This window comes from Bacillus sp. AY3-1 (genome assembly GCF_008368785.1).
GTDB lineage: Bacteria > Bacillota > Bacilli > Bacillales > Bacillaceae_G > Bacillus_A > Bacillus_A wiedmannii.
The window spans coordinates 57,672-173,014 of record NZ_QORZ01000009.1; the positions used below are offsets into that span (position 1 = coordinate 57,672).

General features: G+C 36.3%; 122 protein-coding genes, 3 pseudogenes, 1 riboswitch and 2 other annotated features (2 of these 128 cut by a window edge). Of the genes and pseudogenes, 42 read left to right on the forward strand and 83 right to left on the reverse strand.

What is annotated here, in order from left to right; genetic code table 11:
• On the reverse strand, window positions 1–174 hold the 5' end (the start) of the coding sequence (locus DN389_RS05565; RefSeq protein WP_179955883.1) for a phage antirepressor KilAC domain-containing protein. It extends 948 nt beyond the left edge of the window; 174 of the gene's 1,122 nt are visible here — the first part of the coding sequence; its start codon is at window positions 172–174; its stop codon lies beyond the left edge, outside the window.
• A gap of 251 nt (window positions 175–425) precedes the next feature.
• Entirely contained in the window at window positions 426–971 is a 546-nt protein-coding gene (locus DN389_RS05570; protein WP_149236894.1) for a helix-turn-helix domain-containing protein, read from the reverse strand.
• A 1,395-nt stretch (window positions 972–2,366) separates the two neighbouring features.
• Between DN389_RS05570 and DN389_RS05575 the strand changes: the two genes are divergently transcribed.
• Both DN389_RS05575 and DN389_RS05580 read left to right on the forward strand, forming a co-directional pair.
• On the forward strand, window positions 2,367–2,942 hold the full coding sequence (locus DN389_RS05575; RefSeq protein ID WP_149236895.1) for a recombinase family protein: 576 nt from the start codon (window positions 2,367–2,369) through the stop codon (window positions 2,940–2,942).
• A 1,694-nt stretch (window positions 2,943–4,636) separates the two neighbouring features.
• The gene (locus tag DN389_RS05580; protein ID WP_255450659.1) at window positions 4,637–5,710 is read left to right on the forward strand and encodes an SEC-C domain-containing protein; all 1,074 of its coding nucleotides are present in this window, start codon (window positions 4,637–4,639) and stop codon (window positions 5,708–5,710) included.
• A 290-nt stretch (window positions 5,711–6,000) separates the two neighbouring features.
• On the opposite strand, the gene DN389_RS05585 is transcribed toward DN389_RS05580, so the two are convergent.
• The 6 genes from DN389_RS05585 to DN389_RS05610 all read right to left on the reverse strand — a co-directional run bounded on the left by DN389_RS05585 (window position 6,001) and on the right by DN389_RS05610 (window position 10,442).
• Entirely contained in the window at window positions 6,001–6,180 is a 180-nt protein-coding gene (locus DN389_RS05585) for a hypothetical protein (protein WP_149236896.1), read from the reverse strand.
• On the reverse strand, window positions 6,177–6,860 hold the full coding sequence (locus DN389_RS05590) for a hypothetical protein (RefSeq protein ID WP_149236897.1): 684 nt from the start codon (window positions 6,858–6,860) through the stop codon (window positions 6,177–6,179). Before DN389_RS05590 ends, DN389_RS05585 begins: the two co-directional genes overlap by 4 nt.
• A gap of 639 nt (window positions 6,861–7,499) precedes the next feature.
• The gene (locus DN389_RS05595) at window positions 7,500–8,525 is read right to left on the reverse strand and encodes a tyrosine-type recombinase/integrase (RefSeq protein WP_149236898.1); all 1,026 of its coding nucleotides are present in this window, start codon (window positions 8,523–8,525) and stop codon (window positions 7,500–7,502) included.
• A 177-nt stretch (window positions 8,526–8,702) separates the two neighbouring features.
• On the reverse strand, window positions 8,703–9,056 hold the full coding sequence (locus tag DN389_RS05600) for a HesB/IscA family protein (protein ID WP_000573830.1): 354 nt from the start codon (window positions 9,054–9,056) through the stop codon (window positions 8,703–8,705).
• Between the two features lie 41 nt (window positions 9,057–9,097).
• The gene (gene dapF / locus DN389_RS05605; protein WP_000077407.1) at window positions 9,098–9,964 is read right to left on the reverse strand and encodes a diaminopimelate epimerase; all 867 of its coding nucleotides are present in this window, start codon (window positions 9,962–9,964) and stop codon (window positions 9,098–9,100) included.
• A 238-nt stretch (window positions 9,965–10,202) separates the two neighbouring features.
• Entirely contained in the window at window positions 10,203–10,442 is a 240-nt protein-coding gene (locus tag DN389_RS05610; protein WP_000595026.1) for a YuzB family protein, read from the reverse strand.
• Between the two features lie 350 nt (window positions 10,443–10,792).
• Here DN389_RS05610 and DN389_RS05615 point away from each other — a divergent pair, with 350 nt between their 5' ends.
• The 4 genes from DN389_RS05615 to DN389_RS05630 all read left to right on the forward strand — a co-directional run bounded on the left by DN389_RS05615 (window position 10,793) and on the right by DN389_RS05630 (window position 13,916).
• Window positions 10,793–11,863, forward strand: coding sequence for an NAD(P)/FAD-dependent oxidoreductase (locus DN389_RS05615; RefSeq protein ID WP_000682062.1), 1,071 nt, complete (start codon window positions 10,793–10,795; stop codon window positions 11,861–11,863).
• A 233-nt stretch (window positions 11,864–12,096) separates the two neighbouring features.
• Entirely contained in the window at window positions 12,097–12,270 is a 174-nt protein-coding gene (locus DN389_RS05620) for an aspartyl-phosphate phosphatase Spo0E family protein (protein WP_001054620.1), read from the forward strand.
• Between the two features lie 205 nt (window positions 12,271–12,475).
• On the forward strand, window positions 12,476–13,135 hold the full coding sequence (locus DN389_RS05625; protein ID WP_098189423.1) for an ABC transporter ATP-binding protein: 660 nt from the start codon (window positions 12,476–12,478) through the stop codon (window positions 13,133–13,135).
• A complete protein-coding gene (locus DN389_RS05630) occupies window positions 13,119–13,916 on the forward strand; it encodes an ABC transporter permease (protein ID WP_048542284.1) in 798 nt (265 codons plus the stop codon). The genes DN389_RS05625 and DN389_RS05630 overlap by 17 nt, the downstream gene beginning before the upstream one ends.
• A gap of 176 nt (window positions 13,917–14,092) precedes the next feature.
• Here the strand turns inward: DN389_RS05630 and phnA are convergent, their stop codons facing one another.
• The 5 genes from phnA to DN389_RS05655 form a co-directional block, all read right to left on the reverse strand.
• Window positions 14,093–14,434, reverse strand: coding sequence for an alkylphosphonate utilization operon protein PhnA (gene phnA / locus DN389_RS05635; protein ID WP_000212737.1), 342 nt, complete (start codon window positions 14,432–14,434; stop codon window positions 14,093–14,095).
• 235 nt (window positions 14,435–14,669) lie between these two features.
• The gene (locus DN389_RS05640) at window positions 14,670–15,464 is read right to left on the reverse strand and encodes a DUF2628 domain-containing protein (protein WP_098189422.1); all 795 of its coding nucleotides are present in this window, start codon (window positions 15,462–15,464) and stop codon (window positions 14,670–14,672) included.
• A gap of 313 nt (window positions 15,465–15,777) precedes the next feature.
• Window positions 15,778–16,455, reverse strand: a complete 678-nt coding sequence (locus DN389_RS05645) for a CPBP family intramembrane glutamic endopeptidase (protein ID WP_098189421.1) — start codon at window positions 16,453–16,455, stop codon at window positions 15,778–15,780.
• Between the two features lie 96 nt (window positions 16,456–16,551).
• Window positions 16,552–17,430, reverse strand: a complete 879-nt coding sequence (locus DN389_RS05650; protein ID WP_098189420.1) for a nucleotidyltransferase domain-containing protein — start codon at window positions 17,428–17,430, stop codon at window positions 16,552–16,554.
• Window positions 17,399–17,707, reverse strand: coding sequence for a YuzD family protein (locus tag DN389_RS05655; protein WP_088123656.1), 309 nt, complete (start codon window positions 17,705–17,707; stop codon window positions 17,399–17,401). Before DN389_RS05655 ends, DN389_RS05650 begins: the two co-directional genes overlap by 32 nt.
• Before the next feature lie 206 nt (window positions 17,708–17,913).
• Between DN389_RS05655 and DN389_RS05660 the strand changes: the two genes are divergently transcribed.
• Together DN389_RS05660 and DN389_RS05665 are read left to right on the forward strand one after the other, a co-directional pair.
• Window positions 17,914–18,150 carry a NifU family protein gene (locus DN389_RS05660; protein WP_000431159.1) on the forward strand — a complete coding sequence of 79 codons (237 nt, stop codon included), beginning with the start codon at window positions 17,914–17,916 and terminating at the stop codon, window positions 18,148–18,150.
• A 314-nt stretch (window positions 18,151–18,464) separates the two neighbouring features.
• Window positions 18,465–18,680 (forward strand): hypothetical protein, encoded by a 216-nt coding sequence (locus tag DN389_RS05665; protein WP_001125496.1) that lies wholly within the window; start codon window positions 18,465–18,467, stop codon window positions 18,678–18,680.
• A gap of 58 nt (window positions 18,681–18,738) precedes the next feature.
• On the opposite strand, the gene yutH is transcribed toward DN389_RS05665, so the two are convergent.
• Entirely contained in the window at window positions 18,739–19,740 is a 1,002-nt protein-coding gene (gene yutH / locus DN389_RS05670) for a spore coat putative kinase YutH (RefSeq protein WP_098189419.1), read from the reverse strand.
• Window positions 19,741–19,860: 120 nt separating this feature from the next.
• Between yutH and DN389_RS05675 the strand changes: the two genes are divergently transcribed.
• Window positions 19,861–20,352, forward strand: a complete 492-nt coding sequence (locus tag DN389_RS05675; RefSeq protein WP_000665100.1) for a phosphatidylglycerophosphatase A family protein — start codon at window positions 19,861–19,863, stop codon at window positions 20,350–20,352.
• A gap of 20 nt (window positions 20,353–20,372) precedes the next feature.
• Here DN389_RS05675 and DN389_RS05680 read toward each other — a convergent pair whose 3' ends face one another.
• From DN389_RS05680 to DN389_RS05690, 3 genes are all read right to left on the reverse strand, one after another.
• Complete coding sequence (locus DN389_RS05680; protein WP_098189418.1) at window positions 20,373–20,852, reverse strand: GNAT family N-acetyltransferase; 480 nt, start codon at window positions 20,850–20,852, stop codon at window positions 20,373–20,375.
• A gap of 503 nt (window positions 20,853–21,355) precedes the next feature.
• A complete protein-coding gene (locus DN389_RS05685) occupies window positions 21,356–23,929 on the reverse strand; it encodes an FtsX-like permease family protein (protein WP_149236899.1) in 2,574 nt (857 codons plus the stop codon).
• The gene (locus DN389_RS05690; RefSeq protein WP_063222118.1) at window positions 23,913–24,701 is read right to left on the reverse strand and encodes an ABC transporter ATP-binding protein; all 789 of its coding nucleotides are present in this window, start codon (window positions 24,699–24,701) and stop codon (window positions 23,913–23,915) included. The genes DN389_RS05685 and DN389_RS05690 overlap by 17 nt, the downstream gene beginning before the upstream one ends.
• A 219-nt stretch (window positions 24,702–24,920) precedes the next feature.
• Between DN389_RS05690 and DN389_RS05695 the strand changes: the two genes are divergently transcribed.
• Window positions 24,921–25,502, forward strand: a complete 582-nt coding sequence (locus DN389_RS05695) for an NAD(P)H-dependent oxidoreductase (protein ID WP_088123659.1) — start codon at window positions 24,921–24,923, stop codon at window positions 25,500–25,502.
• 33 nt (window positions 25,503–25,535) lie between these two features.
• On the opposite strand, the gene DN389_RS05700 is transcribed toward DN389_RS05695, so the two are convergent.
• The 4 genes from DN389_RS05700 to DN389_RS05715 all read right to left on the reverse strand — a co-directional run bounded on the left by DN389_RS05700 (window position 25,536) and on the right by DN389_RS05715 (window position 28,212).
• Window positions 25,536–26,066: an iron ABC transporter substrate-binding protein gene (locus DN389_RS05700; RefSeq protein ID WP_149236900.1), complete on the reverse strand. Its 531-nt coding sequence runs from the start codon at window positions 26,064–26,066 to the stop codon at window positions 25,536–25,538.
• A gap of 113 nt (window positions 26,067–26,179) precedes the next feature.
• Window positions 26,180–26,944: a TIGR01457 family HAD-type hydrolase gene (locus DN389_RS05705; protein ID WP_088123837.1), complete on the reverse strand. Its 765-nt coding sequence runs from the start codon at window positions 26,942–26,944 to the stop codon at window positions 26,180–26,182.
• 108 nt (window positions 26,945–27,052) lie between these two features.
• Window positions 27,053–27,685: a helix-turn-helix transcriptional regulator gene (locus DN389_RS05710; protein WP_000503338.1), complete on the reverse strand. Its 633-nt coding sequence runs from the start codon at window positions 27,683–27,685 to the stop codon at window positions 27,053–27,055.
• 86 nt (window positions 27,686–27,771) lie between these two features.
• Window positions 27,772–28,212 (reverse strand): DUF86 domain-containing protein, encoded by a 441-nt coding sequence (locus DN389_RS05715; protein WP_000274003.1) that lies wholly within the window; start codon window positions 28,210–28,212, stop codon window positions 27,772–27,774.
• 147 nt (window positions 28,213–28,359) lie between these two features.
• On the opposite strand from DN389_RS05715, the gene glpX reads away from it, so the two are divergent.
• The 3 genes from glpX (at window position 28,360) to DN389_RS05735 (ending at window position 30,485) form a co-directional block, all read left to right on the forward strand.
• Window positions 28,360–29,331: a class II fructose-bisphosphatase gene (gene glpX / locus DN389_RS05720; protein WP_000439090.1), complete on the forward strand. Its 972-nt coding sequence runs from the start codon at window positions 28,360–28,362 to the stop codon at window positions 29,329–29,331.
• A 16-nt stretch (window positions 29,332–29,347) separates the two neighbouring features.
• Window positions 29,348–29,614 (forward strand): DUF3055 domain-containing protein, encoded by a 267-nt coding sequence (locus tag DN389_RS05725; protein WP_000392614.1) that lies wholly within the window; start codon window positions 29,348–29,350, stop codon window positions 29,612–29,614.
• A 373-nt stretch (window positions 29,615–29,987) separates the two neighbouring features.
• A complete protein-coding gene (locus DN389_RS05735) occupies window positions 29,988–30,485 on the forward strand; it encodes a cytoplasmic protein (RefSeq protein ID WP_098189414.1) in 498 nt (165 codons plus the stop codon).
• Window positions 30,486–30,521: 36 nt separating this feature from the next.
• Here the strand turns inward: DN389_RS05735 and DN389_RS05740 are convergent, their stop codons facing one another.
• The gene (locus tag DN389_RS05740) at window positions 30,522–30,833 is read right to left on the reverse strand and encodes a YutD family protein (protein ID WP_002008894.1); all 312 of its coding nucleotides are present in this window, start codon (window positions 30,831–30,833) and stop codon (window positions 30,522–30,524) included.
• A 115-nt stretch (window positions 30,834–30,948) separates the two neighbouring features.
• On the opposite strand from DN389_RS05740, the gene DN389_RS05745 reads away from it, so the two are divergent.
• Window positions 30,949–31,527, forward strand: a complete 579-nt coding sequence (locus DN389_RS05745; protein WP_000744033.1) for a YhcN/YlaJ family sporulation lipoprotein — start codon at window positions 30,949–30,951, stop codon at window positions 31,525–31,527.
• Between the two features lie 30 nt (window positions 31,528–31,557).
• Here DN389_RS05745 and DN389_RS05750 read toward each other — a convergent pair whose 3' ends face one another.
• Window positions 31,558–32,289, reverse strand: a complete 732-nt coding sequence (locus DN389_RS05750; protein ID WP_098189413.1) for a MerR family transcriptional regulator — start codon at window positions 32,287–32,289, stop codon at window positions 31,558–31,560.
• A gap of 99 nt (window positions 32,290–32,388) precedes the next feature.
• Here DN389_RS05750 and DN389_RS05755 point away from each other — a divergent pair, with 99 nt between their 5' ends.
• Window positions 32,389–33,204, forward strand: coding sequence for a YhfC family intramembrane metalloprotease (locus DN389_RS05755; protein ID WP_142343540.1), 816 nt, complete (start codon window positions 32,389–32,391; stop codon window positions 33,202–33,204).
• 23 nt (window positions 33,205–33,227) lie between these two features.
• Here DN389_RS05755 and DN389_RS05760 read toward each other — a convergent pair whose 3' ends face one another.
• A complete protein-coding gene (locus DN389_RS05760) occupies window positions 33,228–33,671 on the reverse strand; it encodes a hypothetical protein (protein ID WP_142343532.1) in 444 nt (147 codons plus the stop codon).
• A gap of 134 nt (window positions 33,672–33,805) precedes the next feature.
• Here DN389_RS05760 and DN389_RS05765 point away from each other — a divergent pair, with 134 nt between their 5' ends.
• Together DN389_RS05765 and DN389_RS05770 are read left to right on the forward strand one after the other, a co-directional pair.
• On the forward strand, window positions 33,806–34,360 hold the full coding sequence (locus DN389_RS05765) for a histidine phosphatase family protein (protein WP_088123665.1): 555 nt from the start codon (window positions 33,806–33,808) through the stop codon (window positions 34,358–34,360).
• 74 nt (window positions 34,361–34,434) lie between these two features.
• Window positions 34,435–34,914 (forward strand): YbaK/EbsC family protein, encoded by a 480-nt coding sequence (locus DN389_RS05770; RefSeq protein WP_048542306.1) that lies wholly within the window; start codon window positions 34,435–34,437, stop codon window positions 34,912–34,914.
• Between the two features lie 20 nt (window positions 34,915–34,934).
• Here DN389_RS05770 and lipA read toward each other — a convergent pair whose 3' ends face one another.
• Window positions 34,935–35,831 carry a lipoyl synthase gene (lipA, locus tag DN389_RS05775; RefSeq protein WP_000166369.1) on the reverse strand — a complete coding sequence of 299 codons (897 nt, stop codon included), beginning with the start codon at window positions 35,829–35,831 and terminating at the stop codon, window positions 34,935–34,937.
• A gap of 189 nt (window positions 35,832–36,020) precedes the next feature.
• Here lipA and DN389_RS05780 point away from each other — a divergent pair, with 189 nt between their 5' ends.
• Window positions 36,021–37,004 (forward strand): M23 family metallopeptidase, encoded by a 984-nt coding sequence (locus DN389_RS05780; RefSeq protein ID WP_000944677.1) that lies wholly within the window; start codon window positions 36,021–36,023, stop codon window positions 37,002–37,004.
• Between the two features lie 36 nt (window positions 37,005–37,040).
• Here DN389_RS05780 and yunB read toward each other — a convergent pair whose 3' ends face one another.
• From yunB to DN389_RS05865, 15 genes are all read right to left on the reverse strand, one after another.
• On the reverse strand, window positions 37,041–37,772 hold the full coding sequence (gene yunB / locus DN389_RS05785) for a sporulation protein YunB (RefSeq protein WP_149236901.1): 732 nt from the start codon (window positions 37,770–37,772) through the stop codon (window positions 37,041–37,043).
• Window positions 37,773–37,826: 54 nt separating this feature from the next.
• Window positions 37,827–38,129 carry a YunC family protein gene (locus DN389_RS05790; protein ID WP_000248463.1) on the reverse strand — a complete coding sequence of 101 codons (303 nt, stop codon included), beginning with the start codon at window positions 38,127–38,129 and terminating at the stop codon, window positions 37,827–37,829.
• Between the two features lie 65 nt (window positions 38,130–38,194).
• Window positions 38,195–39,610: a bifunctional metallophosphatase/5'-nucleotidase gene (locus DN389_RS05795; RefSeq protein ID WP_370512814.1), complete on the reverse strand. Its 1,416-nt coding sequence runs from the start codon at window positions 39,608–39,610 to the stop codon at window positions 38,195–38,197.
• Between the two features lie 698 nt (window positions 39,611–40,308).
• Window positions 40,309–41,706 carry a Fe-S cluster assembly protein SufB gene (gene sufB / locus DN389_RS05805; protein ID WP_001118829.1) on the reverse strand — a complete coding sequence of 466 codons (1,398 nt, stop codon included), beginning with the start codon at window positions 41,704–41,706 and terminating at the stop codon, window positions 40,309–40,311.
• A gap of 48 nt (window positions 41,707–41,754) precedes the next feature.
• Complete coding sequence (gene sufU, locus DN389_RS05810; protein WP_000009525.1) at window positions 41,755–42,186, reverse strand: Fe-S cluster assembly sulfur transfer protein SufU; 432 nt, start codon at window positions 42,184–42,186, stop codon at window positions 41,755–41,757.
• Entirely contained in the window at window positions 42,176–43,396 is a 1,221-nt protein-coding gene (gene sufS / locus DN389_RS05815) for a cysteine desulfurase SufS (RefSeq protein WP_001020769.1), read from the reverse strand. The genes sufU and sufS overlap by 11 nt, the downstream gene beginning before the upstream one ends.
• Entirely contained in the window at window positions 43,396–44,688 is a 1,293-nt protein-coding gene (sufD, locus tag DN389_RS05820) for a Fe-S cluster assembly protein SufD (protein ID WP_046955852.1), read from the reverse strand. The genes sufS and sufD overlap by 1 nt, the downstream gene beginning before the upstream one ends.
• Before the next feature lie 15 nt (window positions 44,689–44,703).
• Window positions 44,704–45,489 (reverse strand): Fe-S cluster assembly ATPase SufC, encoded by a 786-nt coding sequence (gene sufC / locus DN389_RS05825; RefSeq protein ID WP_000929161.1) that lies wholly within the window; start codon window positions 45,487–45,489, stop codon window positions 44,704–44,706.
• Between the two features lie 238 nt (window positions 45,490–45,727).
• On the reverse strand, window positions 45,728–46,534 hold the full coding sequence (metQ, locus tag DN389_RS05830) for a methionine ABC transporter substrate-binding lipoprotein MetQ (RefSeq protein WP_000722406.1): 807 nt from the start codon (window positions 46,532–46,534) through the stop codon (window positions 45,728–45,730).
• Between the two features lie 71 nt (window positions 46,535–46,605).
• Entirely contained in the window at window positions 46,606–47,418 is an 813-nt protein-coding gene (gene metQ / locus DN389_RS05835) for a methionine ABC transporter substrate-binding lipoprotein MetQ (protein ID WP_000735094.1), read from the reverse strand.
• A 24-nt stretch (window positions 47,419–47,442) separates the two neighbouring features.
• Entirely contained in the window at window positions 47,443–48,108 is a 666-nt protein-coding gene (locus DN389_RS05840) for a methionine ABC transporter permease (protein ID WP_000359548.1), read from the reverse strand.
• Window positions 48,101–49,126, reverse strand: a complete 1,026-nt coding sequence (locus DN389_RS05845; RefSeq protein ID WP_046955851.1) for a methionine ABC transporter ATP-binding protein — start codon at window positions 49,124–49,126, stop codon at window positions 48,101–48,103. The genes DN389_RS05840 and DN389_RS05845 overlap by 8 nt, the downstream gene beginning before the upstream one ends.
• Window positions 49,127–49,425: 299 nt before the next feature.
• A riboswitch (SAM riboswitch) is annotated at window positions 49,426–49,533 on the reverse strand.
• A gap of 125 nt (window positions 49,534–49,658) precedes the next feature.
• Window positions 49,659–50,003 (reverse strand): hypothetical protein, encoded by a 345-nt coding sequence (locus DN389_RS05855; RefSeq protein ID WP_088123671.1) that lies wholly within the window; start codon window positions 50,001–50,003, stop codon window positions 49,659–49,661.
• Window positions 50,004–50,157: 154 nt separating this feature from the next.
• On the reverse strand, window positions 50,158–50,466 hold the full coding sequence (locus DN389_RS05860) for a thioredoxin family protein (protein ID WP_002008881.1): 309 nt from the start codon (window positions 50,464–50,466) through the stop codon (window positions 50,158–50,160).
• A gap of 3 nt (window positions 50,467–50,469) precedes the next feature.
• Window positions 50,470–50,814: a toprim domain-containing protein gene (locus tag DN389_RS05865; protein ID WP_000640866.1), complete on the reverse strand. Its 345-nt coding sequence runs from the start codon at window positions 50,812–50,814 to the stop codon at window positions 50,470–50,472.
• 67 nt (window positions 50,815–50,881) lie between these two features.
• On the opposite strand from DN389_RS05865, the gene DN389_RS28365 reads away from it, so the two are divergent.
• Complete coding sequence (locus DN389_RS28365) at window positions 50,882–51,031, forward strand: hypothetical protein (protein ID WP_179196659.1); 150 nt, start codon at window positions 50,882–50,884, stop codon at window positions 51,029–51,031.
• 282 nt (window positions 51,032–51,313) lie between these two features.
• Here the strand turns inward: DN389_RS28365 and gcvH are convergent, their stop codons facing one another.
• The 3 genes from gcvH to DN389_RS05880 all read right to left on the reverse strand — a co-directional run bounded on the left by gcvH (window position 51,314) and on the right by DN389_RS05880 (window position 53,135).
• Window positions 51,314–51,697, reverse strand: coding sequence for a glycine cleavage system protein GcvH (gcvH, locus tag DN389_RS05870; protein WP_000026896.1), 384 nt, complete (start codon window positions 51,695–51,697; stop codon window positions 51,314–51,316).
• A gap of 41 nt (window positions 51,698–51,738) precedes the next feature.
• Window positions 51,739–52,104, reverse strand: a complete 366-nt coding sequence (locus DN389_RS05875) for an arsenate reductase family protein (protein WP_149236903.1) — start codon at window positions 52,102–52,104, stop codon at window positions 51,739–51,741.
• 503 nt (window positions 52,105–52,607) lie between these two features.
• Window positions 52,608–53,135, reverse strand: a complete 528-nt coding sequence (locus DN389_RS05880) for a hypothetical protein (protein ID WP_046955850.1) — start codon at window positions 53,133–53,135, stop codon at window positions 52,608–52,610.
• Window positions 53,136–53,278: 143 nt separating this feature from the next.
• Between DN389_RS05880 and DN389_RS05885 the strand changes: the two genes are divergently transcribed.
• The gene (locus DN389_RS05885) at window positions 53,279–53,926 is read left to right on the forward strand and encodes a phosphatase PAP2 family protein (RefSeq protein WP_064476275.1); all 648 of its coding nucleotides are present in this window, start codon (window positions 53,279–53,281) and stop codon (window positions 53,924–53,926) included.
• 55 nt (window positions 53,927–53,981) lie between these two features.
• Here DN389_RS05885 and DN389_RS05890 read toward each other — a convergent pair whose 3' ends face one another.
• From DN389_RS05890 to DN389_RS05940, 10 genes are all read right to left on the reverse strand, one after another.
• Window positions 53,982–54,995: a PTS sugar transporter subunit IIC gene (locus DN389_RS05890; RefSeq protein ID WP_149236904.1), complete on the reverse strand. Its 1,014-nt coding sequence runs from the start codon at window positions 54,993–54,995 to the stop codon at window positions 53,982–53,984.
• 22 nt (window positions 54,996–55,017) lie between these two features.
• Complete coding sequence (locus tag DN389_RS05895; RefSeq protein WP_254981117.1) at window positions 55,018–55,968, reverse strand: L-lactate dehydrogenase; 951 nt, start codon at window positions 55,966–55,968, stop codon at window positions 55,018–55,020.
• 245 nt (window positions 55,969–56,213) lie between these two features.
• Window positions 56,214–56,462: a spore coat protein gene (locus DN389_RS05905; protein WP_001002985.1), complete on the reverse strand. Its 249-nt coding sequence runs from the start codon at window positions 56,460–56,462 to the stop codon at window positions 56,214–56,216.
• 13 nt (window positions 56,463–56,475) lie between these two features.
• The gene (locus tag DN389_RS05910) at window positions 56,476–56,661 is read right to left on the reverse strand and encodes a hypothetical protein (protein WP_001180555.1); all 186 of its coding nucleotides are present in this window, start codon (window positions 56,659–56,661) and stop codon (window positions 56,476–56,478) included.
• Between the two features lie 134 nt (window positions 56,662–56,795).
• Window positions 56,796–57,509, reverse strand: a complete 714-nt coding sequence (locus tag DN389_RS05915; protein ID WP_048561676.1) for a CPBP family intramembrane glutamic endopeptidase — start codon at window positions 57,507–57,509, stop codon at window positions 56,796–56,798.
• Window positions 57,510–57,975: 466 nt separating this feature from the next.
• The gene (locus DN389_RS05920) at window positions 57,976–58,533 is read right to left on the reverse strand and encodes a TetR/AcrR family transcriptional regulator (RefSeq protein ID WP_088123673.1); all 558 of its coding nucleotides are present in this window, start codon (window positions 58,531–58,533) and stop codon (window positions 57,976–57,978) included.
• Window positions 58,534–58,536: 3 nt separating this feature from the next.
• Window positions 58,537–59,259 carry an MBL fold metallo-hydrolase gene (locus DN389_RS05925; RefSeq protein WP_149236906.1) on the reverse strand — a complete coding sequence of 241 codons (723 nt, stop codon included), beginning with the start codon at window positions 59,257–59,259 and terminating at the stop codon, window positions 58,537–58,539.
• A gap of 139 nt (window positions 59,260–59,398) precedes the next feature.
• The gene (locus tag DN389_RS05930) at window positions 59,399–61,183 is read right to left on the reverse strand and encodes an acyl-CoA dehydrogenase family protein (RefSeq protein ID WP_000416287.1); all 1,785 of its coding nucleotides are present in this window, start codon (window positions 61,181–61,183) and stop codon (window positions 59,399–59,401) included.
• Between the two features lie 386 nt (window positions 61,184–61,569).
• Window positions 61,570–62,742: an acetyl-CoA C-acetyltransferase gene (locus DN389_RS05935; RefSeq protein ID WP_001206340.1), complete on the reverse strand. Its 1,173-nt coding sequence runs from the start codon at window positions 62,740–62,742 to the stop codon at window positions 61,570–61,572.
• 21 nt (window positions 62,743–62,763) lie between these two features.
• Complete coding sequence (locus DN389_RS05940) at window positions 62,764–65,145, reverse strand: 3-hydroxyacyl-CoA dehydrogenase/enoyl-CoA hydratase family protein (protein ID WP_046960008.1); 2,382 nt, start codon at window positions 65,143–65,145, stop codon at window positions 62,764–62,766.
• Between the two features lie 237 nt (window positions 65,146–65,382).
• On the opposite strand from DN389_RS05940, the gene DN389_RS05945 reads away from it, so the two are divergent.
• Both DN389_RS05945 and DN389_RS05950 read left to right on the forward strand, forming a co-directional pair.
• Window positions 65,383–65,529: a YuzL family protein gene (locus DN389_RS05945; RefSeq protein WP_001096344.1), complete on the forward strand. Its 147-nt coding sequence runs from the start codon at window positions 65,383–65,385 to the stop codon at window positions 65,527–65,529.
• A gap of 97 nt (window positions 65,530–65,626) precedes the next feature.
• A complete protein-coding gene (locus tag DN389_RS05950) occupies window positions 65,627–66,466 on the forward strand; it encodes a D-alanyl-D-alanine carboxypeptidase family protein (RefSeq protein ID WP_149236907.1) in 840 nt (279 codons plus the stop codon).
• A gap of 22 nt (window positions 66,467–66,488) precedes the next feature.
• Here DN389_RS05950 and DN389_RS05955 read toward each other — a convergent pair whose 3' ends face one another.
• The 4 genes from DN389_RS05955 to DN389_RS05970 form a co-directional block, all read right to left on the reverse strand.
• The gene (locus DN389_RS05955; protein ID WP_046955846.1) at window positions 66,489–67,406 is read right to left on the reverse strand and encodes a proline dehydrogenase family protein; all 918 of its coding nucleotides are present in this window, start codon (window positions 67,404–67,406) and stop codon (window positions 66,489–66,491) included.
• A gap of 310 nt (window positions 67,407–67,716) precedes the next feature.
• The gene (locus DN389_RS05960; RefSeq protein ID WP_001290592.1) at window positions 67,717–67,962 is read right to left on the reverse strand and encodes a YusU family protein; all 246 of its coding nucleotides are present in this window, start codon (window positions 67,960–67,962) and stop codon (window positions 67,717–67,719) included.
• 48 nt (window positions 67,963–68,010) lie between these two features.
• Window positions 68,011–68,313 (reverse strand): MTH1187 family thiamine-binding protein, encoded by a 303-nt coding sequence (locus tag DN389_RS05965; protein WP_088123675.1) that lies wholly within the window; start codon window positions 68,311–68,313, stop codon window positions 68,011–68,013.
• Window positions 68,314–68,390: 77 nt separating this feature from the next.
• Complete coding sequence (locus DN389_RS05970; RefSeq protein WP_098802137.1) at window positions 68,391–70,391, reverse strand: methyl-accepting chemotaxis protein; 2,001 nt, start codon at window positions 70,389–70,391, stop codon at window positions 68,391–68,393.
• Between the two features lie 188 nt (window positions 70,392–70,579).
• On the opposite strand from DN389_RS05970, the gene DN389_RS05975 reads away from it, so the two are divergent.
• Complete coding sequence (locus DN389_RS05975; protein ID WP_149236908.1) at window positions 70,580–71,338, forward strand: TrmB family transcriptional regulator; 759 nt, start codon at window positions 70,580–70,582, stop codon at window positions 71,336–71,338.
• 30 nt (window positions 71,339–71,368) lie between these two features.
• Here the strand turns inward: DN389_RS05975 and DN389_RS05980 are convergent, their stop codons facing one another.
• The 7 genes and pseudogenes from DN389_RS05980 to DN389_RS06010 all read right to left on the reverse strand — a co-directional run bounded on the left by DN389_RS05980 (window position 71,369) and on the right by DN389_RS06010 (window position 79,689).
• Window positions 71,369–73,525 carry a SpaA isopeptide-forming pilin-related protein gene (locus tag DN389_RS05980; protein WP_149236909.1) on the reverse strand — a complete coding sequence of 719 codons (2,157 nt, stop codon included), beginning with the start codon at window positions 73,523–73,525 and terminating at the stop codon, window positions 71,369–71,371.
• A 267-nt stretch (window positions 73,526–73,792) separates the two neighbouring features.
• Entirely contained in the window at window positions 73,793–73,963 is a 171-nt protein-coding gene (locus tag DN389_RS28370) for a hypothetical protein (RefSeq protein WP_046960012.1), read from the reverse strand.
• Between the two features lie 83 nt (window positions 73,964–74,046).
• Window positions 74,047–75,231 carry an MFS transporter gene (locus DN389_RS05985; protein WP_098189401.1) on the reverse strand — a complete coding sequence of 395 codons (1,185 nt, stop codon included), beginning with the start codon at window positions 75,229–75,231 and terminating at the stop codon, window positions 74,047–74,049.
• A gap of 109 nt (window positions 75,232–75,340) precedes the next feature.
• The gene (locus tag DN389_RS05990) at window positions 75,341–76,654 is read right to left on the reverse strand and encodes an APC family permease (protein ID WP_088123679.1); all 1,314 of its coding nucleotides are present in this window, start codon (window positions 76,652–76,654) and stop codon (window positions 75,341–75,343) included.
• Window positions 76,655–76,719: 65 nt separating this feature from the next.
• Window positions 76,720–76,956: a binding site (T-box leader), on the reverse strand.
• A 657-nt stretch (window positions 76,957–77,613) separates the two neighbouring features.
• Window positions 77,614–78,464, reverse strand: a pseudogene (locus tag DN389_RS29135) (hypothetical protein); the annotation flags it as partial.
• Window positions 78,465–78,593: 129 nt separating this feature from the next.
• Window positions 78,594–79,376, reverse strand: a complete 783-nt coding sequence (gene yidC / locus DN389_RS06005) for a membrane protein insertase YidC (RefSeq protein ID WP_088123681.1) — start codon at window positions 79,374–79,376, stop codon at window positions 78,594–78,596.
• 28 nt (window positions 79,377–79,404) lie between these two features.
• Complete coding sequence (locus DN389_RS06010) at window positions 79,405–79,689, reverse strand: hypothetical protein (RefSeq protein ID WP_000394932.1); 285 nt, start codon at window positions 79,687–79,689, stop codon at window positions 79,405–79,407.
• A 276-nt stretch (window positions 79,690–79,965) separates the two neighbouring features.
• On the opposite strand from DN389_RS06010, the gene DN389_RS06015 reads away from it, so the two are divergent.
• The gene (locus DN389_RS06015) at window positions 79,966–80,859 is read left to right on the forward strand and encodes a YitT family protein (protein ID WP_000530035.1); all 894 of its coding nucleotides are present in this window, start codon (window positions 79,966–79,968) and stop codon (window positions 80,857–80,859) included.
• 110 nt (window positions 80,860–80,969) lie between these two features.
• Here DN389_RS06015 and DN389_RS06020 read toward each other — a convergent pair whose 3' ends face one another.
• On the reverse strand, window positions 80,970–81,491 hold the full coding sequence (locus DN389_RS06020) for a GNAT family N-acetyltransferase (RefSeq protein WP_088123682.1): 522 nt from the start codon (window positions 81,489–81,491) through the stop codon (window positions 80,970–80,972).
• A 451-nt stretch (window positions 81,492–81,942) separates the two neighbouring features.
• On the opposite strand from DN389_RS06020, the gene DN389_RS06025 reads away from it, so the two are divergent.
• Complete coding sequence (locus DN389_RS06025; RefSeq protein ID WP_001077775.1) at window positions 81,943–82,329, forward strand: DUF3938 domain-containing protein; 387 nt, start codon at window positions 81,943–81,945, stop codon at window positions 82,327–82,329.
• A gap of 258 nt (window positions 82,330–82,587) precedes the next feature.
• Here the strand turns inward: DN389_RS06025 and DN389_RS06035 are convergent, their stop codons facing one another.
• The 5 genes from DN389_RS06035 to DN389_RS06055 all read right to left on the reverse strand — a co-directional run bounded on the left by DN389_RS06035 (window position 82,588) and on the right by DN389_RS06055 (window position 85,655).
• Window positions 82,588–82,728 carry a DUF3985 family protein gene (locus DN389_RS06035; protein ID WP_088123689.1) on the reverse strand — a complete coding sequence of 47 codons (141 nt, stop codon included), beginning with the start codon at window positions 82,726–82,728 and terminating at the stop codon, window positions 82,588–82,590.
• Window positions 82,729–82,824: 96 nt separating this feature from the next.
• On the reverse strand, window positions 82,825–83,907 hold the full coding sequence (locus DN389_RS06040) for a site-2 protease family protein (protein ID WP_149236910.1): 1,083 nt from the start codon (window positions 83,905–83,907) through the stop codon (window positions 82,825–82,827).
• Between the two features lie 12 nt (window positions 83,908–83,919).
• Window positions 83,920–84,627 carry a DUF3169 family protein gene (locus tag DN389_RS06045; RefSeq protein ID WP_149236911.1) on the reverse strand — a complete coding sequence of 236 codons (708 nt, stop codon included), beginning with the start codon at window positions 84,625–84,627 and terminating at the stop codon, window positions 83,920–83,922.
• Complete coding sequence (locus DN389_RS06050) at window positions 84,617–84,838, reverse strand: helix-turn-helix transcriptional regulator (RefSeq protein ID WP_000776168.1); 222 nt, start codon at window positions 84,836–84,838, stop codon at window positions 84,617–84,619. Before DN389_RS06050 ends, DN389_RS06045 begins: the two co-directional genes overlap by 11 nt.
• 202 nt (window positions 84,839–85,040) lie before the next feature.
• On the reverse strand, window positions 85,041–85,655 hold the full coding sequence (locus tag DN389_RS06055) for a DedA family protein (RefSeq protein WP_000454765.1): 615 nt from the start codon (window positions 85,653–85,655) through the stop codon (window positions 85,041–85,043).
• Between the two features lie 413 nt (window positions 85,656–86,068).
• On the opposite strand from DN389_RS06055, the gene DN389_RS06060 reads away from it, so the two are divergent.
• From DN389_RS06060 to DN389_RS06080, 5 genes are all read left to right on the forward strand, one after another.
• Window positions 86,069–86,512, forward strand: a complete 444-nt coding sequence (locus DN389_RS06060) for a DUF3978 family protein (RefSeq protein WP_000388758.1) — start codon at window positions 86,069–86,071, stop codon at window positions 86,510–86,512.
• Window positions 86,513–86,542: 30 nt separating this feature from the next.
• The gene (locus DN389_RS06065; RefSeq protein ID WP_098200305.1) at window positions 86,543–87,004 is read left to right on the forward strand and encodes a L,D-transpeptidase; all 462 of its coding nucleotides are present in this window, start codon (window positions 86,543–86,545) and stop codon (window positions 87,002–87,004) included.
• A 364-nt stretch (window positions 87,005–87,368) separates the two neighbouring features.
• Window positions 87,369–88,034, forward strand: coding sequence for a response regulator transcription factor (locus DN389_RS06070; protein WP_000148836.1), 666 nt, complete (start codon window positions 87,369–87,371; stop codon window positions 88,032–88,034).
• Window positions 88,012–89,454 carry a sensor histidine kinase gene (locus tag DN389_RS06075; RefSeq protein WP_000201984.1) on the forward strand — a complete coding sequence of 481 codons (1,443 nt, stop codon included), beginning with the start codon at window positions 88,012–88,014 and terminating at the stop codon, window positions 89,452–89,454. Before DN389_RS06070 ends, DN389_RS06075 begins: the two co-directional genes overlap by 23 nt.
• Before the next feature lie 139 nt (window positions 89,455–89,593).
• A complete protein-coding gene (locus DN389_RS06080) occupies window positions 89,594–90,496 on the forward strand; it encodes an EamA family transporter (protein WP_087981962.1) in 903 nt (300 codons plus the stop codon).
• A 41-nt stretch (window positions 90,497–90,537) separates the two neighbouring features.
• Here the strand turns inward: DN389_RS06080 and DN389_RS06085 are convergent.
• Window positions 90,538–90,732 (reverse strand): annotated as a pseudogene (locus DN389_RS06085) (methionine--tRNA ligase); the annotation flags it as partial.
• Window positions 90,733–91,140: 408 nt separating this feature from the next.
• Between DN389_RS06085 and DN389_RS06090 the strand changes: the two are divergent.
• On the forward strand, window positions 91,141–91,542 hold the full coding sequence (locus tag DN389_RS06090; protein WP_149236912.1) for a BlaI/MecI/CopY family transcriptional regulator: 402 nt from the start codon (window positions 91,141–91,143) through the stop codon (window positions 91,540–91,542).
• Complete coding sequence (locus tag DN389_RS06095; protein WP_149236913.1) at window positions 91,542–93,464, forward strand: M56 family metallopeptidase; 1,923 nt, start codon at window positions 91,542–91,544, stop codon at window positions 93,462–93,464. Before DN389_RS06090 ends, DN389_RS06095 begins: the two co-directional genes overlap by 1 nt.
• A 222-nt stretch (window positions 93,465–93,686) precedes the next feature.
• Here the strand turns inward: DN389_RS06095 and metG are convergent.
• Window positions 93,687–95,135, reverse strand: a pseudogene (gene metG, locus DN389_RS06100) (methionine--tRNA ligase); the annotation flags it as partial.
• A gap of 51 nt (window positions 95,136–95,186) precedes the next feature.
• Window positions 95,187–95,457: a binding site (T-box leader), on the reverse strand.
• Between the two features lie 114 nt (window positions 95,458–95,571).
• On the opposite strand from metG, the gene DN389_RS06105 reads away from it, so the two are divergent.
• From DN389_RS06105 to DN389_RS06120, 4 genes are all read left to right on the forward strand, one after another.
• Entirely contained in the window at window positions 95,572–96,390 is an 819-nt protein-coding gene (locus tag DN389_RS06105; protein ID WP_098189394.1) for a class I SAM-dependent methyltransferase, read from the forward strand.
• Window positions 96,391–96,801: 411 nt separating this feature from the next.
• On the forward strand, window positions 96,802–98,496 hold the full coding sequence (locus tag DN389_RS06110) for a methyl-accepting chemotaxis protein (protein WP_149236914.1): 1,695 nt from the start codon (window positions 96,802–96,804) through the stop codon (window positions 98,494–98,496).
• 225 nt (window positions 98,497–98,721) lie between these two features.
• Entirely contained in the window at window positions 98,722–100,413 is a 1,692-nt protein-coding gene (locus DN389_RS06115) for a methyl-accepting chemotaxis protein (protein ID WP_149236915.1), read from the forward strand.
• A gap of 118 nt (window positions 100,414–100,531) precedes the next feature.
• On the forward strand, window positions 100,532–100,849 hold the full coding sequence (locus DN389_RS06120) for a metal-sulfur cluster assembly factor (RefSeq protein ID WP_000082523.1): 318 nt from the start codon (window positions 100,532–100,534) through the stop codon (window positions 100,847–100,849).
• Between the two features lie 194 nt (window positions 100,850–101,043).
• On the opposite strand, the gene nprB is transcribed toward DN389_RS06120, so the two are convergent.
• The 7 genes from nprB to DN389_RS06155 all read right to left on the reverse strand — a co-directional run bounded on the left by nprB (window position 101,044) and on the right by DN389_RS06155 (window position 107,065).
• The gene (gene nprB, locus DN389_RS06125) at window positions 101,044–102,693 is read right to left on the reverse strand and encodes a neutral protease NprB (protein ID WP_142343534.1); all 1,650 of its coding nucleotides are present in this window, start codon (window positions 102,691–102,693) and stop codon (window positions 101,044–101,046) included.
• Between the two features lie 156 nt (window positions 102,694–102,849).
• Window positions 102,850–103,548, reverse strand: coding sequence for a pirin family protein (locus DN389_RS06130; RefSeq protein ID WP_098189390.1), 699 nt, complete (start codon window positions 103,546–103,548; stop codon window positions 102,850–102,852).
• 51 nt (window positions 103,549–103,599) lie between these two features.
• A complete protein-coding gene (locus tag DN389_RS06135; RefSeq protein WP_000845460.1) occupies window positions 103,600–104,010 on the reverse strand; it encodes a MarR family winged helix-turn-helix transcriptional regulator in 411 nt (136 codons plus the stop codon).
• Between the two features lie 112 nt (window positions 104,011–104,122).
• Window positions 104,123–104,557 carry a DUF3920 family protein gene (locus DN389_RS06140; RefSeq protein ID WP_000422822.1) on the reverse strand — a complete coding sequence of 145 codons (435 nt, stop codon included), beginning with the start codon at window positions 104,555–104,557 and terminating at the stop codon, window positions 104,123–104,125.
• 107 nt (window positions 104,558–104,664) lie between these two features.
• Window positions 104,665–105,288: an undecaprenyl phosphate transporter UptA gene (gene uptA / locus DN389_RS06145; protein WP_149236916.1), complete on the reverse strand. Its 624-nt coding sequence runs from the start codon at window positions 105,286–105,288 to the stop codon at window positions 104,665–104,667.
• Window positions 105,289–105,367: 79 nt separating this feature from the next.
• Window positions 105,368–106,567, reverse strand: coding sequence for a cation:proton antiporter (locus tag DN389_RS06150; protein ID WP_000380224.1), 1,200 nt, complete (start codon window positions 106,565–106,567; stop codon window positions 105,368–105,370).
• A complete protein-coding gene (locus DN389_RS06155; RefSeq protein WP_001026069.1) occupies window positions 106,568–107,065 on the reverse strand; it encodes a cation:proton antiporter regulatory subunit in 498 nt (165 codons plus the stop codon).
• A 409-nt stretch (window positions 107,066–107,474) separates the two neighbouring features.
• On the opposite strand from DN389_RS06155, the gene DN389_RS06160 reads away from it, so the two are divergent.
• From DN389_RS06160 to DN389_RS06170, 3 genes are all read left to right on the forward strand, one after another.
• A complete protein-coding gene (locus DN389_RS06160) occupies window positions 107,475–108,908 on the forward strand; it encodes an alanine/glycine:cation symporter family protein (protein ID WP_098189388.1) in 1,434 nt (477 codons plus the stop codon).
• Window positions 108,909–109,364: 456 nt separating this feature from the next.
• Complete coding sequence (locus tag DN389_RS06165; protein ID WP_098189387.1) at window positions 109,365–109,805, forward strand: Dps family protein; 441 nt, start codon at window positions 109,365–109,367, stop codon at window positions 109,803–109,805.
• Window positions 109,806–110,281: 476 nt separating this feature from the next.
• Window positions 110,282–110,479, forward strand: a complete 198-nt coding sequence (locus DN389_RS06170) for a hypothetical protein (RefSeq protein ID WP_000656314.1) — start codon at window positions 110,282–110,284, stop codon at window positions 110,477–110,479.
• Window positions 110,480–110,496: 17 nt separating this feature from the next.
• Here the strand turns inward: DN389_RS06170 and DN389_RS06175 are convergent, their stop codons facing one another.
• Both DN389_RS06175 and DN389_RS06180 read right to left on the reverse strand, forming a co-directional pair.
• On the reverse strand, window positions 110,497–110,778 hold the full coding sequence (locus tag DN389_RS06175) for a hypothetical protein (RefSeq protein WP_098189386.1): 282 nt from the start codon (window positions 110,776–110,778) through the stop codon (window positions 110,497–110,499).
• A gap of 118 nt (window positions 110,779–110,896) precedes the next feature.
• Window positions 110,897–111,475 (reverse strand): LOG family protein, encoded by a 579-nt coding sequence (locus DN389_RS06180; protein WP_098189385.1) that lies wholly within the window; start codon window positions 111,473–111,475, stop codon window positions 110,897–110,899.
• Between the two features lie 73 nt (window positions 111,476–111,548).
• Here DN389_RS06180 and DN389_RS06185 point away from each other — a divergent pair, with 73 nt between their 5' ends.
• From DN389_RS06185 to DN389_RS06195, 3 genes are all read left to right on the forward strand, one after another.
• Window positions 111,549–111,872 carry a MazG nucleotide pyrophosphohydrolase domain-containing protein gene (locus DN389_RS06185; RefSeq protein ID WP_000355764.1) on the forward strand — a complete coding sequence of 108 codons (324 nt, stop codon included), beginning with the start codon at window positions 111,549–111,551 and terminating at the stop codon, window positions 111,870–111,872.
• 53 nt (window positions 111,873–111,925) lie between these two features.
• Entirely contained in the window at window positions 111,926–112,432 is a 507-nt protein-coding gene (locus DN389_RS06190) for a ferritin (protein ID WP_046955624.1), read from the forward strand.
• A gap of 148 nt (window positions 112,433–112,580) precedes the next feature.
• A complete protein-coding gene (locus DN389_RS06195) occupies window positions 112,581–113,750 on the forward strand; it encodes a DUF418 domain-containing protein (protein WP_098802144.1) in 1,170 nt (389 codons plus the stop codon).
• 43 nt (window positions 113,751–113,793) lie between these two features.
• Here DN389_RS06195 and DN389_RS06200 read toward each other — a convergent pair whose 3' ends face one another.
• Both DN389_RS06200 and DN389_RS06205 read right to left on the reverse strand, forming a co-directional pair.
• On the reverse strand, window positions 113,794–114,975 hold the full coding sequence (locus DN389_RS06200) for a NupC/NupG family nucleoside CNT transporter (protein WP_046960038.1): 1,182 nt from the start codon (window positions 114,973–114,975) through the stop codon (window positions 113,794–113,796).
• 352 nt (window positions 114,976–115,327) lie between these two features.
• Window positions 115,328–115,343: the 3' end of a NupC/NupG family nucleoside CNT transporter gene (locus DN389_RS06205; RefSeq protein ID WP_000673848.1), read on the reverse strand. It continues 1,166 nt past the right edge of the window; 16 of the gene's 1,182 nt are visible here — the last part of the coding sequence; its start codon lies off the right edge, out of view; the stop codon is at window positions 115,328–115,330.

A 115,343-nucleotide genomic window follows, 5' to 3' on the forward strand; every position in this document is an offset into this window, starting at 1 on the left:
CGCAGTTTCCTCGATTTCTTTCACCGCATTAACGGGTACTGGTGTGAAAAACGTCGGTTTATTTGTACGCCCCTCAACTGTCGCCCACGCCGAACCGTTTCCCGCTGCTGCTGCATGATTAATTTCTAACAATCCCATATCTGACTCTTTAATTCTCGCGTTTGTAGTTTTCATTTTTATAGCCTCCATAATTTTTATTTTAGTGGTTTGTTATTTTCATAATCCCAGTTATCGAGATCCTTCATATCATTGAACTTAATTTCTAGCGAATCTTTTTCGTTTTTCTTGTACGAAGGGTACAATTTTCCTTCATCCGTTGTTTTCGAATTGATCGCAGTACAGTCCGCAGACAATTGGATTATTAGATCCGCCTCCTTTATTCCTAGTTTCGTAGAATAATCAGCGACCTTACTGCGGCGCGCTTCTTAAAAGTCCATACCCTCGAGTTCTTCCTGAACTGATACAACTTCTTTTTCTAATTTCGCAGCCTCGTCCGCTTTCTGACGCTCTTTAATCTTCGAGTTTAGTTCGTCCAACCTGCTACGATCTTCATGCTCGCGCCTCTTAATCCAGGTCATTTTTTCGTCATAGATCGCCCTAATCTGCGGGCATTTCTCGAATAGCTTCTCTTTAGATAACGGAGTATGCGGAACGTAACAGTTATTATTGCCGATCTTATTTTTATAGATCGTAATTAATCCGACATCTTCCAGTGTTCTCAGATGGCTGCGCAGCGTTCCAATCGAAGTTGCATATCTTTCTAATAACTGATATTGAGTCGGGTACGCATATCCGCGTTCTGAGTTATAATAATTTGCGATAATCCCGTATAATATTGACATCGATGCCTTATACTTCGGAATGTATTGATAAAAATCGAGATCCTGACATATGCGATAAAACGCACCATTTGCAGTCTCTTTGTTATATATCTCTGTACACGCATCGATCCTTATTTCCTCTGCCTTCATTTCCCTTTTCCTCCTTATTGCTGCGTATCTTTTTAAATAACAGAATAAATATATTTTCTTATTCTTAATTCTTATTTTTAATTCTTATTAACACACAGTCTCAAATCATTTACTCGCACACTTTTTATCACCTATACACGCACAATATTTAATTAAGATAGCTAACACGCACAAAACTTAATCATGCCTCTAATCTGCTTACATTTATATAAACGCCTGTTATTTTGTGTTTCGGTTGATGCGATAATATTTCTTTTTACTGTCTCGCTTATCTTCTTACGCTTATATAAACGTAGCTGCGATTTAATTCGGGTCAATAGATAGTCAATTCATAAAAATGCGCAGCAGCTTCGATAAACGTTTATATAGGAAGAGAGACGACAAATAACGCTATGAGTTTAAAAATTGTGAGCGGATTTTTTACGAAGTGTAATCGCTAGGTTTCGGGTGGGGTTGGGTAAAACGTTAGCTGCTGCGTATAAACCCTTCGAGGTAAAAATGGCGTGTACTAGGTGAAACAGGTAGCTGAACGGTGTCGGCGGGGTGGCATGGGGGTCGGTGAAATTTTTCGTTCGAATGGGCGGTTGGTGTGGCGTGTCCTGCTCTCATTTCCTTCGGCTCGCTGCGAGACATTCACGGCGAACACTTCGACACTTTCATTCACCTGTTAGAAGACTCTGTTAATAGCTTTTTTAGCTGCGTTGTTAATTCGCTTGTTAATCGAAGTAATTCGTAGAAAGAAGTTTAATTAAATTCTTTTATTCTTTTTAATAGAAGAAAGATGAACGAAGATACTCGAATCACTTCGAAGACAACGATTAAGAGAGCGAAGACAGACGTTTTACAACTCTCCTCACAATCCTTTCTCACAGATTTTAAATAGAACCGAATACAATTGCATACAGTGGACGCAGCAGCCGTTACGCGAGACGCTATGACCTTGTAGTGATATAGTATGATGTCGTATAGATGTGCGATGTAGTCGTGTAGACGTATCGATATGTTAGCGTGTAGTCTTATGACATTAATGTATGTAGACGATTGGTAACGATAATATAGAACGAATGTGAGACGACATATGACGACTATGTGTGCGGACATATGGCGGGCTTGTTATATCGAGGTAACATATATCGGGGATATCTGATAAGGTATGCGCCTATTGTGAAATAGTATAGCGGGGTTGTGAAATATACATACTGCGGTGTGGTCGCTAGAAAATACGGTATATGGTGCGCCCTATGAGATATACAATAGCTGCCGTGGGTAATGTCATATTTTTTTATGTCATAACTCTTAAGTATTGACATAAAAATTAGAATTCAGTAATATAAGGATATCAACTTATGTCATATCTTTATGTCAAAAGGTACGGCGCAGAAATGGGGAATTATAATGAAATATGGATATGCTCGTGTTAGTACAATGGCGCAGGAATTCGAGACACAATTACAAACGCTAAAAGATGAAGGCTGCGAAGTTATTTATTCGGAAAAGTTTACGGGCACAATGACAGATCGTCCCGAATTAACGAAGGTACTCGAAGTACTATGCGAAGAAGATACGCTCGTAGTAACGAAACTGGATCGTTTGGCTCGTAATACAAAAGAAGGTATCGCCATAATCGAAGATCTTTTTAATAGAGGCGTAAAGGTTCACGTTTTAAACGTTGGGTTACTAGAAAATACGACTATGGGACGCTTTTTTATGCAAACTATGTTAGCAGTAGCGGAAATGGAACGTAATTTGATCGTAGAACGTACGCAGGAAGGAAAGGCGCTCGCTAAACAGAACCCGAATTTTACGGAAGGTCGCCCAAAAGTCCACAATAACAAGAAATTAGATGAAGCTATGCGATTAAAATCAGAAATGAAATATAGTTTCCGTCAATTATCGGAAGTTACGGGAATATCAATGAGCACATTACAACGACACGCACGTAAATTAAAGAGCGAAGGCATCGGAATTTGATCGGTGTCTTCTTTTTGTGCGCAGATATTACCGAACACATAAACCCCCTGATTTCAAAGTTAGTCCTTTAAATCCCTGCGGTGCTGATGAAATCGGAAATAAACGAAGCCATACGAAGCCGCTCACGCCATTTTATCGCACCACATAATACAAATTCTAACGCCTTCCTATCACCTTACAAACGCCCCGTAATCGATTCTACGTAAACATTTGTAATCCTAGCGATACCTCTATCGTATCAGTGTATTAGCGAATCCCTATCGATATAAAAGCGCTTTAAACGTTGATATGACGGTAATTGTCGGCATTACTTTATACCCCCTATCGGTATATCAACCGCTATTTTATCGAATTATTGAAAGTTTACATTACGTAAATAGAATAGCGAGATTGTAACGTTTGTGCATCGATATTCCTTATCGATTTTAATCGATCCTTAGATTTCTATTAGCGCATATATTGCATAATTTACGATAAGTTTTACGTTATTAAATAGAAAAAACCCCTCCGTTTCATCGGAGATATTATACAAGTTTACATTAGCACTTACATTCAAAATACACGATATTATATATAAATAAAAAGGAGCTGCGCTATATCCAACGTAAGAGCGTCGGAGCACAACCCCATAGCCTACGCAGAATTTCCACAACTACGTAGACCGCTTCTGCCAGACGTACAATCGCTATTAGAAGTGTTAGAAAACTATTATACCATTTTGCATGCTTCAAAGCATAGTAAGTCATGATCACTTTAGATTTATCCCTAATAGTTTCAAAATAAAACACAAGATATATGTATAGAAAATAACTTTTGGAATCTATAACCAAGATAGGTTATAATACAAATATACGAAAAAAGCCCGTCGTATTGGTAGTACGACAAGCTTCGTAAGGTGGTGAATACATATGGATGCAATCACCGTTACTGCGGTTTGCTCTTTACTCATGGTTGTTATGGGAATGATTAACATGAGCAAAGGAAAGAAGTAATATTTTTATCTAAAGTCTTTCAGTGTTGGTAGCACTTGAGAGACTTTTTTCTTTATATAGTATTCCACATCTAATGTAGAATATTACTTATAAACCTGTAGTTTGCTAATTAAGTATGCAAAGTCTTCATTTTGAGAACATTTAGCTCATTGTTGCCCCTTAGGCAACATACAGATAAAAAAATAATCTAACAGGTTAACTTTAAGTGAACTCATGTATCCCCAAAAGCGACTTTCATCCCCCGCCATCAGGATCATTATGCTAACTTTTTTATCATAGTGGATACTTTTAGTATCCTTATAGCAATATTATAACTTAACTCAGAGTCAAGTTACAAGCGAGTTAAGCTAAAAAATTCGCTTCAAGCGAACTCCGCCCCCTTCGTTCGTCAATCTTATGCTGCTGGTGGTATAGTCGGGTTCCGTTCGCTAACATTTTCCGACCTTTGCCGCGTCTTGTACTGATCCGCTCAGTTCGCCAATCCACCTAATCCCCCTTTATGTACCGACCCATACCGCCCTCTTTCGCCTAACCAGCGAACGCACCGCAGTGATGGCACCGTCATCTCTAATCTTCTAGCTATTTCGCTTTTACTTTCCGCGGGATCATATCCAAAAAAGGCGCTTGTACGTTAATGTGTTGTATAATAAAAGTATGGATATATTGATATATGTATGGCGTGGAAAGAGGGGGGAATTACTATTGAAACTTACTAGTAATATGAAATGTCCTTGTGGAAGTGGAAAAAAGTATAAAAACTGTTGCAAAACTATGGATGATGAAGAAAAAATTATTTATCTTAAGGCTGAACAAAAACTATTGTTTGAATTATGTATATCTGAAGAACTTGAGGATTTTTCATTTTCATATGGTGATATTAAAATAGAATTGGATGTTAACGAAGGTAAATTTATAGCATTTCAAAAAAGAGCGGTTTCTAACCGTGTAGTAAAGACACTTTTAGAAGAACATGCGAATATTAAATGTATGGAAAAAACGGTTTCCGATGATGTAATTATGATAATCAAAGATTTATGGTCGCCATTATCTTCAGCAATTGATGATTTAACAAATTGGATTCATCTAGCATTGTTTATCAATCATAATGGCAGGTTAACAAATGCAGCGACAAATACATTTAGTATTGATCAAAAAACTTGGAAAAAAGGTCCTATTGATTTAGAAGCACATATTATATTTAAACAGTCTTATAATCTAACTCAAGAAAGAAAGGATTATATACAGAGACAGTTAAATAATGAAAGATTACCTTTTATAGCTTTTAAGTATTTAATAAAAGCTAAGAATGAAGAAGAAAATGAAATTAAATGGATTAACGCTACTATTGCTGCTGAATTAGCGGTTAAAGAATTTTATATGAATTACGATGAAAAATTAAACTTCATTGTGTTAGAAATGCCATCTCCGCCACTGTATAAAATGTATGGAAAAATGTTGGAATCTATTACTGGAAAAAAATGTTCAAAACTCAAATCAATACAAAAAGGTGTAGAAATAAGGAATTCATTGGTACATAGACCAAGTGAGCAGAAACTATCGACACCTCAAGTTAATGAATATATATCTGATGTGGAGACTTCAATTTTTGAACTTTTAGATATATTAGGACAAGATAAGAAATTTGTGGATGATTTTAACGAATATGAACAAGACAGAATTAAGCTCTATGAGGAATTTAAAAAATATGAAGCACGTTTTGTAATATCTAAAGATGGAGAAAAAGACCTATTTGCAAATATAAAATATCCTAATTGAAAATTAATTTCGAACGAAGATAAGTACTTATAATACTTAATGGGCATGTGGCGGGACCACTAATAAAGATTTAACAAATAATCCGCGTGCAAAAAAAGGGGGGGCTACTTATCATCCTCCCTTCTCTTCCATTTCTTTCAATTCATCTTGCCACGTAGCGCCGATACCACCGCTAGGCGTATTCCATCGTTTTTTTTGACGTAGGATTCTCGCCTTATCTTCTTCTGTCAACTTGTATTGCTTCGCTTCTTTTTCTTCCTTTCATTCACACATTAAAATTATTAATCCGATCACTCGCGAGTATCTTTGTCTCTTCTTCTCAGTATAATGTCGGTTACACACGCCAAACCTACCGATAATCCAAACGCCACGCCAAACGCTGCTACGTATAGATTGCCGAATGCCTTCGCTGCGCACATAAATAAAAATGCGAATATAATTAGATACCTTTCCTTACGCTTGTTCCTCACGCTATAGTATCCTCCCTTCTGACGTTCCTTTTTCGCAGTCTCTTCTTAAAACTTCTTATCGTACTTCTAGCGGAATCAAATGATCGCCCCGTCTTTTTCGATAGTGCTCTAGAGATTTCAGCCTCCGTAACCTTATCGTAATTCTTCGCGGTATGTATCATAGTGTCTAATACAATAAAATCTATTTCCTTCACGCATATATTCTGGTATAACCTTGCGTATGTCTCTTCGTATGTACTCATATTATCGATTGCTTTTTCTTCCGTAGTATCTGTACAGTCCAACGCTTTAAATGTGTTACTATCTTCTATAAGCGTTATCTTGTATCGTTTTCCGCCTCTTCTTCCGCAATAATCTCGTAACGATCGATAGATAAAGTACTTCACTCTTTTGTCGAAGTCTCCTCGCTCTACATCAAACGTTCTAATTGCATATCTTATTCTACGGAAACAATCATCGATGAAATGTATCTCATTGTTTATACGATGCCAATTATCATTGGCTAGTCGTTCTATTAACGGTATGTAATGCGCTTTTATCATCGTTCTATATTTATTATTGTATATTCCTATGTAATAATCTTCCACTTCTTTTTTAGCTAGTATCGCTATTCTATTCAATGTTTCTTTTATATTTTCGCCTTCATTTGCGTACTGTCCGATAGTAAGTCGTTTCTGCATACGTAAGTCTTCCACCTTTTATAGCACCTGTACCCCCGATATTCAACTCACTCCGCTAGTGGCGTTCAATATCGAATTTATGCTATTGACAATCGGTGACGCACTTACTAGCAGAATGGAGCGATAACAGGAAATAGGCGCGAGTTCGTTCCCTACTCGCAGTGAATGCGAATAGAGAAGCGGATCAAACTAGCGTCATGTCACGCATAACGAGGTCTCTAGTACTTGCCGTTCCTGCCCGTGTACTTCCGTACTCAACGACTTTCTACATACAAGTTTGCCCCTGTATGCGATATCTTTCGTTGATTCCTGCGATCGTAATCGCAACAAACACCACCCTAGCCGATTATGTGCGCTACCCACTAGACCTACACACGTAAGGGAACGGAATTACGTTAATCGTGTAGCGCTAGTGTTTGCGGCGGTCTAGCTCCCCTTTTACGTTTTTATAGCGGTACGGCTTCCGCTTGTTGACTTACCGCATCAGTACCTAAAAAGACATTACTAAAGACGCCTTGCAATCTTCGAATTTTTTCGATAGAATGCAAAGTAGATGATCGGACTGATACGGCTTGTCCTGTATTCAGTTTAGATGTGTGTATGTTTTGAGTCTCCGATTGCCGTCGGGGACTTTTTTCTTTATCTTATTCTTCTTAATTTTGTTAATGGTGAATACTCATCATGACTCTTACGCATCTCCTTAACGTCCATTTGTATATAACGTCGCATTGTACGAATATCCGACCAACCACCAATCTTTTGTAATGTGAATGCATCACAACCATTTAAGATCATATTCTTAGCCCATGTATGACGATAAACATGTGCAGTTACTTTCTTATCTTTAATATCCGCTTTCTCTGCGTAATACTTTAGACGCTTATTAAAGTGATTTGCACCTAATGGCTCGCCATAGCTAGACAAAAATATCCGCTCTGTTTTAAAATGCGCTTGGTTCTCGTTTATAAGCTGCAATAATAATTTAGTCACATGAGTAGAGACGGGCACTAATCGAGACTTCCTATTTTTACTTTTATCGGATTGAATCGTAATAAAGCGGGTTTTAAAATCAATATCCGCTGCACGTAATCCCATTAACTCCTGTATACGTAGTCCCGAATCTAGTAAAACATTTATTCCTACAAAATCCCGAAACCCTACGAAGTCTCGCAGGTTAGGTTGCCGCAATATTCTCTTTACTTCTTCATCGGTAAATGAATTTGTTAAATCGATATCCTGCCGCAATAGCTTAATCTTTTCTATAGGATTAATCTCGATTAATTCCTCTCTATATAAATGGTTGAGTAGTGCTCGTAATGTACGAATATTAATGTTTATTGTCGTATCGCATAAACCAATCCCTTGCTTGTCAGCGTCAATAAATTTATGCCCTTCATAACGCTTCTTATCGTATTTCATGTAGTTGATATAGTTGCGAAATGTTTCTGTTGTTAGTTCGTCGATATATTTAACTTCGTAATTATCGAGCAACCAATCGGTAAAATATCCCCACATCTTCGTATAGTCTCTTAACGTTCTATCTCGACAACCTTCCGCACGTTTTCCCGAAATAACAATATCTAACGCTTGCTCCAAAGTTAGTTGCGGATATTTTTTACTAGCATTCGTCATCTTTGTAATACGCTTTTTCTTCTTTAAAGCCAAAAGAAAAGACCTCCCTAACGATTAAATTTCATCGCTAAGAAGGTCGTCTTCCACAACCGTATATTGAACGTTTTAGGGTCGTTTATCTCCCTAAAGATACTTGTTTTCCTGCGGTCTAAACCGTATAATCCGCAACCCGCCGACTCAGTTTTCGCTTAGACTAACGAAGCTAAATACTTAGCACTCTTCCGGCTTACCAGCATTCGTCGCCGTACGGAAAGATGATCCACATCCGCATGATGCGATTGCGTTTGGATTGTCGATTGTAAATCCACCGCCAAGCATAGATTGTTTATAATCAATTTTTACTCCTTTAACAATTGGAGCACTTTCTGTATCGATAACAAATTCAACACCGAAAAATTCAAGAACTGTGTCGTCTTCTTTTGGTTCTACTTCAAATCCTAAGCCGTAAGAAAGGCCAGTACATCCGCCGCCATGTACAGCAAGGCGCACGTACTTCTCTCCATCTTCAGCATCTTTTAACATATCTTTAATTTGAAAAGCTGCTTGTTCTGTTACTTCAATCATGAAATACACCATCCTTTCTGTTCTCATTCTATTATACATCTTTACGCTTCTATCTTGTACTCATACACTCCGCGGCAAATTACTTCCGCTGGTCCTTTCATTAACACATTACCTTCTTCTGTCCATGCAATCATTAAATCGCCACCAGCTAAATGAACTATAATTTCCTTACCACGTTCCATTTTCCCATTTAAAATAGAGGCTACAACTGCAGCACACGCCCCCGTTCCGCAAGCTTGTGTTACACCAGATCCACGTTCCCAAACACGGAAGTTCATCTCTGCATCATTCAAAATCTCGACGAATTCAACATTTACTCGCTCTGGGAACATTTCATGTGTCTCCAGGACTGGACCAAGTGTTGTAAGAGGTGCTTGCTCTACATCATCAACAAAAATAACCGCATGCGGATTCCCCATTGAAACAGCTGTAAATGCATAACGATGATTATTGTATAAGAAGTTTTCACGAATAAATGGTGTTTCACCTTCACCAAGCATCGGTATTTCTGCACGTGTTAAACGCGGTGCTCCCATATCGATTTTCGCTAATGTAACTTTCCCTTCTTCTACCGTTACTTCCGCTGTTACAATACCAGCTAACGTTTCAATTTTGAAAACTGTTTCTTCTACTAGTTTATGCTCATACGCATATTTCGCTACGCAGCGTAAACCGTTACCACAGCTCTTTCCTTCTGAACCATCATTATTAAACATGCGCATTTTCACCGGAGCTACGTCAGATGGACAAATTAAAATCATTCCATCTGCTCCAATACCAGTATTAATATTTGAAACCTTTTCCGCGACAAGAACTAAATCTTCTTCAGGAATTTGTTCTTCAAACATATTTACATATATATAACTATTGCCAAGACCATGCATTTTTGTAAAAGAAAATTGGCTCATTTGTATTCACTCCAAAAATAGTTTGTTATTTTAAGTATAAAATGCACGCTTTTAGAACACAATATGAATGTCCCCCGTTTCTCATATTTGACAACATTTGGCGATGAGCCATTCTTGCACAAATTGTGTAAGAAAAAAAGCCCTTCTACAAGGGTCTTTTTTATTTATATACAATATTATCCTCCCCCGCGAAAGAAGATTTTATCTAATAGAAAAAGGTGCTGCTGATTGCAACACCTTAAAACATTGGATTTTCATCCAAATACTCATATACATTATTGACCAGTTCTTCTACTGTAGCACCTTGTACGACTTCACCATTTACAAGTGCAAACGGCCCTTCAAAACAAATACCACAATATCCTAAACAACCATATTCCATTACATCTAAATTCGGATCTTTTTCTAATTTCTCTAAAGCTGCTTGTGAACCACTCGCAAGGTTACCTACACAAAATTCAATTAATGGTTTAATCAAAATTCTCCCCCCTGTACTACAAAACAAATTACCTTCTGACTATCTATAAGAAGAAAACTAAGCTGTCTCTTGTTGTTTTCGTTATACATTCTAAACTATTTAGTTACTTCACTATTTCACTTCAAAGTAGATGGACTTATTTTATATAACATGCTGCTCGCAATGAAATAGTAATTAAAAAGGAAAAACAGTTTACTTTACTTTTCTTCTTATTGTACAACAGAGTATTCATTCATGCATTGTTATTTGTTCACAAATTCGATATAATTTGATTGAGTAAAGTCAAAATATTTTATTAATATAAAATTGTATGATTAGGGGATATTTCAACAGAAAAGGGGTAATCCATCATGAAACACCTCGTAATACTAGGTGGCGGCTACGGTGGAATGAGAATTCTGCAGCGGCTACTTCCAAGCAACCAACTTCCAGATGATGTACAAGTGACATTAATCGACAAAGTACCATACCATTGCTTCAAAACTGAATATTATGCATTAGTTGCGGGTACTATTTCAGAAACACATATTCGTATACCGTTTCCCGAGCACCCACGCCTCAATATTCAATACGGCACAATAACAAATATTGATCTCGAAGAAAAAGCTGTTCATCTCGATGGCGGCGAAGCAATCCCATATGATGATTTAATTATCGGTCTTGGCTGTGAGGATAAATATCATAACGTTCCTGGGGCGAAGGAATATACACATAGCCTACAATCGATTGAACAAACACGTAAGACATATGAACAATTAAATAGTCTAGAACCAAACGCAACAGTAGCTGTCGTTGGTGCTGGATTAAGTGGCGTTGAAGTTGCAAGTGAACTTCGCGAAAGCCGTTCTGATTTAAAAATTCACTTATTTGATCGAAAAGATAGAATTCTATTCCCATATCCAGAGAAATTAAGTAGATACGTAGAAGAATGGTTCGTAAAACATAAGGTTACTATTATACGAAACTCTAACATTACAAAAGTAGAACCAAATATTGTGTACAACCACGATGAACCACTTGAATGTGATGCAATCGTCTGGACAGCTGGTATTCAAGCAAATGAAGTTGTTCGAAACCTTCCAGTTGAACAAGATGGTAGCGGACGGGTTGTTTTAACAAAATATCACAATATTCCAAATAACGAGCACGTGTATGTTGTAGGAGATTGCGCAGCACTTCCACACGCTCCATCTGCACAACTTGCTGAAGGTCAAGGAGAACAAATTGTCCAAATATTATTAAAACGTTGGAATAATGAACCACTTCCTGACGAACTACCTGTAATTAAATTAAAAGGTGTTCTCGGCTCTCTTGGTAAGAAGCACGGCTTTGGTTTACTTGCAAACCAACCATTAATGGGACGTGTACCGAGATTATTAAAATCCGGTCTTCTTTGGATGTACAAGTATCATAAAGGTTAATACTTTACAGACTGTCTACTAAATAGGCAGTCTCTTTTATGAGTTAAAATATAATTATCAGACACATCTTTCTCAATATGAATAATGATTTATTTTTCATTTTTATATTAAAAACTATCGATAAACAGTGTATGCTATTTATAAGTTGTTTTATTATTTCCTTTAAGACCGAAGTCATTCGGTCTTATTTTTTATGTTGTAAATACTTTTACAGGAGGTATTCCATTTCACTTATGAACTTAACGAAACTAAACGATCGAATAGAAGCGAAGAAGAAAGAATTGATCTATCTCGTTGAAAAGTACGGATTCACTCATGATAAAGTGATTTCTTTCAGCCAAGAATTAGATCGTTTACTTAACTTATTAATAGAACTCAAGACGAAGAAAAAACGTTGCTCTTTATAACCGTTACCTTCTCTTTTTTGATACGATATAAAGTGAAACTTTAATCAGTGTGGGTTTTGTTCCTCCCCCACTGATTATTAGTTGAACCAATCGGGCTTTTACGGGCAGTTGATCCCCACCTAACTTCTTTGCTTTCGCTGAATTTTGAGGTGGGGGTCTTACTGCCCGTTAATGCGGGATAGCTAGAATCAGAAAGGAGCCCTCTATGTTTATATTAAAAGACGTTACATATAAAGATATACTACACATTCCTTATTTACAGATTCAAAAAGAAAAAATCACATGTATTATCGGTGAGAGTGGGAGCGGAAAAAGTACATTGCTCCGTATGCTAAATGATTTGCAATCTCCAACATCCGGTACAATTGAATATAACGGAAAGCTGATTTCCGATTACCCTCCTATTCAATTACGACGTGACATAGTCATGCTTGGGCAAACCCCACCTATTTTTGATGGAACGATTAAAGACAATCTATTAATGGGACTTCGTTTTTCTGAAAAACCATTTCCAAATGACGATGCCTTGCGAAGCGCATTAACGACTGTTAGCTTAGAAAAAAATTTAGAAGACAACGCTGATTCATTATCAGGCGGGGAAAAACAACGACTTGCTTTTGCACGTATCGTACTTATGGATCCACCTGTTTATTTATTAGATGAACCAACCTCGGCACTAGATAGCGATACAGAACGCCGCGTTATGAAACAATTTACTATGCTAGCAAGAGAAAAGAAAAAAACAGTTATCTTCATTACACACTCGCAACAACTTCCAGAAGAAATTGCAGACGATATTATTGAAATTAGTAAAACAAACGGTGCAACTAGAAAGGAAGTGCTCTCAGTTGAAGGGCGTTATTGAACTCCAAATTTGGCAACTTGCCGCTGCATATATTTTTATTCTTATTTTAATTGGACTTGTAAAATTAAAAGGGATTCCTCGTGAAAAACAAATTGCGCTCGCAACATTCCGTATGACGATTCAGCTCGTACTCGTTGCATATGTCCTTACATACGTATTTGAAAATAGTAATCCATTTTATACAATTGCCCTTATTACTTCTATTACTACCTTTGCAATTTTTAATATTTATAAACGAGTCAATATCCCGATGTCTAAAGAATTAAAACGAGTAGCCGCGCTTTCCATGGTTGCCGGATCAATCGGGCCACTTCTACTATTTATCTTTGTTATTATCGGGCACGACCCTTGGTATGCGCCGCAATATATCGTTCCGATTACGGGAATGTTAGTCGGGAATGCGATGACAGGCGTTTCTCTCGGTGCAAATACGTTCTTAAACAATATGAAATCGCAAAGAGGTCAAATTGAAGGCGCACTTATGCTCGGCGCAACACCGAAAGAAGCCGCTGCGCCGCTCATACGAGACGCTTTTGACTCTGCTATTTTACCAACAATCAATTCTATGGTCGGAATGGGGATTATAAGCTTACCAGGCATGATGACTGGTCAAATCTTATCTGGTGTATCACCATTTACAGCCATTCAATATCAAATCGCCATTATACTTGGTATTTCAGGAAGCACTGCCTTTGCTGTTATTATCTTCTTACAGCTTGGATATAAAACATTCTTTAATAAGCGGTGTCAGTTGAAAGAGATTGACTATGCTGCGAAGTGAATCGTAACTCTCGCTTGGTAAATGATGCACCGTTCTCGGTGAGTCAAATTATATCGACGATTTTTCGAATATATCTATCATAACTCAAAATATATCAACGATTCGACAAGGAATATCGACTTACCGACAAAAAATGACATAATAAAAAGAGGAGGCCTATTCGCCTCCTCTTTTACTTACGCCTTCTTCACGAACTGTGATTTTAACTTCATAGCTCCGAAACCGTCGATTTTGCAATCAATATCGTGATCGCCATCAACTAGACGGATACTCTTTACTTTCGTACCGATCTTCACAACTGAAGAAGTTCCTTTTACCTTTAAATCTTTAATAACAGTAACAGCATCGCCGTCTTGAAGAACGTTTCCGTTCGCATCTTTTACAACTTTTGCACCATCATTATTTTCAGCTTCTGCTTCTTGGCCCCACTCATGAGCACATTCTGGACATACGAAAAGAACGCCATCCTCATACGTATATTCTGAATTACATTTTGGACAATTTGGTAAAGTAGCCATAAATTCATTTCCTCCGTTCATTATTTATACGTAAAAATCAAAATTGATGTTTACATCTCGATAAATAAAATTTGTATAGCATTTCTTTATAGTGCCATAGTCTTACGTTATTGACAAGCCTACCTCAAATTCTCATTTTTTATTGTATTTTACAAATTTTCAATTCGTATAGTGTTTCCAAATCAAAAAGAAGAACCTTCACAAGATTCTTCTTTTCAAAATGAACGAGTTCTGACTAGAACCCCCAACCATTTTCTTCAATGTAAAATTGATACTCTTCTAACTCTTCTTCACTTAACTTCTTATTATTCTCATATACTTCTTGCCATTCAAAATAGTCTTCACTGAAGTAAACAGCAAATTTAATTTTCACGTTTTTCTTCTCTATATAATCATAACCAGTAAACTCTACTACGTCATAATCGTCTTCTTTCTTCACAAACTTCCAAGTTGGATTATCCGTCATAACCTCTAAAGTAATACCTTCACTACTTGAACGAACGACATTTTTAATATTCGGCTCAGTTGGTAAAAGTGAGAATCCGAACATAGCTCCACCAAACACGATTCCAACTATAACCTGAAAACCAACCATACTAGCAAAACTAGCGCCACCCTTTGATTGTAAGTAATACGCCTTCTCATGATCTGGCATATTTTCTTCCTTATGTAAAATACGGACAGCATGCTTATAATATAAACGGTTTCCTTGCCATCCAGTAAATATCATCGTTCCTAATTGAAGAACTAAACTACATGTTAAATAAATCCCATCTGGAATATCTATAAAAGGAGTTACAACGATACTAGGTACCGCCAATAACGTAAGTATAATAAACAACTTATACATTTTACGATAAGCTAACCAAAAAGTTGGGAAGAAAAAGGCTACCCAATTCCACGTATTCCCTTGCGCTGGATTTTCTACTTTGCCCCACTTAAAGTCATAATAAGCTATATTCTTTTGAACAACTTTATGCAACTCTTTTGGGGAATTTGTTTCTTGTAAAACAGTGTCCTTCACGTACATCATCCTTTTCTTCTTTCTGCATACATGTATTTTATAGAAAGAAAAAGAAGGAATCTAACAAAAAGTACATATATTTCATAAAAATAAACGGAAATCGAATATATTCCGACAATTATCCGTTTATTATTCCATTTTACTTTTTAACATATTAAAATACTTATGAATGATACATTTAATACACTAAGTTAATCATTTTGTATATTTGATAATAAAAATGTTTCACATGAAACTATTTATATTTTGTATTACCTTGTCTCTACACAATGTGTGTAAAGACACTACAAAAAGACCCCCTTTTCAAAAAGGCGTCTTTTTATAGTTGAAAATTTACTACTATAAAAAATGAATTATTTAATAAATGAATTCCCCATGGAACGAGTAAATTATTTGTTTTCTTATACGTATAAGCTAAACATATACCGCCACCAAAAATATATAAAACACTACCTACTGTAAGGGGATGACCTAAAGTAAATATAGAAGCACTTATAACGGCACTGCTAAGTATAGAGAAGCGCTGAGATAATTTCATAAAAAACATACCTCGGAATACAAGCTCTTCCCAAATTGGTGCAAAAACAGTGAGTACAACTACGTATAAAATGATTTCACTTTTAGTAGGCTCTATTACTATATTAGATTCATTCACACGAAGCCCATGTGGTAAAACTAAATTTAATACTGCAATATATATAAGGAGCACGATCATTGTCATTACTATCGTTACATAATGCTTAAAATTATTGAACTGTATTGTTTTTAATAAATGTACACAGTAATTTCTCGCTGGTGAATATATTAAAATAATAGTAAGAAATGTTAAAGGCGGAATAAGATGATCTACATACCATGGATATAAGGAAGAGTCATAAACAAGGTTCAAAAAAACTACTCCATACATTACCCCAAAAATAATTATTATCATACTAATTACTTCGCGCATACTCATTACTACATACTTTTCTTCATAAGTAGCTAATTCTGTATTCACCCTATCCCCTCCAGTATAATTAAACCTTTTAAACCATTATATACCAATTTTAATTAAAAAACAGACGATACAATCTACTGTATCGTCTGTTTTTCCCTACCATTTCTCTCTACATGTTTCAATTAAATGCAGTAAGTACTTCCTCGTCATATCTGCCCTTCTCCACCTTGAGAGCATTCGCTTTTCTTTTGGATTCTGCCGTATTCTCGCTACTTCTTTTAATAAAATCTCCCATTCTTCCCCTGAACGTTCTAACAAGTATTGCAATCCTCTATCTTTTGAAACGATTGTTTTATGATCCAGTGTATATAAAATACGTCCCATCGTAACGACAGCTGATTCTACCCACTCTTCTATAAAAAATAAATATGGTTGCTTCGCTTTTTCACTCCAGTACTGTTCTACGTTGTATTTCATCGTATTTACTACATCATCCCACCTTATTTGAAACGAAAGGTCTTCTGCTTCTTTCCCGGTAACTGTAATACCTTGATTTTTTAACGTCCACCATGTGACCGCATTAATATCCCAATGACCTATATTCGCTTTACCATCTGCACAATACACGTACTCATTCATTTCATCATTGTATTTCCCTAAATCAGCAAGCGGAATATACATACCGTCCATTCTTTTGCCTAACGTACTACCACTAAGTTTCTTATGTAATTCTACAAGTTGTTGTTTTTCAGCCTCATTCACGGAATCACTTATTACCGTAACAAAATCAACATCGCTCGTTTCTACATGAAATGCACCAAGTGCGATAGACCCGTAAATATATACCCCGACTATTTTTTCATCCAAAAAAATTTCTTTTAATTCTACTGTGTACCGCTCCATTAACTGTTGTACTTCTGTCGGTAACGCATACTTCACTCCATTTTTCACATCTATCCCTCCAATAAAAAAAGCCTTTGCAAATTCGCAAAGGCTTCCTGCTTTATAAATATTTCTCGATTTCTTCGTAAACATCCTTCAAACGAGGATTTCCTTCTCCAACAACTTCTCCATTTACAAGAACGACTGGATAAAATAGATCTTCCTCCACTACGCGCTCTGCGAATGCTTTTTTATCTTTATCTTCTTGTTCTTCTTGAAAATCAATATACTCGAAATTAAATTTATTTTCTTGTCCTTCATATTTACGACCAATCGCCGCTTGTAGCCACTCAAACGTTTCTGTTGAAGATGGCATTCCAACGCAGCTCGCACAAATTACTTTCGTCCCATACACTTGCACATTAACCATTTCTTCTCCCCCACTTCTTATTTCAACAGTATATTCAGATATCTTAGTACGTAAGCACATCATTTTACAAACTTATTCCATACCCCTATACTGAAAAAACACGTTGTAAACATGATAAAAAATTTCGACATTAAAACAAGAACAGAAAAAATAGATTTTCCCCTCTATCTTGATTATAATAAAACTGATGAAAGGAGTCGATAAAAATGGAAAACCCACATATGCAAGAACAAGTACTAGAAGTATTAGATAAATTACGTCCATTCTTACTTCGCGATGGCGGAGACGTTGAATTAGTAGACATTGAAGAAGGTATCGTAAAATTACGCCTTATGGGTGCTTGCGGAAGCTGCCCAAGTTCTACAATCACACTAAAAGCTGGTATCGAACGCGCATTACTTGAAGAAGTACCAGGCGTTATTGAAGTAGAACAAGTATTTTAATCTAAAAGCGGAAGCGGCTCGTTCAAAATGTGAGGAGGATGGAGCTTCTGACATAGAGGCGCTTTTTGCCTCGGCGGAAGAAGCGAAGCCACCGAACATTTTAGCCGCTGGAGCTAGATATTAATCTAAAAGCGGAAGCGGCTCGTTCAGAATCGCTTCCTAAAGAGAGACCCATTTGGGTCTCTTTTTTTATTCAAATAACACTTCTCCTTTAACATCATAAAACAAAATTGGAAATCATTCTCAAAAAGTGAGATAATTAATACTATAGAATCGTTCACACATATAAAGTAAAAAACATAGGGGGACGACACATGCCAAAAATGGGGAACACTTTTTTAACAATTCAAGAACTAGAAAAGAAAAAAGAGTATTTATTAGGCCTTTCATCCGTTATACCAACATGGAATGCGAGCTATCAATTTTTATTTAAAGAAATCCAGCAAGAATTATTGGGTAAAGTAAATGAAAAACTCGAAAAGCATCAATTCGTTTTAAATATATGTGCAGAACAACAAGTAGGGGCATAATGTATTACATACAATTGTGATATATAAAAAAGAGACCTCCATCGGTCTCTTTTTTATTTTAAGACAGCCAATCTAATTTCCTAATCCCTAACTTATCAATTGGTAAACGAAGTGAGCCATAAAAATGCTTCATAAATTGCTCAGAGCGGTTCACATCGTGTAAAATGGCTTCTAGGCGATCTCTGTATATGCTTTTTTGTTCTTCGTTTCCAGTTTGGTAATATCTTTCGACTGTTTCAAAATAGTGAAGCGGGAACAGGAGCCTTGCAAATAATAGGCGCCAACCAAATGAGGATAGCGAATAATTCCGTTCATAATCTGTAACAAATTGAACGATTGTTTGCTCCCAGTCTTTCTTTTTTTCTATCATCATATAGCGGATTAATTCTGCCATATCTCGAGTTGGGTGATCATACACCCAATCAAAAGGAAGTTTGAGACGCTTCGTTTGATGCCATAATAAAGGTGTGAATCGTTCTTGGCAAATTGTTGCTGCATCAGTCATTTGCGGCGTATCATCCATCTCTGTATCGACAACATACTGAATTGCATTTTCTGCAACTCCTAAGTAATACGGGAAGGATTCAATAAACAATTGATCGAATACGTCTGTAGGGTGGTTCATCACTTGTGATTGCCAAAACTTTTCTAATTGATCGAGCCTTTTTTCCCATAACGCTTTCCATTCGCCTATGCGGCTTAATTGCTCGATTTCTTCTGGAAAGAATGCACCTCGTTTATGGAATATAGAAAGCTCACTTCCTAATGATGTAGCATGTCGTTCTAACGCACGCATACCTTTTAATAAGCAGTAATTTTGTTCTTCTATCTCACTTACATAGTAGCCGTGTATAGTCGGAACGAAAGTCGCTACAGTTATATCCCCTTGCTGGTTCATATAATCACTGAGCTTTTTCATCTCTACAAGTACTTCTTCCTCCATTTCTCCAATTGGAACAAGTACATAAATTTTGTTGCGAATCCAAAAGCTTTTATAGGGGCCAAGGGGGATTAATTCTTTAACATGCATATGATAATGCTCATAAATATGATGAATCATCGCAGTCGCCACCTATGGTTTTTCTTTATATATATGAGCTTGTGCTCGCCTTTCATTCCTATGCACATGATAAAGCAACGAAACGTATACAAATACTAAAAAGAAAAAAAGGTGATAAACATGAAAGAATCAAATCAACTACAAGAAAGAGCATTACAACTATTACAAGAACGTGGTGTAACAATTGACGATATTGCTGAGCTTGTTCATTTTCTTCAAAAAAAATATCATCCAAATTTAGAGATGTCAGAATGCCGTTATAACGTTGAGCGTGTATTATCAAAACGTGAAGTACAAAACGCACTGATTACTGGTATCGAACTCGATGTCCTTGCTGAAAAAGGAATGTTAAGTGAGCCGTTACAAGATATCGTAAAACGTGATGAAGGCTTATACGGAATTGATGAAGTGATCGCACTTTCTATCGTTAATGTGTACGGCTCTATCGGTTTCACGAACTTTGGATATATCGATAAATTAAAACCTGGTATTTTAGAATTCTTAAATGATAAATCATCTGGAAAGGTGCATACATTCCTTGATGATATCGTTGGCGGAATTGCTGCCGCTGCTTCAAGCCGCTTAGCGCATAGAGCTGAGCATTCGGAATAAAATATGAAAGACCGTCAGTTTCATACTGACGGTCTTTCGTATTCCATGAGCATAAATTCTCTCCCGCGGCTCAAAAAAATAGGACCTTGCTGAAAACCTATGTTTTTATATAGCGTAATCGCTCTTGTATTAAATGTCGCTACACTAAGTCGAAACGTTTTCGGCCTAAATGCTTTAATAGCAAAGGCTATCCCAGCTTGAAAAAATATTTTCCCCAGCCCTTTCCCTGTTAACGCTGGCTTCATGCCAAGTCCGATATCAATTACATCTTCTCCACCATATAAATGAGCATCTCTTCCCCCTGGCACTTGTGCATTTTCCCCAAAACAAAAATAGCCGATAAACTCCCCCTTATCGTCACAACAACCGTAATACGTCCCATCTAATAATTCTTCTATTACTTCTTCCTCGCCTGAAAAACTATACAAATTATAAGGTTCTTCGTACGTCCACGTATTTATCTCATTCGCTTCTTCTTTTGTTAACTTATGTATATCCATCCTTCTCTCCCCTAATCAAATATTCTATATATACTCATTCATTTTTCGCGCCTCATTTCCCTCTAATTGGAATATGCATAATTACATACGCACACTTATGAAACAAATGGTACAATTTATTTGAATCGCTGTTGCTACACTTCTTGATCAAAGAAAAGGCGTTAAAACGGATATTAGCGCCTTATCAAACTCAAGCAATTGGCACATTTTGTCATCATGAAAGACACTCAAAAGAGTGTCTTTTTTTTATATCTTACAAGGACTTACTCATTTAAAAGTATAAATACATAAAATAATGTAACTCTTTACACACATGAATCTTTTTCTAAAAGTTGTGAAGTAGACTCAAAATAAAAAAAGCACTCTTGGCTAGAGTGCTTTTTACTTTCAAACAAGGAGGTTACATAATATGGATAGTACTCTCGTATTTAACTTCGGCATTGGTATTGTTATTATTTTATTTGTTTTCTTTGTTCTTTGTATGAGTGGGGTATAGCAATCTTTTATGCTGATAACTCCTTTAAAGTATCACTTAATTTAAACTTTCTTAATTGTAATGACGCAATCAATGCTGCCCCCGCTCCAAGCATCACGCTAGCTAGAGCCAGTATGACAACTTGATTATACGGAATAATAATAACCGTTAACTCTAAGCTTGATAACACGATATAGCTAAACATAATCCCACCAAAAATTCCGATACAACCAGCTATCGCTCCAAGTAAAGTTCCCTCTAATAAAACGATCCTTCTCATTTGCTTCGGAATAGCTCCTACCGCACGAATCATACTAATTTCAGCACGTCTTTCATGCAAACTTGCGACAATTGCATTCATTAATCCTATGCCAGAAATAATGAAAACAATTACAACTAACAAGCGAATTAACATCATCATTTGCGATAATAACTGCTCTTGTTCTTTCAATAAATCATAACTGTTTATAACTTCTACATTCTCTTTATTCTTTGTAATTTCTTTTACTTGCTTCTTAATCCCTTCAAATGATTGATTAGAATTAGTCATAATTTGAATTGCTTCATATCCTTGTACGTGAAACTTATCGCGAGCCCATTGTTCATTCACAAAAATATCCAAACTCCTTAACCTTAATCCTTGCTCAATAATCGAAACGACTTTAATTCTTTGTTTTTCTTTCCCTTTTCCTTGTACGTCAACCGTATCATGCAACTGAAGCCCTAAGTTTTTAGCCACTTCTTTCGTAATGACTCCCTCACCATCTTGTAATGGCTTATTTAAAGGTTGTCCTGCAATCACTTTCGCCTTTGTTACTTTCTGGTACGCTACAATATCGTTACCTACAACTTCCATTGAATCATAGTTCAAATTGTTTTTTTTCATAAATTCATACCACTCTTGATTCGCTTTTTTAAAGTCATAATTCACAAGCTTTGCTGTAAAGTCAGTAGCATTCCCAACACTCGATTCCACACCATCAATTTTTCTAACCTTCTCCATCCAACTAAACGGTAATGTTTCTATTCCTTGCGACTCTACTGGAATTCTTACTACTAAGTCCGCTGGTAAATGTTTTTGTAACCCTTTTTTCATACCTTCATACATAGAATTTACATACATCGTTCCAACAAGTGCTAACATAAAACCAAATGCTAGTATAGCAACCGACACAGCTGCCTTATTCCGATAACGAATTACATTCCGGCTACTAATCGTCGTTTCAATTCGTAATATCATTTGGAACGGTTTTGCAATCACTGGTGCTATTACGCGAATAAATAACGGAATCGCCAATAACAAACCAACTGCAAATAACAGCGCTCCTATCGCACTTAGATTGAAACCGATATACTGCTCTAATATGCTACCCGTGAGTCCAATAACGGTACCAATGATTAAAATGCTAAGGCTAAAAGCACTCCATCTTTTTTCTTTTTTCTCATTACTAGGAAGACCTGGCCGAAGTGCTTGAACAGGTGGAATCTTTCTAACCATGAAAGCCGGTATAATAGCTCCTATGACAGACATAACAATCCCTAGTAAAAACGTAATGAGTAGAACCTCACCTGAGATTGAGAATGATGCTTTCCCTGCCCCCTCAATATTCACCCATTTGTTAATGAATGATGCTGCAATTGTTTGCGTACCTGCCCCCAGAATAACGCCTGCTAGCGATCCAATTGCTCCGATGCATAAAGCCTCTAATAAAACGACTAATATAATTTGATTTGGGTTACTACCGAGCGCACGTAATAATGCCCACTGCTTAAATCGACTTCTAACAGATAAGAAGAAACTTCCCATTATTAAAAGAGCTACAACAAATAAGGCAATACCACCTAAACTAAAAATTAACGGTTTCATTACATTTAGTCTTTCAAATGCCTTATCAACATAAGTACGTTGATCTATCTTTATATTTTCTATCTTCTTATTTACATCAAGAGCAATTGCTCTTTTCACATTTACATCAGCTGTTTTCACTTGAACGAGATTGAATTGATTTGATAGATTTAATTCTTTTTGAAGCCAATGGATTGGAAAATAAGCACTATGCCCCATCGCTGCCATTAACGGCGGATTTAAAATGCCGACGACTTTCACATTCTTTTCTCCATGCTGCGGGAATGGCAATTTGATCGTATCTCCTACTCTTATATTTTCACGATCTGTATACCCTTTTGTCAGTGCTACTTCAGCACCTTCTTTCGGATATCGCCCTTCTACTATTTTATAAGAATGCATTTCTGGAGAATCTTGCTCAACACCCCAATAGGACGGTTTTCCCGATAACTCTTTATAATTTGGAAAAGGATATGGTATAAGTACTTTTGATATTTTTTCAGCATTTTCTAAGCCATCTATTCCTTTTAAACTTTCATTATTTAAATACATATCATTTTTTATATAGCCAAATTGTAAATTATAATCTCCATACCGGCTTACTACTTGTTCCTTCACACTTTGTTCTACTGATTGATTACCTAGTAATAACATCGTCGCTAACATAACACCTAAAGCTGCACCGAGAGCAATCAACATATTTCGCAGCCAATTTTGTTTCATCGATTTTACTGCATACTTAATTACCCATCGCATCACCTTTACCTCCTACTTTAAAGTGACGATTCATAATCTCTTGAATGTGGATAACTTGTTGCGGGATATTTCGAAACTTCCACCCTTTACTTTCAGCATGTTCATGAATCACTTCACCATCTAATAAGAAAACAACTTTATCCGCATGGGCCGCTACGAACGGGTCGTGCGTTACAATGACAGCTGTTTGCCCTAACTCATCACACGCATTGCGAAGTGCCGCAATTATGTTTTTACTATTTTCCGAATCTAATGCCCCTGTTGGTTCATCAGCTAATATAATAGCCGGCTCATTTGCAAAAGCTCTTGCGATCGCAACCCTTTGCTGTTGCCCGCCTGATAACTGTGCTGGTAAATGTTTTTCTTTTCCCTTCAATCCAACAAGTTCTAATAAACGAGTTGCTGTCACCGTTGCCTTCTTTTGCGAGACATTATCTAACAGTAACGGTAATCCTACATTCTCTTCTGCACTAAACACTGGAATCAAATTAAACTGCTGAAAAATAAAACCGATTTTATGCCTTCTAAATAAAGCTAGCTCTTTTTCTTTTAATGTTGATATCTCTGTACCGTCAACTCGAATACTACCTACTGACGGAATATCTAATCCACCTAACAACTGAAGTAAGGTCGTTTTACCCGATCCACTAGCCCCCATAATACAGACGAAATCTCCTTTTTGAATTTGAAGATTAATGCCTTTTAATATTTTTACTTTACTATCCCCAATATCAAACGATTTTTCTAACCTTTCAATTTCAATAATATTCATCCCCATATCCCCTTCTCTCTCTATTTACCAATCTATATATTCTATTCAGAATGCAAAATCCCTACTTTTTTGTATTTTTTTGTCACATACTAACATGTATCCCATATTAGCTAATTACATTTTCGCTTTATTTCTCACGTCAAAAAGTTGACTCTCACAACAGAAGTAACCATAATAGTTACATAAATAAAAAACTATCCACAAATAGGAGGAAGAACAATGAAACATGTAATCGTTTATGCACACCCAAATACAGAAAGCTTCAACCATGCGATTTTAGAAACGGTAAAAAGTGAATTAGAAGAAAAAGGTCATGAAGTACGCGTTCGCGATCTATACGAATTAAACTTCAATCCAGTATTAGGCGCTTCCGATTTCATCTCATTTTCTCAAGGAAACACACCAGAAGATATTAAAGAAGAGCAAGAGCATATCTCTTGGGCTGATAGCATTACATTCATTTATCCAGTTTGGTGGGCGGGGCTTCCTGCTATTTTAAAAGGATACGTTGACCGTGTATTTAGCCATGGCTTCGCTTATGCTTACGGCGACAATGGTATTGAAAAGTTATTAAGCGGTAAAAAAGGCTTATTATTATCCACAATGGGAAATTCGAAAGAAGCATACACAGCAGGCGGTATGTTTGACGCAATGAAGAAAACAGCGGATGTTGGTATTTTTGAATTTACAGGCATTGAAACAATTGAGCATACATTCTATACAAGTGTTCCTTCTGTGGATGATAATGTGCGTAAACAATATCTTGAAGAGGTTAAAGATGCTGTGAATCGTGCGTTTTAATAAAAAAACTCCGGTTTTAACAACCGGAGTTTTTTATTTCATCATCAATTTCGGAATATATCTTTGAAGAATGCTTTCTAATTCACTCATATCTTCTTGTCTAATAAGTAAATTCACATTGTCATTCATTTTTTCTCGCCCGCGATATAAAAATATATTTTCTTTTGGATTTTCCCATGTTGATGTTTTATAGCCTTTTAATTCTTCATATGAATAAAAGTTCAATCCATCTATTACACCTTTTTCATATATTTGTACACTTTTAATAAGATAGATAGCTATTAAAGTCATAAAACAACTTGCTATAACATAACTACCCGACTGAATAAGAAACTGTTCAGCTGTATCAATATTGCCACTTACGTACTGAGCATATATATACATACATTGTCCAATGAAATATGCTGGCCCAAGTAACGCAATCCACCGTCTCTTCACTCGAGGATACATTGCAATGAGTTTTCCCGCGTTTTTTTTCATTTCATTTATTTTATATATTTTCCATAGAACAAAGAACAAAACACATAATGTAAAAACAAACATCATACATGACATCCAGTACACTCTTATTCCCTCCTTTGTATCATTACATATAAATTTTACATTTTATATACCAACAGCACATATGCAATTATGCATAAAAAAACAGGTAACCTCTTCCGGTTACCTGTTTTTCATTACATCTTCTCAATCCACTCCGTCAAGTTATGCACAACTTGCGTTGGTTGTACTTCATATTCTGTTAACTTCTCCACAGTTGTGACTCCAGTGTGGACAAGAAGGGTATGCATGCCAGCATTTATTCCTGCTAAAATGTCTGTATCGTAGTTATCCCCAACCATTAATGCTTCATTTTTTTCTATGCCAAGCACTTTTAAAGCTTGTTCCATAATGATTGATTCTGGTTTTCCGATAAAGATTGGTTCCACGCCTGTTGATACTGCTACAACTGATGTTAATGAACCGTTACCTGGTAATAATCCGCGCTCAGTCGGAATAGCAATGTCTCCATTTGTAGAAATAAACGTTGCGCCGTTACGCACAGCAAGACAAGCTTTTGCTAATTTTTCATATGTGATGTCACGATCTAAACCAACAACAACGAAATCAGGATTTTCATCCACAAGTTCAAATCCTTTTTCCACAAGCGCATCATGTAAGCCTTCTTCACCAATCATATATACAGTTGCGTCTTGTTTACGTTCATAAATGAAGTTCGCTGTCGCCATACTCGTTGTGAATACTTGCTCTGCTTCCGCTGGAATATCGAAACGAACAAGTTTTTCTGCCACTTGTTCTGGTTTACGAGTTGAGTTATTCGTAACGAATAAATAAGGAATACCGCGCTCTCCTAACGCTTTTACGAAGTCGCTCGCTTCTTCAATTTGTTCTTCTCCGCGATACATCGTACCGTCTAAGTCAATTAAGTAACCTTTATACATCATTATGTCTCTCCTTCTATGCTAACGTTCTCACCTTATCATACCACTCTTATATTACCCGCTTTTTCCAAAGAAAAAAACGCTTTACCTAAAAGCGCCCCATAACGTTCATTTTTTCTCTTTTACTTGGTAAGAACAACTACAATCGCCCTCACACATGTTTGCTAGCGTTTTCACATCTGCTCCTGCAAATAAACGATTATACATCTCTTTTTCATCTTCGCATACTTGCGGGAATCTCTCTGCAATTTCTTTTAACGGACAGTTTTGTTTTTCAATTACGAAAGAGTTCTCTCCATCTCTCTTTATTTGAACCATATAACCATTTTTCTCTTGCATAGCTGCTATCTCTTGCACTTTATATGCTAAATTCTTTTGATTACTCACTCGCTTTTGCAACTGTTCTTCCATTCGCTTCGTTCTCTCTGTTAAAACGTAACGAAGTATTTTTTCATCACCCATTCGAGCTAAATCTTCTAGCATATCAATCGCAAATTGCTTATACTCCTTCGGGAATGTATCTTCTCCCTTTTCACTTAATCCATATAAATAAGTTGGTCTTCCGACATGTTGTCTTACCATCTTAGAATAAATGAAACCATCTTTCTCAAGATTACTTAAATGTCTTCGGATCGCCATTTCTGTAATCTCTAAAACGTCAGCTAGTTCCGCTACTGTGTGCTCTCCCTTAACTTTCAACAATTGTACAATTTCATCTTTCGTCGTACGTGCTTCCCCCATGCTTAACCCTTCTCCCTTTTCCCTTTACTTTCTCACATACAATATAAGATCCCCAAAAGGCAGTCCCGGGGATCTTATAAGCATAATTATTCTGGTACAAATGCAGATACAGGTCCTAATTCCTTCTCTAAATAACTGCGAATATTTGCTGGGTATTTCTCTACCACTGCAATATGTTTTTGAATCGTCTTATATAATTCATCATGATTCATTTGAATATAATCTTGCGTAAGCATTTTTCGAAGAAGGATAATTTCTTTCATTCCTTGTCCTTCTTCTGCACTTATCACTCGCTCGTCCATCAAAATATCGATAATATCTTCATAACTTCCTGGATCGCGCATAATAAATCCATCAATCATCGCATTCCCTACATCTAATACACAATCAATAATTAGATGAGCTATACGTTCTAATGCGTAAAATTCAAACTCGGTTTCATATATCTTTTTCTCTTGAAATGTACTTGTTGCTCGTTCTAAACATACTAGCATTTGTTCTATTTTCTTTCTGTCTACAAAATACATGAATGTCACCTACCTGGAAATTAAAGCATTTACATTTTAATTGTAACGCTTTCTTCTGAAAAAATCGACAATTTTTCGAATTCACCTTTTCTCCGTTATTTGTTATAGTTATATTTGTATGATTTTTGAAATTGGAGGAATGGAATCTTGGAACGTGAACTCGCACTAGAAATTGTCCGTGTAACAGAAGCAGCAGCATTAGCATCCGCACAGTGGATGGGCCGCGGAAAGAAAAACGAAGCAGATGATGCAGCAACTACAGCAATGCGTGATATGTTTGATTCAGTAAACATGGCAGGTACAGTTGTAATTGGTGAAGGAGAACTTGATGAAGCACCGATGTTGTATATTGGTGAAGAACTAGGAACAGGTAACGGTCCAGAAGTAGACATTGCCGTTGATCCATTAGAAGGTACAAACATCGTTGCAAAAGGTCTTGCAAATGCAATGGCAGTTATCGCAATCGCAGATAAAGGAAACCTTCTTCATGCTCCTGATATGTACATGGAAAAAATCGCGGTTGGTCCAAAAGCAGCTGGTAAAATTAGCTTAGATGATCCAATTGAAAAAACAATTGAAATTGTAGCAGAAGCTAACAATAAAAAGATTCGCGATCTAACAGTTATCGTGCAAGAACGTGAACGTCATCAAGATATTATTGACCGTGTTCGTGCAAAAGGTGCACGCGTAAAATTATTTGGTGATGGTGATGTTGGTGCGTCAATCGCAACAGCACTACCTGGAACGGGTATTGATTTATTCGTAGGTATTGGCGGAGCTCCAGAAGGTGTTATTTCTGCAGCAGCATTAAAATGCCTTGAAGGTGAAATGCAAGCTCGCTTAGTTCCAATGAACGAAGAAGAAGAAGCTCGTTGTCGTGAAATGGGATTAGAAGACCCTCGTCAACTTCTTATGTTAGATGACTTAGTATCTGGGGATGATGCAATCTTCTCAGCAACTGGTGTATCTGCTGGTGAGTTATTAGACGGCGTGAAATTCCTTGGCGGAGATCTAGCTGAAACATATTCTATCGTTATGCGTTACAAAACAAGAACGGTACGATTCATTAAAACGCATCACCATTTAGATCATAAACCACACTTAAACTTAGATATTTAATAAAGGAGCCATGTGTATGGAAGAACGTTTCTTTCTGTACGACGATACAGTCGCTACAAGAACTCGTTTCGTTAGCTTTATGGGAGAAAATGAGCGTCATGATTTAGCGCTTTTATACTCCGATCGTCATTACGGTAAAACAATTGTCCTTGATATACAGCGCAATAGATTTGCAATCATCGGTCCTGACGATTTAAACGAACCAGGCTACTTAGAGCATGCATTTTCTATGACTGAAGAAATTGCAGAAGAATTACGCTCATTTTTATTTGAACTTATATAATTTATCTTAGGCACCAGCTATTTTAGCTGGTGTTTTTTCGCTTTAAGTATTTTGAATTTTCAATCTTATATGTTATAATTAAGAATAAATCTATTTGGATAGAAAGGACGTTATCTACGTATGCCGACATTTACTTTGTAATGGACCAGCAATTGGATAGCATTACTCTCAAAAAAGCACCGTGCTTTTTCAAGGGAGTAGTCTGCCCATTCCCATTACAAAGGAGCGTAACGCATCTGTAGTATGATGTTTACGGAGGTTCCTCTTTGGGGAACCTCCTTTTATTTTTGTCTTTTCCTCATGTCTTCATACTACAAGACATCCAAATAGCTGTATTACGTTTCTTTGCCACTACTATGAGAGGTGAAGGAAAATGCAAAAAGTACAACTTTCTTGGAGTTTATATGAAAACGAGCAAAATACAATCGAAAAGTATTGTAAAAATTGCAGACGCACTACCCTATTTACTGACACGAATATTCGTAGGCATAACGCCAATGGAAAAAATATATATCGTTTTGCCATTTATAAATGTCCGAAAGATCATACGTGGAACCAAAAACTTCGTATTTATAAATCATTTACTGATCATGTGGAAACAGTCGATATGACGCAGCAAGATCAAATAGAAACAACTACTACTATTTCCATTACGCAACATAAAGAAAACGGCATAGTCGAAATCACGATCGTATTAGATATCGTTTTCGGTTCCCACCGAATGGATAAAGCTTTATCCACATATATTTCCGACTGGAGCCGTACACTCATTGTGGATAAAATTAAAAATGGGGATATTCAATTGAACGGACAACAAATGAAACCAAATACAATACTTTCTGAAGGCGATCATATCTCGATTTGTTTATAATGCAAAAAATCCTCTTACAATCGTAAGAGGATTTTTTTATTTCTTCACTTTTCGTAATACGAAGTGTGCACAACCGAAGTTACAGTACTCGTATAAATACTCCGTTAACGTACTAATTTTCGTATCATATGTCGAACGTTGATTACTATCATCAAAGAAACCGCGCAATCTAAGTTGCTCATAACCCCAGTCCCCAACGATATAATCATATTTATTTAAAATTTCTGCATAACGCTCTTTAAATGCTTCTTCACTAAAACCGTCACGAAAGTTTTTAATTACTTCGTACTGCACATTATTAATGCTCACCGTAGCATGCATCTCTTGCTCTTGCTTTTGCTCCATCATTAACTTCCTCTCTAAGCATTCTTCTTTTTATCGTATCACAAAGCATACCAACCAACAATTTCAAATACAAAAAATTGAAAATTAGTGCATGCTATGGAGAAGGAGGTGATACATCGTGAAAAAACAAATTATACTCTCTCTCCTCACTCTTTCCTTATTCGCAGGCTGTCAATCATCTAATAAAGCCGAAATGGAACGTGAAGAAGGAAGTCGTGTTCTTGTTTCCAATAAAAACGACATGTATCATACGGAAAATACAAATACAAGATTAACGAGAGTCGGTTATTCATCTAAACAAAAACATGAAGTATCTAACAAACAAGTAGGAGCCATTAACCGTGAGAAAGTCGCTGAAATGATTACAAGCATGACAGTCAAACTTCCTGACGTTACAAACGCTGCTACGCTCGTTACCGATGATGAAGTATTTGTTGTATACCGTGCAAACACAACGGATCCAAAACTCGTAGCAGATCAAGTATATAAGGCTGCTTTGTCCATCGTCCCTCGCTATTATAAAGCATATGTATCAACAGACCAAAAGTTGATTTCTCAAATTCAAGGGCTTCAATCTGGCGCGTTAAATGATACAGAATATACACAGAGCCTCGACATGCTAAAGCGAGAAATGAGCAAAAATCCTCATTTAAACAATACGGGGGATCAGACTTTGAATGATATGATCAAAAAATAAAGAAGGTGGAGAAAACCTCCACCTTTTTTACTATTTCTTACGATCCGCATAAACCTCCATCGCATTACACATAAACTGTGCTAAACCTTCACCAAACTTATCGATATTTTTCGTGAAGCGCTCATCTGCGACGTACATTTGACCGAGTCCTTTAAAAGCATCTAATGAATATTCACTGAAGTTTTGCAAGTAATCGTACCATACTCCAATTGCTTCCTGTGCCTCTTTAGAATCTGGTGCGCCGTGTCTAAGCGCCGCTAAATTTCTGTAAATCATATTAAACTCTTCTTGATTGTCTTTTGACATACCTTTCGCGTATTCATTCGCTTTATCTACAGCTGCGTCTCCCCATCGTTCACGTGCTTCTTCTTCGTACGGATTATGGCTGAAATCAAAGCCTTCAAATTTCTCTTTATTCGTCATTTCAATCTCTCCTTTTGTATGCTGAATTGTTTTATCAATCGTCGCAATCACCTTATCTAATCTGGCACGCTTTTCAAGAAGCATTTTCTTATGAAGCTGTAGTGCTTCTTCGTGGTCAAATGATGGACTCATGATAATTTCTTTAATTTTCTTCAAAGGGAAGCCTAGCTCTTTAAAAAATAAAATTTGCTGCAGTGTCTCTAAATTTTCATTGGAATACAGACGATATCCAGACTCTGTCGTCTCGTCTGGGGTTAACAACCCAATTTCATCGTAATGATGCAGTGTGCGCACACTAATTCCAACTAAATTAGCTACTTCTTTTACCTTCATTGTCATGTGTATCTCCCCCTTAATACATACGATAAAGTATGACGCAACGTTAGAGTCAATAAGTAAATTCATTTTTTGTTAAAAGTTTCATCTCCACTATATTTCATGCATAATAGATATGTACATATATTAGAAAGCGGTGAAAGTATGGTTTCAAGTACGGTAATTGCCAGTATCACAATTCAACTTGTGATTTCGATTCTGGTACCTATTATTGCGTTTGTTTATTTCCGTAAAAAATATAATATTAATTGGAAAGTGGTCGGCATTGGTGTTCTTATCTTTATTGGATTTACCCAAATTCTCGAAACACCGTTCCACCTATTTATGCGTGGTAATCCAGCAATCGCTCCATTTTTAGAAAATCCGTTTGTCTTTGCAATTTATGGCGGACTAACTGCTGGTATTTTTGAAGAATTAGGACGCTTCGTTGCCTTCTTCTTCCTACTAAAAAAATATCTAGAATATAAAGATGGCTTCGCTTATGGAATCGGTCACGGCGGGATTGAATCCATTTTAGTTGGCGGATTCTCTGCATTGCAGACACTTATATTCGCTAATGCTATTAACAATGGTAGCTTCGCTCAAATGGCAGAAAAACTACCACAATTAAATCTTGTAAAGGATATGTTAATAGAACAACCTGCTTATTTATACTTCCTTGGCAGCTTGGAAAGAATTATGGCTCTTGTATTGCAAATTGCCTTTACAATGCTTGTCTTATACGCAGTAAAACAGAAGAAATATATTTTCCTTGTTTACGCTATATTATTCCACGGATTTGTAGACTTTTTCGCGGCACTTTATCAAACAAAAACAATTAACATCTTTGTTGCAGAAGGAATTACCCTTCTCTTCACAATTGGTGCTGTCATTCTTATTCGTAAAATGAAAGAGAAATTAATGAGTGTACCGGAATAAAAAATAACCCACCAACTGGTGGGTTATTTTTTACCACGATTTTCGCAATGATGATAACTCTTACCCTCTTGCAGCTCCCTCTTTGTTTCTGCGTCTATAACGATGTACTTATGAAACTCTTCTACTTCATTTTGAGAAAAGGAAGCGAAAAAATAAACTTGGCGATCAGGATGAACAAAAAAATCTTGAAGCATCACACTACTCCGACAACCCATGGCTGTTTTTTGTAGGAAAGAAAATTCCTCATCAGCCACTTCTTTAAATAAGATTTTTTTCCGAACACTATATGCTGCATTGTTGTATTCTTTATAGATTTTCTTATCTAAATGTTCGTAAAACACATCCTCACTCACAAACGATTTATTTCGATTGCTTGGATAATTTAATTTTTGATTGGATTCTGCATATGTTGTGGACAAGTGTATAAAAAAACAAAGACCGAATATAATACATATCATTTTTTTCATCATTACACCTCAAATGTTCATTTATCCACATTACTTTTCCACATATTTAAATCAATATGCCGTTTCCAATAAAAAGGAATTTTTTCCGCATTTGTCGAAGTATATAGCGTCAACTTGAAAGATGGGGATGAATTATGAAGAAATTGATTGTAATACGACATTGTTCAGCAACTGGACAAGAACGTGATGCCGAATTAACGATTGCAGGAAAAAATCAAGCAAACACTCTTGCTACATTCCTCTTAGAAAACCAACTACAAATAGATCATATTATTTCAAGCCCATTTGTGCGAGCTATCGATTCTATTCGGCCCTATGCGCTTCAAGCTAACTTGTCTATCCAAGAAGATGAACGATTAGCTGAACGCATATTAAGCAACGTTCCAATGGACGATTGGTTGCAAGAACTAGAATCTACTTTTACAAATATAGATATTGCCTTTTCAGGCGGAGAGTCAACAAAACAAGCGACGGATCGTGCTATATCACTTATCCAAGACGTTTTAAAGTTAAACCATACTACAACACTACTTGTTACACACGGCAACTTACTTACGCTCATTTTAAAGCACTTTGATCATACGATCGGCTTTATTGAATGGAGAGCTTTAACGAATCCTGATATTTACGAAATTACACTCGATAAACAATGTATCCTAAAACGATTATGGGAAGCACCGTCCAAGTAATATCTCTTTCCAACACATTCAGTTGACGCCACGAGAAGAAACTGTACTAACAATAGAAAGGGGTATCACTCCATATGTACGAAGATGTACTTGCTTTACTACATAAAACAAATGCTTCTTACGAAAAGTTTGAACACGAACCAGTACTCGATTATGAAACAGATCGTATCGTACGTGAAAGGCTTGGCTTACACGGCACTCCAAGTAAAAGCTTATTTTTAAAATCAAAGTCTGGAGATTATTACGTATTTTTTACGTTAGAGGGTACAAGGCTCAACCGAGGAGAGATGAAAGAAATAACAGGAGAAAGCTTATCTCTCTGTTCTCCTGATGAGCTAAGAGAAGAAACAGGCTGTACTCCAGGATGTGTAGCTCCTTTCGGTTATTCACAAAATGTAACGATTATTGTGGATAGTGCTATTTATGCTTACGATAAAATTTTAATTACACCTGGTGTACCTGAATTTACAATTGAATTATCCACAGAGGAATTAAAGAAAATCTTATTAACATGCCCAAATACTGTTTTAGAATATAAACAAAAAGAGAGCTAATGATTAGCTCTCTTTTTTCATTATTTTGCTTCTGCTGTTTTTTCTTTTGCAGAACGAACTTGCTCGTCCGCATGGTAAGAAGAACGCACAAGTGGGCCAGCTTCACAGTGGCTAAAGCCTTTGCTAAGTGCAATTTCTTTAAGCTCTGCAAATTCTGCTGGTGGGTAATATTTAAGAACTGGTAAATGCTTCTTAGATGGCTGTAGGTATTGTCCAAGAGTTAAAATATCCACATTGTTTGCACGTAAGTCATCCATCGCTTCAATTAAATCTTCTCTCGTTTCACCTAAGCCCACCATAATGCTCGATTTAGTTGGAATATCAGGCTGCATTTCTTTTGCTCGACGTAAAAACTCTAATGAACGATCATATTTTGCTCTAGCGCGAACTCGGTCAGATAATCGACGTACTGTTTCAATGTTATGGTTTAAAATATCTGGTTTTGCATCCATTAACATTTTTAAGTTTTCTTCTACTCCACCCATATCAGATGGTAATACTTCGATTGACGTAAATGGATTTTTACGACGTACAGCGCGTACTGTTTCAGCAAAAACAGCTGCTCCTCCGTCCTTTAAATCATCACGTGCAACCGCTGTTATAACAACGTGCTTTAAGCCCATTTGTACTACAGAATCTGCTACGCGTTCTGGCTCTTGTAAATCAAGCTCAGTTGGTAAGCCTGTTTTAACCGCACAAAAACGACAAGCACGTGTACAAACCGCACCTAAAATCATAAATGTTGCTGTTTTCCTTACAGCCCAGCATTCATGAATATTCGGACATTTCGCTTCTTCACAAACTGTATGAAGATTCTTAGAACGCATCATTTTCTTTAAGCCTGTATAGTTTTCATTCGTGTTTAACTTAATTTTCAACCATTCGGGCTTGCGCTTATATTCTGTTTGTTTTGTCATGGTTATCAACTCCGCACAATATGAAATAGTTTACCGTGTTCGCTTCTTTCAATGTAACATATCTATTCTAACGTATGAAAGCGATTTGCTCAAATGAAGATTCTAAGATTTTTTCCAATCGTTCCCTATAATGAAATACTCCGTATATCCCACACTAAAAAGAGTGATGTTGTGAAAGGAGTCTATTTCATGCTTCGAAAAATTTCTCTTTTGCTTTCGATTTGCTTTCTTCTCCACCAAAATATCGCTTACGGTGAAGATAATCAGCAAAGCATATACGAAAAGCGCATGGCACTATATAAAGAAACCGAGCAATCTTCAGGCATTCCGTGGTATTACTTAGCTGCAATGGATCAATACGAAAGAAATATACGGAGCGTAAGAAAAGATATTCCGAAAAAACCAGATGCCATTATCTCCCTTTATTTCAAACCAGAAATATGGGCTGGTCCCGTTAATGGTAACGACACTCTCCCCCATACAATTTCTCTATTTGGCGGATTGGGTTTAGATGGTGACAAAGATGGATTTGCAAACGCAAATAACGACCGTGATCTTCTGCATACAGCAGCGACAATTTTAAAGAAACAAGGAACGTCCGAAGACCGTGTTCACATTATGCTTTGGGAATATTATAGACGTGCGAAAACAGTTGAATTAATTACCGAATACGCCCAAATTTATAAACATTACGGACGTATTAATTTAGAAGGGAATGCTTTCCCTCTTCCGATTCGTAGTGACCATAGCTACCGTAGTACTTTCGGTGCTGGAAGAAGTTTTGGGGGAAGGAGAGTTCATGAAGGAACTGATATTTTTGCAGGCTATGGTGTACCAGTAAGATCTACTTGCTATGGCATTATTGAAACAAAAGGCTGGAACCGTCTTGGCGGATGGCGCATCGGTATTCGCGACCTTCATAATAATTACCATTATTACGCTCATTTAGGCGGATTCTCAAAAGAAATACAGCTTGGACAAATTGTCGAACCAGGAAAAGTAATTGGATTTGTCGGTAGCACCGGTTACGGCCCTCCCGGCACAGCTGGAAAATTCCCGCCCCACCTACATTTCGGTATGTATAAAGACAATGGTTATACAGAATGGGCTTTCGATCCATACATGCATTTAAGTCTGTGGGAGCGAAAAGAACGCACGAATACAAAACGATAACCGTAGCATATTGCTACGGTTATTTTTTTAATTCGGCTAACTATCCGTTTTCTTTTTATCAGGTACAACAACACTCCCACTTCCATAATAAGTAGGCACTTCCCCTTGAACAATACGCGTTGCAATCGGAACATCTTGTTTTACCTTTATTTCTTTCGTATGAAATGGAATAATCACTTGCAACGTGACTTCCATCTCCATAATAATTTGAATCGCTGTCGTATTGATCCCGTGCGGTTCAATTTTTTGTTTAATATCCGTATTCACATGACCAATCGTCGTGAAATCAATTGGAATATCGGGACCTATATTTCCAAGAAGCGCATTATCCGTTACACGACCAAAAGGAACTGCCATCGTTGCTCCATTTTTTCCAGAAATACCCATCCCCTTCAAATCACCTTGTTCTACTTGCTGTAAATATTTTTCTATGTATGTGGTCGTTGACGTTACGATTTCATTTACTTGCTTTGTATTTAAATTAATTGTGGATACTTTCCCATTTTTATCATTTTGTACTTTCATTAATGAATCGACATCAAACCCTTCATTAATTCTATCTTTTACCGCCTTCGTCATAACCGCTGTCGCCATTTTATGCGTCTCTACTTCCCCATATTTAAGTAATGTCGGCTGAATGCTTTTATTCACAATCCATAATCCTTGCACGAGTAATATGACAAAAAGAATAAACGACATAAACAGTATGTGCCGAAAGGAAATTGGTCCCCTTCGAAACCGCGAATTTTTCGAACGAAATATACTCATAAAAAAACCTCCTTCTTATATCATTTCTATGCAAGAAGGAGGGACGATATATGCTTATCTCATTTTTAATAATGCTTCTTTTCCGATTGTGCCTGCCGTAATACCTAATGCTTCGGCCTCAATCGTTACTGATTCTAGCGGTGCTTCAAGAAGTTGTTCAATCGTTCTTACACCAACCGCACGGCCAGCAATAATTCCTCGATCACCTAACTTCTCATTTAAAAGACCTACATCTAATGCACCGCACATAATATATCCTTTATCGCTCATTACAGCTAGCAAATTTGTCTTTGGAAGTTTGACGCTAACCGCAATAAACGTATAATTATCGATTATAATTGGCTCCACATTAACCATAGTTCACACTCCTCTCTTTCTTATCTGTATGACAAGAGAAAAATGAGTGTTACAAGTTAACTAGCCTATAGTTTGACGGAAGATGTATGAGTTATCAACACGTCTGTTAACACATCTCTGAGTAACTCTGGCATATAATATTGTTTGTCAGAAAGTGTGGATAGCTCTGGGTATAAGTATCCGAATGTAAACATATCAATCGTTCCTACCGTATATATACGATCTAATTCCAACGATTCCCCGTTAATCAATACATCTTCCAGTAAAATTTTATTCCCAGGAATCATATCTGGAATGACTTCGACACCAGCGTAAATCATTTTCCCCATCACTTTTCCACGAAATCCGAATCCTTTTACCTCAAGGTTCTCCATATTCGGGCGACGTGCTTTCAAAATAACTTCTCTTAACGTTTTCCCCGGCACTTTTAATAAACATGGATTAATTGGATGTGGACAAATTCTGTGAATATCTCCGCGCGTCACAACACCTTCATTTAATCCCTCTAATAGCACACCAGCGTTCACCATTCCAATTTCTGCACCGCACCACGTTTTCAGCGCATTTGCTAACATGTGCGAAAATGCCGTCTCATGAAACCAATCGACTGGTAATGATTCCTTTAAATGAACGACAGGCTCTGCCATAATCTGTTTACTTTCTTCCTGTAGCAATTCAATTGTGGATAACGGTTTGCTATAAGCACCTAAACGTTCTGTCTTAATCGCTCTACCGTCCTTTTTCAACAGCTTCTTCGTCTCTTTATCCACAGTAAGCTGAACGTGCCCAACGTAACGTCCCCACTTTTCACAACAACAAAGTAAAGTATTATTCATAAGAATGCCACGCTCAAATAAATGGTGCGTATGTGCACCTAAAATAACATCTATATCATAATGCTCTGCCATATACTCATCCATGCTTTTTCCAAGATGAGAAAGGACAACTGTAATATGAGCCTCATCTCGCACTTCTTCTAAAATAGACTCTAAATGGATAAGCGGATCTTCAATATGCCAATCGAGCATATGATAAAACTCTGGATAAGCTACCGTTAACCCGATAAAGGCAATCGTAATCCCATCTGTCGTTGTATGTAATTTATAAGGCTTTGCCCACGCTGGACGTACCCCTTCTTTTTCAAATAAATTCGCAACGAGCACCTCAAATCCAGCATCATCATATAGACGATTCAAATGCTCCTTCGCTAACGTAATTCCTTCATTATTTCCGATCGTTACATAATCATATAACGCCTCATTCAAAAGCTTCGTATTGCCAAGTCCATTCGTCGCTTCCGAAATACTATGAAAACGATCCACATGATCGCCGATATCAACCGTCAAAACGGTCTCTCCCGCTTCCTGTCTTCGCTTTTTCTCCCCTTGTACAAACCGAGAAATTTGCGGCCAATTTTCAAAATGACTATGTATATCGTTTGTATGATAAAGGTGGATGATTGTTTCTTTATTTATATTCAGAGAAAAAACCTCCTCTCAGTTCCTTACTGCCATTTACGCTACACGTACGCAATAATCCTGTAAATACTTTTCGTCTTTTCTTGCTATTTTACATTGTACTCGCATTATAAGAAAAAGCAAAAGATTGTCCTTTTTGATAAGAAAACTTTTTCTAGTGTGTGGAAGGGTTTTAGATGATTGAACGGGGGATTTGGTTGGGTTTCGGGGGATTTGTCAAAAAGTTTAACAGAGAGTTCGGTAGGTGGGGCTTCAATTGGATTTTCCAATAGATTGTCAGTGGATTTGTCAGTATCTTTGCCTTACTTCCAATCGGTCTCTTTTCCTACAACATGTTGTGGGGTATATACGGAATTTCTTTTGTCTTACTTTGTCGATAAGTCGATATCCCTTGTCGAAACGTCGATATATTGAAATAATCGTCGATATATTCCGCGATGTGATCGATATATTTGAATAATCGCTGATATATTTAGCTGAACACCCGCCTGGGTATCCCAGCCTGACCTAAACTGAATCGACCCCCAGCACAACATAAAAAAGCGCCCTGCACAGCAGGGCGCTTTCTTCATACATATATTATCCAGTTCCAGCGGCTAGAATGTTCGGTGGCTTCACTTCTTCCTATGAGGCAAAAAACGCCTCTACGTCAGAAGCTCCATCCCCCTTACATTCTGGACGAGCCGCTTCCACTTTAAATATTAACCAATAGAACCTTCCATCTCAAACTTGATTAGGCGGTTCATTTCAACTGCGTATTCCATTGGAAGTTCGCGAGTGAATGGCTCGATGAAGCCCATTACGATCATTTCTGTAGCTTCTTGCTCAGAAATACCGCGGCTCATTAGGTAGAATAATTGTTCTTCTGATACTTTCGATACTTTCGCTTCGTGTTCAAGTGAAACGTAATCGTTTTTGATTTCGTTGTAAGGAATTGTATCAGATGTAGATTGGTTATCCATAATTAACGTGTCACACTCGATGTTAGAGCGAGAGTTTTTCGCTTTTGGTCCGAATTGTACGATACCACGGTAAGTTACTTTACCACCATGCTTCGCAATCGATTTAGAAACGATTGTTGAAGACGTGTTTGGTGCTAAGTGAATCATTTTCGCACCAGCATCTTGGTGTTGGCCTTTACCAGCAATCGCGATAGATAATGTTAAACCACGAGCGCCTTCGCCTTTTAAGATAACTGCTGGGTATTTCATCGTTAATTTAGATCCGATGTTACCGTCAATCCATTCCATCGTTGCGTTTTCTTCACAAACCGCACGTTTTGTAACTAGGTTGTAAACGTTGTTCGCCCAGTTTTGGATTGTTGTATAACGGCAATATGCATCTTTCTTAATGATGATTTCTACTACCGCACTGTGAAGTGAGTTAGTCGTGTAAACAGGTGCTGTACAACCTTCTACGTAGTGTACGTGTGCGCCTTCGTCTACGATGATAAGCGTACGCTCGAATTGTCCCATATTTTCAGAGTTAATACGGAAGTACGCTTGAAGTGGTGTATCCACTTTAATACCTTTTGGAACGTAGATGAATGATCCACCAGACCAAACTGCAGAGTTTAATGCAGAGAATTTGTTGTCTGTTGGTGGGATTACTTTTCCGAAATGCTCACGGAAAATATCTTCGTTCTCTTTTAATGCGCTATCTGTATCTTTGAAGACGATTCCTAGAGCTTCTAGGTCTTCTTTCATGTTGTGGTATACAACTTCAGATTCGTACTGTGCAGATACACCAGCTAAATATTTTTGCTCCGCTTCAGGAATACCTAATTTATCAAATGTCGCTTTAATTTCCTCAGGTACTTCATCCCAAGACTTCTCAGATTTCTCAGATGGTTTTACGTAGTACGTAATTTCATCGAAATCTAAGTCGTTTAAGTCGCCGCCCCATTGTGGCATTGGCATTTCATAGAACTTATCCAGTGATTTTAAACGGAAGTCTAACATCCACTGTGGTTCTTCTTTCATACGTGAAATCTCTTCAACGATTTCTTTTGTTAAACCGCGTCCAGCACGGAAAATCGAAACGTCTTTGTCTTTGAAACCATATTTATAATCGCCGATATCTGGCAGTTGCTTCGCCATGTTGGTGTGTCCCTCCTTAGATAACCTCGTTTTTAGGAACCTTTAACATTACTTATCTTCGTTTAAGCCCTTTTCTAACGCTTTCCACGCTAATGTTGCACATTTAATACGTGCAGGGAACTTGCATACGCCTTGTAATGCTTCAATATCTCCTAAATCAATGCTGTCATCGTACTCTTTTCCTAGCATCATGTCAGAGAAAATTTTAGAAAGCTGAAGTGCCTCTTCAATTTTCTTACCTTTTACTGCTTGTGTCATCATCGAAGCTGAAGACATTGAGATAGAACACCCTTCTCCTTCAAACTTCGCCTCTTGTACAATACCTTCTTCTACTTTCATCGTAAGTTGAATACGATCGCCGCAAGTTGGATTGTTCAAGTTAACAGTAACACTATCTTCTAACACGCCATTGTTACGAGGATTCTTATAATGATCCATAATAACTTGACGGTATAACGTATCTAAATTATTAAATGACATTTGTGAAATACTCCTTTGTCTTGATTAGTGATTCAACAAATGTATCAATTTCTTCTTTTGTATTATATAAATAGAAGCTCGCACGTGCTGTAGAAGAAGCTTTCAGCCACTTCATAAGCGGTTGTGCACAGTGGTGTCCTGCGCGAACCGCAATGCCTTCTACATCTAATACAGTTGCTACATCATGAGGATGTACGTCTTCAATATTAAATGTAACAAGACCAGCGCGATGCTTTGGACCATAAATTGTAACGCCATCTACTTCTGATAGTCTTTCTAAAGCATATTGCGCTAATTCATGTTCATGCTTTTCAATATTATGAAGACCGATTTCTTCTAGGAAATCAATTGCCGCACCAAGTCCGATTGCATTACCGATAATCGGTGTACCTGCTTCAAACTTCCACGGAAGCTCTTTCCAAGTAGATTCTTGTAAATCTACGAAATCAATCATTTCACCGCCAAATTCAATTGGCTCCATATTGTTCAGCAATTCTTTTTTACCATATAATACGCCGATACCTGTAGGTCCGCACATCTTATGAGCAGATAATGCGTAGAAATCACAGTTTAAATCTTGTACATCCACTTTCATATGAGGTGTACTTTGTGCACCATCAACGACCATAATTGCACCGTTTTCGTGTGCGATTGCTCCGATTTCTTTTACAGGGTTAATCGTTCCAAGTACGTTTGATACTTGCATAATAGAAACGATTTTTGTATTCGGTGTAACTGTTTGACGAACATCTTCTAAAGAAATTGTACCGTCTGGTTGAAGCGGAAGGTATTTTAAAGTTGCACCAGTTTTCTTCGCAACTTGTTGCCACGGAATGATGTTACTATGGTGCTCCATGTAAGAAATAACGATTTCATCGCCTTCTTTTACATTTTCAAGACCATAGCTAGCCGCTACTGTATTTAATGCAGTTGTCGTTCCGCGCGTGAAAATAATCTCTTCCATTGATTTCGCGTTAATAAACTTGCGAACCTTCTCGCGTGCACCTTCATACGCGTCGGTAGCTTTCGTACCGAGCGTATGAACACCGCGATGCACGTTAGAATTATATTCTTTATAGTAACGTTCTAACGTTTCAATGACTTGAATTGGTTTTTGAGAAGTTGCTGCACTATCGAAATATACAAGTTGTTTGCCGTTCACTTTTTGATCAAGAATTGGAAACTGTTTGCGTATTTCATGAATATTCATTAGCGAACTTTCCTTTCAATTACCTCAACAAGCTGTGCCTTTACTCCTTCAATTGGAAGCTCATTTACTACAGGTGCTAAGAATCCATGGATGACTAAACGTTCTGCTTCGCGTTTTGGAATACCACGGCTCATCAAGTAGTATAATTGGTACGGATCTACGCGGCCTACTGAAGCTGCGTGACCTGCCATTACATCATCTTCGTCGATTAAAAGAATTGGGTTTGCATCACCGCGAGCTTTTTCATCTAACATAAGAACGCGAGAAGATTGTTGTGCATTTGATTTAGATGCACCATGTTCAATCTTACCAATTCCGTTAAAGATAGATGTTGCACTATCTTTTTGTACACCGTGCTTTAAGATCCAACCTTCAGAGTGTTTACCGAAGTGAACAACTTTAGTTGTAAAGTTTTGTGTTTGGTTACCACGGCCAATTGTTACTGTTTTTGTATCAGCATATGATCCGTCGCCCATTAAGTTCGTAACGTTCTCTGAAATTGTGTTTCCGTCATTCATAAGACCTAGAGCCCAATCAATGCGGCCGTCGCGTCCAACAACACCGCGGCGGTTAACGTAAGTTGTTACATCTTTTGCTAATAGATCAACCGCACCGAATTTCACTTGTGCGCCTTGTTCCACGATTACTTCTGCTACGATATTTGCAATACCTTTAGCATTTTCATTTGCAACGTAGTTTTCTACATAAGTTGCAGTACTGTTCGCATCAGCTACGAATAATACGTGGTTATATACGTTAGCTTCTTCGCCGTCTACTAAGAATACAGCTTGAAGTGGAGTTTCAAGAACAACGTTTTTCGGAACATATACAAATGCACCGCCGTTGATTAATGCAGCATGAAGTGCAGTTAAACGATGCTCGTCTACCTTCACGCCGTCTTTCATTAAATACTTTTGTAATAGTTCAGCATGCTCTGTTGCAGCTGTTACGATGTCTGTAAAAATAACACCTTTTTCTTTTGCTTCGTCTGCTAAAGAAACGAATGCAGTTGTACCAGTACGTTGTACTAATACGCTGTTATTTTCATCGATTAAGTTTTTCACTGCTTCTGGAAGCTCTGTTAAAGAACTTACAGGCTCTTGCTTAGCAGCTTCGCCTTTTCCGATAAAGTCCCATTTTTCAATTTTCGTTTTATCAGGCGTTGGCATTGGAAGTTCAGTTGCTTGTGCAAGAGCTTGTAAGCGGAACTCAGTCAACCAAGCAGCTTCGTTTACTTCGCTTGCGCGTTGACGGATTGTTTCTTGATCGAAAGGTAATGTACCGATTGTCATGTTTATGCTCCTCTCTTACGCTTCTTGCTCTGCTGTTTCGTCTTCAATACCTAATTCTTTTTTAATCCAGTCGTAACCTTCAGCTTCTAGACGTTGTGCAAGCTCAGGGCCACCAGATTTAACGATACGACCGTTCATCATAACGTGAACGAAGTCTGGAGTGATGTAGTTTAATAAACGTTGGTAATGCGTAATCATTAGGCAACCGAAATCTTCGCCGCGCATTTGGTTAATACCTTTAGATACAACTTTTAAAGCATCGATATCAAGACCTGAGTCGATTTCATCTAAGATTGCGATTTTTGGCTCAATCATCATTAATTGAAGAATTTCGTTACGTTTTTTCTCTCCACCAGAGAAACCTTCGTTTAAGTAACGTTGTGCCATTTCTGGATCCATTTCTAGGAATTCCATGTTTTTATCTAAAGTACGGATAAATTTCATAAGAGAAATTTCATCGCCTTCTTCACGACGTGCGTTAATTGCAGAGCGTAAGAAGTCAGCGTTTGTTACTCCGCTAATTTCACTTGGATATTGCATTGCTAAGAATAGACCTGCTTGTGCGCGCTCGTCTACTTCCATTTCTAATACATCTTCACCGTCGATGATGATGCTACCTTCTGTTACTTCATACTTTGGGTGACCCATAATGGCAGAAGATAAAGTTGATTTACCTGTTCCGTTAGGTCCCATAATTGCGTGGATTTCTCCACCTTTTACTTCAAGGTTTACACCTTTTAAAATTTCTTTTCCATCAATTGATACATGTAAGTCTTTAACCGTTAATGTAGAACCAGCCATCTCAATACCTCCATTAATCCTATATATACATTTTAAAAATTACTAAAACGTTCATATTCTCATTTTATTCTCATTCTAATCTTATATCAAATAAAATGATATCGCAAACGATGAAAAAATGTAACAATTTTTTCACAAATGTATATAAGTATTTCCCTTGCATCCTTATATGATACACCTTTCTTCTTATTTATATAAAGAAAAAGGAACTGGGAAATTCCCAATCCTTTCCTTATATTTATTCACTTACTGGCAGTACAGCACCTTTATATTCTTTATTAATAAAGTCTTGAATTTCTTTTGAATGCAGTACTTCTACTAATTCTTTAATTTCTTTTTTCTTCTCGTCACCTTTACGAACTGCAATAATATTTGCATAAGGAGAATCTGATCCTTCAATCGCAATTGCATCCTTTGTTGGATTTAATTTCGCGTCAATTGCGTAGTTTGAATTAATAAACAAAGCATCGCCTTCATTATTTTCATACAACTTCGGTGACAATCCAGGCTCTACATCTGTTTTAAACTTTAAGTTTTTCGGATTTTCCACGACATCTTTTACTGTTGCTTTAACAACATCTACACCGTCTTTTAATTTAATAACGCCGCCTTTTTGTAACAATGCGAGCATACGGCCACGCTCCGCTACGTTATTACTCATAATAACTGTTCCGCCATCTGGCAATTCTTTTAAACTTTTATACTTCTTAGAATAAATGCCCATTGGCTCTAAATGGATTTTTCCTGCGTTTACAATTTTATATCCCTTTTCTTGAATTTCTTTATCTAAGTAAGGAATGTGTTGGAAATAGTTCGCATCAATTTCCTTATCTGCTAACGCTTTATTCGGCAGCACATAATCTTGGAATTTTTTAATTTCTAATTTAATACCCTTTTTCTCTAATATCGGCTGTGCTTTTTCTAAAATAACAGCGTGCGGCACGTTAGAAGCTCCCACAACAAGCTTATTCTCTTCTTTCCCTCCGCAAGCAGCTAATGTAAATACAGACAGCGCTGTAACAACTGACAATAGAATCTTTTTCATATGATGTCCCCTTCTCCCCTATAGTTATGTAGTTATAAAAAAGGCTGGCATACACCAGCTCTTTTCAGCAATTATTCTTTTACAGGAACAACCGCTCCTTTATATTCTTTATTAATAAAGTCTTCGATTTCTTTAGAATGCAATACTTCTACAAGCTCTTTAATCCCTTTTTTATCTTTATCACCTTTACGAACCACCAATACGTTTGCGTATGGAGAATCATCACCTTCAATTGCAATTGCATCTTTTTCTGGATTTAATTTCGCATCAATTGCATAGTTCGAGTTAATTAAAACAGCGTCGCCTTCTTTATTGTTATACACTTGTGGTAACAAACCAGGCTCGATATCCGTTTTGAACTTTAAGTTTTTCGGATTATCTACAATATCTTTTGGAGTTGCACTAACTGGATCTACTCCGTCTTTAATTTTTAAAATGCCTTCTTTTTGTAAAATTGCTAAACCACGTCCATGGTCAGTAACGGAATTACTCATAATAATTGTCGCCCCGTCTGGAAGTTCTTTTAAGCTCTTATATTTTTGAGAATATACACCAATTGGTTCCAAGTGAATTTTCCCTGCTATTTCAAAATCATATTTTTTATCTTTCATTTCTTTTTCTAAATACGGAATGTGCTGGAAGTAGTTTGCATCTAAATCCTTATCCGCTAACGATTTATTTGGTAACACGTAATCTTGGAACTTTTTCACTTCTAATTCAATTCCTTTTTTCTCAAGTAACGGTTTTGCCTTTTCTAAAATTTCAGCGTGCGGCACGTTAGAAGCCCCCACAACTAGTTTCTTTTCATCTTTATCTTTCCCGCCACAAGCAGCTAACCCAAAAATAGAAGTTGAAATAAGTGCTGTAAGTAATAATTTTTTCATTTGAAACATCCTCCTGTTTTTTTATTATCGTTTATCTATTCGAGTCGTTACACTATCACCAATCCACTGAATGAAAAATACCACTAGTAATACACAAATTGTCGCAACGATTGTTACATCGTTATTTCCTCGCTGGAATCCTTCTAAATAAGCAAGTGTTCCAAGGCCACCAGCACCAACAACCCCCGCCATTGCTGTATAGCCTACTAAAGCAATTGTCGTAACCGTAATACCAGATACTAATGCTGGTAACGATTCTGGAATTAATACTTTCAAAATAATAGTGCTTGTTTTTGCTCCCATTGCTTTTGAAGCTTCAATTACACCTTTATCAATTTCGCGAAGTGCAATTTCAACCATTCTCGCGTAAAACGGCGCCGCTCCAATAATTAAAGCTGGCAGTGCTGCACTCGCTCCAAGAATTGTTCCAAGCAGAATCTTTGTGAATGGGATTAATAAAATGATTAAAATGATGAACGGTATCGAGCGGAAAATGTTTACGAACGCTCCAATCGCCGTGTTAACCGATTTGTTTTCCCATAAATTATCTTTCGCTGTCATAAAGAGTAACAATCCTAAAATTAGTCCTAAAACAAATGTGGCAAGAGCTGCGATTGCCGTCATATATAACGTTTCACCAGTTGCTTCTAACATTTGATTCCAATCAATATTTGTGAGTAACTTATCCATGTGCAATCACCTCCAGCTCTACTTGATCTTGATGTATTCCCTCTATTGCTTGCTGAATCGCTGTTTCCTCACCATTTAAATGAACAACTAAACTACCGTAAGAGCCGTTATTTGTTTGGGCGATGTTTCCTTGCAAAATGCTAACTTCTATATCACTGCGTTGCATTAATCTTTGAAGTACTGGTCTTTCTACAGCTTCACCGATAAACTGCAAACGAACTACTTTACCATCTGGATACTTTTCAATTAAACTTTCAATCGTTTCATTTGTATCTTCAGAATCTGTTAACTGCTGTACAAATCGCTTTGTAATGTCTTTCTGCGGATTGCGGAATACATCAAGTACTGGACCCGTTTCTACAATCTTCCCTTTCTCCATTACCGCCACTCGATTACAAATCTTTCGAATCACGTGCATCTCGTGTGTAATGAGTACAATTGTTAAACCGAGACGCTTATTAATATCTAATAATAAATCTAAAATTTGATCTGTCGTTTCTGGATCAAGAGCTGATGTCGCTTCATCACATAAAAGCACTTGTGGATTGTTAGCTAATGCTCTTGCAATACCAACGCGTTGCTTTTGTCCTCCGCTCAGCTGAGATGGATACGCGTCTCCTCTTCCTTCTAATCCAACAAGATGAATTAACTCATCCACTCGTTTTCTTCTCTTCGCCTTATCAACACCTGCAATTTCAAGTGGGAACTCGATATTTTCGCGTACAGTTCGTGACCAAAGTAAGTTGAAGTGCTGAAAAATCATTCCGATTTCTTGCCTTGCCTTACGAAGTTCACTCCCTGTAATTGTTGAAATCACACGATTTGCAATTGTAATTTGGCCAGAAGTTGGTTTCTCTAACTGATTGAATAATCTGATTAAAGAACTTTTCCCAGCGCCACTATATCCGATCACACCAAATATTTCACCTTTGTCTATTTTTAAATTGGCATTATCTACAGCAGTGACATCACCGCTTTTTGCTTTATATATTTTCTTTACATTTTCTAACAAGATCATGATGTTCACCCCTTTTTTTGTTTAAAAAGCGCAAGCGGCTCGTTTAGAACAAGAGGACGCCCGAATCCCTGACGTAGAGGCGCTTTTCGCCTCATAGGAAGGGATGAAACGACCGACTGTTCTAGCCGCTGAAGCTAGATTTTTGGTCGACTCCGCAATTTTTTATTTTTAATGCGTGTAGTCCACCGTTATCACTACTTTTATTGTTTGAATGTCCTCCACATTCAAACAATAAAAAAACCTTTCCGCTTTAGAGAAGCAGAAAGGTTTATATGCGTATATAACAACATTATCCCTCTCTCTCATCTCTCAAAGCATTTGCTTTGCAGGAATTGGCACCATTTCAACATAAGTTGACGGTTGCCGGGCTTCACAGGGCACAGTCCCTCCACCTCTCTTGATAAGAGAAATCAGATTACATTTTCGTCTGATTTGTAATTTATGAAATTGTCTATATTTTATGAATTGAATTGTATCAATATCCACACACCATGTCAACAGAAATTTTCTTAAAAAATGAAACTTCAGAATTTTAAGCACCTATTGACATCGGTTTACATATATGGAACATCGATTCAACTAATAGCATCGTTCGATACGTTCCCGAATATTGTACACGTCCATCGTTCATTAGCATTTGCAATCGTACATTTCCGTTCACCAATTGTTTTACATCTTCCTCATCTACACAAACGATTTGCTCCGTTCCTCTTTCCTCATGTAGCAGCTCTATATAATCTCTTGAAATTTGTAACGAGCAACTTTCATCTCCAAAGCGGAAATTAACAGTTTTTTCTCCTTGTCTTAAAAGCGGCTCTAAATGATATTGACCATTAGCGTAATTTACAAATGATTGCAGCAAAGAATATAATTTCACCCTAAATCACATCCTTCATATCACTTTCTATTACACATACCATTCCCTCTCACTAAAGAACAATCCTGTTACTTTCGCTCGACAAATACTGTAACCACCCTGCATCTCGACATATTTCCCGAGAAATATGTCGAGGCGGCAAAAACTTTGCCGCCTACTTTAATTCCGTATATAAATATTCAACCGAATGAAATGCATATATCTTCTTCATGAGTGTCCCATTTTCAAAAACAAGTAAACACGGTACACTTTCGATTCCATACTCTTTCGCTAAATGCGGAGCATAATTTAAATCTAACATTCCAATTTTCAAGTCTTCAATTGTCATCTCAACAACTGTTAACATCTTTTTTGCTAATTGGCATGTTCCACACATTGGAGTATATACATATAACACTGTTTTTTCTTCGTTCTCTATTAGGGCTGTAGCTTCGGCTCCTGTCCAATCAATCACTTCTATCATTCCTTACCGTAAATATTCTGTATAAACGTCAATGTCAGCTCCCCATAATACATTTGCTAAGTGTGAAGATGGCGCAGTTGCCACTTCTCGGTACGAGCGATCAATATAAATATGCTCTGCTTGCGGAAATTCTTTTCGAAATTGCTTCCTTAACTTTTCTCCAGCATCATCAGCATCCACTAGTACATACACTTCCTTATCAAAAAACTGATCAATGAGCTCATCCATTTTCGATAAACCAATTGTACCATTTGTACAAACAATTTCCACCGGTTCACGAATAATAGATTCAATCTTTCTTCTATCTGATTTACCTTCTACAATAATGACTTTTTCTACATAAATCATATGTCATCACCCGATCACCATATACTATACAACCTTTAACTTAGTATATAGTATATTCGTTATTTTCATGTTGTTTCCTGTTTATTTTTGCAAAAGAAAAACAGAAGCGGCTTGCTTAGAACAAGAGGGCATTGGAACTCCTGAACTAGAGGCGCTTTTTGCCTTGCAGGAAGCAGCGAAGCCACCGAGCAATCTAGCCGCTGGAGCTGGACAATAATGAAAAGCGGAACCGACTGTTTAGCCCTGTTGGCTAAGGTTCTTTCGTACAGAAGACGCTTTTTGTCTTCTCGTGCGGAAGGTTCTTAGACATGAAGGGCTAGGAGGTGGAGCTAGACAATGAAAAGCGCAAGCGGCTCGTTCAGATTACGAAGCCCCATGAAACCTTACCGAAAAACATTCATTCCCATAATAGCTTATTCATTTGCACTCGATTTTAAATGTATTATGTAACACAAAATAAAAAAGGACAGCACAAAGGCTGTCCTTCAGTCGACTATAATTAGTCTTGGTTTGTCATTTCTGCATATTTTTCTGCAGTTAATAACTTCTCAACTTGGCTTGCATCAGAAAGTTCAACTTTAACCATCCATGCACCCTCGTATGGAGATTCGTTAACAAGTTCTGGTTGGTCACTTAATTCTTCGTTTACTGCTACAACTTTACCGCTTACAGGTGCGTATAACTCAGAAACTGTTTTAACAGATTCTACGCTTCCGAATGGCTCGTCAGCTTCGATTGTTGCACCTACTTCAGGAAGTTCAACGAATACGATATCGCCTAGCTCACCTTGTGCAAAGTGAGTAATACCGATAACAACTTCATTACCTTCAGTTTTTACCCATTCGTGTTCTTCAGAGTAACGTAAATTATTTGGAATGCTCATGACTGTACCTCCAGTGAATGTATTAATTATGTAAAAATACCTTATTGGTACTTTTTCCACACACTTTCAAACTGCTCTTCGTTAAAACCAAGTGTTACATTCGTTCCATTTGTTACGATTGGACGTTTAATCAACATGCCATCAGATGCTAAAAGTTCGTACATTTCGTCTTCACTTGCATCCTTTAACTTATCTTTCAGACCAAGTTCGCGGTAACGCATTCCACTTGTATTAAAGAATTTTTTTAATGGTAATTCACTTTTTTCATGTAAATTACGTAAATCTTCTTTTGACGGTGGATTTTCAACAATATGAATCACCTCATATGCTACATCGTTTGCCTCAAACCATTTCTTTGCTTTTTGACATGTGCCACACTTTGGATATGAATAAAATGTTACTGTCATAAATTCACCTACTTTTTTACTAACCTTTACCTTTATCATATAGAAAACGTTTTATTATTTCAAACGATTATTCGCTAAACTTTTACTTATTTCGTGATAAATTTTAATAATCCTGCGAATTTTCCTTATTTTCCCGCCATTTGTTAAGAAAAAAATAAATATATAATTTTTTTAGATTTTTCTCTCATTCTGTACCGAACGTATATATTAAACAAGCATTTGATTAATTTCTTATTTTTCGTTGTTAACCTTTGAACTGCATTGATCCTTTCTTACCGAACATACATCTTAAACAAACGTTTGATTAATTTCCTATTTCCCTTTGCTAACCCTTGAACTACATCGGTTTCTTCCTACCGAACATACATCTTAAACAAACGTTTGATTAATTTCCCATTTTTCTTTGTTAACCCTTGAATTGCATCGATTTCTTCCTACCGAACATACATCTTAAATAAACGTTTATTTAAAAAAATAAGAAGCCTCGTTTACAGGCTCCTTCATCATCTATTCAAATAATCTGCGATGGTTTGAAATACGACAATATACATATTATGAATACTTTCTTCTGTATTTCCGCCATTAGATAAACCAACTGCCCATTGTTGTCCTTCACCACTTCCGATATTTGCAAACCCTTGCGTATACATAGCATTTACATCTTTTCGTGCACTGTTATACTCTATCCCTTTTGTAATAAAAATCGAATATGATTTATCTTGCAAACCGATAAAAAATACTGGTTTCTTTAGCGATGAAAATACATTTTTATATTGCTCTGTTGAGGCTTCTTGAAAGTGATCTTTCATTATTAAAAAACCATCCACTTCCTTAGATTTCTTTTCCAGTTCCTCTAACTTCATTTCCTCAAACTTTATATTCCTAAACGTATCTTTCGGCTTTTCTCCAATAACTCCAATTACGAGTGCTCTTCCGTTATATTCTAATTTCTCTCCTTCTTTATCCTTTGCACACCCAGCACTCACTAGGCATATCAATATAAAAAATAAGAAATACGATAAACGCTTCATATAGCACCCTCCCCTTCTTTTAAGTCAAGTGACAAAAACGTAAGGTGAATTCAAGAAAATGTAAGTAAAATCGATAGCTCAAATGACGTTTCTATATTATAATCAATTGAATTTACTTACATTACTAAACATAGGAGATTATCATGAAGAAATTTAAACTTTCATCTTTTCTTCCGTTAAGTTATATACTTCTACTCGTACTCGTAAGTCCCCTTTACGATGTATTAAATAAATCTACTGTACACGCAGTAGATGTCACAACTGTAGTAGATGATTGGATTCCATTTGTGAAAGCATTTATTATTCCTTATTTACTTTGGTTTCCTTACTTATACGGCGCACTTATTTATTATTGCTTTGCGGATCGAAAACAATATTATGTCACTTTAAGTAGTATAATTTTTGGAAAACTTGCTTGTTTTTCTATTTATTATTTTTGGCAGACAACTGTACCACGTCCAACAGTCGTTGGATCAGACGTATTTTCCGAACTAGTCCGCTATATTTATAGTATCGATCAACCGGTAAACTGTTTCCCTAGCATTCACGTTCTTACTACATTTGTCATTATGCTAGCTGCCTTTAAACGTAGAGAACAACATGCTTTTGAATATTACATTCTTACCTTCTTCGGTACGCTTATTATTTTATCAACGCTATTTACGAAGCAACACGCATTTGTAGACGCCATTTCTGGAATGACGCTTGCAAGCATACTTTACTTCGGCGTTCAGCTTTTATTAGCAAAAGAAACTGTACGTGTTCCAGTAAAACAAAATCACAAAATGTAAAAAGCAGACTGTGGCTTCCAGTCTGCTTTTCTCTATATAAAAGGAGATTTTCAATTTAAGATTGCGGTACAGTCATATCACCAGAGTGAATACGACCTGCTTTTTTAAGAGCAATGTAAAGTATATAAGAAACAGCTACTGGAATGATGATATAAGTGATTACCATCGCTGGGACAACTTCCCATCCTTCGCTAGAAATTAAATTAATTGGTGCGATAAGAGAACTTAATCCAAGACCTGCAATTTCTTTTCCTGCTTCTAGTTGGAAAATTAATGCGGATACTGGACCAACTATAGCACTGGCGACGACAGTTGGGACGAGAATTACTGGATTTTTGGTGATATTTGGCAACTGTACTTTCGGAGTACAAAGCGCTTGAGCTAATATGCCGCCTAAATTATTTTCTTTCGCTGAGATTACAGAGAATCCGATAAACTGAGCAACGCAGCCTGCAAGAGCAGCACCACCTGCAACACCGTCTAAGCTAAGTGCGATCGCTAACGCAGCTGATGAAGCTGGAGAGATAAGTAATAGTCCCCAAACGACTGCAATGACGATAGAAGCGATAAACGGGCTACCAGCTGAGCTATCTTTAATGAATGCTCCAATTGTATTTAACACAGGAGTAATATTATGAGATAACCAAATACCAACTAAACCAGAACCTAATATTGCCGCAAATGGAACGAGCATCATATCTAACGCAGTTTTTCCACTTAAACGTTTACCAATATATACAGCTAAAGTCGCTGTTAATAATGCACCGATTGGCTCACCTGTTTTAATAATTAGACCTGCTTCAGTAATTGAAATGGATCCAGCACCAATCGCTCCAGCTACCATAGCCGAGAAGATTACAAGACCATTTGCACCGAGCATAAAGGCAATTCCGGCACCAATGGCTGGTGCCATAAGTGATTTTGCAACAACTCCGATTGTAATAAGCAACGGAATATCAACAATTCTTCCTATATTTTCGATTAGTAAACCAATTCCGAGGGATACGAAAATACCTTGTGCAATTCCAGCTGATGCTTTAAATACACGAGACATTATATATTCCTTCATTTGTTTCACCTTCTCCTATAAGTTAGTAACCAATTGTTTTCATATAATCACGTAAAATATCGTTTGATTTTGCGAATCGAGATTCTTCATCCTCTGTTAAATTTAGCTCTACAATTTCTCTTATACCGTCTCTAGTAATAATAGCTGGTACTCCTGTACAAATATCATATTCACCGTACTCACCATCTAAAATGGCTGATACAGCAATTACACGGTGATCATCGTTAAAGATTGAACTCGCAATATACGCTAAAGAGTTTCCGATTCCGTAATAAGTAGTACCTTTTCGTTTATAAATTTCCCATCCAGCTTTTGCAGTCTTCTCAACAATTTCATCTAAATCTATTTCACCAAATTGGTCTTTTTTCTCTTCTAAAATTTGTAGAATTGGTTTTCCTCCAACAGATACATGTGACCAAGCAACCATTTGAGAATCACCATGTTCTCCTAATGAATACCCATGAATACTACGAGGATCTACATGTAACATTTCAGATAAAATTGTTCTTAAGCGAGAAGAATCTAATGATGTACCTGTACCGATTACGCGATTTCTAGGTAATCCAGATAATTTCCACACTTCATATGTAATAATATCAACTGGGTTCGATGCGATTAAGAAAATACCATCAAATCCACTTTCCATTACGCCACCAACAACGCTTTCCATAATCTTTGCACTCGCTCCTAAAGTGTCTAAGCGACTTTGTCCAGGTTTTGGTGCTGGTCCTGCTGTAATAATAGCGATGTCCATATCTTTGCAGTCTTCATAGCTTCCTGCATATACTTTTGTTCTTGTATTTGTAAAGTTAATGCAGTGTGATAAATCCATTGCTTCCCCAACTGCACGTTCATGATTTATATCAATTAATAATAGTTCTTCGCAAATGCCTTGATTTACAATGGAATATGCACAACTTGATCCAACTAATCCAGTACCGATAATTGCAATTTTTCTTGTATTTCGTTTCATGGCAATCTCTCCTAATTGATCATATAATCTATCTCTTTTGTTCTTTACACCCCTAATTATATAGATTCCCACGATAGAAACCATGGATACTTTGTGAAATATTGAGCAAACTTTTGTCCTTTTTGTGAATTGTTATATTCCATTTTCGTCATATTTGTTACAACTGAAAAAATATTTATTATATATTTATTGACATGCCAAAAATAAAAAAACGAGCGACTTCATTCGCTCGTTTTTTTATCCCATTATTCCGCACTTAATTGACCTTTTAATTGCTGTACAATCATTGGGTTAGCAGGTGCAGCTGGCTTATAATAACTCTTTTGCTTTGCGTACTCATACATATTACGTTGACGCATCTCATCTTGATTACGAATTTGGATTAACGTTTGATGTAACTGTTCATTATCAGACTGAGCAATATAATTTGCATAACTTGTTAAACTTGCATTTAATCCTGCTAAATAATCATTTACCATATCTTTTTCATTCATTTTCCGCTTCCTCCTATCCTAGGAAAGTCATTAATTGCTGTTTCGTATTTCGTGCATCTTGCGCATCCTTTTGTAACATTTGTTTCAGTTGTGGATCTGTACACGTCTGTGCATACTGCTCCAACTTGTTAATAATTGTTGCATGTCCACCAATTAAATGGCGTAAGTTTTCTACTTCAAGCTCTGTTAAATTTTGCATATAACATACCCGCCTTTCTTTGTTCATTCATCATTAGTATTTGGTTCTTTTTGGATTGTATTCATCAACTTTTCCCACATATAAACAAAATAAAAGATGAATAGCTAGGCCATTCATCTTTTCTGCTAAATATTTTATAAAGAAACAATCATACTTATACTCACAAGTAGGTTCCATACAATATGTAAAATGATGCTAGGTACAATAGATTGTGTTTTCTTATATAACATAGCAAATACAATCCCCATAATCATTGCCGTAACCGGAAAACCACCATGAAGAATCCCAAAGATAAAGGAAGAAATAATGATACCAACTAGAAAACTATATTTCTTTTCAAAAAATCGATACAAAATACCTCTATATAAAATTTCTTCTTTAATTGGTGTAATTATAGCAACACTTAACACATATATAATACTTTGTAGACTATTTTGAAGTCCTAAGCTCCCTAATTGATCTCGTTGCTGCTCTGCACTTTCAAAGCTAAACAACTCTAACATTACATACTGAGTTAATGCAATGATGATAAAACCTATTAATAAATACAAGTAGGTTTTCCCATTTTTTAAAACAGATACATCCCATATATTCTTAATAAAATGCAGCACTGGTTTATAAGCAAATAAAACAATAGTAACAACAGCTGCATCAAATAGAAGTAAATAATATCCCTCTAAATTAGCACGTAATACCTCTTCTCCAAAAATTCCAAGGGCTAAAGCAAGGAATAATCCCCCTAAGAGTGAGAACCCTAGAATGCTTGCAATCGTTACAACTAGATTTTTATATGTTATGTTATCTACTTCTCTTTCTGCATTATACGCGTCTAATACTGTTTTTCTCATACTATTCCTCCATTTGTTTTCATTTTCCCTAATGAAAATCCCTTAATGTAAATATAAAGATAATATAACAAAATTTTCAAAAAGAATAATATGCAATTTTACATATTATGAAAATTTTATATTCTATAGTTTTAGGAATTAGATTGCTATACAATAATTATTATATGAATTGTCAAAAAATTCTATACAGCATAACCCTCGCATCATATAAAACTTATTAGTTAAAGGAGCAATGAACATGAAAACACATGACTTCCTTACAGAAATCCAGAAGGGCTCTGAGCCAAGTCCATATCAAGATCCTATTGCATTTATTTTCGTTTGCCTTCCCTTAGCCATATACACATTTTTCAAACCTGCAAAATAATATCATTTAATGAGAAAAAGCCTACCATTCTTTTGGAATCATATGCACTAAAAAAACCTTAGAATCACTTCTAAGGTTTTTAATTATCCCGCTTCCTATTCACTTTCGCATCACATGTAATCCTTTAATAAACGTTTCCAATAATACATGTAAACTTGTATCTAAATCTAGTGGCAAACCAAATCCACCCTGCTGTTCAATCGACGCAAATCCATGACAAATACTTCTGAATCCACGTGTCGCATGAAGTGCATTCTCTCCTTCTAAACCGTACTGTTGTAACACCTGAAGACAAAGCTTTACAATTCCGTCACCTGCTTTTCTTACTTCTTCATCTCGTAAAAAAGTTGCTTCATACAGTCCAGGATGTTTGCGTACGAATGCTACATACGCTTCTCCCAAAGCATGAATTGCTTCATCCATCCGTTTACCCTCGGCCGCTTCTTCCAGTCTGTTATACAGCTGTTTGATTCCGTAAATGCCAAGATTTTTCCGTACATCTTGTAAACCTTTCACATGATTGTATAGCGAGGGTGAACGTACCCCTAATGTTTGCGCTAATGAAGCTAACGTTACTTCTTCTATTCCATTTGCATCTGCAATTTCTGCTGCTGTTTCTACAATTTTCTGTAATGTAAGTCCGATTCTCGGTGACATAAATTAGCCCTCTTTTCTACTTTCTATATTCCGCTTAGCTTCCTTAATAGCACGTTTTATGACAGTGCCTGGATTCTTTATCATTTTTCCATGTCCTGCCGCAAGCAAGGAAGGCTCATATTCGCTTAGCTTCTCTGCACTTTGTAATGATATTTCTTTGCTCCACGTTGCCAGCGCAGGAAACGGAAACCAAAATTTCATTTGTCCCGAAACAGCCATACCTCCTCTTGTTTGGAAGGCATCCCCGACAATAAGAGCCTTATTTCGTACATCAAGAAGCGATATGGATCCTGGCGTATGTCCCGGCGTCATAATCGTAAGAAGCGATCCAACTCGGTCGCCATCTTCCAATAAAACATCAGGTACCGTTTTTACCTTTTTAGGTACACCGCCTTTTATCGGTATATTCGGTTCATCCTTTTGTAACGTCGTATCTCCTTCTAACAGCTTTGCGTCCCGCTTAGAAATATAGACTGGAACATGAGGAAGTACTTCCTTTAATGCGTCTAATGCACCGATGTGATCATCATGCGCATGTGTTAATACAATCTTAGTAATTGGTTTTCCTATTTTCTCAGCCGCCTGTAAAATACCTTTTGCGCTATATGGCAAAGCTGCATCAATTAAAGTTAAACCATCTTCTTCCTCCACAAAGTAACAATTCACTGGAAACACTCTTGGCAAAAATGACAATTGATATACCGTTTTTTCATGTATCATTCTCATATTTCCATCTCCCTTTTCACGAAAACTAATACCATTAGTTTTATTATACTAATGGTATTAGTTTTGTGTCACTAAAAATTTCATTTTTACAAAAAAAAAGAAAAGTAGCCGTTTATACGACTACTTTTCTTTACAGCTATTAAACTGTGTAACGCTCATCTTCTAAAATTTTCGCAGCGATTTCACGTTTCTTCGGAATTACGTTAAGTGGTGTGTGGCGAGTTAATTTACGTAATGATGATAACATCATGCGCAGCATGTCGCCGTTTTCAACTGCGATAAGTGTTTCTTTCGCATCTGCTTCGATTTCGTTGAATGCTTCTTGGCAGAATACTTCAGTGTATAACACTTTTTGTTTATTCTTTTCAAGACCAGTTGTTTTAATTGCTTTTTCTGTACGAAGAACAGCTGACTCCATTGCGTAAAGGTTGCTTACGATGTCAGCGATATTCACAAGAATTTCTTGCTCTTTATCTAATGCTTTACCGTATTTTTGAGCAGCTAATCCAGCTACCATTAAGCCGATTTTCTTCGCGTTAGTTACTAAATATTTTTGAAGTGCTAATGGCTCATCGCCTACTTCTTCTGGCATCATCATCATTAACTCTTCTTGTAATTTTTGTGCTTTTTGAAGAAGTGGTAATTCACCTTTCATCGCTTTACGTAAGAACGTACCTGGTACGATTAGGCGGTTAATTTCGTTCGTTCCTTCGAAAATACGGTTAATACGAGAATCGCGGTACATTCTTTCAATCTCATACTCTGCCATAAATCCGTAACCACCGTGAATTTGAACACCTTCATCAACTGTATAATCTAGTACTTCAGAACCGAATACTTTATTTAAAGAACACTCGATTGCATATTCAGCGATAGAAGCTGCTACTGCTTTACCGTCCTTTACTTCCTCTTCAGATAATGTGCTCATGCGGCTTTCGAATAAACCTACTGTACGGTATACAGAGCTTTCAGCTGCATATGTTTTCGCTGCCATATTCGCAAGTTTCTCTTGAATTAATGGGAAGCGAGCGATTGGTTGTTTGAACTGTTGACGTTGATTTGCATATTGTGCTGAAATTTCTACTGCACGTTTCGCAGATCCAACTGTACCAACACCTAATTTATAACGACCGATATTTAAAATGTTGAACGCGATAATATGACCTTTACCGATTTCACCAAGTAAGTTTTCTTTCGGTACTAATGCATCTTCTAAAATTAACGTACGAGTGGAAGAACATTTAATACCCATTTTCTTTTCTTCTGGGCTTGTAGATACGCCAGCATATTCTTTCTCTACGATAAATGCTGAGAAGTGCTCTCCATCAATTTTTGCGTATACGATAAATACGTCAGCGAATGCAGAGTTTGTAATCCATTGTTTTTCACCATTTAATACGTAATGTGTACCTTCTGCATTTAAACGTGCAGTTGTTTTTGCACCTAATGCATCAGACCCTGAACCTGGCTCTGTTAATGCGTATGCCGCTAATTTTTCACCAGTTGCAAGTAATGGTAAATACTTTTTCTTTTGCTCTTCGTTACCGAATAACACGATTGGTAAAGATCCGATACCTACGTGAGCACCGTGAGTAATTGCAAAACCACCAGCGCGAGAGAATTTCTCTGCGATTAACGCTGAGCTTACTTTATCAAGGCCAATTCCGCCGTACTCTTCTGGTACGTCAGCGCCTAATAAACCAAGTTCCCCAGCTTCTTTTAAAAGACGAACAGAACGATCAAACTCGTGTTGCTCTAAATATTCAAGCTCTGGAAGAACTTCATTTACGATAAAGTCCTCTGTCGTTTTTGCAATCATTTTATGCTCAGATGAAAAATCCTCTGGCGTAAACACTTGATCAATCGTAATCTCATCAACTAAAAAGCTACCGCCTTTAACCGCATTTCCTACTGTTTTTTCCATGAAAATTTCCTCCTTCATATTTTCATAAGCAGCTTCTTTCTTTTTGAAAGAAGCTGGCTCTCAATTTTATTTTTTATAAACCTTTGTTGCTTCCATTCTTTGTATTGACGGCGTCTCGTTCTGAACGAGCCACCTGCACTTTTTATAATCTAGTTCCAGCGGCTAGAATGTTCAGTGGCTTCGCTTCTTCCTGCGAGGCAAAGAGCGCCTCTACGTCTGAAGCTCCATCCCCCTCACATTCTGAGCGAGCCGCTTCCACTTTTTTTCATAATCCAGTTCCAGTGGCTAGAACAGTCGGTCGTTTCACCCCTTCCTGTGAGGTAAAAAGCGCCTCTACGTCAGGGCTTCCAACGCCCTCCTGTTCTGAGCAAGCCACTTCCACTTTTTTATAGTAATTCAAACACTCCTGCTGCTCCCATTCCGCCGCCGATACACATTGTTACGATACCGAATTGTTGGTTGCGGCGTTTCATTTCGTGAATAAGAGATAGTGTTAGTTTTGCTCCTGTACAGCCAAGTGGATGTCCAAGTGCTATTGCACCGCCATTTACGTTTACTTTTTCTTCATCTAAACCAAGCTCACGAATAACTTGGATTGATTGAGAAGCGAATGCTTCATTTAGTTCGAATAGGCCAATATCAGATAGCTCTAAACCAGCTAATTTTAACGCCTTTGGAATTGCAGCGATTGGGCCAATTCCCATTACTTCTGGTGGTACACCAGCTACTGCAAATGAACGGAATTTCGCAAGTGGTTTCATGCCATCACTCACTGCTTTTTCACGATCCATTAATAGTACAGATGCTGCACCGTCACTCATTTGTGAAGAGTTACCCGCTGTTACAGAACCACGAACGTTAAATGCTGGACGTAATTTACCTAAAATGTCTAGCGACGTTTCTGCTCTTACACCTTCGTCTTGTGCGAAAATGATTGTTTCTTCTTGCAGTTTATTGTTTGATCCAACAGTACGTAACGTTACATCTACAGATACTGTTTCATCAGCAAAGTTTCCTGCAGCTAACGCTTTCGCAGCACGTTGATGACTTCTTACTGCAAAGGCATCTTGCTCTTCACGAGAAATTCCATATTTCACAGCAACTTGCTCTGCTGTATGTCCCATACCCATATAATATTCTGGAGCTGCTTCTACAAGGCGACTATTCGGACGAACAACGTGTCCCATCATTGGAACTAAACTCATTGATTCCGCTCCGCCTGATAATACCGCTTCAGAGTGCCCAAGCATAATGCGCTCTGCTCCGTAAGCGATACTTTGTAACCCTGAAGAACAGTAACGGTTAATTGTAATAGCTGGAACATCGTAAGAAAGTCCTGCTAATCCGCCGATATTACGAGCCATATTTAACCCTTGCTCTGCTTCTGGCATTGCACAACCGAAAATTAAATCGTCGATTGGACCTTCATAATTCGCACGCTTTAACGTTTCCTTTACTACTAACGCCCCTAGATCGTCAGGACGAACTGTTTTTAATGAACCCCTCTTTGCTTTTCCAATTGGTGTTCTTGCTCCCGCAACAATGACAGCTTCTCTCATGAACGATATCTCCCCTCGTTATTAGTTACGTAATGGCTTTCCTTTTACAAGCATGTGCTGCATTCTTGCTTGTGATTTCATCTCACTTACTAAGCTAATAAATGCTTCACGTTCTACATCTAATAAATACTGCTCATCAACTTCTGTTCCGTACGGCACTTTTCCGCCCGCAATGACATATGCAAGTTTCTTCGCAATGTGAAGATCATGTTCAGAAATGTAACCTGATAAATGCATTGCTTCTGCACCAAGTACAAGAGTTGCATATCCTGTTTCACCAACAACTGGTATCTTTTTACGAATCGGCGCTTTATAGCCAGCTTCATATAAAGAAAGTGCTTTTTGTTTCGCATCATATAGTAAGTGATCACCATTCACACTAATACCGTCTTTATCGCCTAAGAAGTTGTTCGATACAGCTTCTTGTGCTGATGTAGAAACTTTCGCCATCGCTACAGATTCGAATACTTTATTCGCAACTTTTTGCAGATCAAACTCTACACCGTTTGGCATTTTATTTAAGTGTTTAATGTATAGCTCTTTATTACCGCCTCCGCCAGGGATTAAGCCAACACCAACTTCTACTAAGCCCATATACGTTTCGCTAGAAGCTTGAATGCTCGCTGCTGGTAAGCAAACTTCTGTACCTCCACCAAGCGTCATACCATATGGTGCTGCTACAACTGGCTTAGAAGAGTATTTAATTTTCGTCATTGCATCTTGGAAGTTTTTCACAACCAACTCAATTTCAAAGTAGTTGTCATCTTGCGCTTCCATTAAGATCATTGCTAGGTTCGCACCAACGCAGAAGTTCTTCGATTGGTTACCGATAACAAGACCTTTATAATTCTTTTCTACTTCATCAACAGCGTAGTTAATCATTTGCGTAATATCCATACCGATTGCATTGCTCTTCGAATGGAATTCTAAGCAAAGGATACCATCGCCTAAATCGATCAAGCTCGCTCCGCTATTTTTCTTTAATACGCCATTTTTCGCTTTTAATTGCTTAAGAGAAATTGCCTTTTTATTACGTTCGATTAGCTTATATTCGCCATTATCGTAATAGTAGCTATCTCCGTTATCATGTTTGTAGAAAGTAGTGAAACCTTTCTCTAACATTTCTTTCACCCAAGTCGGAACAACTGCACCGTTTTCTTCCATCTTTTGAACAGACTTTTCAACGCCAATTGCATCCCAAACTTCAAACGGTCCTTGCTCCCAGCCGAAGCCCCACTTCATCGCTTGGTCAATTGCAACGATATCGTCAGCAATTTCTTTATGAAGTTTTGCAGAGTATAAAAGAGTTGGTGTGATGATGTTCCATAACAACTCTCCTGCGCGGTCTTTCGCGTATACAAGCGCTTTCAATTTATTCGATAAACCTTTTTCTTGTTTACTTAACTCGATAGATGCAGCTTTTAATTTTTTGCGAGCTTCGTATTCCATCGTTTCAGGATTTAGTTCTAAAATTTCTTTTCCTTGTTTTAAGAAGAAGCCTTGACCTGTTTTGCTTCCAAGCCATTTTTTATCAAGCATGTCATGCATGAAAGCTGGTACTTTAAATACATCACGCTCTTCTTCTTGTACGTTTTCATATACGTTATTTGCAACGTGTACGAATGTATCTAAACCGACAACATCTAATGTACGGAACGTTGCGCTCTTCGGACGGCCAATAAGTGGGCCTGTTACAGAATCAACTTCCCCAATGCTATAGCCGCGTTTTATCATCTCTTGAAGAGTTACTAATAAACCATACGTACCGATGCGGTTTCCAATAAAGTTTGGTGTGTCTTTTGCGATAACAACGCCTTTTCCAAGAACATCTTCGCCAAATAGTTTCATGAAGCTTAATACTTGTGGATCTGTTTCTTTCGTCGGTATTACCTCTAGAAGTTTTAAATATCGTGGTGGGTTAAAAAAGTGTGTGCCTAAGAAGTGCTTCTGGAAGTCGTCTGAACGACCTTCTGCCATTTTTTCTACTGAAATGCCTGACGTATTCGAGCTTACAATAGAACCCGGTTTACGAACAGCATCTACTTTTTCAAATAGTTTCTTTTTAATATCTAAGTTTTCAACTACTACTTCAATAATCCAATCTACATCAGCTAGACGCTCAAGATCATCTTCTAAGTTACCTGCTTCAATCAGTGCTAGATTTCCTTTCACTGTCAGAGGAGCTGGTTTTTGCTTTAATAGTTTTTGCACAGCCGTATTACTAAAACGATTTCTCACACTTTTATGTTCTAATGTAAGTCCCTTCGCTTCCTCTTCTTTTGTTAGCGCAGGTGGTACAATATCAAGCAATAATGTCGGAATACCAATATTAGCTAAGTGTGCCGCAATCCCTGAACCCATTACGCCTGAACCTAGAACAGCAGCCTTTTTAATTTGGAACATCCATTTCTCCCCCTATTCTTGAATGAATGCTCATTCAATTTTTCGACATAAGTCGCAATCAATGAGTGAGCCTCTACTAATAAATATATGATACAGTTTGAATTTTCGCAATATATTTATTGATAAAATTTTCTGAAATAAATATATTTCTTTCATTTGGCTATGCTATACATGTGTATTTTCTTCATTAAAATGCACTTTTCCTTTTTATAATCTGACGAAACTGGAGGAATATATATGGCAAAACTTAAGAAGAACCCTTCAAAGGCTGGAATTAGCGCAGCAAGCGTAACTGGAAATGCAGGTCCTCATAATCACGGTGTGGAAAAGGGCCGTCAAGGTAATAACCAACAATATAAGAAGCATAATATGGGCGAAAAATAACGGTATATTTTTGGGCAGAAAACGTGGCATAATGGGTAATGGCTGCTTTTTCTGCCCAATTTATTTGTACATATGGAAAACAAAAGAGGGAACGATGATGAAACGAACAATAGTTATGATTGTAATGATTGCTACACTATTTACAGGGATGATTTTCTCCTCTTATGCACTAAGGCAACAAGCTGTAAGAGCGGATCAACCTAACATTACTGGGCAATATGGCATTACAATCGATGCAGACACAGGTGAAATTTTGTATGGGAAACGGGAAGACGAACGCTCTTATCCGGCTAGTATAGGGAAAATGATGACTACCTTACTCTTACTAGAGAATGTAAAAGAAAATGAAGAAATTACAGTTACAGAGAACGCAATTAAAACAGAAAGTCAAAGTAAGAAAATTAAACTTCGTGCCGGGGAAAAGTTAAAGCGGGATGAGGCATTAAAGCTTATGCTTATCATTAGTGCAGACCCAATAGCTGAATCCATCGCAGAACATATCGCAGGATCAAAAAATGAATTTGTAAAAATGATGAATGCAAGAGCGAAGGAACTTGGTACAAAGCATGCGACTTTCAAAAACGCAAGTGGTGCTGATGCACTTGGAAATAAAGTATCGCCATATGACATTGCTATGATTACGAAAGAAGCATTAAAGTACCCAGTTGTTTTAGAATATATGAATTCAACACGTACAACTCTACATACTTCAGAACGATCTCCAAACATCGCAAACTATGGACGAGAAGAACTATATGACGATCCATATGCAATTGGAAGTAAAAGCGGTCTATCAGCACTCGGAAAATATACGGTCGTAACAGTGGATGAAAAAGACGGTAAACGCGTCATTAATGTTGTATTATCTTCTACTCGCACGCAGCTATATCCTGATACGAAGAAAATGGCACATTACGCATTTCAGCAATTAAAATAACCAAGGAGTATTTTCTCCTTGGTTATTTTTTAACCATACCTTTTAACACGAACGCAACGTTTGCTGGACGCTCTGCTAGACGACGCATGAAGTAGCCATACCAGTCATTTCCATAAGGCACATAAACACGCATTTTGTAACCTTCTTTTACTAGCTCAAGTTGACGCTCATTACGAATACCATATAACATCTGGAATTCAAATTGGTCTCTTGGAATGTTGTGTTCTTCGGCAAGTTTTTTTGTATATTCAATAATCGCTTCGTCATGTGAAGCAATCGCAGTATAATTTCCATTTAATAAATGCATTTTAATAATTTTTTTATAGTTATCATCTACATCTTTTTTCTCCGGGAACGCTACCTCTTCAGGTTCTTTATAAGCTCCTTTTACAAGACGTAAATTAGGACTATAAGCATTTAATTCTTCCATATCTTTTTCTGTACGATATAAGTAAGCTTGAATAACTGTACCAATATTATCGTACTCAGATTTTAACTGTTTAAAGATATCAATTGTCTTTCCGCAGCGTGTATAATCTTCCATATCAATGGTAACGAACACACCATTTTCTTTTGCAGCTTCTAAAATACGGCGCATATTGTTCATTACGATTTCATCAGAGATATCTAATCCCATAGAAGTCATCTTTAAAGAAAGCTGCGAATCAAGACCTTCTCTTCCAATTGCACGGATTGCTTCAATCGATTGGTTAGCCATTTCATTTGCTTCCGCTTCATTATCAACGAATTCCCCTAAATAATCGATTGTTACACAAAGTCCTTGCTTGTTCAATTGTTTAATAGCTGCTGTCGCTAATTCAATTGTCTCCCCTGCGACAAAGCGACCTGCACCAAAGCGTAAACCGTACTTTTTAGCCAGTTTTGTTAGCGCTTTATTTTTTGACAAGAAAAGAAACGAATTTCGCATTAATTGTTCCATGTAATTCACCCCTATGACTGTAATTTATCTGTTTTTTACCCCTCTTCAAAATTATATCATTGTTTAAAATTATTGGATACAAATAATTATTTAGATAATTTATAAAATACTATAAAAACATTTAAAAACCTATATTCTCGCTTATAAATATGCAGGGAATATTTTTCGACATTTAGAAAAAACGACTTTACTAGGCACAAAATAAGCATGTCGAAAATATTCGACATGCTTATAAAACCCTTTATATTCCATGTAAATTATATAAGGATATTAATACAGAAAACTTGAGATTATATTTACCTCAAGTTTTTTATTGCTCATTTCTCTTCTCTTCATTCAACTTTTTAATATCTGTAATTAACTGTACCATCTCTTCTTTCGCATCAGGATATGTCTCATTCCAATGCTTCACTAAAGCCGGCATCGTCTTCGCTATGTAAGAATACAGTGCCCACTTCTGCACCTGTTCTTTTCTCTCTTCATTACTCTCTCCAAGTAATAGTTCCGTGTATTTTTCTAGTAACCCGTCAAATTGTTCATTAAACTTTTCACTCATCTTATTTACCTCCTATATGAAAAAAGCAGCGAAGATCGCTGCTTTTTCTTATAATTTTGATCGAACAGAGTTTAATTTCTTTTCCATCGTGCTTACTTTATCACGACGATCATCGATACGAATTGTTGTTGCAACGCGCTGTGCACCTTTCGCATATGGAACTTCATGCATTTGTTGAATTACTTCTAGAATGACAGGAAGATCTCCTTCAATTACTGTATTCATTGGTGTTAATTGATATTTCACGCGATCTGCATTTTTCTCTAGCACCTTTTGTACTTCTGCTACATATTCACTAACACTTGGATTACCAGTTCCTACTGGAATAATCGATACGTCAACAATTGCCATAGTAGTCTTCCTCCTATAATTGCTTCTTATATATCCATTGTCTATTTTACCGAAATACTTATCATTTTACTAATTTGTTATTCCTCTATTTTAAACTGCTCCACCAATCTTTCTAAGTCTCTCATATGCTCCGTCAAACTTTCCATCGTATGAGCTACCTTTTCTAGATGACTCACTTGAGATTCAGTTGCAGCATTTACTTCTTCCGAAACAGCTGCGCTTTCTTGACTTGTACTAGCAATTGTATGCATTACCGTTGTAATTTCTCCTTGCTCGTAACCGATATTATGTACCTCTTCTACAATTTGTTCCACTGAAGTACTAATCGTATTTACAACTGACATAATTGTGCGGAATTCCGTTTCTGCCTCTGTCGTAACTTTATTTTGTATATCTGCAATATCTTTTAATTTACTTACAACCTCTACAACTCGTTTTACCTCTACTTGTACATCGCCAATCATCGTTGCAATTTCTCCTGTCGCCTCTTTCGATTGTTCCGCTAACTTTCGGACTTCTTCAGCAACAACAGCAAAGCCTTTACCTTGTTCACCTGCACGCGCCGCCTCAATCGAAGCATTTAAAGCAAGTAAATTCGTTTGATCCGAAATACCTTTTATAAGCTCTACTACATTTTGAATCGATCCAACTCTTTGCTCTAACTTACCAGATGCTTCTTCTGTGTGAACAACAATCGAAGATGATTGGCCCCTTGTACGAACTAAATTACGCATCGTATTTAAGCCTTGCTTAGATGCCTCTTCAGCTTTGCCAGCCACACCTTTTATTTCACCAACCGAATTATTCATTTGTTCCACTGACTGCGCCATATTCTCGAGCTGCTCTGAAACTTCATCTACACTATTAGCAAGAGTGGACGCTCCTCCGCTCACATCATCCATTGCACCTGACACTTCTCTACTAGCGGCTACAGTTTCATTCGTTAAATAATGCAGATTATTCGTTGATTGTTGCACTGTTGATACACTATTTTTAATTTTACTTACCATTTCATTCATTTGCTCAACCATATGATTAAAATGGTTCGTCAGTTCTCCAACTTCATCCTTACTTGTCACTTTCATTTGCAACGTTAAATCACCTTCTGCTACTTTTTGAACGTGATTCGTTAATAGTTGCAGTGGTCTTGCTAATCTTCTTGAGAACAAGTATGAAGCTGCGATTCCAACTAATAAGCTAATACATGCCATTATAATGACTGTATTTCTCGTACTATTTAATAGCCCATCAATTGTTTCTTTCGGATAAAAAATTCCTATTTTCCATTTCATCAAATCAAATGACTGGCTATAAACAACTACATCTTCACCTTTTAATGTAGTGACAGCATATTTTGTTACCTCTTTATTTAAACTCTTCACAAGTGGCTCTTTCGAAACATCTTTCCCTATTTTCTCTGGGTAAACAAGAGCCATATTTTTATCATTTATAATAAACATTTCTCCGCCGTTATTGTATTGAATATTATGAAGTAACTTCTGAATTGTTCCAAGTGATACATCCATCGCTACAACACCTAATACAGATCCATCTTGAGCTGTAATTGCTTTAGAAACTCCCACACTTAGCTTACCTGTAGCAATTTCATACATAGGTTGTCCCCAGTGAACCTTTTTCACATCAGCTTCTGAGTCTTTATACCAAGGTCTTGTCGTTGGGTCATATCCTTCTGGCACTTGTCCACCTTCAGCAAGATTGGCACTTAATGTTTTTTTATCTTTCGTACCAATATATAAGTCTAAAATGCCAGGATGATTCTTTTTATACTCCGAAAACTCTTTCGTCAAAAATGCTTCTTCTTCTGAAGTAACTCCGTCTTGAAGTATATTACGAACCATCTCACTGTTCGCATAATATCCCATATCTTCATCCGTTCTTTGAACAAATGTCGTAAGTTGCTCTGTCACAAGATCCATCGTATTTTGAGAATACTGGTCTAAGGAGCGCACTTCCTTCTCTTTCTGTAATTGATACATAGCTGTACCTAATATTACGAACATCATAGAAATAAGTACCGAAAATACTACCGCAATTTTTAAACGTAAACTTCTTAACATCTTCCCCCAAGCATCCCCTTCTCGTTGTATTGTAATCGTATTAATCACTATATTAAGTATAATGGATAAAATTAAAAAATTGAAATTAATTCTCATCTCAATTTGAGTAGACAACCTACTACCACTTGTGCAAAAACAAATAGTTCATTATCCTTAAACTATATAATCTCATTCGTTCGGAGGGAACTATGTTACAAAAATTCGGTTTCTCACAATATGAAAGCCAAGCTTACGAAGTTGTCGTATCAAGCAACGAACCATTAGATGCTACAACGATTGTGAAGCACTCTGGTGTTCCAAAAGCAAAAATATATGAAGTGCTAGCACGCCTGATCGATAAAGGGATGGTAATGGATTCTGTTTCAGAAAAGAAAAAGCTGTATACAGCATTACCACTCAAATTAGCAATTGAAAAATTAACGACAGAATTCCAATCAAATATTAAAGAATTGGAAACAAATATATCAAAAAAATCATTTACAGATGACCGTGTGTGGAGCTTAAAAATGCAATCTTCTATTCGAGTTCAAAGTAAAGAACTCATCGAAAGTGCAAAAGAATCAATTCGCATTTCAGCTTGGAATGACACTCTTTCAGAATACCTTCCTTCACTAGAAGAAAAAGCAAAACAAGGCGTCAAACTCGAATCCCTTATAGTTGGAAAAGTAGAAACAGACTTAGAAAACATGCATTTTCTAATCCCAACTGAAGAACCTAACGCATTAGAACGCTACTTGCTGCTCATCGTTGACGACCGCGAAATTTTATTTGCTGGTATAGAGCAAGAGTCATGGCAAGCGATGAAAACAATGTCACAACCTTTCGTAAAGTTCTTTACAGAATTTTTCTATCACGACGTTGCACTTGCAAAAATTACAGAAAAGCATCTGGATCTCTTCATGCAAGATGAGGAAATTAAGAGTTTGTTGAGGAAGTTAAGATACTAAAAAAACGCCTCTATTACAAGGCGTTTTTTTCTACATTTCTTTTCTATTTTTCATCCTTAACACATAAGCACCAGCAATAATAAAACCAATTCCTAAAACGAATAAAGCCGTAAATTCATTGCCGACGCCGCCAGTAGCTGGTAAACGCACTTCATTATGAGTATTATGTTGTTGCATCGGCTTCACATCAGCGGAAGGTTTCACTTCTCCACTCGGTGTTGGCTTATTTGGCTTAGAAGGAAGTGATACCTTTTCTTCTTTCTTATTTTTCACAGTATGTTTAATAATTTCTCCATCCTCTTTTATTTCAAATGAGAATGTCTCTTCATTTATTACATATCCATTCGGCGCTATTGTTTCTTTATACGTGTACTTTCCGTATGGTAGTTTAAATTTCGCTATACCTTGCTCATTTGTTTTTCCTTTTACTACTTCTTTCCCTTGTTCGTTGTAGATTGTAAACTCTGCATTTGGTAACTTCGTATTCCCATCTGCTACATCTACTTTCGTTATTTCTAACTCACCTTCTACTTTCTTATCTTGAACGATATGTTTAATAATTTCTCCATTCTCTTTTATTTCAAATGCAAACGTCTCTTCATTTATTACATATCCATTCGGTGCTATTGTTTCTTTATACGTGTACTTTCCGTATGGTAGTTTAAATTTCGCTACACCTTTTTCATCCGTTTTCCCTTTTACTACTTCTTTCCCTTGTTCGTTGTAGATTGTAAACTCTGCATTTGGTAATTTTGTATTCCCATCCGCTATATTTACTTTCGTTATTTCTAGTTCACCTTCTACTTTTTTATCTTGAACGATATGTTTAATAATTTCTCCATTCTCTTTTATTTCAAATGCAAATGTCTCTTCATTTATTACATATCCATTCGGTGCTATTGTTTCTTTATACGTGTACTTTCCGTATGGTAGTTTGAATTTCGCTATACCTTGCTCATCCGTTTTCCCTTTTACTACTTCTTTCCCTTGTTCGTTGTAGATTGTAAACTCTGCATTTGGTAATTTTGTATTCCCATCCGCTATATTTACTTTCGTTATTTCTAGTTCACCTTTTATATTTTCATTTTTCAACTCTAATACAGCAGTTTCACCAGTTTTCACTTCAATTTTTTTAATACTTCCGTCTAACACATATCCAGCTGGCGCTTGAATTTCTTTGACGCTATATATACCGATTGGAAGATTCCCTAACTCCGCAATCCCCTTATCATTAGTCGTGACATTTTGTTTAAAGTTTTCATTAGAAACTTCAAACACCGCTCCTTTTAATAATTCCTTTTTTTCTCCTAATTTCATAATCTTTAAAGAGCCTACTGATTCCCAATTTACAACTAAATCTGTACTGATTTTCTCACTATTTCTTTGTAACAATACCGTTGCATTTTGAACTTTTTCCGAGCCTTTAAAAGCTATTGCTTGTAAATTTGTTAAATTAGACTTTACTTTCATTTTAAAATTACCACTACTCGTATTTTTCGGGATTAAAATTTTAAATTTTTCGTTAATTGATAATATACTTTTCTCTTCTCCATTTTCATTTACAATTCGAAGCCCTTTAGGAGCACCTTCAGGAAGTATTGTATAAGAGCCAGAAACCGCATTTGTTTGCACTGCATAAAACCCTGTTTCTAAATAATCATCTTTTTGTGTAGCAGTTTGTGGATCTACAGGATTAACTTTAAAGAATACATCTTGTGATCCAGTTTCTTTTTTTGAAGCCTCTACTAAACGCTTCATAAGATTATGTACTCGTTCATTTTTTGCAACTAAATCTCCTTCCGTTAATTCATTCGCTGCAATCCATACCGCTAATTGTGTAGCATAATGCGCTTCTTCCGTTGTCGCTACATCTAATTCAGATGGGCTTTTTTGAGGATATCCGTTCAATAAAACACGGTATACAGAATCAGATGTTTTCCCCATTTCAGGCAAATCATCCCCATTGGGTGAACGTAAATCAGGCGTTAAACAATACGCAATACTACCCGAAGCCGTTTTAATTATTTCGGTCTTTATTTCACGATGTTTCGAATTACTATAGCTCCAATCCATTTTATATGTTTCTCTGTTCATTACTTCTGCCTTTACTTGTGGCATTGCAATTCCTAATAAAATAATAAGAGCGCTTAAAAAACTAAACCATTTTCCTACCATCTTTCGTTTCATTCTCTCCACCACCATATGTAAATTTCTGTATGAAGCAATCTTACTGTTTCATTGTACTTATAGTAAAAAAAAGAGAATAGGTGGTTTTTTTGTAGTATCTTGTCGAATTGTTGAGAAAGTTCCAAAGTAATAAGCAACTTTAAAATTATTTGCTCTCATGCTGCTATTGACAAATGAATATTACATATTTTAAATTTCCAAAAAATAAAAAAGCACTTTATAAGTGCCTTCATAACTTACGAGAAACAAATTTTAAACGAATATATATTACTTATCTTTTTCTTTTATCTCCATTAACAACTTAATTATTTTCTCATTTTGCTCCACTTGTTTCTCTGAATTTTGATAGATGAAACGAATCCATCTTAATACAAAAACAACTACAACTATCGGTAATAGTGCAAGTATCATACCGAATATAGAGAAATTGAACATCATTTTCCCATCACCTCGCTACATACAACTTTCTCCACATATCAACTAAAACCTGCAAAATTTTACAATTTTTAAAAAAGAACCTATCAAACGATAGATTCTTCTTTCACGGACTGAGTAGAACGTCCTCTCGTAATAGAGAAAATCGCACAAAGCAGAGCTAATATAATAAAGCCGCCACCTACCCAAGCATTATATATAACAGATGATTTTTCAATAACAACTCCGCCTACTGTTGAACCGAGCGCAATTCCTAAGTGAAGCGCAGAGTTATTTAAACTTTGCTGAATACCAGCCGATTCTGGTGCAATTTCAATTAAATAGTTTTGTTGTGCTGGTGAAATAGCCCAGCTCAGCATACTCCAAAGTCCCATCATAATAATGAACAGTGGGAATGAGAATGTCATCATTGGCAATATGAAGATCGCACACGCAAATACAATAATAATTGAGATAATACTTTTCTTCGATCCCCATTTATCAGCAAGCAAGCCCCCAAGGCCGCCTCCAAGTACTGCTGCAATTCCGAAAATGAAGTAAAATACACTAATCCAATCCGCTTCAACATGCATCACATCTTTTAAAAATGGTGTTAAATATGCATATAGTGTTAAATGACCCGTTAAAAATAAAAATGATGTTAACTGTGCACTTACGATTTTCTTATCTTTTAACGTAGCAATTTGTTCTCTTATTGATAACACTGATGTCGGTGGTACTTTCGTTAAGAATAATGAAATACAAGCGACTGCTATAACTGTTAATACCGAAATTAATACAAATGGTGCACGCCATCCATATGCATTTCCAAGTACAAGTCCAAGTGGTACTCCAAGTACGAGCGATCCACTAATCCCCATAAAAATGATTCCAATGGCACGCGCACGAAAATGCGGTTCTACAACACTAGAAGCAAGTGTTACTGACAGTGCAATAATAAGCGAACCACTCGCTGCACAAACAACCCTTGAGAACATTAACATCCCGTAATTCACACTAAATGCTGAAATAATATTTCCGATTAAGAAAATTGATAATGCCCCAATGTATAATCTTTTTCTTTCAAATTTTCCAGTTACCGCTAATAAAACCGGACCTGATAAAGCAAATACTACTGAAAATATTGTTATAAGCTGACCAGCTGCACTAATAGATACTCCTAAATCATTGGCAACTAGATCGAGCGTTCCTCCTATAATTAGCTCAACCGTTCCGACTACGAAAGCCGCGATAGCTAAAATATACACACGAAAATTCAAGTCTTTCCCCACGCTTTCTTTTTTGGTTACTACGACTATAGTAACCAAAAAAGAAATTGAACACAAGTACAATTTTTTTACAATAAAAAAACAGGCGTATCATACGCCTGCCTTCTAATTATTAAACACTAGTTTTGTTCTTCTTATTTAAATACCAATACACCGGCAGTCCAGTAAATACAATTCCAATTGATAAGAAACAACTTACCGGATCATTAATAATTGCACTTCCAAGTACAAACAATGATCCTAAAATCGCGATGATTGGTACGATTGGGAATAACGGTACACTGTATGCACGCTCTTTATTCTTGTTACGTTTTCTTAAAATGAAGACACCAATAAACGTCATTACATAGAAAATATAAATAATGAATACGGAAATCTCAGATAGCTTATTCGGATCACTAATAATCATTAAAATAATTCCTAAAATGATTTCAACAGTAATCGCATTTGCTGGTGTTTTAAATCTTGGACTTTCCTTTGCGATAAACTTAGAAAACGGAAGGTGTCCACGCTCTGCCATCGACATCGGAATACGTGGGAACGTTAAAATCTTTCCATTTAAACAACCGAAAATAGAAACGATAATACCGATACTAATGATTTTCCCGCCATATTCTCCAAGTAGCATGCCCGCAGCTGTCGCTGTTGCATTCTCTCCAAGGTCTACAATTTTCGCTGCTGGTAACACATTTAATAATGCCAAGTTAATTAGTACGTAAGCAGCCGTTACAATTAAAATCCCAACTGTCATCGCTTTCGGTAATAACTTTGTTGGATTCTTCATTTCTCCGCCAATTGAAGCGAGTAGAATCCAGCCGTCATAAGCAAATAACGTTGCTAAAATTGCCATACCGATACTTTGATTTTCTGATATCGGCACTACTACATTAAAGATATCGCTATTTCCTTTCCAAAAACCTAACACAACAATTAATACGATCGGAATCATCTTCCCAATTGTCGTAACCGTTTGGACGATACCTCCATATTTTGTTCCCATACTATTTACAACACCAAGGAACACAACTGTTCCAATAGCAATTGGTAAATTCCATACTTTATCTAAATAGAAAAAATTAATCATTAAAGAGCTAAAGTACAATCCTAATGTTCCAATAATAGCTGGTCCATAAACAATTGTTTGCATCCAGCCTGATAAATATCCCCAAAAACTTCCGTAAATCTCCTCTAAATACGTATACAACCCACCATTTTTCGGGATTTGCGCTCCAATTTCAGCTACTGTTAAACCACTTGCTAACGTCAACAGACCACCAATTACCCAAGCAAGAATAGCCATATTAGAACTCCCCGAGTAATCTAATACGCTCCCTGGCTTCATAAACACACCAGATCCAATAATCGTTCCTACTACGATAGAAAGTGCTACTGTTAAACCAATTTTGTTTTTCTCATCAGGATGCATGCTGCGTATCCTCCTTCCAATTCTAGTGTGATGCAAAAATGAAATAAAAAAACACTCCTCCCTAAAAAAGGGACGAGTGTTATATTCGTGGTTCCACCCTTGTTTCAATTCGTAAAGTAACATACTTCACCAATTTCTCAAGTCTAAATAACGGTTTTTGCCGGCAAGCAATTACTAGGTATCCGTTCACTGCTGCAGTTCAGAGGTGGTAATCCAGTTTTCCGTATTAGGAAGCTCACAGCCAAAGGCTTCCCTCTCTGAGAATCGTAAAAAATTGATCATGTCCTCATCATCACTTCTTGATGTCGAATTTTGTAGTTATTGTTCATTATATTGAATTGTTAGAAAAAATCAATATATTTTTTTATATAACATAAGAAATGTTTCTCTTCTTATATTATAACAGAAGCTATAATATTTCTCTAATTCCCCAGTATCTTTGGAACAGCGTAGCGGTAAAAATTATCTCAGCGATTTTCAAAATATATCGATTTACCAACAAAAAACGACAATAAGTAAGAGGAGACTTTCTAAAAGAAAGACTCCTCACATACATACCTTCCGGTTGCCCACACGGAAGATACGACTTCACTCAATTATTTCTCATCTTTATTCATAAAAAACTTATGATGCGGAAGATCCACATTCAACGCCTCTAATTGTTTCTTTTCATTCTCTAAAATCGATTTCGCTTTTTCTTTCGTTGTCTCATCTAATCCCGCAAAGATGTCTTCATGCTTCTCTTTCTCTGGAAATTTCACACCTAGCTTTATTAATTCTTCTTTTGCTTGCTCATGAGTTAATTTCCCGGATTTTTCTTGTTCAAAAATAGACTTTGCTTTTTCTTTTGTTGCTTCATCTAAGTCAGCAAGCATGTCTTTACGCTTACCTTTCTCTGGGAATTTCACACCTAGCTTTGTTAATTCTTCTTTTGCTTGTTCACGTGTTAGTTTGCCGGATTTCTCTTGCTCTAAAATTGATTTTGCTTTTTCTTTTGTTGCTTCGTCTAAGTTAGCAAACATATCTCCATACTTACCCTTTTCCGGGGACTTCACGCCTAGCTTTGTTAATTCTTCTTTTGCTTGTTCACGTGTTAGTTTGCCGGATTTCTCTTGTTCTAAGATTGATTTCGCTTTTTCTTTTGTTGCTTCGTCTAAGTTAGCAAACATATCTCCATACTTACCCTTTTCCGGGGACTTCACGCCTAGCTTTGTTAATTCTTCTTTTGCTTGTTCACGTGTTAATTTGCCGGATTTCTCTTGCTCTAAAATTGATTTTGCTTTTTCTTTTGTTGCTTCGTCTAAGTTAGCAAACATATCTCCATGTTTACCCTTTTCCGGGAACTTCACGCCTAGCTTTGTTCTTTTTCTAATACTGATTTTGCTTTTTCTTTTGTTGCTTCGTCTAAGTTAGCAAACATATCTCCATGTTTACCCTTTTCCGGGAACTTCACGCCTAGCTTTGTTAATTCTTCTTTTGCTTGTTCACGTGTTAATTTACCGGATTTCTCTTGCTCTAAAATCGATTTCGCTTTTTCTTTTGTTTGATCATCTAATCCCGCAAACATATCTTTACGTTTTTCTTTCTCTGGAAGCTTTACACCTAGCTCCCCCAACTGTTTCTTTGTATCGTCCATAATCGTTTTTACTTTTTGTTTTGTAGCGTCATCTAAATCTTTTTTCGCCGTTTTTGTAGACTGCTCAGCTGCTAGAGTATTCGTTGCCGCGAATGCCGGAATACCGACTCCTCCAATGATTCCGAATGATAAAGCACCTGCAATCGCTAAATACCCAACTGTTTTCTTCTTCATAGGAAATTTCCTCCTTCATATTTCTAAAGCATGTACACTATCGTATACAATGCCTATAGTAATGTCGGTTTCTTAACATTTCCTTAACGACTTAACAAAAAAACGCCGCTCATCCCGAGCGGCGTTGTTCTAAGCTTTTTGTAATTGTAATTCTTCACGTTCCATTATTCTTCTTAATACAATTGTTTGTGTCATTGTAAATAAATTACCTGTTATCCAGTACAACACAAGTCCTGATGGCGCCGCAAATCCCATAAATAAAATCATTGCCGGCATCATAATTTGTTGTATTTTCAGCATCTGTACTTGTTCTCCAGCTGTAATATTAGATTGGAAAACTTTCATCTGAATAAATGTCGTTAACGCTGCGATAATCGGTAATATATGATAAGGATCTGCATGTCCTAAGTTTACCCATAAAAACGAAGATGTGCGAATCTCTTCTGTTCGGCTAATCGCATAATACAAAGCAGAGAAAATCGGCATTTGTATTAATAGTGGCCAGCAACCAGCTAGTGGATTCCAACCGCCTGATTTCATTAGTTCCGACATTTCCTTTTGATACTGCTTTTGTTTTTCAAGATCTTTACCCACATCACCGTATTTTTGTTTCAGCTTCTGCAGTTCAGGTTGCATTTTCTTCATTTTCGCTTGACTACGATATTGTGAAACAGCTAATGGAATCATGGCTGAACGAATAACGAGCGTCATAATAATGATAGCAATCCCGAAGCTAGCTCCTGGTATGTGATGAGCAACAAATTGAATCATAAACGAGATTGGATATACGAAATAATGATCCCAAATTCCCGTACTATGTGCATCAATTGGGGCTGCATTACTGCAACCAGATAAAACAAAAACAAGTAATAATGATAAACTAACGAGCACAGCTCGGTATGATTTTAACATGTTCATTCCTCCAATGTTTCGTAATTATTTAGCGAAACATTGGTGTATACGGACCGACCTCGTCATTCTCTTCACTGGATTCTTGTCTGCGCACAGAACGAATCATTCCATATTTATAAAAAATAGAGAAAAGCGTTACATTACCAGTACCCTCTTCACACGTATTAACTAGTTTAAAGGCTCTTTGTCTACCACTTGATGCTTGCTGACGCACAAAGCGAGAAACATTAGCAAGGAAGAAAACTTCTAATAAACAAAGCGCTGTCGTTACAAACGATATATATAGAATTGCATCCTGCAATAAAAATTCCATCGCTTCACATCCTTAATAAGATCATTTTAGCACATTCAACAAACATTCTCTATTTCCTTTTATCGTCAAAAAAGTATTTTGCATATTTTCTCAAGAAAACTATGTTAGAAAACCAATGTATTCGCTTTCTTTAGTATATTCACACGTATCCTTGTATAGGTTTAATTTGTTAGAAATTTATAAAATTTTCGCATTATAATAAAACTATTGCCAGTTTTTGAAAAAACCTTTATTCTCTTCTTGTAATCAAAAATGAATATGGAGATGAAACATACTATGGGTCAACTAGGAGACGCCGATTACGTTCCCGACACCGCCTTTTTATCCTTCCCAGCAGCTAAAACATTCCACTTAGAATTTATCATACAGTTGGTTGTTATTTTCGTAGCCTCTATTTTGTATGCAATTTCTATGAATATGTTCTTTATCCCGCATAACATGATTAGCGGTGGATTCGCTGGTGTAGGGATGATTATCGGTTATTTAATGCACTACAATATCGGTGCACTTATCTTTTTACTAAACATTCCTCTTCTTATTTTAAGTCACTTTTACTTAGGCAAGAAGACAACCTTTTTAACAGCGTACTTTGTAGCTGTATCATCGTTAGCGATGAACATTATCCCTGTACACCAAGTTTCAGACGATATTTTACTGTCTTCTGTATTCGGTGGTGTAATCTGCGGAGCAGCTTCCGGAATCATATTCCGATTTGCTTCTTCAACAGGTGGCTTTGATGTTGTTGGATTGATTGTAGCAAAACATCGAGATATTTCAATTGGAGCAATCATCTTTGGATTCAACTTAATCTTACTTGTTGCAGCAGGATTTATTTTCGGATGGGATATTACGCTTTATACGTTAATTAGCCGGTTTGTAGTCAGCAAAGTTATCGATGCTGTGCATACGAAACATATTAAATTAACGATAATGACAGTTACAGAAAAAGGCGAGGAAATAAAAAGCGCACTATTGCATCACGGCATACGCGGGGTGACAATGGTAGATGCTGTCGGCGGCTATACAAACCATAAGAAAAAAATGATTTACACTGTCGTGACTCGCTATGAGTTAGGCGAAATGAAACGTATTATCCGTCAAGTGGATAACAAAGCATTCATGAACATTACTGAAACAGTTGAAATTGTCGGCCGTTTCAAACGCATATAAAAAAGGTTAATACATTAAAGGGCATAACATATTAGTCATATATAATATGTTATGCCCTTTGTTATTCAACTAACGCACCCTTTAGCATAATAAAATCACGAAGTTTATTACTACAAATCGGAGGATAGCATTCCATATACGATACTATCTGTCCATTCATTTTTATTCCAAAAATCTTGTATGAAATGGGCTTCCTTTCTCATGCCTATTCGTTCACACAATTTTTTTGAAGCTGTATTACGTGCATCAAGATTAGCTTGTATACGATGTACATTAAATTCATTAAATAATTTAAATACCAAACTATTTACTGCTTCTGTTGCCAAACCTCTCCCAGCTACTTCATTTGAAAAACTATAACCAATCTCAACAGTGTCTTTCATATTTGTGTACCATACGGATAAATCACCAATTACTTTAGTCTTGTATATAACTGCCAAACTTAATATTGATTCTTTAGTAAGTACATTATTTGATAGCTTCTTATTAAATTTTTTCTGCATATCTTCATGAGTCCACTTATTATGTAATAGGAACTTACATGTATCATCATTATTATAAATAGCAAATACATCCTGTAAATCCGTACTCTTAAAAGGTCTAATTATTAATCTTTCTGTTGTGATCTCCAAGTTAGCTCTCCTCCCTTACATTCATGCTACAAAACATTTTTTATAGTATTTAAGCCTCCTTCTTAGATCTCACCTTGATTACATATTTCATCATAATAAATTAAAATCCTTCTTCCACTAAACTGCATTGTTAGTGGTATTTCCTTGCGCTTTTTATTTTTTACACTTATTACAAAATCAGATAATTCTATTATTGTGACCCTAAATGTGTTATAATGAAAACAGACTCACAAAAAAAGAGTATATAGACTTGGAAGTTTCTCTAATCTTACAAACAAAAAGAAACGAGCAGTCGGGTATATTTCAGACACCATACACGTAACGGTTTAAACAACCGATCACTCTTCAATGATCTTTTTATAAAAAGATACGTACAACTAAAACTCACTTCAATATACTATACCTACCTTTTTGACTTCCAAATCATCTTATTACATAAGGAGATGAACATATGAATCAATATATAAGATACACAATAGCTGTCCTGTTTGCTATTATCGGCGGAACAATCTGCTTCTGGACAAACACTCAGCTTGGAGAGAATATCATTTTTAATGGAATCGAAACCCTTGTAAGCGCTTCAATTTTAGGTGGATACATTTACTTCCTCTTCAATCCAGAAGAAAATGCACAAAAAACAATGTTATTAACAATGATCGGAATCGTTGGCGGATGTATTTCCTACTCAATGACTAACTATACATTACCACTTCAATTAAGCTCAGCTTTCTTCCACGGTCTATGGACTTGGTTCATTGCATTCTGCCTAGCAGACGTATTCAACCTTTTACAAGACAATGAAGAAGAAAACGGTCGCCAAATTGAAAGTAACTCGTAAGCTGGAAGATACTCTTCCAGCTTTTTTGTTTTGTTACTCTTTCCTGTTCATACCCCATCACTAAAATAAAAAGAAGCTACCCTCACGGCAACTTCTTTTCCACATACCCCACTTAGTATTCACTAAAATATATCAACGATTTTTCAAATATATCGGCGATTTCTCCACTTATATCAACGATTTTTTCATTATATCGACGATTCGACACTCGATATCGACTTACCGACACCCTTCGACACTCAAAACGCACAACATACCCTATCCCCCAAGCAATTTACTGCCGAACTCTACGATTAAAAAGATAACTAATAGGATCGCGAGTATCTTTAATGCTACATACGCTACTTTGAAAACAGCATAAATGAGCAAGACTATTAAAATAACCGTTAAAATTTCCATCTAGAATTCCTCCAAGCTTTGCTCTGCTTATCTTATTTTACTCGCCTCAGACTTTTTATGGAACGGCATAAGACGACATAGAAAAAAGAGGATACCTCACCCATCGTAAGATACCCTCTCTTTCAGCTGCTCAAACCATTCTCTCTCTAATTGTAAATATCCTATTTCACTATTCTCAGCGCTCTTCAATTCTTTATCCGCTTTCCTCATATAAACGTTGGAAGCTTCCATATCGCCCTCTAAATATTTAACAATTCCTTGTGTGCGATAATACCCATGTAAGTCCACTTTTGTAATGGCCTTCCCATGTTCCTTCGCTTCATGCAGGGAAAGGCTATCCATCTGATAAAGAGCTTTATATAAAAGATACCAACTGTGAAAACTGCTGACGAAATATTTATTTTCTTTCGTTATAGGGAGCTGGGCAACTTGTTCTATATATGGTATCGCTCTTTCCATTCCCTTTTGATCCGACCGGGCAAGGAAGACAAGCATAAGTCCGCTCATGATCTCTCTTATACTTTTATGTTCTTTTATTTTATCTTCGGTAAGTTCTACTAATCTCTTATCCCAATCTTTCGGCCTCTTATAACTAAATAACTCACTCGATACTTGAATGTTATATACATGCTGCTTCGCCTTTTCATCATCTTTAATTAAAATAAGAAATTGCATACCATCGCTCATAAGCGTTCCTTTTATCGGTACGATTGTAACCGCAAAAATTACAAAATGGAAAACAGAAAAATATAACAGATATTGATAATAACTCACCATGTATATGTAACCAAAAGTAATACCAAATAGTATACTTGTTATTGGTCCACCTAAAGTCATCCATGCCCATTTTTTCGAAAGGTTCGGTGTTACTATAGAAGGCGGTATTAACATTGCCACGCCTCCGAAGTACGCCCATAATTTATTTTCTCGAATACGTACTTTCCCCTTCTCTTTTTGAACAGTAATAGGCCCTACTGTCATAAATTTAAATGTCAAACCACCTATTATGCCGAATATGACATGTCCTAACTCATGAATGATTACCACTAACAGAAAAATCCCCAATAATGCCCATATATTCAACATTGTTTCTAATTTTCCAGTTCGGATCACTCCGTATAAAATGGACAGAATGAGCGCCACTGTCAGTGAACCAGCTGGTCTTCTTAAAATATCCACCTTTTTCTCCCCTTAATAAATCATTTTTCTCTGCATTTCATACATGAATTTTCCGAGATGCAATATCCAAATAAATGAGATTAAGCCAATTAATACAAAATCGATGTCACTAGCCGCTGTATATATAACGGCAGCCCACCATACATATGCTAATATTGTATTCGTAAATTCATACGCTTTATATCCAGCCTCATGCACAATGTGCTTTAATCCTTCATCTGCATTTTTCGTCCACATTTTCATAGATTCCATATATGTTACACCTTGTTCAGGATATAGCTTGTTATAACGATTTTTTGTTATGAGCCCGATAACCACTACAATAGTTAAACAGACGATAGAAGCTACTAAATTCCACACTGCAAATGAAACATTTGTATCCTGCAACAGTGCACGTCTACATGTAATAACTGCATATACAAACCATGCCTGCGTAACTATATCACCTACACGTAAATATATACTTATAATGCCTAATTTTCTGCCTTGTACGCTCTCTTCTTCATCGCGTGCCTCCGCTAACATACGTGTATTCTTCCAAGTGTAGTACATCATTAAGATTCCAAAAATAGTACATACACCTATAAATGTATTAGATGATAATTTTCTCGGTTCATCCGAGAGTAAATTTAAAGCTATATAAGATGTTAAAAAGCCACCCATCATACTTAATGCTATTTTCCCCACAAAATCAAATTGTTTTTTTCGTTTATTCTTCATCATCCTCTTCCCCCTCCACTAACGTAAATATTTCCTCCACCGGTACATTGAAAATTTGTGCGATTTTTAGCGACAATACAATAGATGGTGCATAATCCCCGCGCTCAATTAAACTAATCGTTTGCCGTGATGATCCTATCGCTTTCCCTAAATCCCCTTGTGATAAACGATGCTTTGCTCGCAATTCCCTCACTCGATTTTGAAGCTTCATGTCTTCCCTCTTTTTCATTTATTTAATTAAAATTGTAAATAATATCCTTATTTTTGTCAATTATAATTGTCATTTTGACGTTAATAATTGACAATATAATCTATTGAATTTTAAACTGATAAACAAACAAAAACTTATTAAAACAAAAAAGGCAGTGCGTTTGCACTGCCTTCCTAAATTTTGACATAGAATGGATTTCATATTAACTTGCGTTTTGTAACAATACTCGTTTCAACTGTTTGCGGAAACGAACACCTAACGTAATTGCTACAATCACAATCACTCCAAAAATGATTTTACCGATGTGACCTTCTAACACTCCAAAAATATCATGTAAGTTGCCACCTAACCAGTAACCACCGATTAAGAAGAATGATACCCAAAATAGAGCACCTGAGTAAATTGTAATTGCAAAACGACGGAATGGTAAGTTAATAATTCCTGCAAAGTATCCTGTAAAATGACGTACACCAGGAATAAAGAAACCGATAAAAATAAGGAAGTATCCATACTTATCAAACCACATTCTTGTTAAGTCGATTTTTCTTTGTGTTAAAAATACGTATTTCCCATACTTTTGAACAAAGGGCATACCTAATTTATTTCCTAAAAAGTATTGAATTGTCATTCCTACACTTGTCCCAATAAAGGATAGGATAATTAAAATCGGTAAACTTAAATCGCCCTTCTGCGCTAAAAATCCTGCATATGCTAACGTTGGCTCTCCCGGAAAAGGAAGTGCAATATATTCTAACAGCAAACCAACAAGTACAACATAGTACCCGTATTGCTGAAATAATTCATGAATCCATTCCATGTCATCTCTCCTTTCAATCACGTACAACTTCTTACTATTATTGTATAAAAAAATTGTCGAAATAACTATCACAATAGCTTACATTTTTATTACATTTTTGTAAGGCTCACACTAAAGTTTTCTGTTCTTTATTTACTTCTATGTACGTTCATTTAAAAACAACTTAACAAATATATACCGTGAGAAACCTGGCCTTAATATACATTTTTCATCCAGTTTTTAACACTTAAAAATCACATTATTTCGTTCTCAATAAAAAACCACTACAAACTCATACTAACTTCATATTAGCTTCATATACGTATTGTAAGATTATAGCGGAATTTGTTGAAAAATTTAACTAATATATTACTAATCATTAAATTGAATAAATATAAGTCGCTTTTCGAAATTAAAAAAAGGGTGAATAAGAAATGGAAGCTTATAAAATGCACGATTTTATTAATACAAATGTTGAATCTCACCAAAATGAAACCGTTTTTAATTTACACATATGTGAAACAAGTGAATTTGACGTAAGTTTAACAAAATCTACAACACTGTCTTTTATCGTTTCAAAAAAGAACATTAAGATTGTTACGAAAAAATGGATTAATTCAAATCAAGAAAGCATGATTGGTAAAAGTTACATCATTCCAACGAAAGCTTTCCACTACTTCTTACCAATTATTTCTGAAACTGAAGATGAGCTAAATATTCAAGTTCAAAGTTTTGGACTACATGGTGAACTTTTACTAAATGAAAGATTACTTATTGATAAAAACAACAAACAAAATCCAAAGATTACTACCTTCTTTGAAACATTAGATGAAAATGTAAATAAAGTATTACGAGGATTGCAAATTCATTGTATGTAAGACTATTACAATAGGAAAAAGGAGAATATAATGAAAAAACTATTATTAAGCGCACTATTATCATTAGGATTTTTAACTATTCCATTCACAAATGCTGAGGCAGCTACAACGAACGATCAACTGATTGTAAACACGCAGTTAAATAAAATGGATTATTATCAAAATGGAAAATTTATAAAGAGTTTTACTGTCGCTACTGGAAAAGCATCCACACCTACGCCTAAAGGTACTTTTCAAATCGTTAATAAAATTAAAAACCGTCCTTACTATACAGGAAAAATTAAAGGCGGCGATCCACGTAATCCACTTGGTGACCGTTGGCTCGGACTAAACATGGCAGGAACTTACGGAACAACTTATGCGATTCATGGTACGAACAATAATCAGGCAATTGGCAAATGGACAACACTAGGTTGCATTCGTATGTATAACAATGACATACACTGGTTATTTGAGCGTATTCCCCAGCAGGCTACTGTCACTGTAAAATAACCTAACAACACGATTTACGTGTAGCCAAGAATTTTATATCTTGGCTTATTTTATTTCTTCATTTACAGTAGCAAAACAACTGTATTTACATATATAATAGGGATAGATTGTATTAAGTAACATCTAAACATTGATAAACATGGATATTAAAATTATACAGTTATAATATTTTATAAATTTTACAATACATACTATAATAGAATTACTGTAATTCTTAAATATTCAGTTTCACTAAACAACTCCCCTTGCTACTTTCATGATTATTTTATGGCGGGGGCTTATTATATGTATAAACAATCTGAGTCATCGGAAAAATGATGAATTCGAATATTGCAGTAAAAAGCGTTATTTAGGAGGTGTTACTATGACGCATATACTGGTGATTGAAGACAACCCAGATATACAAGAACTGATTCGTGAATTTCTAATGGCACAAAACTTTACCGTTGATGTCGTTGGCGCTGGAACAGAAGGTATACTTCTTTTCCAAAAAAATTCATACGATCTTGTCCTCCTTGATGTGATGTTACCAGATATAGATGGCTATAGTATTTGTAAAATTATGCGAGGACAATCTGATGTACCGATCATTATGTTAACAGGCTTACATAATGAAGAAAGTGAAATTAAAGGATTTGAATTAGGTATTGATGACTATATTACGAAACCGTTCCATTACACCGTATTTATTAAACGTGTAGAGGCTGTATTAAGAAGGGCAGCAACGAAGGAAGCAGAAACCGCAAATATACTACAATTCCGTGAATTGATGTTAAATTCTACAGCATATGCCGCTTATGTTCATGGTAATCAAATTGAATTAACAACAAAGGAATTTGAAATTATTTATACTTTACTGCAAAATCGGGGAAAAGTATTATCAAGAAGTGATTTGCTGAATAAGGTATGGGGCTATGAACATTATGGTGATGTAAGAGTTATAGATACACATATTAAAAACTTAAGAAAAAAATTAGGGATTCCTTATATTAAAACGGTGAAAGGCATTGGCTACAAAATCGAATCGTAGCACAGACAACATCACCAAAAATATTTTCATCAAAACCTTATTATTTTGTATTCTTTTATCACTTTGTCTTTATCAAATTATTTACTTCCTAGCTTCAAACTACGATAAAGAACGTTTTGCAAAAGAAAATGGAGCGCTGTCTACAGAACAAGCGGATTCAGACAAACAAAACGACCAAAGTAAAACGAATCAAAATAAAGCTGTATCACAGGGAGACATTTTTAATTTCCAATCTTCTATTATAGATTATAAATCACTCTCTACAGCTATCAATCATCTTTTGCAGCCTAGCCAAACTGCAAAAGCAAAAGAACATACACAAAGTAGTACGGGGAAAAATAGCACTTCTGCTCCACTTACAGAGATGGAAAAGCAAGTCGCTACTAATGATGCCTTACATAAACAAAATGCAGCAAGTAAAACAAATGATGCACAAGATAATCCAAAATTAACAGATGTACTGCAGCAATTAGCTCCACATATTGGCGCGACAATGCTTGCATTATCTTTACTCGGATCTTTAATTTATACAAAACTAATTGCCAAACCTTTTCAATTTATGAGCGATGCTTTAAAAGATATTATGAATCTTGATTTCTCAGATAAAAAGCTACTTAACAAAAATACAGACCAAACTGATTTTAATTTACAAGTAGCTGCTTCACAGGTCCCAAATATCGTGAAGAATTTACATGCAAGCAATCAAGATTTAAGAAACGAGCTCAAGAGAGAACAACAATTAGAACAATCTCGTAAAGAATTTATGTCTATGGTATCCCATGAATTAAAAACACCAATCGCAGCCGTTATGGGACAACTAGATGGCATGATTCACGGAATTGGAGCTTATAAAGATAGAGATAAATATTTAAAACGTTCCTATGAAATGATGCAAGATATTAACATATTAACGGAAAAAATGTCGGAATTATCCAAAATACAAAACCCTCAATTTAAACCTGATTTAAAAGTTATCTCATTAACTACTATTATTGAGGATGTTATGAAGAAAGTAGATTACTTTGTATCTGTAAAGCAATTAAATGTTCAATCTAACATTAAGCAAGATGTACAAATTTTAGCTGACCCTAAATTTATTCAAACTGCTATTTTTAACATTATTTCAAATGCAATTCATTACACAATTGACCATCAGCATGTATATATAAAGCTTTATGAAAAGCCAAACGGTTACGCATTAGAAGTACTAAATACAGGTTCACAAATAGATGAAGATAAACTTGCCCATTTATTTGAACCATTCTATCGCGCAAACCCTGACAAACACGGCTTAGTACAAGGTAGTGGTCTTGGGTTATACATTGTAAAACAAATACTAGATAAGCATCAGTTTCCTTATGGGATACAAAACACGCCTCAAGGTGTAAAATGCTCCATTGTATTTCCAAAAGCAATGTAAAAACCTACTACAATTTCATACCCCAAATTCATACTTCGTATGAGTGGCGGAATTTTGTAGAGTGTCTTACTCTGTTTCGTTCGCCCGTTGTCCTTATTTGGATAGCGGGCGTTTTTTATTATTTAAAAGGAGGATTTTCATGGAAAAATTTAAGTATTCATTACTTGTTTTATTCGGAGCATGTAGCTACGGCGTACTTTCAACTATTTTCAAACTCGGATTCATTGATGGATTTTCAGCACATCAACTATTAGGAGGACAATATGTCTTCGGATGGATCGGGCTTCTTCTGCTCGTTCTTTTCGTTTCACGTCATAAAGTAACAAAAAAGCAATTCTTTTCCTTACTAACAGTTGGCACAACAATGAGTATGACCGGTATCTTCTACGCTATTTCTGTAGAAGAACTACCAGCATCTATCGCTGTTGTCCTACTCTTCCAGTTCACATGGATTGGTGTCGTTATAGAAGCAATCGCTAATCAAACATTACCAAGCCGTGAGAAAGTTATATCCATCATTATTTTATTTACTGGAACATTGTTTGCAGGCGGTGTCTTTGAAGGTCTCGGACAAAACTTTTCCACGAAAGGTATTATCTTTGGTTTATTAGCCGCTGTCTCTTTTTCATTCTATGTTTTTGCAAGTGGGCGTGTTGCTACAGAAGTTCCGCCTTATACGAAAAGCTTTCTTATGACAACAAGCGCTACTCTTATCGTATGCCTATTCTTCCCGCCAACCTTTTTAACGGATGGTACCCTGCAAGCCGGTCTTTGGAAATACGCTTTCTTCCTCGGATTGTTCGGTGTTGTCGTACCTGTCATTTGTTTTTCAATTGGTGTACCGAAAGTAGGAACAGGACTTAGTACAATACTAGGAGCAGCTGAATTACCAACGGCCATTATCGCTTCTATTACACTTGTACATGAAGTCGTAACCTTCATGCAGTGGATTGGGATACTCTTTATACTACTTGGAATTTTTACTCCTCAGCTGCTTACCGCTAGGAAAGAAAAGAAACATAGTAGCGTGCATAGTGCGTAACAAAAGACCTTTCATGTATTTGAAAGGTCTTTTTCTCTATCTCACTTTACCGCTCCATATAGCTTTTCTATTTCATGCTCAATTTGTTTTACATCAATTCGTTCAAATAGTGGCTGCACACTATCAATTCTATTCGGCAACGTATTTTCAGGCTCCCAATTTCGGTTCACAATCGATAATGTATTTCTAACTCTTTCACTTGAGAATGGTAAAAACGGTTCAAGGAGATTTGTGTACAAAGACATGAAAGTAGGAACTTATTTTATAGTGAAAAATGCTGAATTATCTACTGATACATTTCATTTAGTACCCACTTTCCTGTCCATATATCGAGACAAGAAAATGGGTACTTTTTTAAACAAAGACACCAAAGTGGAAACTTTGTAAAAATAGCAAATACTAAATAGATGTGAAGTTAAAATCCAGTTCTATATTAGTAACAAAAATATTCATGAAGGATTTACTTTCTTATCTCATTAGCAGGACATGAGAGTCTAAACTTCTTTTAATTTTTTCCATTCTTATGTTGATGGTTATAGGAAAGGATTCCACAAACACCAAACAAGCTTGACAACAAGAGATTACAAGTGTAATATTCAGTTGTGGATTACAAATGTAATCAAAGGAGGGTGTAATTTAAACTAATGAAACAATTACCTAAAATTTCGGAAGCTGAATTAGAAGTAATGAAAGAATTGTGGTCAAAATCTCCACAAACAGCAAATGAAGTAATTGAAGCGTTGGAGGTAAAAATGGATTGGAAACCGAAAACGATTCGAACACTGATTAATCGATTAGTTCACAAAGAAGCAGTGGCTTATCATCAAGATAAAGGGCGTTTGTACTCTTATTATCCTTTGGTATCGCAAGATAGTTATTTACAAGTAGAAACGAAATCTTTACTTAAACGTTTCTATGGTGCAGCATTTAAACCTTTACTTGTAAATTTCTTAAAAGAAGAAAAGCTGTCTTCAGAAGATATTAACGAACTTAAACGTATTCTGGATGAGAAAACTGAGGAAAATCAGAGGAAGGATAGATTATAGTGATAGAAAAATTTATAAATATCTATCTACCTGCTTTTTTTGATTGGATGATTGAGACTTCCATTATGGCTAGTATATTAGTGGGCCTAATCTTGTGTATCAAGGTCTTGTTTAGAAATAAGTTAACTCCACGTTGGCAATATATGCTATGGATCATATTAATTATAAGACTTGTATTACCTTGGTCGCCAGATAGTTCCTATAGTATCTATTCTGTTCTTACTTACAAGAATGATGATGCATTCATTTCTAGGGGAAATCCTGTAGCTAAGTTTCTTACAAAAGAGAGTACGCAAGAATTAAAAGGTATAGACGATACAAAGGTTCACACAAAAAAAGATACTTATACCTCAAGTTCAACAAAAACTGTTCAGGCAAACAAGACACAAGCAGGTATTAATGAAAAGCAGGAAGATGAGATAATTTCATTCTATACAATCTGTATGTATATTTGGCTTACTGGCGTTATCCTTCTAAGTGTTGCTACTTTTATAATGAACAGGCGTTTATTACTTTACATAAAAAAACAACCTGTTATTACAGATGAGAAGATTGTCCAGATTTTTGAAAAGTGTAAGCAATCTATGTCTATTCAACGGAATATCCCTCTATTTGTATCTGGAAAGGTTTCCAGTCCAACGGTGTTCGGATTTATTCGCCCCAAGTTGTTGTTATCCAGTGTACATATGAAGATTTTAGATGAACAACAATTACGATATATTTTTTATCATGAATTAGCTCATATCAAGCGAAGAGATGTTGGTGTGAATTGGCTTATGCATGGGTTACTCATTTTAAATTGGTTTAATCCCATTCTATGGTATGCCTACTCATGTATGCGGGAAGATCAAGAACTAGCATGCGATGCATTAGCTCTTACATGTATAGATGCAGAGGAACAAATTGCGTATGGACATACTATTATTAGTCTATTGGAACACTACTCAAGTTATTATCAAGTACCAAGTATAGCAAATTTTAGTAAAAATAAGAGAGCGTTAAAAAGGAGAATTCTAATGATTAAAAAATTCCAAAAAAAATCATATCGTTGGTCTGTAATAGGGGCTGTGGCAATTATTGCCGTTTCATCTGTATCCTTATTAAACGCCCGTGCTGATAAGCCGACTACCCTTGAGAAACAACAAATAGAAGTGAAAAATAATATGAAAGAATTAAAAACACAAACAGATGTTCCGATACAGCAAATTGTAGAAAAAATGATTGGTACAAAAGAACAAGCAGAAGCAGAATTTTTTGTTTCAGAAGGAGACTATAATACTTTACTTACAGAGCTTGGAGTGGCGAGGAATCTGTTTACGAAAGAAGAATTTGATCGATTCATTACTTTGGAAACAGAAGCACATATTTTAGATAAAAAAGTAAGGCAAGTAGGAAGTCCTGAAAAGTTAGACCCAGAAGAGGAAAAAAAATATGAGAAAAACAGTGAAGAAATTGGACCATTTAGAGAGAAAATTCATTCGCATTTTAGATTAACTAAAAAGGAAGCACAGAAATATGTTGATTTTCCAATTAAGACCCCAAGTTATGTGGTAAAAGGGTTTAAATTAACTGGAGAAGGTGTTACAACACCGATGACTACTGGAAAAATGAATCCCGATTTTATTTATGAATATCAAAATGAAAGTAAAGATAATGTATATATTGTGCACCAATCTGCAGTTACTGATGATGCAAAAGAATTCTCGAATAAAAGAGCGGAGTATAATGAAAAGGTAACAAATTATGAATTAGAAGGTACAAAAATAACCTTAGTTGAAAGTCTTGATACAGAGGAAACCTATAAAGCAATGCAAATGATTGTTCCTGCAAAAGGAAAGAATAGCGCTTATCAAGTCTTTATTATTGCAGGTGATTTAAGTAAAGAAGAAACAGAGAAAATTATGCTGTCCTTTCTAAAATAATAATAGAGTCTCAGAATTCCGTTTAAATAGACTAAACTAAGAAGAGGGTATTATGTTTAATTTATGAGCATATATCCTCTTTTTCTTATACATATTAGATTAGTAATACAGATATTGAAAATCATGATAATGATACACGTAGTTGTATAACTGAAGCAACTCCTTTATAAAAAAGTACCCACTTTCTTGTCAAAAAAGTATCCATTTTCATGTCTTTGTACAATTTGCAAAATTAGCGATAAGATACACACAGTTATAAATCGTTTCTTCGCATGAAACTGGAACATCTTCCCTTTGTTTCCAAGGCTGCCTCTCATCAAAGTATTTATTTGCAAAACGTACTGCATCAAATATTGTTTCTAACCCCAATTTAAATTTAGTTTGCTCAATTGATTCTCCTACATTTATATATAATCCTTCTACCTTCTCTTTCAGCTCTTCATTAATAATTCCATTCGGTACAATACCATCATAATACTTTTCAATAAACTTTAATGTCCGGTTCACAAAGTTTCCGTATGCACCTAACAATTCACTATTATGACTGTAAATGAATTCACGCCATGAAAAATCAGTATCACGATTTTCTGGTGCATTTACTGTTAAAAAGTAACGAATAGAATCTGGATTGTAACGTTCTAATATGTCAGGCACCCATACTGCCCAGTTTTTACTCGTAGATAACTTTCTTTTTTCAACTGTTAAATATTCATTCGAAACGATATGACGAGGAATGGCTCCTTCTCCTATTCCAAGCAATATCGCTGGCCAAATGATGGAATGAAACGGAATATTATCCTTTCCGTGTACATAATATGTTTTCGCTTCTTTATCCCAAAACTCTTGATCATCTTTCCCTGTTTCTTCAGCCCAATGTCTACTCGCCGAATAATATCCTGTCACTGCTTCAATCCATACGTAAATTTTTTTATCTTCATACCCTTCTACTGGAATTGGTACCCCAATTGGTAAATCACGTGACACAGCCCTATCTAGTAATCCTTCCTTTACATACCTTTCTGTTAGCTGAATCGCATTGTCACGCCATGTTCCTTCTTGTTTTGCGATTTCTACTGCCTCTTTAATTTGTTCCTGAAATGTATGCAATGCAAAATAGAAATGCTCTGTTTCCTGCACGGATGGCGTACTACCACATAACTTACATTTCTTTTCTAGCAAATCGAGTGGATCTAAAATAGCTGAACACGCATCGCATTGATCTCCTCTTGCTGCTTCATGGCAATATGGACAAATGCCTTCTACATAACGATCAGGTAAAAACTGCGTACACGCTTCGCAATACGCTTGTTCCACTGTCCTTTTATAAATATAATCTTCTTCTAATAAACGTAAAAACACTTTTTGAACAGTTTCATGATGGTGCTCACTATCTGTACGTGTATAGCAATCATACGTAAAACCAAGTTTATGAAAACATCGCTGGAATTCTTCATGATACTTATCAGCAATTTCCTTCGCCGTCACCCCTTCTTGTTTTGCCCTAATTGCAATCGGTGTTCCATTACAATCACTTCCCGAAACATACAACACATTCTCACCTTTTGCCCGGTAATAACGTGCTAAAATATCTCCAGGTAACAAACTCGCAATATGTCCAAGATGTAACGAACCATTTGCATACGGCCAAGCGCCTCCAATAAAAATACTCATCTTACATTCCTCCTTTTAAATATAAAAAAGCCCCACCCTTATCTTAAAAAAGATAAGGGCGGGGCTGTATAAACAGTCGCGGTACCACCTTATTTCGCCAATTACTCACATAATTAGCCTTAACAAGTACGGAGCTATATGCTCTTATACTGTGGTTTTGATAACGAGTACCAACTCTCGTCGCCGCCTACTATTATCATTTGATAAGTTCAGGACGAAGCTCAAAGGCCATTGTTCAAATGAATATTCTTGCTTCTTCTCAGCTACCGAAGCTCTCTGGACAGAATGATTTCATTCTACTTTTCCTTTTCAACGCTTTTATATATAACACGTATTTTACGACTTAATCACTGAAAAATCAAACTTTTATTCAGAAAGAAAAGGAAATCCTATCCCCCTGCCGAATAACTATACGTTCACAAAAGGAGTGATACGATTGAATCAAAAACAACTAAGCACACGTAATGAAAAAAGCTGGAATGCAGCTGCTTATGAAGCTTGGACGAATCGCCACGGGGCACCAGCCGATTATGCAAAAAAGCTTATGGAAGATCCCGTGCGCGAGGTAGATCACTATTTACCTTACATACAATCTCCAAAAGGAAAACATATTATTAATTTACTCGGTTCAAAAGGCAATAAAGCCGTTGCTCTCGCTCTTTTAGGAGCTGACGTAACAGTTGTTGATATTTCGGCAAGTAATGCAAAATATGCAAATGAACTTGCGGAAGCAGCAGGTGTCTCTATCCAGTATGTCGTTTCTGATGTACTAAATGTACAGCTCTCCGAATCATTTGATATCGTATTACTGGAACTTGGTGTACTCCATTACTTTCTAGATTTAAAACCGCTCTTTCAAAAAATTGCTACCTTGCTTAAAGGAGATGGAACGCTTATCCTTCGTGACTATCATCCTGTTTACACGAAATTATTAGGAGTAGACCACCCATCATTTCGGGCCAATGGAAATTATTTCGATGAAGAATTGATTGAAGATGATGTTGCTTATAGCATCCTTCTTACAGAAGCGCAGAAAGAATCATTGCCTAAAACAACCATCCGTCGCTGGACGCTAGGAGAAATTATTACAACACTTGCGGAAGAACATTTTAAAATTGAAAAACTAGTTGAAGAACACGGGTCTCATCAAAGGTGGGTCTTCCCTTCTACTGCACCGGAAGAAATTGAAGATCGCGTGCCTGGTTTATATACATTAATTGCGACAGCATGCAAAAAAGGATCCCTTCACGGATAGGATCCTTTTTGCATGCTCACGCATATAAGTTGAGGTTGGAGATTACCATAATTCTGTAGAATAGGACACAAGATATTTCAACATTTCGTCTCTGACTTACGTCGTCAAAAAGGGGTATGACCAACATAACGAAGAGTAATGTTGCAGTTGATACTGATAATCGTTATCAACTAATTAGAAGTATACATGATGTTATTTCAAATTACAATAGCATTTCTCATTTTTATTTATGAACTTTTTGATATACAAATGTATACATTTTAAGAACATTTACTCATATTAATCTGCCATCTTCCATTATCTGCTATAATTTTCATTGAACAGATTAATAACTTCATAATGATGTTTTTATTAATTTCGTTCTTAATATTTATAAATTATAATAAACAGTTTTTAAAGGCAGGGGTAACGATGAAATATGTTAGTATTCGCAAAAAACTACTGTTCACACTCTTAAGCATTTCTTCTTTATTTAGTATTGCTCTTATTGTTATTCTTTCATTCGCTATGAACCAAGCAAGCGAAATTGAAACGTTAAAAAATGATGTATCAAAACGAGCAACAATTTTAAAAGAACGTGGTGATTGGTTCCAAGCACAAGTTGCCGGTTTACAAGAATATTTACTGTCACATGATCAAAAAGGATTGGATAAATTCAACCGAGAAGGAAAAAAACTTGCTGATACTAGAGAGAAAGTAACAAGTGATAAAAAACTCCCAGAAGGAATGAAAGAAGCGATTTTAATGGGAGCAAAATGGCGAAGCGTCATAGATAATGAAGTCCTCCCTCTCGCTCGCGAAGGAAAATGGGACGAAGCATCCAAAATCGCTTTAGCTCAAACAGATTATGTAAACGATCTTTTAAGCCGTTTTACTAAATATGCAAATGAAGAAAATGATAAACGTGACGCATTAATTGCTGACGTAGAGTCTTCTTCATCTCTTATTCAATATATTATTTTCTTCTCACTCATTACATGTACGTTAACATCTATTTTATTAGCATGGTGGTTCTCTGGTAAACTCGTTAAACCGATACGACAAATTGATGAGAAATTAAAAGAATTAGCTTCTCAAGACGGCGATTTAACTGCTAGATTACACGTAACGAGTAAAGATGAAATTGGTGATATCGCCAATTCCTTTAATCAAATGCTCGCTAACTTACAACGTATCATAAAACAAGTGCAACAAACATCCACAAGTGTAAAAGAAGCGTCTGAAAATGTGTTTATCGAAACCACTGCTTCTATGGAAAATACAGCAAAAACCGAAGAAACTATGAATGCTCTTGCGTATAATATTCGTTCACAAGTTTCAAGCATCGAAGAAAGTTCAACTGCAATGGACGATATGACAACGAGTGTTCAGCGTATTGCAGAATCTGCCTCCTCTGTTGCTAGCCTAGCTGTTACAACTTCAGAAAAAGCAGATAGTGGGAATAAAGTCATTGAGAAATCTATTACACAAATGCATACAATTAACGAAGCTGTTAACGCTACATCACAAGTAGTAGAGCGACTCATTACACATACAAATCATATTGATACTGCACTTCAATCCATTTCTAATATCGCGGAACAAACGAATTTACTCGCTTTAAATGCTTCAATTGAAGCAGCACGTGCTGGCGAACACGGAAAAGGATTCGCCGTTGTTGCCGATGAAGTACGAAAACTTGCTGAACAATCTCAGCTAGCAGCAACTGACATTAACCATTTACTTCATCAAATTCAAGCTGACACAAAAATAGCAAATGAAATGATGACACAAGGTCAGTCAGAGGCTTCGGAAGGGATTACAGTCATTCGTACCGCTGGATTTTCATTCTCGGAAATTGTTAACCACATTAATAAAGTCTCTACACAAATGCAAGAAATGTCTGCAACTGCTGAAGAAATGGCCGCAAGTTCAGAAGAAATGAATGCAGCTTTAAATAACATCGCCTCTATTTCAAATGAAGTTGCCGCCGAAACATCACAAACAGCAACTTCGGCTGGTGACCAAGTAAATAAAATGAGTGTCGTTGCTAAAAAAGCTTCTGAAATGAAAACGACCGTACAAGAACTTGAAGTTCTCGTTTCCCATTTCAAAACAAACGTTTAAAGCGAAATTTTCATTTATACTTCTATGATATCCAAATTATTAAAAAGAGAGATTTACAGTCTCTCTTTTTTCACCTTAAAATATCTCTTTCTATCTCCCATTCCGTCTGCTATAATTCCTAAAGGAAAGAAGAAAGCTTTATTCCCGACGGAGTAAAGCTTTCTTTCGATTTTTTACATTAATTAATTCTAATACTAAGATTTCACAAAGGAGGCTTTTTATCATATGAATTTTATTAGCATTCGAAAAAAACTAATGTTCATGATGGGAACGATTTGCGCTTTATTTGGCATCGCCTTGGCTTTTATTTTATTTTTTGCTATTGACCAATCTCGTAAAGCTGAAACATTACAAAAAGAAATTTCTCCTCTGGCAACAGAATTGAAAGAGCGTGGAGACGCTTATCAAGTACAACTTTCTGCTTTAAGAGGTTATTTACTACAACACGATCAAGTAGAATTAGACAAGTTTAACGAGATGAGTAAGCGTCTGGAGGATTCAAAAGATAAACTTCTTTCTAATCCAAATATTTCTCAATCCGTGAAAGATACAATGAATTTAGGGTCCACTTGGAGAAAATTTATTGAAGAAAAAGTCTTCACCCTTGCAAAAGAACAAAAGTGGGAAGAAGCTTTACAAGTAGCTTCTACAGAGAATGGCTCTGTTTATAAAGTAATTGGTGACTTCACAAATTATAGTAATGAACAAGCTAAGTTACGTGATCAATCTATCAAAAAAATTGATCAATCTTCACTACAAATTGAATATGTTGTCTTCTTATCACTTGTTATTTGTATTATCGTAGCTATCATTCTTGCATGGTGGTTCTCTGGTAAGCTTGTAAAACCAATTCAACAAATTGATAGTAAACTAAAAGAATTATCATCTCAAGAAGGTGACTTAACAGCCCGCCTACAAGTAAATAGTAATGATGAAATTGGTACGATTGCAACATCATTTAATAAAATGTTAGAAAACCTACAACATATTATCAATCGTGTTCAAAAAACATCCGTAGAAGTACAAAACGCTTCTGAAAATATGCTAGAAAAGACGAATATATCACGCGAGGCAACAATAAGAGTTCAAAGCTCGATGTCTAGCTTAAATGCAAATATTCAATCGCAAGCCTCTAGTATGGAAGAAAGCTCAACTGCAATGGACGATATGACAGTAAGCGTTCAGCGTATTGCTGAATCTGCTTCATCTGTAACTGAACTTGCTGTAACTACATCTGAACAGGCTAACGATGGAAGTTCAGTTATTCAAAAATCCGTTTCCCAAATGACAACGATACACGACGCGGTAAATGCTACTTCAGAAGTGGTCGAACGTCTAATCACCCACACGAAATATATTGATACAGCTGTTCAATCTATTTCTAATATCGCAGAACAAACAAACTTACTTGCTTTAAATGCATCTATCGAAGCAGCTCGTGCTGGCGAACAAGGAAAAGGTTTTGCTGTCGTAGCTGACGAAGTTCGAAAACTTGCTGAACAATCTAAAACAGCGGCAACAGATATTAACCAACTACTACATCAAATTCAACAAGACACTGAAACTGCGAGCTCTATGATGTCCCAAGGCCGTTCGGAAGCATTTGAAGGCATTCATGTCATTCGTGAAGCCGGCAACTCTTTCACAACGATTGTGGAACAAGTAAATAAAGTATCTACTCAAATGCAAGACATCTCAGCAACCGCTGAGGAAATGGCTGCAAGCGCTGAAGAAATGAACGCTTCACTGAACAACATCGCTTCTATTTCGACTGAAGTATCTAGTGAAACAGCGACAACAGCACAATCTGCTGAGAAAAAAGTCATTACGATGAATGAAATGACACAAACTGCTAAACAAATGAAACAAACAGTTGAAGAATTAGATCAACTCGTATCTCATTTCAAAACTGAATAGCTTTCAAAAAAATATTCCTCTTTCAAGAGGAATATTTTTTTGAGCTCATTCCCTGCATATTATATATATATCCGTTATAATGAGAATCGATATCATTAATATGTAGGGGGTGCTATACATGTCACAACAAGCATTTGAAGAAAAGTTATATGCAAACTTAGAAGCTGTTATTGACCCTGAACTAGGTGTTGATATTGTTAATCTTGGATTAGTTTATGACGTTACAGCAGATGAAAATAATAATGCTGTCATTACGATGACGATGACTTCTATCGGTTGTCCAATGGCTGGGCAAATTGTATCAGACGTAAAAAAGGTATTATCAACGAACGTACCTGAAGTCAATGAAATAGAAGTAAATGTCGTTTGGAATCCGCCTTGGTCTAAAGAACGCATGTCACGTATGGCGAAAATCGCATTAGGTATTCGCGACTAAATAAAGTGAAACTTTAATCAGTGGGGGTTTTGTTCATCCCCCACTGACTATCAGCCCTCACCAATCGGGCTTTTACGGGCAGTTGATCCCCCACCTAACTTCTTTGCTTCCGCTGAATTTTGAGGTGGGGGTCTTACGCCCGTTAATTCGGGATAAAGAAAGACCTGACATCCTAGTCAGGTCTTTTTCTCTTATTATTTTACGCCTACTGCATCATAAGCTTTCGTTACAGCTTGTACAGCTTTAGAGTTTTTACCATATAAATCTTCAGCTGACTGCAGAGCAGCTTGACGCATCATCTTAAAGTCAGAGTTTGCAGTTAAATATTTCGTAAGAGCACGGTAATAAATTTTTTCTGTCGCTTCACGGCCTACTCCAGTTACTTTCACACCGTAATGCTCTCCGCCATCAGATACTAAATATGCAGCTTTATTGTTAATACTACTGTTAATATGAACGCCGCCATTATCAGCTGCTCCAGTGTAGCGTTTATTGTAATGATCTGGGTAACCTTCACCTGGTTTTAATGGATTTGGAATAGATGCTGGATCTTTCAAAGAACGAAGTGCATCACCAGGTTTTCCAGGTGTATAAATGTCAGCACCTAAATCCCAGCTCTTCTTCTCAACCATGACACCCATAATATCAGATAACGATTCATTTAACGCACCTGACTCATTTTTATAAACAAGGTTTGCTGTATGTTCAGTTACAGCATGCGTTAATTCATGACCGATAACATCTAGTCCAGCAGATAATGGAATGAATGTTTTTCCATCGCCATCACCATACATCATTTGCACACCATTCCAAGCTGCGTTATTCCAGCTTTCTCCGACGTGAACAGTAGAAATAAGCTTCGCACCTTTATCATCGAAAGAGTTACGATTAAATGTCTTTTTGTAGTAATCGTATACTTTTCCTGCATTTACATGCGCATCAACCGCTGCTTTATCTTCGAAGAACTTAGATTTACTCTCAACCTCTTCTCCTGTATATCCAAGCCATTGTGAGAATAAATTAAACAAGTTTTCATCCATATTTTCTGCATCAAATGTGTGAACACCTTGTCCTCGTTTACCATCAAATAAGTTGAACGCTCCTGTTTTCTCATCTTGAGCAATTTCAAATGATTGTCTATCGCCTAATACTCCGTAACCAAATCCTGTAATGTGATCTACAGCGTTATATTTCTCAATCACATTTCCATTCGTTGCATCAACAAAATAATGCCAGTATCCTGGAGCTGGTTTTGAAATCGATGCTTTAACTAAGTATGCAAGATAGTACTTCCCATCTTTTTCATACACAAATAAATCTTTTTTCACACCGTCATAATTCTTTACTTTACCAACTTCTTTTTCAATATCTGCCTTTGCAATCGTTTCAGCTTGCTCTGCACTAATATTTGCAAACGCAGGAATATTTTTATCCTCTAAATTCGGAATAACTTGTCCGAAGAATGCTTTTACATTATTTTCTTTATCAAGTGTAACAGTTTGATCTGAACCATACACAGGAATGTTATTATGCTTCTCAACTAACTTCACATGTGTCGTACCAGATTCAGCATCTTTTTCCTCTCCAACGACATTGAAGTGTTTATCGATATTTCCTGCTAATTTAAACATATCTTTCTTACTCTCTAAATATTGAAAGACCGTCTCTTTTTTATCTAGTCCTTCCGGTGCTTTCCATTCTTCACCTATGTATGCAGGTGTTTTAAATTCTTGATGATATTGAATTTTTTGTTCTTCCGCTTTCGTTGTCGTTGCTCCAAATGTTCCAAATCCTCCGGCTATAACAGTTAACGCTAATGCTGATGAAATGACTTGCTTTTTCACTATAACATTCCCCATTCCCATAAAGATTTTTGACACTTTTATACAATTCTTATTTTCCGGGCTAATACCTTTTTCTAAATATTGAGAAAGTTTTTTCTGACAATTCCACTCAAAAAAAGAGGACATCCATTCGATGTCCTCTTTTTCATAACCGTTCTATTGTCTTTTCAATTCTATTGCTAAATAGTGTGATTGCTCTTTCGCTTCAATATGAATATCTTCTTCTATCGCTTCTGCTGCATCACGCATAACGAGCTTTTCACCATTTATTACACTACTTCCTTCAATTTGTACAAGGTACAATTGACGACCTTCTTTCACAGGAAAATGAATTTCTTTTCCAGCATCTAACGATAAAGAATATAAATTCGCATCTTGGTGAATTTGAATTGGTGCCTCTCCTTCTACTGGAGATACCATGTGAAACCATTCGTTTTCACGCTTGCTCCAATCAAATGTAAACTCACCATAGTTTGGTTTATGATCCGCACGATCTGGTAAAATCCAAATTTGTAATAAACGTAGTGTTTCATTTCCTAAATTATGCTCGCTATGAAATACACCTGTGCCAGCACTCATATATTGAACATGTCCTCGCTCAATTGTTCCACGGTTCCCCATGCTATCCTCATGTGTTAAAGCACCATCAACAACGTACGAAATGATTTCCATATCGCGGTGCGGATGCATATCAAAACCAGTTTGTGCCGCTACTAGGTCATCATTAATTACACGCAATGCTCCAAAGTTCATGTTATTTGGGTTATAGTAATTCGCAAAGGAAAAATGGAAATGTGTATTTAACCAACCGTGATTTGCTCTTCCCATATTTTTATGATCAACTTTTCTAAACATATCCTTCACCTCATATTATCTCGAATTCAAGATTTATTTCAAAAATTTTTCTCACTGTAATTTTTTTAGTAATTGTAATAATTGATGTTGTTCTTCTACATTTAAATTTTGAAACTGCTCCGCTTGGAACGTTTCTTGAGGCGGGACGATTTCTTCATATAAAGCTTTTCCCTTTTCTGTTAACGAAATATATTTTGTAGTACCTTCTTGTTCACGATGAATCCACTCCAGCTGCTCCATTTTATTTAATAGCTGCGTGATATTTCCCTTCGTAACAAATAGTTTATTTCCGAGCTCTTGCTGCGTTAGACGATTATGTCCTCCAACTTGAGCTAGCACATCAAACTGAGCGGCAGATACATTCCATTCTTTCAAATGCTGATTCGTCTCACGAATACTTTTGTTATAAAAACGTGATAAACGAAACCATAATAGTAACCCGAGTCTATCTTCTGTTTTCATTCTATCACCTCGCTCATTTCATAACATTAGTTTAGAACTAAACTTCATAAAAGTCAATCACTTACTTTTAGTAATTAATAAAGAAAGCACAGTGCCATTTCTCCACTATGCTTTACATTAACTTTCTATTTTTATATTCATCTAACTTCCTCTCCGCGAACTTTCTCGCATCTTTCTCAATCCATCTATCTTCGTACAATTCACTTCCAACATACAATACTTCCCTCTTATGCTGCATCGCATGGCGAAATTCATGCAGTAGTGTTTTGAGCACCTGTTCATACTCTTCCCATATGCAAACAAAAATTAATTGTTTTTCTTTATGATAAAAACCACCTACTGGGAATAAGAATTCCTCTTCTTCTTCTCCTAATGATAGAAGCACATGATTCGCATCACACGTATCACAAAAAATAACTGGCGTTTTACATACTTCAATCAGTGAAAACAAATCATCTCTAAGCCTTTTGACATCCCAAGGAAGCTCCGAATCCAACACATACCAATTCTCAACTTGTTGATATACATTTTGAAACTGGAGTTCCATTTCTCTTTATTCCCCTTTCCAAGCACCTTTTTCTATATGTATGCCACAATATGGTAAATATTAAACGTATTCTTTCATCCTTGAAAAAATGCCAATAAAAAAGGAATCTATACCGATATAGATTCCTTTTCCGTAATCACTTTTTTTTCATCACTTTTTTTTAATACAAAGTAACCAATTGCACAAACAATAGCTGCAAGTGCAAAGTATTTCACATATGGCCCAGCTACTTTATTAATACTTTCCCACTCTGTTCCTAATTTAAAACCTAAATATACAAATACAATTGACCATGGAATAACAGCTAATGTAGTTAGCGTAATAAACTTAGCATGTGACATTTTCGCAATACCCGCTGGTATCGAAATAGCATGACGTACAACAGGAATAAAACGCGCTGTAAAAATAACGCCAGTTCCGTAACGATTAAACCAATCTTCAGCATAATCAATATGTTTCTTTTGAATTAAAATATATTTTCCATATCTCTCAAGGACGGGTCTTCCTCCGTATCGACCGATCCAATAAATGAATAATTGTGCGATTACACCACCAATTGTACCGAACGCGACAGCGCCCCAAAACGTAATGCTTCCTGTTGATACTAAATAACCTGCATAAGACAATACGATTTCACTCGGAATAACCTCTAACATCAATCCAAGCATAATTCCCCAATAACCAAGTCCTTCTAGAAAAACTAAAACGGAATGAATCAACTCTCCTAACATCATGTACCTCTCTTTACTGTTTTCATTGCAAAAAATAAAAGTACAAGCAGTAAATATCTTGTACTTTTATTTTTTTAAATTAGCTAGTCTTCGTATCCCACTTAAAGATTTTATTTAAAAATTTATATACATTCTTTGACTCTTTCGTCAGAAGTGGACCTAAGATGGATAGTATAAGCACGTATAGTGCCGAGAATGGTTTCAAGACTGACATTAAACCACCGGCGATGCCGATATTGGCCATAATGATGGAGAATTCTCCTCTTGAAACGATTGTTAATCCAATATTTGTTGACGCTTTATGAGATAATCCAGCTTGTCGCCCTGCAATCATTCCTGCAACAAAGTTACCGATGATTGTAAGAAGGACAGCACCTAACGTTAACCATATCGCTCCGCCTAATGAAAACGGATCAATGCTTAATCCGAAACTGAAGAAGAAAATAGCTCCGAAAAAGTCTCTAAATGGAACAACAAGATGTTCAATTCTGTCACTATGCTCTGTCTCAGAGAAAACTAATCCTAAAAGAAGTGCTCCAATTGCTTCGGCAACGTGAATTGTTTCCGAGAAACCTGCAATAAAGAATAACGAAGCGAATACTACAATAATGAAAATTTCATCTGAACTAATATTGAGCAATTTATTTAATAAAGGTGTCGCCTTTCTAGCTACAATAAAGAATAGAAGCATGTATCCTAAAGCAATTCCAATTGAAGTAAGAGCACCTAGGAAGGAAGCATGATCCCCTAGAACTAAACCAGAGACAACTGATAAATATACAGCAAGGAATATATCTTCAAACATAATAATTCCTAAAATTAATTCGGTCTCATTATTACCAGTTCTTCTTAAGTCCACTAACACCTTTGCAACGATAGCGCTAGAAGAAATCGTAATAATACCCGCAATAATTAAGATTTCTAGTAAAGGGAATCCCATTATAAATCCGTATAATAACCCAAGTGAAAAGTTAATTAAAATATAGATCGTTCCGCCAATCGCAATAGAACGTCCAGATTTTATTAGTTTTTTCATCGAAAACTCAAGTCCTAGATAAAACAGAAGGAACAGAACGCCAATCCGTCCAAGGAAGGAAATTACACTCGCACTTTCAATAAATTTGAGATCGATAACACCTATTGTCGGTGCGTGCGGTCCTACTAACATCCCAAGAACAATTAGAAAAGGAATTACTGAGAATTTAAACTTTCCAGCAATTACCGCCGCAATTGCCACTAAAACTAAAGCTGTACCAACTTCAAAAATTAACGTATCCATCTAGTCAGTCCCCCTATTCGAAAGTAACTCATTAATAATTTTTTTAATTTCTTCTCTCTCACCTGAAACTACAAGCATATCGCCTTCTTCAATTACCGTTTCTGGTCCTGGATTAAATAGCTTTTTCATATTCTTTTTCATAACTGCAATAATCGTTACGCTATATGTTTTTCTTATTTCAAGGTCGCCAATTGTTTTTCCGATTGCTGGAGCAGCATTCTCCACTTTAAACCACTCAATTGCTAAACCTTCAAAGACCATCTCAACATTTTCTAATGCTCTAGGTTTGTATACCATTCCACCTAATATTGCTGCAATTTGTCTCGCCTCTGAGTCACGTAATGAAATACTTGAGATGCTTTCTTCATGATCTGAATCAAAATGATACATTTCTCTACGCCCATCATCATGAATGACAATCACCATCTTTTCGTTACCTTTCGTAACGATTTGAAATTTATAACCAATACCCGGAAGTTCACTTTCTCTAATATTCATATTTAGCTCCTCCATAACTTCTTTATTTCAATTTTCTGTTTTTCTGTCTTTTGTTCATCCAATCAATTTTAGAAATTCTAACCATTCAGGATACCTATGACTTGGAAATCTTTTATTGTAATAATAAGTGGCTCCTAAAAAGATACTTAAAGATGTAACGATAAAAAATATATTACTTCTCATTTTCAAACTCTTAAGGCTTACATTCAATAAAGATTCTTCTTTCAAATTATCCCCTCTTTCTCGTTTTAAATTTAGTTTTTTAAAATGTAAATAATTCTAAAAATATTACGATGTAACATAATCATAACATAAAATAAGTTTAAGTAACATGATTTTTTAGAAAAATTGATTCTCGTATATTTTTTGCATATAATTTTCTTATTACGGAAAAAAGGAAGTGTATTATATGGTTGATATCTTTAGCAGATTCCTTGAGGTAACGAATAATATTTTATGGTCATATATTCTTATTGCAATGCTAATCGGCTTCGGTCTTTATTTCTCATTCAAATTAAAATTCGTCCAAATTACTCATTTCAGTGAGATGGTCAGTTTAATTAGTAAAGGGTTTAATCGAAAAGAAAAAAAGAAAGATAGCATCTCTCCATTCCAAGCATTTTGCTTAAGTGCAGCGGCACGTATCGGTATCGGAAACTTAGCTGGTGTAGCATTAGCCATTTCAATGGGTGGACCCGGTGCAATATTTTGGATGTGGTTTATCGCAATTATCGGAGCAGCTACTAGTTTCGTAGAATGTACGCTCGCGCAAATTTATAAAGTAAAAGATGGCAGCAGGTTCCGTGGTGGACCAGCATATTACATGGAAAAAGGATTAAACAAACGCTGGATGGGTGTTTGGTTTTCACTTCTTATTACAGTTGCGTACGGATTAATTTTCAATTCTGTACAAGCAAATACAGTAACAATAGCGTTTGAAAATGCTTTTGGACTAGAGCGAACGATCGTAGGAGCTCTATTAGCTTTATTAGTTGCAGTTATTATTTTTGGTGGTATCAAGAGCATTTCACGTATTACAGAAATGATTGTCCCTCCAATGGCGATCATTTATATTGGTGTGGCTATTTTTGTCGTAATTAACAACTTCAATATGTTACCAAGCATTTTTACAGAAATATTTAACAGCGCATTTGGTTTAGACCAAGCTATCGCTGGTGGTATTGGAGCAGCAATCAAATTCGGAATTCAGCGCGGTTTATTCGCGACAGAAGCAGGTATGGGTAGCTCCCCTAACGCAGCAGCAACATCAGATGTATCTCACCCTGTAAAACAAGGACTTGTTCAAGCATTAGGTGTTTTCGTAGATACATTCTTAGTATGTACATCAACAGCGTTTATCGTATTATGTTCTGGACTTTACAAAGGATCGAATTTAGAAGGTATTGAATTAACACAACGAGCATTAAGTTCACAAATTGGACCGTGGGCAAGCACTTTCTTAGCGATTATTATTTTCCTATTCGCTTTCAGTTCTTTACTAGGAAACTACTATTATGGTGAAACAAACATCGCATTCATTAAAGAAAGCAAAACATGGTTACTGATTTATCGTGTTGCAGTTGTCGGAATGGTGTTCTTCGGATCTATCGCTGCCCTTCAAACAGTTTGGAGTTTAGCTGATTTCTTTATGGGACTAATGGTATTCACAAACTTAATTGCCATCTCATTCCTTAGCAAGTTTGCATACGCAGCTTTAGTAGACTATATAAAGCAAAAGAAACAAGGAAAAGATCCTGTCTTCGTTGCAAGTTCTATCCCTGGCTTACAGAATACAGAGTGCTGGGATGGACAGGATGTAGAAGAAAAACAGAAGGCTGTATAACAGCAAAAAGCGGAAGCGGCTCGTTCAGAATCGTAGGACATTGGAGCTCTCGACCTTGAAGCGCTTTTTGCTTCGAGCAAGAGAGCGAAATGGCCGGAGATTCTAGCCGCTGAAGCTGGATATCATTAAAAGCGGAGGTGACTTGCTCAGAACAGGAGGGCATTGGAGCTCCTGACGAAGAGGCGCTTTTTGCCTCACAGGAAGGCGCGAAATGACCGACTGTTCTAGTCACCGGAGCTGGATATCATTTAAAGCAAAAGCGGCTCGTTTAGAACAAGAGCTATATATCAAACAAAATCCCTATTACTTCACCGTAATAGGGATTTTTATTTATAACAATTCATAATTTGTTCAAATTAATTCCAGCAAAAGGATTGATTTATACAAATTACTATATTATAATTATTATAAATTAGTAATTGATATAACATAACAACTCAAAGGAGATTGATCATAATGAACAAACAAGTAATCGAAGTATTAAACAAACAAGTAGCAGACTGGAGCGTTTTATTCACAAAATTACACAACTTCCATTGGTACGTAAAAGGACCTCAATTCTTCACATTACACGAGAAATTCGAAGAACTTTACACAGAATCAGCTACTCACATCGACGAAATTGCAGAACGCATTTTAGCAATTGGCGGCCAACCAGTAGCAACAATGAAAGAATACTTAGAACTATCTTCTATTCAAGAAGCAGCATACGGCGAAACTGCAGAAGGAATGGTTGAAGCAATCATGAAAGACTACGAAATGATGCTAGTCGAACTGAAAAAAGGCATGGAAATCGCTCAAAACTCTGATGACGAAATGACATCTGACCTACTACTAGGCATCTACACAGAACTAGAAAAACACGCTTGGATGCTACGTGCGTTCTTGAATCAATAATATATTTAAAAGCGGAAGCGGCTCGCTCAGAATCGCAGGACCCTTCAAGCTCTCGACCTTGAAGCGCTTTTTGCTTCGAGCGAGAGAGCGAAATGACCGGAGATTCTAGCCGCTAGAGCTGGATATCACCTTAAAGCGGAAGCGGCTCGTTCAGAGTCGCTTTTTTCTATGGGGTTAATCGCGCATATCAGTACATGAAATTTATATCAGCGATTTTTCCATTATATCGGCGATTCTATTAAATATATCAGCGATTTTCCCGATATATCGGCGATTCCATTAAATATATCAGCGATTTTTCCATTATATCGACTTACCGACAAAACACGACAATATTAGCCCCCCTCTCCTCTACTTTTATCAATATATTACAATCTCTTTTATGTTAAAATATAGGTAACACCCTTTAGTAAAATAGATCCAAAAAAGCTTTTCCATATTCATCATTTACTACTTAAATGGCGGGAGTGGTTCAGTTGAAAGACTACTTAATTAGAGCATTTTTTGCGTTAATAACAGTTGGGATTCTCTTACTTATAGCTAATATTTTCAATATACGTGTCGAGGTTAAAGACTATGCTTTCCTCGTTGTTGTAGCAATTGGTGGCGGCTGGGGTGGCTGGTACCTGTATAAAAAACAAAGTAATCAAAGTGATAAAGGCATTCCAAAGTAATACGGAATGCCTTCTTTTTATTGCCGTCTATAATAAATAATAAAATTCAAACCGCTAATACAACCAATCGCAATAAATATACAAAACGATTGTGCATCTCCAGCTAGATTATACTCATCAACGATAAACCAAGACATAAACAACGTTATCGCGGCAACACCGATACACAATATCGAAATAAACCAAAGCGAAAATTCATTAATTAGCTCTTTCTTCTGTGTTGAAACAATTAGCATAACAAGAATAGATGCTGCTAATATACTTTTAAAAACAGGACGTAAATACACAAACTCCTCCATCTATTTCTCCTTTTCCAAAAACATTATATCTAAATATTAATATATTTAACCGAATTAAAAACACATGCCTTTTCAAAGTAAAATGACATGTGTTTCCAAAAATATCTATAAAATTGTATTATGATAACTGCTTCCACTTCGTTCCTAAAACAGGACGCTCGTAATTTTGTATCTTGTGAATGAGTGCATCTGCTGTCTCAGCGGCAACTATTAACTCTTTATTTGATGGGTTCATAAACCCTTCTTCCGCTGCACGTTCAACCATTTGCAAAATTGGTCCATAAAAGCCTTTTATATTCAATAAACCAACCGGCTTATTATGTATACCAATTTGTGACCAACATACTACTTCAAATAGCTCTTCAAACGTTCCGTATCCGCCTGGTAATGCAATAAAAGCATCCGCAAGCTCTGCCATTTTCGCTTTGCGCTCGTGCATCGTTTCTACTTCAATTAATTCTGTTAATCCTGTATGGACAATTTCTCCTCGGAATAGACCGCGCGGCATAACACCTGTTACGCGCCCGCCTAAACGAAGAACTTCGTTTGCTACTTCTCCCATTAATCCAACGCAAGAACCACCGTATACAAGCTCATAATCGTTCTCAACAAACATTTTCCCTAACGCTATTGCCTGCTCTTTAAATTCAGGTCTCTCCCCTAAGTTGGAACCTGCAAACACACAAATCTTTCTCATCCCTACACCCCGAAACTATATATTGTTATGATACAATGAATATTGTACAACATATTGAAGGGGTGAGGAAGAAATGGATATCGTCGCATTTCAAAGATGGGTGGAGGAATTTTACGAAAAACGAAGCTGGTCACAGTATAATTCCTTTATTCGCTTAAATTTCTTAACAGAGGAAGTCGGAGAAGTTTCACGCGTTGTTCGCGCAATCGAAATTGGCCGTGATCGTCCTGACGAAAAAGTGAAAACAGAAGAAGAACTAAAACAAGAGTTAAAAGAAGAACTTGGTGATGTACTATCTAATCTTATTATTCTTTCACAAAAATATGATTTAGATTTACAAGACATTATGGAGGCACACGTCACAAAGCTTTCGAAAAGGTTCGAAGTATCCAAATGAGAATATTATCAATTATGGTATAATGTTCTTGTCACAATACTAAGGGGGATTTTATGTTATCTAAAAAATTACACGACGCATTAAACGATCAAATGAACTTTGAATTTTACTCTGCCCACGCCTATATGGCAATGGCTGCTTACTGTACAGCTGAGAGCTATGATGGATTCGCTAACTTTTTCCTTGTACAAGCTGAAGAAGAACGTTTCCACGCAATGAAGCTTTACAACTACATTAATGACCGCGGTGAGCGCGCTATTATTACTGGATTTGATAATCCAAATAACAAATACGAATCTGTACTGAACGCTTTTGAAGTGGCACTTGAGCACGAGCGTGAAGTAACGAAGCGTATTTACAACTTATCTGATATCGCTTGGGATGAGCGTGAGCATGCAACAATTACATTCTTAAAATGGTTCGTCGATGAGCAAGTAGAAGAAGAATCTTCATTCGATAGCATCATCCAAAAATTAAAACGTATTACAAGCGATTCAAACGCATTATTTATGCTAGACGCTGAATTAGAGAAACGTACATTTACGCCTCCAGCTGAATAGTATTTCAATCACCTTAATGAATGTATTAAGGTGATTTTTTTATTTTCTCTCTAGCTTAAAATCACCTTAAATTTCCTCATATTTGACATAGCGCCCACTATAAAATGGTATTATTTTCAATATAAAATAATATACGAGGAGAGAAAAAATGAATCAACGTGTAGAAGTTGTTGATGCCATGCGTGGCTTCGCTTTATTTGGTATTTTACTTGTTAATATAACATTAATTCAATTCGGGTTCTTCGCTAATGAAAAACCATCCTATATATTTGGCGGACTCGATAAAGGTGCTAATTGGTTTATTCAATTTTTCGGCACACAAAATTTCATTTCTTTATTCTCTTTTTTATTTGGTCTTAGCATTATTTTGTTACAAAAAAGCATTGTCGCAAAAGGAAAAAAGTTTTCCCCTACATATTTACGTCGTATTCTTATTCTTTTACTACTAGGTTTTATTCACGGCGTGCTCATTTGGTCCGGGGATATTTTATTCTCATATGGCCTCATCGGGATTTTCTTACTGATGTTTATAAACAGAAAGCCAAAAACATTATTAATTTGGGCAACTATTCTACTCGCACTCCTTACACTTATGACTTATTCAACTGACCCAAATACAAATGTTACTGATTTTGCTCCTTATATTGAAAAAGAACATAAAGTTCATGAGACTGGAAGCTATATGGATCATGTCAACTTTAGGTTAACTGAAAATCCTTTCGAATATATAGGCATTGACGGTTTCTTCGGATTAACCTTTATAACACTTTTTACACTCATTTTCCTATCTCCACTTTTCTTAATCGGTATGTACGTAGGAAAAAAAGGGTGGTTATTTGAGATTGATAAACATATCTCTGCTGTCAAAAGGATCTGGCTTCTTACTGGTATTTTCTCTTTTACAATCAAAATTTCAGCTATGTTCGTCAAACATCCTATTGTACTTATGTTACAAGACGGCCTTACACCAGTAACCATGACCTTCTTTTACGGAAGCACAATTATTTTATTATTCCATTACAAAAAAGCAACCCGTCTACTAACATACATGGCCAATATGGGAAAAATGTCGGTTAGTAATTACTTAGCCCAGTCCATTATCACAACAACAATTTTTTACGCATACGGCTTTGGCTTATTCGGTAAAATAGGATATTTCTTCGGTATTCTTTTAACGATTGGAATCTATACAATTCAATTATTTGTTAGCACATATTGGTTGCGAAAATATCGAATGGGTCCTGTTGAGTATATATGGAGGCTTGGAACTTATTTGGAGAAACCACAATTTAAAAGAGACTTAGATAGAGCAAGTTAAATAAAAAAGCAACGAGCCTACGCTCATTGCTTTTCTTAATTTATTACAGCATAACCCCAACGATAATCGCTGATAATATACTTACTAACGTTGCACCGTATACAAGTTTTAATCCGAATGAAGATACAACGTTTGCTTGTTTGCCATCGATACTCTTCGTTGCCCCTGCGATAATTCCGATTGATGAGAAGTTCGCAAATGATACAAGGAAGATAGATAAAATACCTACTGTACGAGCTGATAAATCACCAGCTACTTTTCCAAGATCAAGCATTGCAACGAATTCGTTCGTTACTAATTTCGTTGCCATAATTTGTCCTGCCGTTAGCATCTCTGAAGTTGGAATACCCATTACGAATGCTAATGGTGAGAAGACATATCCTAAAATGCTTTGGAATGTGATTCCGAAAATTGAATCGAATACACCGTTAATTGCTGTAATTAATGCTACGAAACCGATTAACATTGCCGCTACTGTTACAGCGATAGAGAAACCAAGCATAATATATTCGCCTAACATTTCAAAGAATGTTTGTTTTTTATCTTCTTGTAATTCTAAAATGTCGTCTTCTTCTTTTACGTCATATGGATTAATAATATGAACGATAATGAATCCACTAAATAAGTTTAATACAAGTGCTGTTACTACATACTTTGGATCAATCATTTTCATGTAAGAACCGACGATTGACATCGATACTGTTGACATGGAAGATGCACAAAGTGTGTATAAACGATTTTTCGGTAATTTGCTTAGTTGATCTTTTACTGTAATGAATACTTCACCTTGACCAACGATTGCAGCTGCTACTGCATTATATGATTCTAGTTTTCCTAAGCCGTTAATTTTACTTAATAGGAAACCGACTGCACGAATGATAATCGGTAATACTTTAATGTGTTGTAAAATCCCAATTAGTACTGCTAAGAAAATAATTGGTAATAATACTGTTAAGAAGAATGGTGCTTGTCCATCATTTGCTAGACCACCAAATACGAAATTAACCCCTGCTTCCGCAAATTTTAAAATAGCTCCAAACCCATCTGCAATCCCTTTTACTAATACAAATCCGACCTTTGTATTTAGCAAGAAATACGCAAGTACCAATTGAATGACAAGCATAAGTGCAATTGGTTTATATTTAATTTTCTTACGATCTGAACTGATAAGGAACCCTAGTACAAATACTACAAGTAAACCGACTAGAAACATTACGATCTTCATATGTGAATCCTCCACTTCTCCCACGAGTTATCGGTCGTATAACGTATAACGAATGACGTCTGACCATTGATGTTAAAAAAATTTAAAACCCCTAAATATTATTCAACTGTTTTCTAAAATCAGTAAGCGTTTACATAAATTGCAATTTATAAAAGGTAGCTTCTTCTCTCCTACCATACTTGAAAGTCTGAAATTGATACCACCTACAAATCAAATTGTAAGCGTTATCTAATCGAAATGCAATATAAATTTTAAAAGATTTTTATATGTTAATATATTCCTAAATAATTGGTTTTTTCATGCAAATTTACCATAAAAAATAGCCCTAGCTATAAGCTAGGGCCATCTTTGTTTATAACATAACACCA

What these genes read in the sequence shown, in the direction of transcription:
- DN389_RS06135 (WP_000845460.1), bottom strand. Translation starts at nt 104,010, where the DNA reads ATGAAAACAGAAGATAGACTCGGGTTACTATTATGGTTTCGTTTATCA.
- DN389_RS05920 (WP_088123673.1), bottom strand. Translation starts at nt 58,533, where the DNA reads ATGTCACCGAGAATCGGACTTACATTACAGAAAATTGTAGAAACAGCA.
- DN389_RS06140 (WP_000422822.1), bottom strand. Translation starts at nt 104,557, where the DNA reads ATGGAACTCCAGTTTCAAAATGTATATCAACAAGTTGAGAATTGGTAT.
- DN389_RS06190 (WP_046955624.1), top strand. Translation starts at nt 111,926, where the DNA reads ATGTTATCTAAAAAATTACACGACGCATTAAACGATCAAATGAACTTT.
- DN389_RS06055 (WP_000454765.1), bottom strand. Translation starts at nt 85,655, where the DNA reads ATGGAATGGATTCATGAATTATTTCAGCAATACGGGTACTATGTTGTA.
- DN389_RS28370 (WP_046960012.1), bottom strand. Translation starts at nt 73,963, where the DNA reads ATGATGTTCAATTTCTCTATATTCGGTATGATACTTGCACTATTACCG.
- DN389_RS05655 (WP_088123656.1), bottom strand. Translation starts at nt 17,707, where the DNA reads ATGGTTAATGTGCAAGTGTATGGGACGAAAGTAATTTGTGCGAGCTGC.
- DN389_RS06160 (WP_098189388.1), top strand. Translation starts at nt 107,475, where the DNA reads ATGGTTGATATCTTTAGCAGATTCCTTGAGGTAACGAATAATATTTTA.
- DN389_RS06120 (WP_000082523.1), top strand. Translation starts at nt 100,532, where the DNA reads ATGTCACAACAAGCATTTGAAGAAAAGTTATATGCAAACTTAGAAGCT.
- DN389_RS05620 (WP_001054620.1), top strand. Translation starts at nt 12,097, where the DNA reads ATGAACTTAACGAAACTAAACGATCGAATAGAAGCGAAGAAGAAAGAA.
- metQ (WP_000735094.1), bottom strand. Translation starts at nt 47,418, where the DNA reads ATGAAAAAATTATTACTTACAGCACTTATTTCAACTTCTATTTTTGGG.
- DN389_RS05675 (WP_000665100.1), top strand. Translation starts at nt 19,861, where the DNA reads ATGAAAGAATCAAATCAACTACAAGAAAGAGCATTACAACTATTACAA.
- DN389_RS05740 (WP_002008894.1), bottom strand. Translation starts at nt 30,833, where the DNA reads ATGATGGAGCAAAAGCAAGAGCAAGAGATGCATGCTACGGTGAGCATT.
- DN389_RS05955 (WP_046955846.1), bottom strand. Translation starts at nt 67,406, where the DNA reads ATGGAACAATTAATGCGAAATTCGTTTCTTTTCTTGTCAAAAAATAAA.
- DN389_RS05625 (WP_098189423.1), top strand. Translation starts at nt 12,476, where the DNA reads ATGTTTATATTAAAAGACGTTACATATAAAGATATACTACACATTCCT.
- DN389_RS05925 (WP_149236906.1), bottom strand. Translation starts at nt 59,259, where the DNA reads ATGAGAATGATACATGAAAAAACGGTATATCAATTGTCATTTTTGCCA.
- DN389_RS05695 (WP_088123659.1), top strand. Translation starts at nt 24,921, where the DNA reads ATGAAACATGTAATCGTTTATGCACACCCAAATACAGAAAGCTTCAAC.
- DN389_RS05680 (WP_098189418.1), bottom strand. Translation starts at nt 20,852, where the DNA reads ATGGATATACATAAGTTAACAAAAGAAGAAGCGAATGAGATAAATACG.
- DN389_RS06080 (WP_087981962.1), top strand. Translation starts at nt 89,594, where the DNA reads ATGGAAAAATTTAAGTATTCATTACTTGTTTTATTCGGAGCATGTAGC.
- dapF (WP_000077407.1), bottom strand. Translation starts at nt 9,964, where the DNA reads ATGAGCCAATTTTCTTTTACAAAAATGCATGGTCTTGGCAATAGTTAT.
- DN389_RS05685 (WP_149236899.1), bottom strand. Translation starts at nt 23,929, where the DNA reads ATGCGATGGGTAATTAAGTATGCAGTAAAATCGATGAAACAAAATTGG.
- DN389_RS05715 (WP_000274003.1), bottom strand. Translation starts at nt 28,212, where the DNA reads ATGTATTTTGTAGACAGAAAGAAAATAGAACAAATGCTAGTATGTTTA.
- DN389_RS06090 (WP_149236912.1), top strand. Translation starts at nt 91,141, where the DNA reads ATGAAACAATTACCTAAAATTTCGGAAGCTGAATTAGAAGTAATGAAA.
- DN389_RS05915 (WP_048561676.1), bottom strand. Translation starts at nt 57,509, where the DNA reads ATGAGAAAAACAGTATTAGACGCGTATAATGCAGAAAGAGAAGTAGAT.
- DN389_RS05650 (WP_098189420.1), bottom strand. Translation starts at nt 17,430, where the DNA reads ATGTTTACGAAGAAATCGAGAAATATTTATAAAGCAGGAAGCCTTTGC.
- DN389_RS06195 (WP_098802144.1), top strand. Translation starts at nt 112,581, where the DNA reads ATGAATCAACGTGTAGAAGTTGTTGATGCCATGCGTGGCTTCGCTTTA.
- DN389_RS05725 (WP_000392614.1), top strand. Translation starts at nt 29,348, where the DNA reads ATGGAAGAACGTTTCTTTCTGTACGACGATACAGTCGCTACAAGAACT.
- DN389_RS06065 (WP_098200305.1), top strand. Translation starts at nt 86,543, where the DNA reads ATGAAAAAACTATTATTAAGCGCACTATTATCATTAGGATTTTTAACT.
- DN389_RS05575 (WP_149236895.1), top strand. Translation starts at nt 2,367, where the DNA reads ATGAAATATGGATATGCTCGTGTTAGTACAATGGCGCAGGAATTCGAG.
- sufU (WP_000009525.1), bottom strand. Translation starts at nt 42,186, where the DNA reads ATGTCATTTAATAATTTAGATACGTTATACCGTCAAGTTATTATGGAT.
- DN389_RS05935 (WP_001206340.1), bottom strand. Translation starts at nt 62,742, where the DNA reads ATGAGAGAAGCTGTCATTGTTGCGGGAGCAAGAACACCAATTGGAAAA.
- DN389_RS05950 (WP_149236907.1), top strand. Translation starts at nt 65,627, where the DNA reads ATGAAACGAACAATAGTTATGATTGTAATGATTGCTACACTATTTACA.
- DN389_RS06045 (WP_149236911.1), bottom strand. Translation starts at nt 84,627, where the DNA reads ATGAAGAATAAACGAAAAAAACAATTTGATTTTGTGGGGAAAATAGCA.
- DN389_RS05890 (WP_149236904.1), bottom strand. Translation starts at nt 54,995, where the DNA reads ATGAAGGAATATATAATGTCTCGTGTATTTAAAGCATCAGCTGGAATT.
- phnA (WP_000212737.1), bottom strand. Translation starts at nt 14,434, where the DNA reads ATGGCTACTTTACCAAATTGTCCAAAATGTAATTCAGAATATACGTAT.
- DN389_RS05905 (WP_001002985.1), bottom strand. Translation starts at nt 56,462, where the DNA reads ATGAATGAAAAAGATATGGTAAATGATTATTTAGCAGGATTAAATGCA.
- DN389_RS05600 (WP_000573830.1), bottom strand. Translation starts at nt 9,056, where the DNA reads ATGATTGAAGTAACAGAACAAGCAGCTTTTCAAATTAAAGATATGTTA.
- DN389_RS05780 (WP_000944677.1), top strand. Translation starts at nt 36,021, where the DNA reads ATGCTTCGAAAAATTTCTCTTTTGCTTTCGATTTGCTTTCTTCTCCAC.
- DN389_RS05875 (WP_149236903.1), bottom strand. Translation starts at nt 52,104, where the DNA reads ATGACAGTAACATTTTATTCATATCCAAAGTGTGGCACATGTCAAAAA.
- DN389_RS05790 (WP_000248463.1), bottom strand. Translation starts at nt 38,129, where the DNA reads ATGGTTAATGTGGAGCCAATTATAATCGATAATTATACGTTTATTGCG.
- DN389_RS05770 (WP_048542306.1), top strand. Translation starts at nt 34,435, where the DNA reads ATGTACGAAGATGTACTTGCTTTACTACATAAAACAAATGCTTCTTAC.
- DN389_RS06185 (WP_000355764.1), top strand. Translation starts at nt 111,549, where the DNA reads ATGGATATCGTCGCATTTCAAAGATGGGTGGAGGAATTTTACGAAAAA.
- DN389_RS05615 (WP_000682062.1), top strand. Translation starts at nt 10,793, where the DNA reads ATGAAACACCTCGTAATACTAGGTGGCGGCTACGGTGGAATGAGAATT.
- DN389_RS05970 (WP_098802137.1), bottom strand. Translation starts at nt 70,391, where the DNA reads ATGTTAAGAAGTTTACGTTTAAAAATTGCGGTAGTATTTTCGGTACTT.
- DN389_RS05765 (WP_088123665.1), top strand. Translation starts at nt 33,806, where the DNA reads ATGAAGAAATTGATTGTAATACGACATTGTTCAGCAACTGGACAAGAA.
- DN389_RS05960 (WP_001290592.1), bottom strand. Translation starts at nt 67,962, where the DNA reads ATGAGTGAAAAGTTTAATGAACAATTTGACGGGTTACTAGAAAAATAC.
- yidC (WP_088123681.1), bottom strand. Translation starts at nt 79,376, where the DNA reads ATGTTAAAATCATACCGAGCTGTGCTCGTTAGTTTATCATTATTACTT.
- DN389_RS06025 (WP_001077775.1), top strand. Translation starts at nt 81,943, where the DNA reads ATGAATCAATATATAAGATACACAATAGCTGTCCTGTTTGCTATTATC.
- DN389_RS05755 (WP_142343540.1), top strand. Translation starts at nt 32,389, where the DNA reads ATGCATAATAGATATGTACATATATTAGAAAGCGGTGAAAGTATGGTT.
- DN389_RS05980 (WP_149236909.1), bottom strand. Translation starts at nt 73,525, where the DNA reads ATGAAACGAAAGATGGTAGGAAAATGGTTTAGTTTTTTAAGCGCTCTT.
- DN389_RS05885 (WP_064476275.1), top strand. Translation starts at nt 53,279, where the DNA reads ATGAAGAAATTTAAACTTTCATCTTTTCTTCCGTTAAGTTATATACTT.
- DN389_RS05945 (WP_001096344.1), top strand. Translation starts at nt 65,383, where the DNA reads ATGGCAAAACTTAAGAAGAACCCTTCAAAGGCTGGAATTAGCGCAGCA.
- DN389_RS05965 (WP_088123675.1), bottom strand. Translation starts at nt 68,313, where the DNA reads ATGGCAATTGTTGACGTATCGATTATTCCAGTAGGAACTGGTAATCCA.
- DN389_RS06130 (WP_098189390.1), bottom strand. Translation starts at nt 103,548, where the DNA reads ATGTTTAGAAAAGTTGATCATAAAAATATGGGAAGAGCAAATCACGGT.
- DN389_RS06155 (WP_001026069.1), bottom strand. Translation starts at nt 107,065, where the DNA reads ATGAATATTAGAGAAAGTGAACTTCCGGGTATTGGTTATAAATTTCAA.
- DN389_RS05860 (WP_002008881.1), bottom strand. Translation starts at nt 50,466, where the DNA reads ATGATAGAAGTGATTGATTGGACAGGAGCCGAAGCTACAGCCCTAATA.
- yutH (WP_098189419.1), bottom strand. Translation starts at nt 19,740, where the DNA reads ATGATTCATCATATTTATGAGCATTATCATATGCATGTTAAAGAATTA.
- DN389_RS05990 (WP_088123679.1), bottom strand. Translation starts at nt 76,654, where the DNA reads ATGCATCCTGATGAGAAAAACAAAATTGGTTTAACAGTAGCACTTTCT.
- DN389_RS05880 (WP_046955850.1), bottom strand. Translation starts at nt 53,135, where the DNA reads ATGAAGCGTTTATCGTATTTCTTATTTTTTATATTGATATGCCTAGTG.
- DN389_RS05930 (WP_000416287.1), bottom strand. Translation starts at nt 61,183, where the DNA reads ATGGAAAAAACAGTAGGAAATGCGGTTAAAGGCGGTAGCTTTTTAGTT.
- DN389_RS06115 (WP_149236915.1), top strand. Translation starts at nt 98,722, where the DNA reads ATGAATTTTATTAGCATTCGAAAAAAACTAATGTTCATGATGGGAACG.
- DN389_RS06180 (WP_098189385.1), bottom strand. Translation starts at nt 111,475, where the DNA reads ATGAGAAAGATTTGTGTGTTTGCAGGTTCCAACTTAGGGGAGAGACCT.
- sufD (WP_046955852.1), bottom strand. Translation starts at nt 44,688, where the DNA reads ATGACAATCGGTACATTACCTTTCGATCAAGAAACAATCCGTCAACGC.
- DN389_RS06175 (WP_098189386.1), bottom strand. Translation starts at nt 110,778, where the DNA reads ATGGAGGAGTTTGTGTATTTACGTCCTGTTTTTAAAAGTATATTAGCA.
- DN389_RS05690 (WP_063222118.1), bottom strand. Translation starts at nt 24,701, where the DNA reads ATGAATATTATTGAAATTGAAAGGTTAGAAAAATCGTTTGATATTGGG.
- DN389_RS05845 (WP_046955851.1), bottom strand. Translation starts at nt 49,126, where the DNA reads ATGATCTTGTTAGAAAATGTAAAGAAAATATATAAAGCAAAAAGCGGT.
- DN389_RS06035 (WP_088123689.1), bottom strand. Translation starts at nt 82,728, where the DNA reads ATGGAAATTTTAACGGTTATTTTAATAGTCTTGCTCATTTATGCTGTT.
- yunB (WP_149236901.1), bottom strand. Translation starts at nt 37,772, where the DNA reads ATGAGTATATTTCGTTCGAAAAATTCGCGGTTTCGAAGGGGACCAATT.
- sufB (WP_001118829.1), bottom strand. Translation starts at nt 41,706, where the DNA reads ATGGCGAAGCAACTGCCAGATATCGGCGATTATAAATATGGTTTCAAA.
- DN389_RS05750 (WP_098189413.1), bottom strand. Translation starts at nt 32,289, where the DNA reads ATGACAATGAAGGTAAAAGAAGTAGCTAATTTAGTTGGAATTAGTGTG.
- DN389_RS06015 (WP_000530035.1), top strand. Translation starts at nt 79,966, where the DNA reads ATGGGTCAACTAGGAGACGCCGATTACGTTCCCGACACCGCCTTTTTA.
- uptA (WP_149236916.1), bottom strand. Translation starts at nt 105,288, where the DNA reads ATGTTAGGAGAGTTGATTCATTCCGTTTTAGTTTTTCTAGAAGGACTT.
- DN389_RS28365 (WP_179196659.1), top strand. Translation starts at nt 50,882, where the DNA reads ATGTTGTTTCCTGTTTATTTTTGCAAAAGAAAAACAGAAGCGGCTTGC.
- DN389_RS05940 (WP_046960008.1), bottom strand. Translation starts at nt 65,145, where the DNA reads ATGTTCCAAATTAAAAAGGCTGCTGTTCTAGGTTCAGGCGTAATGGGT.
- DN389_RS05710 (WP_000503338.1), bottom strand. Translation starts at nt 27,685, where the DNA reads ATGGGGGAAGCACGTACGACGAAAGATGAAATTGTACAATTGTTGAAA.
- DN389_RS05590 (WP_149236897.1), bottom strand. Translation starts at nt 6,860, where the DNA reads ATGCAGAAACGACTTACTATCGGACAGTACGCAAATGAAGGCGAAAAT.
- DN389_RS05760 (WP_142343532.1), bottom strand. Translation starts at nt 33,671, where the DNA reads ATGAAAAAAATGATATGTATTATATTCGGTCTTTGTTTTTTTATACAC.
- DN389_RS05665 (WP_001125496.1), top strand. Translation starts at nt 18,465, where the DNA reads ATGCCAAAAATGGGGAACACTTTTTTAACAATTCAAGAACTAGAAAAG.
- DN389_RS06070 (WP_000148836.1), top strand. Translation starts at nt 87,369, where the DNA reads ATGACGCATATACTGGTGATTGAAGACAACCCAGATATACAAGAACTG.
- DN389_RS06110 (WP_149236914.1), top strand. Translation starts at nt 96,802, where the DNA reads ATGAAATATGTTAGTATTCGCAAAAAACTACTGTTCACACTCTTAAGC.
- DN389_RS06200 (WP_046960038.1), bottom strand. Translation starts at nt 114,975, where the DNA reads ATGAAGATCGTAATGTTTCTAGTCGGTTTACTTGTAGTATTTGTACTA.
- lipA (WP_000166369.1), bottom strand. Translation starts at nt 35,831, where the DNA reads ATGACAAAACAAACAGAATATAAGCGCAAGCCCGAATGGTTGAAAATT.
- DN389_RS05640 (WP_098189422.1), bottom strand. Translation starts at nt 15,464, where the DNA reads ATGTACGTGAAGGACACTGTTTTACAAGAAACAAATTCCCCAAAAGAG.
- DN389_RS06050 (WP_000776168.1), bottom strand. Translation starts at nt 84,838, where the DNA reads ATGAAGCTTCAAAATCGAGTGAGGGAATTGCGAGCAAAGCATCGTTTA.
- DN389_RS05660 (WP_000431159.1), top strand. Translation starts at nt 17,914, where the DNA reads ATGGAAAACCCACATATGCAAGAACAAGTACTAGAAGTATTAGATAAA.
- DN389_RS06010 (WP_000394932.1), bottom strand. Translation starts at nt 79,689, where the DNA reads ATGGAATTTTTATTGCAGGATGCAATTCTATATATATCGTTTGTAACG.
- DN389_RS05910 (WP_001180555.1), bottom strand. Translation starts at nt 56,661, where the DNA reads ATGCAAAATTTAACAGAGCTTGAAGTAGAAAACTTACGCCATTTAATT.
- DN389_RS05570 (WP_149236894.1), bottom strand. Translation starts at nt 971, where the DNA reads ATGAAGGCAGAGGAAATAAGGATCGATGCGTGTACAGAGATATATAAC.
- DN389_RS05735 (WP_098189414.1), top strand. Translation starts at nt 29,988, where the DNA reads ATGCAAAAAGTACAACTTTCTTGGAGTTTATATGAAAACGAGCAAAAT.
- metQ (WP_000722406.1), bottom strand. Translation starts at nt 46,534, where the DNA reads ATGAAAAAGATTCTATTGTCAGTTGTTACAGCGCTGTCTGTATTTACA.
- gcvH (WP_000026896.1), bottom strand. Translation starts at nt 51,697, where the DNA reads ATGAGCATTCCAAATAATTTACGTTACTCTGAAGAACACGAATGGGTA.
- DN389_RS06060 (WP_000388758.1), top strand. Translation starts at nt 86,069, where the DNA reads ATGGAAGCTTATAAAATGCACGATTTTATTAATACAAATGTTGAATCT.
- DN389_RS05865 (WP_000640866.1), bottom strand. Translation starts at nt 50,814, where the DNA reads ATGATTTATGTAGAAAAAGTCATTATTGTAGAAGGTAAATCAGATAGA.
- DN389_RS05895 (WP_254981117.1), bottom strand. Translation starts at nt 55,968, where the DNA reads ATGAAACGAAATACAAGAAAAATTGCAATTATCGGTACTGGATTAGTT.
- sufC (WP_000929161.1), bottom strand. Translation starts at nt 45,489, where the DNA reads ATGGCTGGTTCTACATTAACGGTTAAAGACTTACATGTATCAATTGAT.
- DN389_RS06150 (WP_000380224.1), bottom strand. Translation starts at nt 106,567, where the DNA reads ATGGATACGTTAATTTTTGAAGTTGGTACAGCTTTAGTTTTAGTGGCA.
- sufS (WP_001020769.1), bottom strand. Translation starts at nt 43,396, where the DNA reads ATGAATATTCATGAAATACGCAAACAGTTTCCAATTCTTGATCAAAAA.
- DN389_RS05840 (WP_000359548.1), bottom strand. Translation starts at nt 48,108, where the DNA reads ATGGATAAGTTACTCACAAATATTGATTGGAATCAAATGTTAGAAGCA.
- DN389_RS05705 (WP_088123837.1), bottom strand. Translation starts at nt 26,944, where the DNA reads ATGTATAAAGGTTACTTAATTGACTTAGACGGTACGATGTATCGCGGA.
- DN389_RS05975 (WP_149236908.1), top strand. Translation starts at nt 70,580, where the DNA reads ATGTTACAAAAATTCGGTTTCTCACAATATGAAAGCCAAGCTTACGAA.
- DN389_RS06165 (WP_098189387.1), top strand. Translation starts at nt 109,365, where the DNA reads ATGAACAAACAAGTAATCGAAGTATTAAACAAACAAGTAGCAGACTGG.